Source organism: Rhodoferax sp. EU05-FHT12H12 (genome assembly GCF_058791215.1).
This window is the reverse complement of the sequence record NZ_JBYTDI010000004.1, coordinates 1-113,263: the sequence shown is the minus strand read 5'-3', so window position 1 is coordinate 113,263 and position 113,263 is coordinate 1. Positions and strand designations below refer to the sequence as shown.

The 113,263-nt window shown below is 60.3% G+C and carries 103 protein-coding genes, 1 tRNA gene and 1 pseudogene (1 of these 105 cut by a window edge); 51 read left to right on the top strand and 54 right to left on the bottom strand.

The features are described from left to right. Nucleotides 1-361: the start of a peroxide stress protein YaaA gene (yaaA, locus tag AC3WS7_RS12760; RefSeq protein ID WP_492656625.1), read on the bottom strand. 413 nt of this gene lie to the left of the window's left edge; 361 of the gene's 774 nt are visible here — the first part of the coding sequence; the start codon lies at nt 359-361; its stop codon lies off the left edge, out of view. Between the two features lie 147 nt (nt 362-508). Here yaaA and AC3WS7_RS12755 point away from each other — a divergent pair, with 147 nt between their 5' ends. Genes AC3WS7_RS12755 through moaC form a run of 3 tightly spaced genes read left to right on the top strand, consistent with a single transcriptional unit; the run spans nt 509 to nt 3,356 of the window. After that, the gene (locus AC3WS7_RS12755; RefSeq protein ID WP_492656624.1) at nt 509-1,885 is read left to right on the top strand and encodes an esterase-like activity of phytase family protein; all 1,377 of its coding nucleotides are present in this window, start codon (nt 509-511) and stop codon (nt 1,883-1,885) included. A 42-nt stretch (nt 1,886-1,927) separates the two neighbouring features. Continuing rightward, nucleotides 1,928-2,821 carry a MaoC family dehydratase gene (locus AC3WS7_RS12750; RefSeq protein WP_492656623.1) on the top strand — a complete coding sequence of 298 codons (894 nt, stop codon included), beginning with the start codon at nt 1,928-1,930 and terminating at the stop codon, nt 2,819-2,821. A gap of 22 nt (nt 2,822-2,843) precedes the next feature. Continuing rightward, nucleotides 2,844-3,356 carry a cyclic pyranopterin monophosphate synthase MoaC gene (gene moaC, locus AC3WS7_RS12745; RefSeq protein WP_492656622.1) on the top strand — a complete coding sequence of 171 codons (513 nt, stop codon included), beginning with the start codon at nt 2,844-2,846 and terminating at the stop codon, nt 3,354-3,356. Between the two features lie 39 nt (nt 3,357-3,395). Here moaC and AC3WS7_RS12740 read toward each other — a convergent pair whose 3' ends face one another. Continuing rightward, nucleotides 3,396-3,890, bottom strand: coding sequence for a cupin domain-containing protein (locus AC3WS7_RS12740; RefSeq protein WP_492656621.1), 495 nt, complete (start codon nt 3,888-3,890; stop codon nt 3,396-3,398). 71 nt (nt 3,891-3,961) lie between these two features. On the opposite strand from AC3WS7_RS12740, the gene AC3WS7_RS12735 reads away from it, so the two are divergent. Continuing rightward, nucleotides 3,962-6,850, top strand: a complete 2,889-nt coding sequence (locus tag AC3WS7_RS12735) for a valine--tRNA ligase (protein ID WP_492656620.1) — start codon at nt 3,962-3,964, stop codon at nt 6,848-6,850. 85 nt (nt 6,851-6,935) lie between these two features. On the opposite strand, the gene AC3WS7_RS12730 is transcribed toward AC3WS7_RS12735, so the two are convergent. The 3 genes from AC3WS7_RS12730 to cysM all read right to left on the bottom strand — a co-directional run bounded on the left by AC3WS7_RS12730 (nt 6,936) and on the right by cysM (nt 8,725). Further along, complete coding sequence (locus AC3WS7_RS12730) at nt 6,936-7,163, bottom strand: sulfurtransferase TusA family protein (RefSeq protein WP_296468429.1); 228 nt, start codon at nt 7,161-7,163, stop codon at nt 6,936-6,938. 30 nt (nt 7,164-7,193) lie between these two features. Then, nucleotides 7,194-7,745 (bottom strand): NUDIX domain-containing protein, encoded by a 552-nt coding sequence (locus AC3WS7_RS12725; RefSeq protein ID WP_492656619.1) that lies wholly within the window; start codon nt 7,743-7,745, stop codon nt 7,194-7,196. Nucleotides 7,746-7,822: 77 nt separating this feature from the next. Further along, complete coding sequence (cysM, locus tag AC3WS7_RS12720; protein ID WP_296468425.1) at nt 7,823-8,725, bottom strand: cysteine synthase CysM; 903 nt, start codon at nt 8,723-8,725, stop codon at nt 7,823-7,825. Nucleotides 8,726-8,766: 41 nt separating this feature from the next. On the opposite strand from cysM, the gene AC3WS7_RS12715 reads away from it, so the two are divergent. From AC3WS7_RS12715 to AC3WS7_RS12705, 3 genes are all read left to right on the top strand, one after another. Further along, nucleotides 8,767-8,851 (top strand) — tRNA-Leu (locus AC3WS7_RS12715). 167 nt (nt 8,852-9,018) lie between these two features. Beyond that, the gene (locus tag AC3WS7_RS12710) at nt 9,019-9,483 is read left to right on the top strand and encodes a (2Fe-2S)-binding protein (protein ID WP_492656618.1); all 465 of its coding nucleotides are present in this window, start codon (nt 9,019-9,021) and stop codon (nt 9,481-9,483) included. Continuing rightward, the gene (locus AC3WS7_RS12705; protein ID WP_492656617.1) at nt 9,480-11,753 is read left to right on the top strand and encodes a xanthine dehydrogenase family protein molybdopterin-binding subunit; all 2,274 of its coding nucleotides are present in this window, start codon (nt 9,480-9,482) and stop codon (nt 11,751-11,753) included. Before AC3WS7_RS12710 ends, AC3WS7_RS12705 begins: the two co-directional genes overlap by 4 nt. A 22-nt stretch (nt 11,754-11,775) precedes the next feature. Here the strand turns inward: AC3WS7_RS12705 and AC3WS7_RS12700 are convergent, their stop codons facing one another. After that, on the bottom strand, nt 11,776-12,219 hold the full coding sequence (locus AC3WS7_RS12700; protein WP_492656616.1) for an META domain-containing protein: 444 nt from the start codon (nt 12,217-12,219) through the stop codon (nt 11,776-11,778). Between the two features lie 404 nt (nt 12,220-12,623). Between AC3WS7_RS12700 and AC3WS7_RS12695 the strand changes: the two genes are divergently transcribed. Continuing rightward, nucleotides 12,624-13,025 carry a phosphatase PAP2 family protein gene (locus AC3WS7_RS12695; protein ID WP_492656840.1) on the top strand — a complete coding sequence of 134 codons (402 nt, stop codon included), beginning with the start codon at nt 12,624-12,626 and terminating at the stop codon, nt 13,023-13,025. Here AC3WS7_RS12695 and AC3WS7_RS12690 read toward each other — a convergent pair. Then, complete coding sequence (locus tag AC3WS7_RS12690; protein WP_492656615.1) at nt 13,008-13,928, bottom strand: NAD-dependent epimerase/dehydratase family protein; 921 nt, start codon at nt 13,926-13,928, stop codon at nt 13,008-13,010. The genes AC3WS7_RS12695 and AC3WS7_RS12690 overlap by 18 nt on opposite strands. A 44-nt stretch (nt 13,929-13,972) precedes the next feature. Here AC3WS7_RS12690 and AC3WS7_RS12685 point away from each other — a divergent pair, with 44 nt between their 5' ends. After that, nucleotides 13,973-15,025: a CDP-6-deoxy-delta-3,4-glucoseen reductase gene (locus AC3WS7_RS12685; RefSeq protein WP_492656614.1), complete on the top strand. Its 1,053-nt coding sequence runs from the start codon at nt 13,973-13,975 to the stop codon at nt 15,023-15,025. A gap of 55 nt (nt 15,026-15,080) precedes the next feature. Here the strand turns inward: AC3WS7_RS12685 and AC3WS7_RS12680 are convergent, their stop codons facing one another. From AC3WS7_RS12680 to AC3WS7_RS12640, 9 genes are all read right to left on the bottom strand, one after another. Continuing rightward, complete coding sequence (locus tag AC3WS7_RS12680; RefSeq protein WP_492656613.1) at nt 15,081-15,464, bottom strand: hypothetical protein; 384 nt, start codon at nt 15,462-15,464, stop codon at nt 15,081-15,083. Between the two features lie 127 nt (nt 15,465-15,591). Next, the gene (locus AC3WS7_RS12675) at nt 15,592-16,311 is read right to left on the bottom strand and encodes an ABC transporter ATP-binding protein (protein WP_296468408.1); all 720 of its coding nucleotides are present in this window, start codon (nt 16,309-16,311) and stop codon (nt 15,592-15,594) included. A 9-nt stretch (nt 16,312-16,320) separates the two neighbouring features. Then, a complete protein-coding gene (locus tag AC3WS7_RS12670) occupies nt 16,321-17,091 on the bottom strand; it encodes an ABC transporter ATP-binding protein (RefSeq protein ID WP_322579190.1) in 771 nt (256 codons plus the stop codon). Nucleotides 17,092-17,151: 60 nt separating this feature from the next. Further along, nucleotides 17,152-18,237: a branched-chain amino acid ABC transporter permease gene (locus tag AC3WS7_RS12665; protein ID WP_296468404.1), complete on the bottom strand. Its 1,086-nt coding sequence runs from the start codon at nt 18,235-18,237 to the stop codon at nt 17,152-17,154. Nucleotides 18,238-18,250: 13 nt separating this feature from the next. Beyond that, nucleotides 18,251-19,180, bottom strand: a complete 930-nt coding sequence (locus tag AC3WS7_RS12660; RefSeq protein ID WP_105260009.1) for a branched-chain amino acid ABC transporter permease — start codon at nt 19,178-19,180, stop codon at nt 18,251-18,253. A gap of 222 nt (nt 19,181-19,402) precedes the next feature. Continuing rightward, nucleotides 19,403-20,698: a replication-associated recombination protein A gene (locus AC3WS7_RS12655; protein WP_492656612.1), complete on the bottom strand. Its 1,296-nt coding sequence runs from the start codon at nt 20,696-20,698 to the stop codon at nt 19,403-19,405. Between the two features lie 9 nt (nt 20,699-20,707). Continuing rightward, entirely contained in the window at nt 20,708-21,337 is a 630-nt protein-coding gene (gene lolA / locus AC3WS7_RS12650; protein ID WP_492656611.1) for an outer membrane lipoprotein periplasmic chaperone LolA, read from the bottom strand. A gap of 21 nt (nt 21,338-21,358) precedes the next feature. Next, on the bottom strand, nt 21,359-23,686 hold the full coding sequence (locus tag AC3WS7_RS12645; protein WP_492656610.1) for a DNA translocase FtsK: 2,328 nt from the start codon (nt 23,684-23,686) through the stop codon (nt 21,359-21,361). A gap of 51 nt (nt 23,687-23,737) precedes the next feature. After that, a complete protein-coding gene (locus AC3WS7_RS12640; protein ID WP_296468396.1) occupies nt 23,738-24,412 on the bottom strand; it encodes a Crp/Fnr family transcriptional regulator in 675 nt (224 codons plus the stop codon). Between the two features lie 138 nt (nt 24,413-24,550). Between AC3WS7_RS12640 and trxB the strand changes: the two genes are divergently transcribed. The 3 genes from trxB (at nt 24,551) to rpmG (ending at nt 26,146) form a co-directional block, all read left to right on the top strand. Then, on the top strand, nt 24,551-25,501 hold the full coding sequence (gene trxB / locus AC3WS7_RS12635) for a thioredoxin-disulfide reductase (protein ID WP_296468395.1): 951 nt from the start codon (nt 24,551-24,553) through the stop codon (nt 25,499-25,501). 227 nt (nt 25,502-25,728) lie between these two features. Continuing rightward, nucleotides 25,729-25,962 (top strand): 50S ribosomal protein L28, encoded by a 234-nt coding sequence (gene rpmB / locus AC3WS7_RS12630; RefSeq protein WP_272548698.1) that lies wholly within the window; start codon nt 25,729-25,731, stop codon nt 25,960-25,962. A gap of 13 nt (nt 25,963-25,975) precedes the next feature. Further along, nucleotides 25,976-26,146, top strand: coding sequence for a 50S ribosomal protein L33 (rpmG, locus tag AC3WS7_RS12625; protein ID WP_029707149.1), 171 nt, complete (start codon nt 25,976-25,978; stop codon nt 26,144-26,146). A gap of 416 nt (nt 26,147-26,562) precedes the next feature. On the opposite strand, the gene AC3WS7_RS12620 is transcribed toward rpmG, so the two are convergent. Beyond that, a complete protein-coding gene (locus AC3WS7_RS12620; protein ID WP_492656609.1) occupies nt 26,563-27,777 on the bottom strand; it encodes a DesA family fatty acid desaturase in 1,215 nt (404 codons plus the stop codon). A gap of 147 nt (nt 27,778-27,924) precedes the next feature. After that, nucleotides 27,925-29,196, bottom strand: coding sequence for an RsmB/NOP family class I SAM-dependent RNA methyltransferase (locus tag AC3WS7_RS12615; RefSeq protein ID WP_492656608.1), 1,272 nt, complete (start codon nt 29,194-29,196; stop codon nt 27,925-27,927). A gap of 16 nt (nt 29,197-29,212) precedes the next feature. Between AC3WS7_RS12615 and AC3WS7_RS12610 the strand changes: the two genes are divergently transcribed. Continuing rightward, nucleotides 29,213-29,452, top strand: coding sequence for a DUF1653 domain-containing protein (locus AC3WS7_RS12610; RefSeq protein WP_296465463.1), 240 nt, complete (start codon nt 29,213-29,215; stop codon nt 29,450-29,452). A 39-nt stretch (nt 29,453-29,491) separates the two neighbouring features. Here AC3WS7_RS12610 and AC3WS7_RS12605 read toward each other — a convergent pair whose 3' ends face one another. Then, nucleotides 29,492-30,679, bottom strand: a complete 1,188-nt coding sequence (locus AC3WS7_RS12605) for an ATP-binding protein (protein WP_492656607.1) — start codon at nt 30,677-30,679, stop codon at nt 29,492-29,494. Beyond that, a complete protein-coding gene (locus AC3WS7_RS12600) occupies nt 30,667-31,407 on the bottom strand; it encodes a response regulator (RefSeq protein ID WP_492656606.1) in 741 nt (246 codons plus the stop codon). Before AC3WS7_RS12600 ends, AC3WS7_RS12605 begins: the two co-directional genes overlap by 13 nt. A gap of 217 nt (nt 31,408-31,624) precedes the next feature. Here AC3WS7_RS12600 and xopAW point away from each other — a divergent pair, with 217 nt between their 5' ends. From xopAW to AC3WS7_RS12575, 5 genes are all read left to right on the top strand, one after another. Next, nucleotides 31,625-32,470, top strand: coding sequence for an EF-hand domain-containing protein (gene xopAW / locus AC3WS7_RS12595; RefSeq protein WP_296465456.1), 846 nt, complete (start codon nt 31,625-31,627; stop codon nt 32,468-32,470). Nucleotides 32,471-32,628: 158 nt separating this feature from the next. Then, nucleotides 32,629-34,089 carry an efflux transporter outer membrane subunit gene (locus tag AC3WS7_RS12590; protein WP_296465453.1) on the top strand — a complete coding sequence of 487 codons (1,461 nt, stop codon included), beginning with the start codon at nt 32,629-32,631 and terminating at the stop codon, nt 34,087-34,089. After that, nucleotides 34,086-35,417, top strand: coding sequence for an efflux RND transporter periplasmic adaptor subunit (locus AC3WS7_RS12585; RefSeq protein ID WP_296465452.1), 1,332 nt, complete (start codon nt 34,086-34,088; stop codon nt 35,415-35,417). The genes AC3WS7_RS12590 and AC3WS7_RS12585 overlap by 4 nt, the downstream gene beginning before the upstream one ends. Beyond that, nucleotides 35,414-36,163 (top strand): ABC transporter ATP-binding protein, encoded by a 750-nt coding sequence (locus AC3WS7_RS12580; RefSeq protein WP_296465449.1) that lies wholly within the window; start codon nt 35,414-35,416, stop codon nt 36,161-36,163. The genes AC3WS7_RS12585 and AC3WS7_RS12580 overlap by 4 nt, the downstream gene beginning before the upstream one ends. Next, a complete protein-coding gene (locus tag AC3WS7_RS12575) occupies nt 36,163-37,371 on the top strand; it encodes an ABC transporter permease (protein ID WP_492656605.1) in 1,209 nt (402 codons plus the stop codon). The genes AC3WS7_RS12580 and AC3WS7_RS12575 overlap by 1 nt, the downstream gene beginning before the upstream one ends. Before the next feature lie 88 nt (nt 37,372-37,459). Here the strand turns inward: AC3WS7_RS12575 and AC3WS7_RS12570 are convergent, their stop codons facing one another. After that, complete coding sequence (locus tag AC3WS7_RS12570) at nt 37,460-38,407, bottom strand: DUF4268 domain-containing protein (protein WP_492656604.1); 948 nt, start codon at nt 38,405-38,407, stop codon at nt 37,460-37,462. 100 nt (nt 38,408-38,507) lie between these two features. Continuing rightward, nucleotides 38,508-39,098 carry a phosphoribosylglycinamide formyltransferase gene (gene purN / locus AC3WS7_RS12565; RefSeq protein WP_492656603.1) on the bottom strand — a complete coding sequence of 197 codons (591 nt, stop codon included), beginning with the start codon at nt 39,096-39,098 and terminating at the stop codon, nt 38,508-38,510. A 13-nt stretch (nt 39,099-39,111) separates the two neighbouring features. Between purN and AC3WS7_RS12560 the strand changes: the two genes are divergently transcribed. The 4 genes from AC3WS7_RS12560 to AC3WS7_RS12545 all read left to right on the top strand — a co-directional run bounded on the left by AC3WS7_RS12560 (nt 39,112) and on the right by AC3WS7_RS12545 (nt 42,522). Continuing rightward, nucleotides 39,112-39,780, top strand: a complete 669-nt coding sequence (locus AC3WS7_RS12560; protein WP_296465442.1) for a YceH family protein — start codon at nt 39,112-39,114, stop codon at nt 39,778-39,780. A 73-nt stretch (nt 39,781-39,853) separates the two neighbouring features. After that, nucleotides 39,854-41,035 carry an acyl-CoA dehydrogenase family protein gene (locus tag AC3WS7_RS12555; protein WP_492656602.1) on the top strand — a complete coding sequence of 394 codons (1,182 nt, stop codon included), beginning with the start codon at nt 39,854-39,856 and terminating at the stop codon, nt 41,033-41,035. A gap of 12 nt (nt 41,036-41,047) precedes the next feature. After that, entirely contained in the window at nt 41,048-42,163 is a 1,116-nt protein-coding gene (locus AC3WS7_RS12550; protein WP_492656601.1) for an acyl-CoA dehydrogenase family protein, read from the top strand. Nucleotides 42,164-42,216: 53 nt separating this feature from the next. Beyond that, complete coding sequence (locus AC3WS7_RS12545) at nt 42,217-42,522, top strand: DUF3892 domain-containing protein (protein WP_492656600.1); 306 nt, start codon at nt 42,217-42,219, stop codon at nt 42,520-42,522. Nucleotides 42,523-42,608: 86 nt separating this feature from the next. Here AC3WS7_RS12545 and AC3WS7_RS12540 read toward each other — a convergent pair whose 3' ends face one another. The 3 genes from AC3WS7_RS12540 to AC3WS7_RS12530 form a co-directional block, all read right to left on the bottom strand. After that, a complete protein-coding gene (locus tag AC3WS7_RS12540) occupies nt 42,609-43,109 on the bottom strand; it encodes a hypothetical protein (RefSeq protein WP_492656599.1) in 501 nt (166 codons plus the stop codon). Between the two features lie 148 nt (nt 43,110-43,257). Then, nucleotides 43,258-43,650, bottom strand: a complete 393-nt coding sequence (locus tag AC3WS7_RS12535) for a VOC family protein (protein ID WP_492656598.1) — start codon at nt 43,648-43,650, stop codon at nt 43,258-43,260. Between the two features lie 117 nt (nt 43,651-43,767). After that, nucleotides 43,768-44,796: an AI-2E family transporter gene (locus tag AC3WS7_RS12530; protein WP_296465421.1), complete on the bottom strand. Its 1,029-nt coding sequence runs from the start codon at nt 44,794-44,796 to the stop codon at nt 43,768-43,770. A 162-nt stretch (nt 44,797-44,958) separates the two neighbouring features. On the opposite strand from AC3WS7_RS12530, the gene AC3WS7_RS12525 reads away from it, so the two are divergent. Then, nucleotides 44,959-45,885: a histone deacetylase family protein gene (locus AC3WS7_RS12525; RefSeq protein ID WP_492656597.1), complete on the top strand. Its 927-nt coding sequence runs from the start codon at nt 44,959-44,961 to the stop codon at nt 45,883-45,885. A gap of 8 nt (nt 45,886-45,893) precedes the next feature. Beyond that, entirely contained in the window at nt 45,894-48,584 is a 2,691-nt protein-coding gene (locus AC3WS7_RS12520) for a bifunctional acetate--CoA ligase family protein/GNAT family N-acetyltransferase (RefSeq protein WP_296465416.1), read from the top strand. A gap of 68 nt (nt 48,585-48,652) precedes the next feature. Here the strand turns inward: AC3WS7_RS12520 and AC3WS7_RS12515 are convergent, their stop codons facing one another. The 4 genes from AC3WS7_RS12515 to AC3WS7_RS12500 form a co-directional block, all read right to left on the bottom strand. Next, nucleotides 48,653-51,169: an ABC transporter permease gene (locus tag AC3WS7_RS12515; RefSeq protein ID WP_492656596.1), complete on the bottom strand. Its 2,517-nt coding sequence runs from the start codon at nt 51,167-51,169 to the stop codon at nt 48,653-48,655. A 99-nt stretch (nt 51,170-51,268) separates the two neighbouring features. After that, on the bottom strand, nt 51,269-52,084 hold the full coding sequence (gene fdhD / locus AC3WS7_RS12510; protein ID WP_492656595.1) for a formate dehydrogenase accessory sulfurtransferase FdhD: 816 nt from the start codon (nt 52,082-52,084) through the stop codon (nt 51,269-51,271). Next, nucleotides 52,077-52,331 (bottom strand): hypothetical protein, encoded by a 255-nt coding sequence (locus tag AC3WS7_RS12505; RefSeq protein ID WP_492656594.1) that lies wholly within the window; start codon nt 52,329-52,331, stop codon nt 52,077-52,079. Before AC3WS7_RS12505 ends, fdhD begins: the two co-directional genes overlap by 8 nt. After that, on the bottom strand, nt 52,328-54,628 hold the full coding sequence (locus AC3WS7_RS12500; RefSeq protein ID WP_492656593.1) for an FdhF/YdeP family oxidoreductase: 2,301 nt from the start codon (nt 54,626-54,628) through the stop codon (nt 52,328-52,330). Before AC3WS7_RS12500 ends, AC3WS7_RS12505 begins: the two co-directional genes overlap by 4 nt. Nucleotides 54,629-54,690: 62 nt before the next feature. Between AC3WS7_RS12500 and AC3WS7_RS12495 the strand changes: the two genes are divergently transcribed. Further along, nucleotides 54,691-55,257: a nitroreductase family protein gene (locus tag AC3WS7_RS12495; RefSeq protein ID WP_296465405.1), complete on the top strand. Its 567-nt coding sequence runs from the start codon at nt 54,691-54,693 to the stop codon at nt 55,255-55,257. Nucleotides 55,258-55,305: 48 nt separating this feature from the next. Here the strand turns inward: AC3WS7_RS12495 and apbC are convergent, their stop codons facing one another. Beyond that, nucleotides 55,306-56,397, bottom strand: a complete 1,092-nt coding sequence (gene apbC, locus AC3WS7_RS12490) for an iron-sulfur cluster carrier protein ApbC (RefSeq protein ID WP_492656592.1) — start codon at nt 56,395-56,397, stop codon at nt 55,306-55,308. 163 nt (nt 56,398-56,560) lie between these two features. On the opposite strand from apbC, the gene AC3WS7_RS12485 reads away from it, so the two are divergent. Continuing rightward, entirely contained in the window at nt 56,561-57,844 is a 1,284-nt protein-coding gene (locus AC3WS7_RS12485; RefSeq protein WP_296465400.1) for a patatin-like phospholipase family protein, read from the top strand. Between the two features lie 12 nt (nt 57,845-57,856). Here AC3WS7_RS12485 and AC3WS7_RS12480 read toward each other — a convergent pair whose 3' ends face one another. After that, nucleotides 57,857-58,792 (bottom strand): LysR family transcriptional regulator, encoded by a 936-nt coding sequence (locus AC3WS7_RS12480; protein WP_296465398.1) that lies wholly within the window; start codon nt 58,790-58,792, stop codon nt 57,857-57,859. A gap of 119 nt (nt 58,793-58,911) precedes the next feature. Between AC3WS7_RS12480 and AC3WS7_RS12475 the strand changes: the two genes are divergently transcribed. After that, nucleotides 58,912-59,523 carry an FMN-dependent NADH-azoreductase gene (locus AC3WS7_RS12475; RefSeq protein ID WP_296465395.1) on the top strand — a complete coding sequence of 204 codons (612 nt, stop codon included), beginning with the start codon at nt 58,912-58,914 and terminating at the stop codon, nt 59,521-59,523. Nucleotides 59,524-59,720: 197 nt separating this feature from the next. Continuing rightward, entirely contained in the window at nt 59,721-60,302 is a 582-nt protein-coding gene (locus AC3WS7_RS12470) for a hypothetical protein (RefSeq protein WP_492656591.1), read from the top strand. Here the strand turns inward: AC3WS7_RS12470 and AC3WS7_RS12465 are convergent. Next, the gene (locus AC3WS7_RS12465; RefSeq protein WP_492656590.1) at nt 60,229-61,332 is read right to left on the bottom strand and encodes an IS1595 family transposase; all 1,104 of its coding nucleotides are present in this window, start codon (nt 61,330-61,332) and stop codon (nt 60,229-60,231) included. The genes AC3WS7_RS12470 and AC3WS7_RS12465 overlap by 74 nt on opposite strands. A gap of 421 nt (nt 61,333-61,753) precedes the next feature. Here AC3WS7_RS12465 and AC3WS7_RS12460 point away from each other — a divergent pair, with 421 nt between their 5' ends. Then, on the top strand, nt 61,754-62,710 hold the full coding sequence (locus tag AC3WS7_RS12460) for a hypothetical protein (protein WP_492656589.1): 957 nt from the start codon (nt 61,754-61,756) through the stop codon (nt 62,708-62,710). A 635-nt stretch (nt 62,711-63,345) separates the two neighbouring features. Here AC3WS7_RS12460 and AC3WS7_RS12455 read toward each other — a convergent pair. Next, nucleotides 63,346-63,771: a hypothetical protein gene (locus AC3WS7_RS12455; protein ID WP_492656588.1), complete on the bottom strand. Its 426-nt coding sequence runs from the start codon at nt 63,769-63,771 to the stop codon at nt 63,346-63,348. 365 nt (nt 63,772-64,136) lie between these two features. On the opposite strand from AC3WS7_RS12455, the gene AC3WS7_RS12450 reads away from it, so the two are divergent. The 3 genes from AC3WS7_RS12450 to AC3WS7_RS12440 all read left to right on the top strand — a co-directional run bounded on the left by AC3WS7_RS12450 (nt 64,137) and on the right by AC3WS7_RS12440 (nt 65,973). Continuing rightward, nucleotides 64,137-64,514, top strand: a complete 378-nt coding sequence (locus AC3WS7_RS12450; RefSeq protein WP_492656587.1) for a hypothetical protein — start codon at nt 64,137-64,139, stop codon at nt 64,512-64,514. Between the two features lie 89 nt (nt 64,515-64,603). Beyond that, on the top strand, nt 64,604-65,227 hold the full coding sequence (locus AC3WS7_RS12445; protein WP_492656586.1) for a LexA family protein: 624 nt from the start codon (nt 64,604-64,606) through the stop codon (nt 65,225-65,227). Then, nucleotides 65,224-65,973 (top strand): DUF5131 family protein, encoded by a 750-nt coding sequence (locus AC3WS7_RS12440; RefSeq protein WP_492656585.1) that lies wholly within the window; start codon nt 65,224-65,226, stop codon nt 65,971-65,973. The genes AC3WS7_RS12445 and AC3WS7_RS12440 overlap by 4 nt, the downstream gene beginning before the upstream one ends. A gap of 101 nt (nt 65,974-66,074) precedes the next feature. Here AC3WS7_RS12440 and AC3WS7_RS12435 read toward each other — a convergent pair whose 3' ends face one another. Then, nucleotides 66,075-66,983, bottom strand: coding sequence for a hypothetical protein (locus AC3WS7_RS12435; protein ID WP_492656584.1), 909 nt, complete (start codon nt 66,981-66,983; stop codon nt 66,075-66,077). Between the two features lie 331 nt (nt 66,984-67,314). Between AC3WS7_RS12435 and AC3WS7_RS12430 the strand changes: the two genes are divergently transcribed. Then, a complete protein-coding gene (locus AC3WS7_RS12430) occupies nt 67,315-68,604 on the top strand; it encodes a three-Cys-motif partner protein TcmP (RefSeq protein WP_492656583.1) in 1,290 nt (429 codons plus the stop codon). Nucleotides 68,605-68,607: 3 nt separating this feature from the next. On the opposite strand, the gene tcmP is transcribed toward AC3WS7_RS12430, so the two are convergent. The 6 genes from tcmP to AC3WS7_RS12400 all read right to left on the bottom strand — a co-directional run bounded on the left by tcmP (nt 68,608) and on the right by AC3WS7_RS12400 (nt 75,607). Next, nucleotides 68,608-69,810 carry a three-Cys-motif partner protein TcmP gene (gene tcmP, locus AC3WS7_RS12425; protein WP_492656582.1) on the bottom strand — a complete coding sequence of 401 codons (1,203 nt, stop codon included), beginning with the start codon at nt 69,808-69,810 and terminating at the stop codon, nt 68,608-68,610. 60 nt (nt 69,811-69,870) lie between these two features. Further along, complete coding sequence (locus AC3WS7_RS12420; RefSeq protein WP_492656581.1) at nt 69,871-72,528, bottom strand: DEAD/DEAH box helicase; 2,658 nt, start codon at nt 72,526-72,528, stop codon at nt 69,871-69,873. Between the two features lie 43 nt (nt 72,529-72,571). After that, on the bottom strand, nt 72,572-74,128 hold the full coding sequence (locus AC3WS7_RS12415; protein ID WP_492656580.1) for a metallophosphoesterase family protein: 1,557 nt from the start codon (nt 74,126-74,128) through the stop codon (nt 72,572-72,574). 167 nt (nt 74,129-74,295) lie between these two features. Further along, nucleotides 74,296-74,739 carry a hypothetical protein gene (locus AC3WS7_RS12410; protein ID WP_492656579.1) on the bottom strand — a complete coding sequence of 148 codons (444 nt, stop codon included), beginning with the start codon at nt 74,737-74,739 and terminating at the stop codon, nt 74,296-74,298. 194 nt (nt 74,740-74,933) lie between these two features. Next, nucleotides 74,934-75,188: a hypothetical protein gene (locus AC3WS7_RS12405; protein ID WP_492656578.1), complete on the bottom strand. Its 255-nt coding sequence runs from the start codon at nt 75,186-75,188 to the stop codon at nt 74,934-74,936. Nucleotides 75,189-75,226: 38 nt separating this feature from the next. After that, entirely contained in the window at nt 75,227-75,607 is a 381-nt protein-coding gene (locus tag AC3WS7_RS12400; protein WP_492656577.1) for a hypothetical protein, read from the bottom strand. 215 nt (nt 75,608-75,822) lie between these two features. On the opposite strand from AC3WS7_RS12400, the gene AC3WS7_RS12395 reads away from it, so the two are divergent. The 3 genes from AC3WS7_RS12395 (at nt 75,823) to AC3WS7_RS12385 (ending at nt 80,999) form a co-directional block, all read left to right on the top strand. Beyond that, nucleotides 75,823-77,124, top strand: a complete 1,302-nt coding sequence (locus AC3WS7_RS12395; RefSeq protein WP_492656576.1) for a hypothetical protein — start codon at nt 75,823-75,825, stop codon at nt 77,122-77,124. A 47-nt stretch (nt 77,125-77,171) separates the two neighbouring features. Then, nucleotides 77,172-79,853 (top strand): hypothetical protein, encoded by a 2,682-nt coding sequence (locus tag AC3WS7_RS12390; protein ID WP_492656575.1) that lies wholly within the window; start codon nt 77,172-77,174, stop codon nt 79,851-79,853. Nucleotides 79,854-80,105: 252 nt separating this feature from the next. After that, nucleotides 80,106-80,999 carry a hypothetical protein gene (locus tag AC3WS7_RS12385; RefSeq protein ID WP_492656574.1) on the top strand — a complete coding sequence of 298 codons (894 nt, stop codon included), beginning with the start codon at nt 80,106-80,108 and terminating at the stop codon, nt 80,997-80,999. Nucleotides 81,000-81,204: 205 nt separating this feature from the next. Here the strand turns inward: AC3WS7_RS12385 and AC3WS7_RS12380 are convergent, their stop codons facing one another. From AC3WS7_RS12380 to AC3WS7_RS12360, 5 genes are all read right to left on the bottom strand, one after another. After that, a complete protein-coding gene (locus tag AC3WS7_RS12380; RefSeq protein ID WP_492656573.1) occupies nt 81,205-82,554 on the bottom strand; it encodes a helicase-related protein in 1,350 nt (449 codons plus the stop codon). Beyond that, nucleotides 82,551-83,435, bottom strand: coding sequence for a CBS domain-containing protein (locus tag AC3WS7_RS12375; RefSeq protein ID WP_492656572.1), 885 nt, complete (start codon nt 83,433-83,435; stop codon nt 82,551-82,553). Before AC3WS7_RS12375 ends, AC3WS7_RS12380 begins: the two co-directional genes overlap by 4 nt. A gap of 249 nt (nt 83,436-83,684) precedes the next feature. Then, nucleotides 83,685-85,277, bottom strand: coding sequence for a hypothetical protein (locus AC3WS7_RS12370; protein ID WP_492656571.1), 1,593 nt, complete (start codon nt 85,275-85,277; stop codon nt 83,685-83,687). A gap of 362 nt (nt 85,278-85,639) precedes the next feature. After that, nucleotides 85,640-86,578, bottom strand: a complete 939-nt coding sequence (locus AC3WS7_RS12365; protein ID WP_492656570.1) for a radical SAM/SPASM domain-containing protein — start codon at nt 86,576-86,578, stop codon at nt 85,640-85,642. Between the two features lie 369 nt (nt 86,579-86,947). Continuing rightward, the gene (locus AC3WS7_RS12360) at nt 86,948-87,235 is read right to left on the bottom strand and encodes a helix-turn-helix domain-containing protein (protein ID WP_492656569.1); all 288 of its coding nucleotides are present in this window, start codon (nt 87,233-87,235) and stop codon (nt 86,948-86,950) included. Nucleotides 87,236-87,322: 87 nt separating this feature from the next. On the opposite strand from AC3WS7_RS12360, the gene AC3WS7_RS12355 reads away from it, so the two are divergent. The 5 genes from AC3WS7_RS12355 to AC3WS7_RS12335 all read left to right on the top strand — a co-directional run bounded on the left by AC3WS7_RS12355 (nt 87,323) and on the right by AC3WS7_RS12335 (nt 89,884). Then, nucleotides 87,323-87,664, top strand: a complete 342-nt coding sequence (locus AC3WS7_RS12355; RefSeq protein ID WP_492656568.1) for a hypothetical protein — start codon at nt 87,323-87,325, stop codon at nt 87,662-87,664. A 74-nt stretch (nt 87,665-87,738) separates the two neighbouring features. Beyond that, on the top strand, nt 87,739-88,410 hold the full coding sequence (locus AC3WS7_RS12350) for a HigA family addiction module antitoxin (RefSeq protein WP_492656567.1): 672 nt from the start codon (nt 87,739-87,741) through the stop codon (nt 88,408-88,410). Nucleotides 88,411-88,427: 17 nt separating this feature from the next. Beyond that, a complete protein-coding gene (locus AC3WS7_RS12345; protein ID WP_492656566.1) occupies nt 88,428-88,994 on the top strand; it encodes an HAD domain-containing protein in 567 nt (188 codons plus the stop codon). Nucleotides 88,995-89,032: 38 nt separating this feature from the next. Further along, nucleotides 89,033-89,410: a hypothetical protein gene (locus AC3WS7_RS12340; protein ID WP_492656565.1), complete on the top strand. Its 378-nt coding sequence runs from the start codon at nt 89,033-89,035 to the stop codon at nt 89,408-89,410. A 177-nt stretch (nt 89,411-89,587) separates the two neighbouring features. Further along, complete coding sequence (locus tag AC3WS7_RS12335) at nt 89,588-89,884, top strand: helix-turn-helix domain-containing protein (RefSeq protein WP_492656564.1); 297 nt, start codon at nt 89,588-89,590, stop codon at nt 89,882-89,884. A gap of 111 nt (nt 89,885-89,995) precedes the next feature. Here AC3WS7_RS12335 and AC3WS7_RS12330 read toward each other — a convergent pair whose 3' ends face one another. Next, entirely contained in the window at nt 89,996-90,511 is a 516-nt protein-coding gene (locus AC3WS7_RS12330) for a hypothetical protein (RefSeq protein WP_492656563.1), read from the bottom strand. A gap of 15 nt (nt 90,512-90,526) precedes the next feature. Beyond that, nucleotides 90,527-91,063, bottom strand: coding sequence for a PadR family transcriptional regulator (locus AC3WS7_RS12325; RefSeq protein WP_492656562.1), 537 nt, complete (start codon nt 91,061-91,063; stop codon nt 90,527-90,529). 125 nt (nt 91,064-91,188) lie between these two features. Here AC3WS7_RS12325 and AC3WS7_RS12320 point away from each other — a divergent pair. Then, nucleotides 91,189-93,222, top strand: a pseudogene (locus AC3WS7_RS12320) (oxidoreductase); the annotation flags it as partial. Nucleotides 93,223-93,805: 583 nt separating this feature from the next. Continuing rightward, the gene (locus tag AC3WS7_RS12315; protein ID WP_492656561.1) at nt 93,806-94,618 is read left to right on the top strand and encodes a crotonase/enoyl-CoA hydratase family protein; all 813 of its coding nucleotides are present in this window, start codon (nt 93,806-93,808) and stop codon (nt 94,616-94,618) included. A gap of 40 nt (nt 94,619-94,658) precedes the next feature. On the opposite strand, the gene AC3WS7_RS12310 is transcribed toward AC3WS7_RS12315, so the two are convergent. The 3 genes from AC3WS7_RS12310 to AC3WS7_RS12300 form a co-directional block, all read right to left on the bottom strand. Then, nucleotides 94,659-96,572, bottom strand: coding sequence for a DUF3857 domain-containing protein (locus AC3WS7_RS12310; protein ID WP_492656560.1), 1,914 nt, complete (start codon nt 96,570-96,572; stop codon nt 94,659-94,661). A 62-nt stretch (nt 96,573-96,634) separates the two neighbouring features. Further along, the gene (locus tag AC3WS7_RS12305; RefSeq protein ID WP_492656559.1) at nt 96,635-97,903 is read right to left on the bottom strand and encodes a tetratricopeptide repeat protein; all 1,269 of its coding nucleotides are present in this window, start codon (nt 97,901-97,903) and stop codon (nt 96,635-96,637) included. Nucleotides 97,904-97,981: 78 nt separating this feature from the next. Then, the gene (locus AC3WS7_RS12300) at nt 97,982-99,487 is read right to left on the bottom strand and encodes a tetratricopeptide repeat protein (protein ID WP_492656558.1); all 1,506 of its coding nucleotides are present in this window, start codon (nt 99,485-99,487) and stop codon (nt 97,982-97,984) included. Nucleotides 99,488-99,572: 85 nt separating this feature from the next. Here AC3WS7_RS12300 and metG point away from each other — a divergent pair, with 85 nt between their 5' ends. The 3 genes from metG to nadB are packed head-to-tail and all read left to right on the top strand — an operon-like array spanning nt 99,573 to nt 105,083. After that, the gene (gene metG / locus AC3WS7_RS12295) at nt 99,573-101,741 is read left to right on the top strand and encodes a methionine--tRNA ligase (RefSeq protein ID WP_492656557.1); all 2,169 of its coding nucleotides are present in this window, start codon (nt 99,573-99,575) and stop codon (nt 101,739-101,741) included. Nucleotides 101,742-101,772: 31 nt separating this feature from the next. Next, entirely contained in the window at nt 101,773-103,443 is a 1,671-nt protein-coding gene (locus tag AC3WS7_RS12290; RefSeq protein ID WP_296465373.1) for a SulP family inorganic anion transporter, read from the top strand. Between the two features lie 32 nt (nt 103,444-103,475). After that, nucleotides 103,476-105,083 carry an L-aspartate oxidase gene (gene nadB / locus AC3WS7_RS12285; RefSeq protein ID WP_492656556.1) on the top strand — a complete coding sequence of 536 codons (1,608 nt, stop codon included), beginning with the start codon at nt 103,476-103,478 and terminating at the stop codon, nt 105,081-105,083. 77 nt (nt 105,084-105,160) lie between these two features. On the opposite strand, the gene AC3WS7_RS12280 is transcribed toward nadB, so the two are convergent. Then, a complete protein-coding gene (locus AC3WS7_RS12280) occupies nt 105,161-105,580 on the bottom strand; it encodes an Lrp/AsnC family transcriptional regulator (protein WP_296465368.1) in 420 nt (139 codons plus the stop codon). Between the two features lie 161 nt (nt 105,581-105,741). Here AC3WS7_RS12280 and ocd point away from each other — a divergent pair, with 161 nt between their 5' ends. Further along, nucleotides 105,742-106,791: an ornithine cyclodeaminase gene (ocd, locus tag AC3WS7_RS12275; protein WP_492656555.1), complete on the top strand. Its 1,050-nt coding sequence runs from the start codon at nt 105,742-105,744 to the stop codon at nt 106,789-106,791. Between the two features lie 30 nt (nt 106,792-106,821). Further along, nucleotides 106,822-107,754, top strand: coding sequence for a citrulline utilization hydrolase CtlX (gene ctlX / locus AC3WS7_RS12270; RefSeq protein ID WP_492656554.1), 933 nt, complete (start codon nt 106,822-106,824; stop codon nt 107,752-107,754). A gap of 24 nt (nt 107,755-107,778) precedes the next feature. On the opposite strand, the gene AC3WS7_RS12265 is transcribed toward ctlX, so the two are convergent. After that, a complete protein-coding gene (locus AC3WS7_RS12265) occupies nt 107,779-109,017 on the bottom strand; it encodes an EAL and HDOD domain-containing protein (protein WP_296465360.1) in 1,239 nt (412 codons plus the stop codon). A gap of 67 nt (nt 109,018-109,084) precedes the next feature. Next, the gene (locus AC3WS7_RS12260; RefSeq protein WP_296465357.1) at nt 109,085-109,783 is read right to left on the bottom strand and encodes a glutathione S-transferase N-terminal domain-containing protein; all 699 of its coding nucleotides are present in this window, start codon (nt 109,781-109,783) and stop codon (nt 109,085-109,087) included. Between the two features lie 88 nt (nt 109,784-109,871). Here AC3WS7_RS12260 and chrA point away from each other — a divergent pair, with 88 nt between their 5' ends. The 3 genes from chrA (at nt 109,872) to AC3WS7_RS12245 (ending at nt 112,426) form a co-directional block, all read left to right on the top strand. Further along, nucleotides 109,872-111,233, top strand: coding sequence for a chromate efflux transporter (chrA, locus tag AC3WS7_RS12255; protein WP_492656553.1), 1,362 nt, complete (start codon nt 109,872-109,874; stop codon nt 111,231-111,233). Nucleotides 111,234-111,242: 9 nt separating this feature from the next. Then, nucleotides 111,243-111,566, top strand: a complete 324-nt coding sequence (locus AC3WS7_RS12250) for a rhodanese-like domain-containing protein (protein ID WP_492656552.1) — start codon at nt 111,243-111,245, stop codon at nt 111,564-111,566. An 83-nt stretch (nt 111,567-111,649) separates the two neighbouring features. Further along, a complete protein-coding gene (locus AC3WS7_RS12245; RefSeq protein WP_492656551.1) occupies nt 111,650-112,426 on the top strand; it encodes a uracil permease in 777 nt (258 codons plus the stop codon). Nucleotides 112,427-112,733: 307 nt separating this feature from the next. On the opposite strand, the gene AC3WS7_RS12240 is transcribed toward AC3WS7_RS12245, so the two are convergent. After that, the gene (locus tag AC3WS7_RS12240) at nt 112,734-113,042 is read right to left on the bottom strand and encodes a hypothetical protein (RefSeq protein ID WP_492656550.1); all 309 of its coding nucleotides are present in this window, start codon (nt 113,040-113,042) and stop codon (nt 112,734-112,736) included. Nucleotides 113,043-113,263: the final 221 nt, after the last annotated feature.

Genomic DNA, 113,263 nt, shown 5'->3' with positions numbered 1-113,263 from the left:
GCGGTCGCAGCACGCCGTACAAGCCGCTCAAGATGCACAGGTGGTCCTGCGCCCAGGCCAGGTCGTCCGCACCCAGGGTCTTGGCCTGCAGGCCGTCATACACATCGCCATCAAAGGCCAGCGCGGCTTGGCGTGCGTTTTTGGGCGTGGCGCGAGACGACCAGGCCGCATAGCGTGCCACGTTGAGCGTGGAAAGTTTGTCGCTCAGGTCCATGAGCTCGGCAATCTGCTGCGGGGAGTAGTCGCGCAACAGCGCAATCAATTCTTTGGACTGCTTGACGAACAGTGGCGCGGTGTGCGGCTGGCCACTCAAAGGGGTGTCGTAGTCCAGGGATTTGGCGGGGGAAAGTAGGAACAGCATGGTGGTGTGGGCAAGGCAGGCGAGACGCCCCAGGGGGGGTGCGGGGCAGTTTAGCGTGAAAGGCATAGGCACCGGGCGTCACGGTTTTTTCACATTGGGCACCTAGGCTTCGCCCCTTGTTCATCACCACCGGGAATTTTCTTCACCATGCGCACGTTCACCCTGACCCACCTGGCCCTGGCTACCGCCCTGAGCTTGGGCGCCTCCGCGGCCCTGGCCCAGACCGAAGTGACCGCCGTGCTGGCCGGCCACGCCGCCCTGCCCTCGAACACCAGCGTGGCAGCGCCCAAGTCGGCTGGCAAGTTCTTTGCAACGGCGGGCAAGTTTGCCGCAGCGAACCGCCAGCGCACCGAGGCACTGCACAGCATCGACGGCATCACCTTTGTGGGTGATCCCAAGTACCCCCGCAAGTCCGGCGGCAGCCTGCCCATCAAGGGCCAGGCCGTGCAGGGCTTCTCGGGCATTGTGTCGCTGGGCAAGGGCGAGTTTTTGGCCCTCACCGACAACGGCTTTGGCAGCAAGATCAACTCACAGGACGCACTGCTGATGGTGCACCACGTGAAGGCCGACTGGACCAGCGGCAAGGTGACACGCCAGAAAACCACCTTTCTGCAGGACCCTGACCGCAAGGTGCCTTTTGCCATCCAGAACGAAGCCACGGCCGAGCGCTTTTTGACCGGCATCGACTTCGACCCCGAGTCCATCCAGGTGGTGGGCAACGAGTGGTGGATTGGCGACGAATTTGGCCCCTATGTGCTGCGCGTGAACCACCAGGGCAAGGTGCTGGGTGTGGTGGAAACCGTGGTGGACGGCAAAGCCACCCGCGGCCCCGACAACTACCTGAACGGCCGCCTGCCCAACTACCCCGGCGACGCCGGCTTTGAAGTACGCCGCAGCGGTGGCTTTGAGCCCATGGCCAAGGCGGTGGACGGCAAAACGGTGTACCCCATGTTCGAGTGGCCGCTGTGGGACGCCACCGCCAAGGCGCAGGACACGCGCAACGGCAAGCCCTTCACCCGCATTCTGGAACTGGACGTAGCCACCCGCACCTACGGCACGCGCCAATGGAAATACGCGTTTGAAGAAGCTGGCAATGTGGCCGCCGACTTCCAGATGCTGGACGCGACCACCGGCCTGGTGATCGAGCGCGACGACGCCACCGAGGGCGCGGGCAATGTGTGCAAGGACGCACCGCGCACCGACTGCTTTACCCGCCCGGCCAAGTTCAAGCGCATCTACAAGATCGACCTGTCGCAGCTGGACGCCGATGGCTTTGTGAAGAAGGTGGCCTTCATCGACCTGACCAAGATCGCCAACCCCCACGGCAAAGCCAAGCGCGGCCCCAACGAAGCCAACTTTGTGCTGCCGCACCTGGGCCCCGAGGGCCTGAGCGTGGTGGACGCCGCCCACATCGTGGTGGTGAACGACAACAACTTCCCCTACTCCAGCGGCCGCACGCTGGGTCAGCCGGACGACAACGAGCTGACGCTGCTGGACATTCAAGCGTTGGTAGACGCGAAGTAAAACCGCGCTGCGTATGGTGCCGCCATGCACAATGGCGGCACCATGTCTGACACGCCCATCACCCTTCAGTACCAAGCCCCGCCCCGCAATGGTGGCGCCCTGGTGCGTAGCCTGTTCGCCGCCCGCCCGGCCCAGGCACCCCTTGCCCAGCACGGCATCCGGTTTGAGGCGCACTGGCATGGCGCCCGCGCCGATGCCAAGCGCCTGGCCCAGTACCGCCAGGTCTGCGACCTGCCCGATACCGGCACCCTGCCCCTCTTGTACCTGCACGCCATGGCCATGCCGCTGCACATGGCCATCCTGAGCCATGCGCGCTTTCCGCTACGCCTGCTGGGCCTGGTGCACTGGAGCAACCAGCTGGAGAGCCTGCGCCCCATCGCCAACGGCGACACGGTGGACATGCACTGCACGCTGGACGGCATCCAGACCACCGAGCGCGGCCAGTCCTTTGCCATCCACACCACGCTGAGCACGGGCGGTACGGTCGCCTGGCGCGAGACCAGCACCTTTTTGTCGCCGCTGGCGCGCAGCAAGTCGGGCAAAAAGGCCTCACCGGATGGCAGCGAGCCTGACTGGGGCACTCCCATCGCCCAGTGGGCCGTGGCCGCCAACGCCGGGCGCCGCTTTGCCGGCCCCTCGGGCGACTGGAACCCCATCCACGTGAGTGCGCTGACCGCCCGCCTGTTTGGCTACCCACGCGCCATTGCGCACGGCATGTTCAGCGCCGCACGCTGCCTGGCGCTGCTGCAGCACGACCTGCCAGCCAACGCGCCGCTGGCGCTGGACCTGCGCTTCAAGCGCCCCCTGTTGATTCCGGGCCAGGTGGCCTTATATAAAAATCAGGATGTGACCGACACCCCGCACGCCACCCACTTTGTATTGCAAGTGCAGCCCGGCGGTGAGCCACATATCGCTGGCACATTGCGCCCGCTCTAAGCCATTGACCACAGGATTGACGATGACCGAACCCAACCCTTCTGCCCTCACCCACTTCGACACCAAGGGCGACGCCCACATGGTGAACATTGGCAGCAAGCCGCTGACGGCCCGCAAGGCCGTGGCCGGTGGCCGCATCCAGATGCAGCAACACACCCTGGACCTGATCCAGAACGCCCAGGCCGCCAAGGGCGATGTCCTGGGCGTGGCGCGCGTGGCCGGCATCATGGCCGCCAAGCGCACCAGTGACTTGATCCCGCTGTGCCACCCCATCATGCTGTCGCGCGTGGCCATCGAGTTTGAGATGGTGCCTGCCACCGCCACCACCCTGCCCGCCGTGCAGTGCCTGGCGATTGCCGAAACCACCGGCGGCACCGGTGTGGAAATGGAAGCCCTGACCGCCGTGCAAATCACCCTGCTGACCATCTACGACATGTGCAAGGCCGTGGACAAAGGCATGGTGATGACCGATGTGCGGCTGCTGGAGAAGCACGGCGGCAAGTCCGGCACGTACCTCGCTCCCCCCACGGCCTGATCACGGACTGGCGCCGCAACAGCACCGGGGCCACACGCGTCAGTACGGCGTGCCGTCCTTGTGCACAAAGCGCCATTGGCCTGTCGCCACCAGCAGGGCTTTGAGGTCGTCGTCCGGGTAGCTGCCTTCATCGCCCGGCGTGCGGTCGCCCACTTCCAGGTACACCACCTCGGCATCGGTTTCGTTTTTCAGGCAGTGGCCATTGCCGGTGCCGGCCTTGAAGCCCGCGCACATGCCGGGTGACAGCGCCGTCAATCCCTCGTCAGTGTGCAGCGTGGGGTGCCCCTGCAGCACATAAATGAATTCGTCTTGCCGGGTGTGCGCATGGCGCAGCGCCGACACGGAATGTGGCGCCAGCCGCACCAGGTTCACGCCAAAGTTGCTCAAGCCAAACACATCCCCCAACTGGCGCTTCTCGCGCCCGGCCATGCGCGCGGCAAAAGGCGCGGGGTAGTTGGAAGGTTTGGTGCGCGGCGCCACCTCGGTGGCGGCCACGGCAACAGGAAACTCGGCGTTCGGGCGGGTATCGGGCATGGTTCCTCCTGGGCAGGCCCCGTAGCTTAGCGCCCGCCCGGTAAAATCGTCGGTCCTCACAAGAGAATCCCATGTCTGACCAAGCCACCCCCACGCCCCACGCCCCCGAACAACCGGGTCTGCAGTCCCTGTCCAAATCGTTTGAGCCCGTCGCGCTGGAAGCGCACTGGGGCCCCGAATGGGAAAAGCGCGGTTATGGCGTAGCGGGCTACCGCGGCACCCAGGCCCCGCAGGCCGGCCAGCCCGCGTTTGCCATCCAGCTGCCGCCGCCCAACGTGACCGGCACCCTGCACATGGGCCATGCGTTCAACCAGACCATCATGGACAGCCTGACGCGCTACCACCGCATGGCCGGGTTCAACACGGCCTGGATTCCGGGCACCGACCACGCTGGCATTGCCACGCAGATCGTGGTGGAGCGCCAGCTGCAAGAGCAAAAAGTCAGCCGCCACGACCTGGGCCGCGAGGCCTTCACCGCCAAGGTGTGGGAGTGGAAAGAAAAATCCGGCAACACCATCACCGGCCAGATGCGCCGTATGGGTGACAGCGTGGACTGGAGCCGCGAGTACTTCACCATGGACGAGAAGCTGTCCAAGACGGTGACCGAAACCTTTGTGCAGCTCTACGAGCAGGGCCTGATCTACCGCGGCAAGCGCCTGGTGAACTGGGACCCGATCCTCATGAGCGCGGTGAGCGACCTCGAAGTGGAAAGCGAAGAGGAAGACGGCTCGCTGTGGCACATCCGTTACCCGCTGGCCGATGGTTCCGGTGACATCACCGTGGCCACCACCCGGCCTGAGACCATGCTGGGCGACGTGGCCGTGATGGTGCACCCCGAAGACGAGCGCTATACCGCGCTGATCGGCAAGCAGGTGACCCTGCCCCTGTGCGGCCGCACCATCCCCGTGATTGCCGATGACTACGTGGACAAGGCCTTTGGCACCGGCGTGGTCAAGGTCACGCCCGCCCACGACCAGAACGACTACGCCGTGGGCCAGCGCCACCAGCTGCCCATGATCTGCGTGCTGACACTGGACGCCAAGATCAACGAGAACGCCCCCGCCGCCTACCAGGGTCTGGACCGTTTTGTGGCGCGCAAGAAGGTCGTGGCCGATCTGGAAGCCGGTGGTTTCCTGGTGGAAGTGAAGAAGCACAAGCTGATGGTGCCGCGCTGCGCCCGCACCGGCCAGGTGATCGAGCCCATGCTCACCGACCAGTGGTTTGTTTCCATGACCAAACCAGCGCCAAGCGGCACCAGCATTGCGCAAGGCGCTATCGATGCAGTAGCAAGCGGCGACGTGAAGTTCGTGCCCGAGAACTGGGTGAATACCTACAACCAGTGGATGAACAACATCCAGGACTGGTGCATCAGCCGCCAGCTCTGGTGGGGCCACCAGATTCCGGCCTGGTACGACGAAGACGGCAAGGTCTACGTGGCCCGCAACGAAGCCGAAGCGCAGGCCCAAGCGCCCGGCAAGACCTTGAAACGCGACGAGGACGTGCTCGACACCTGGTACTCCTCCGCATTGGTGCCGTTCAGCACCATGGGCTGGGGCAATGAAGGTGCGGGCACCGCCGCCACCGACGACTACAACCTGTACCTGCCATCGTCCGTGCTGGTCACCGGCTACGACATCATCTTCTTCTGGGTGGCCCGGATGATCATGATGACCAAGCACTTCACCGGCCGGGTGCCGTTCAAGCACGTCTACATCCACGGCCTGGTGCGCGACGCGCAGGGCAAGAAGATGAGCAAATCGGAAGGCAATGTGCTCGACCCCGTGGACCTGATCGACGGCATCGCGCTCGAACCCCTGCTGGACAAACGCACCACCGGCCTGCGCAAGCCCGAAACCGCGCCCCAGGTGCGCAAGAACACGCAAAAGGAATTCCCCGAGGGCATTCCCGCCTACGGTGCCGACGCCCTGCGCTTCACCTTTGCCGCGCTGGCCTCGCTGGGCCGCTCCATCAACTTCGACAGCAAGCGCTGCGAGGGCTACCGCAATTTCTGCAACAAGCTGTGGAACGCCACGCGCTTTGTGCTGATGAACTGCGAAGGCCAGGACTGCGGCGTGCAGGACAACGCCCAGTGCGACACCGCCATCCTGGACTTCAGCGCCAGCGACCGCTGGATCGTGTCGCTGCTGCAGAAGGTGGAAGCCGAGGTGGCCCAGGGCTTTGCCGACTACCGCCTGGACAACGTGGCCAACACCATCTACGACTTTGTCTGGAACGAGTTCTGCGACTGGTACCTGGAAATCGCCAAGGTGCAGATCAACACCGGCTCCGACGCGCAAAAACGCGCCACCCGCCGCACCCTGATCCGCACGCTGGAAACCATCCTGCGCCTGATCCACCCCATCACGCCCTTCATTTCTGAGGAGCTGTGGCAAAAGGTGGCGCCGGTGGCTGGCCGCCAAGGCCCGTCGGTGTCCATCGCCGCCTACCCGGTGAGCCAGCCCGAGCGCATTGACGAGGCGGCCATTGCCCACGTGGTCAAGCTCAAGGCCTTGGTAGACGCCTGCCGCAACCTGCGGGGCGAGATGAACGTGTCGCCCGCCGTGCGCCTGCCGCTGTTCGTGGTGGCCCACAGCGCGGCCGAAGGTGCGTTCCTGCAAGCCTCGGCCGCCGTGCTGCAATCCCTGGCCAAACTCAGCGAAGTGAAGGTGTTTGCCGACGAAGCCAGCTGGCAAGCCGCCGCCCAGTCCGCCCCCGTGGCCGTGGTAGGCGAAGCGCGTGTGTGCCTGTTTGTGGAAGTGGACGTGGCAGCCGAAAAGATCCGCCTGGGCAAGGAAGTGGCCCGCCTGGAAGAGCAGATCACCAAGGCCAGCGCCAAGTTGAGCAACGAAGCTTTTGTGGCCAAAGCCCCCGCTGCCGTGCTGGAGCAGGAACGCAAGCGCGTGGCGGACTTTGCGGCAACACTAGAAAAGGTGAAAGAGCAACTGGCCCGCTTGGGCTGATGCGTCGGCCCGATGGGGCCTGCGCCAAAACAAAACGCCGCAGGGTTTTCCCGTGCGGCGTTTTTGTTTGGAGACGCAGAAAAACTCAGCGCCGGCGCAACACGTGGATGTACTCGGCGCCTACCGTTTGCTGCTCCAGCAGCTCATTGCCGGTCTGTTTGGCGAAGGCCTGAAAGTCCCGGATGGAGCCGGGGTCGGTGGCGACCACTTTCAGGGTCTGGCCGCTCAACAGCTCGGCCAGGGCCTTCTTGGCCTTGAGGATGGGCAGCGGGCAGTTCAGCCCGCGGGTGTCAACTTCTTTGTCGGTGTTCATGCAAGCAGCTTTCTGGCGTAGCTGGCGATTTTAAGTCGCCAGCTTTTCGGCGTCCTGGCGCCACACCGGGTCGATGAAGGTGGGCTCGTGTCCACGTGAGCGCAGGAATTCGGCCAAGGCGTAACCCGTTCCCGCGGGCCAGCACTTCACGTCCTGCAAGTCATACAGGCGATAGTCCACCAGCTCAGGGCTGAGCTTCACGTCGCCATGGCAGACCGCGTGGTAGGCAATGATGACCTGGTTCATGCGTTGGAAGTCATAGGCACCCAGCAGCTTGAGCGCGCTGGTGGTCAGGTTGGTCTCTTCCGCAATCTCGCGCGCAATGCCCTCTTCGGGCGTCTCACCCGCCTCCATGAAGCCGGTGATCAATGCGTACATCTTGCCGGGCCAGGCGGCGTTGCGTGCCAGCAGGATTTGCCCGTTGTACTCAATCACCGCAGCCAGCACGGGCGTGGGGTTGTTCCAGTGCGTGAAGTCGCAGGCCGGGCAGCGCAAGCGGGTTTTGTCGCCACCGTCTTCTGCCAGGGTGATGTGCTCCAGCGCCGTGGCGCACTGCGGACAAAACTTGAAAACAGCAGACATATCCACCCTTTATTTGCTATACATTCAGTAGCTGCTCGCGCAATAAGGACGGTCGCTACAGGCACTTTTCGCATAAATTATGCGGGAAAGACCCCGGTGGAGAGGTAACGGTCACCGCGGTCGCACACTACAAACACGATCACGGCATCACGCTCGCGCCTGGCAATCTCCTGCGCGACCCAGCAGGCACCAGCAGCCGAGATGCCGCCAAAAATTCCTTCCTCGCGCGCCAGACGTCGGCACATGTCCTCGGCGTCCGCCTGGCTCACGTAAACCAGTTCGTCCACGTTCTTGGGGTCGTAAATTTTGGGCAGATAGGCCTCGGGCCATTTGCGGATACCGGGAATGCGCGAGCCTTCCGATGGCTGCGCGCCGATGATGCGAATGGCCGGGTTCTTTTCCTTCAGGAAGCGCGACACGCCGGTGATGGTGCCGGTAGTGCCCATCGCGCTGACAAAGTGGGTGATGCGCCCGTTGGTTTGCGCCCAGAGCTCGGGGCCGGTGGTTTCGTAGTGAATGCGGGGGTTGTCGCCATTGGCAAACTGGTCCAGCACCCGGCCTTTGCCGTCGCGCTGCATTTGCTCCGCCAAGTCGCGCGCGTATTCCATGCCACCACTCTTGGGCGTCAGGATCAGCTCGGCGCCAAAAGCCTTCATGGTCTGGGCGCGCTCGATGGACAGGTCCTCCGGCATGATCAAGACCATGCGGTAGCCCTTGACGGCTGCGGCCATGGCCAAGGCAATACCGGTGTTGCCGGAGGTGGCTTCGATCAGCGTGTCGCCGGGTTGGATGTCGCCACGTTCCTGGGCGCGCTGGATCATGGAGAGTGCCGGGCGGTCTTTGACAGAACCGGCGGGGTTGTTGCCTTCAAGTTTGCCCAAAACCACGGTGTTGCGGGACTGGTTGTCACTGACCTGGATGCGCTGCAGGGCGACCAAGGGGGTGTTTCCGATAGCGTCTTCAATAGTTTGGAATGTCATGGCCATAAATGTGCCATAATTCGCGCTTCACAGAATTACCTGCCCAGGTGGTGAAATTGGTAGACTCAGGGGACTCAAAATCCCCCGCCGCAAGGCGTGCCGGTTCGAGTCCGGCCCTGGGCACCAGATCAAAGCCAGACGTTCGCAAGACGTCTGGCTTTTTTTGTGCCCATTTTTTGTTTGGGCGCTCTAAAAAACCTCATGGATTACCCGCTGTGTAAGCCTGCGTGACACCGGGGCACTGGCACCACCCCTATGATGCGGCCCACAAGAACCCGCAAGGAGTGCGCCCCATGGAACTCAACATCAATGGCAAGGTGGTGACCGCCGACGCCCCACCCGACATGCCCCTGCTCTGGGTGCTGCGCGATACCCTGAACATGACCGGCACCAAGTTTGGCTGCGGCGTCGCGGCCTGCGGGGCCTGCACGGTGCATGTGGATGGCCAGCCTGTGCGCTCCTGTGTCATGCCAGCCTCCGCCGTGGTCGGCCAGAAGATCACCACCATCGAAGCCCTGGGCAACCCCGACAAGCTGCATGTGCTGCAAGCCGCCTGGATTGCCGAACAGGTGCCCCAATGTGGCTACTGCCAGAGCGGCATGCTGATGGCCGCAGCGGCCCTCTTGGCGCGCAAACCCAAACCCACTGACGCGGACATTGACGAGGCCATGACCAATATATGCCGTTGCGGTACCTACCAACGTGTGCGCGCCGCCATCCACCGCGCCGCCGCCCAGACGCAAGGAGCCGCAGCATGAAGCGCCGCACCTGGATTTTGAGCGCATTGGGTGCCACGGGCGCACTGGTGGTGGGCTGGGGCGTGATGCCCGCCCGCTCCCGCATGGGAAGCCCTGAACTGATGCTGCCTGAAAGTGGTGAAGTGGCCCTGAACGGCTGGATCAAGGTGGCCAGCGATGGCTCCGTGGTGCTGGCCATGCCCCGCAGCGAAATGGGCCAGGGCGTGCACACGGCCTTGTCCATGCTGGTGGCCGAGGAGTTGGACTTGCCCTTGGCCAAGCTGCTGCTGCAGCAGGCCGGGCCCGACACGATTTATGGCAATGTGGTCATGCTCACGGCCAGCCTGCCCTTCCATCCCCTGGAGTCCGAGGGTGGCAACCCGCCCACCAAGGTCAAACTTGGCGAGTGGTTTGTCGGCAAAATTGCGCGCGAACTGGGTATCAACGCCACCGGTGGATCCTCCAGCGTGGCCGACGCCTGGTTCCCCCTGCGCACCGCGGCCGCCACGGCACGGGCCGCCCTGCTGGAATCGGCGGCCAAGCAATGGCAGGTGCCGGTCTCGGAGCTGCGCATTGCGGCAGGCGTGGTGCAACACGCTTCCGGCAAATCGGCACATTTTGGCGAGCTGGCGACGGGCGCGGTCGGTGCCAGTCCCAAGAACGTGAGCCTCAAGGCCCGCGAGCAATGGACCCTGTTGGGCAAGCCAACCCCCCGTGGGGACATTCCAGCCAAGACTACCGGGGCCGCACGGTTCGGCATCGACGTGCGCCAGCCCGGCATGCTGTTTGCCGCACTGCGCTTGGCGCCACAAATCGGCGGCAGTGTCCAAACCCTGGACACCCAAGCCGCCCTGGCCCTGCCCGGCGTGCACAAGGTGGTGCCATTGGAGGCCCTGGGTGGCTCCACGGCCGGGTTTGCGGTGGTAGCACAAACCACCTGGCATGCCCGCCAAGCGGCCCAGGCGGTGCAAGCGCAATGGGCAGCACCGCCCAATGGCGCCCTGGACACCCAGGCCATCGAGGCCCGCATGCAGGCAGCTTTGAAGGCCGAAGACGGTTTTGCGTTCTATGAGAAAGGCGATGCCAGCCAAACCGAGGCCTCCGCAGCCCGACTGGTAGAGGCCAGCTACCAAGCACCCTATCTGGCCCACGCCACCATGGAGCCCATGAACTGCACCGCACAGGTGTTGGACGGCAAGGTCACCGTGTGGGCCCCGACCCAAGTGCCTGAAATGGCACGTGCCATAGCCGCCAAAGTAGCCGGTGTGGATGCCAAGGACGTGACCCTGCATGTCACGCTGCTGGGTGGCGGTTTTGGACGCCGGCTGGAGGTGGATTACGTCGCCCAGGCCGTGCGAGTGGCCATGGCTTGCGAGGGCAAACCGGTGCAACTGGTGTGGTCGCGCGAAGAGGACATGACACACGACTTCTACCGCCCCATGCATGTGGCCGACATGCGTGCGGCCATCGACAGCACGGGCCAAGTCAGCAGCCTTCGCATCAAATCCGCCGGTGATGCCATCAGCCCACGCTGGATGGCCCGCGGGCTGCCCGCCCTGTCTGGCCCGGTGGACATGCCGGACAAAACCACGGCCGAGGGCCTGTTTGACCTGCCCTACGGCTTTGCCAACCAGCACATGGCCCACGTGGCTACCCACATGGAGGTGCCGGTAGGCTTTTGGCGCTCAGTCGGCCATTCGCACAATGCGTTTTTTTCGGAAAGCTTTATCGACGAGCTGGCCGCAGCTACCCAGAAAGACCCCTTGGCCTTTCGGCTGGCTTTGCTCCAGGACGCGCCACGCTATGCCGCCGTTTTGCAATTGGCCGCCGACAAGGCACGCTGGGGCAGCGCTCTGCCCAAGGGGCATGCCATGGGCATGGCCTTGCACGAATCCTTTGGCTCCATCGTGGCCGAAGTGGCCGAAGTGTCGATCCAGAACGGTGTGCCGCGCGTGCATCGCGTGGTGTGCGCCATCGACTGCGGTACGGTCGTCAATCCTGGCACCGTAGCCCAGCAGATGGAAAGTGCGGTGATTTTTGGACTAAGCGCGGCGCTCTACGGCAAGATCGACATTCAAGACGGGGTAGTACAGCAGAGCAACTTCCCCACCTACCCCATGGTGCAGTTGGCCCACGCTCCGCAGGTAGACACTTACATGGTACCCAGCACGCGCGCGCCTGGCGGCGTGGGTGAGCCGGGCTTGCCACCCCTTGCGCCTGCGGTGGCGAATGCCATATTCACCCTGACCGGCCAGCGACACCGCAGGCTCCCCTTGGTCCAAGCGGCCTGACCACCCCGCGCGGCGCAAAAGCTCAGGGTTTGGCAAAGCGGGCCAGTATCTGGCCCGCTGCGTCTTCCAGCACCAGTTGCCCGTCCACCAGCCGTACGGTGCGCGCGGACTCCAGCACCGCAAAGAAGCGGTCTTCCTGCCCGCCCTGCGGCAAAGCCACACACAGGCGCCCGGTCGCTGCCAGGTTACCCACTTGCAGCGCCCCTTGGTTCACCACGGCGCGGCCCGCAAATGCATTGCACCCACCAGAACCCGTGATCTGCTCCGCCGATGCCCAGCGCAAACGCGGCACGGGAGCCAGCACCGTCGACACACCAACAATCTGGGTGGTCACCCACTCCTGACCCACCAGTGCGGCACCCGATGCGGGCAAGCCCCCCTGTTGCGGCGAAGGCAGCGCACACGCAGACACCAGCAGCACCAACAAACTGGACGCCAGCCTGCGAGAAAAAAAGGACAAAGCCATACAACGCGAAGGTAATGAAGGAGGAGCCATCTTAATCACCTGCCGAATTGCCGCACAATCACCGACTTCCCGAGTTCACACCCCACACCATGCCCACCGATACCGCGCGCCCGGCCACCACCACACCCCGTCTGTTTATCGTGGTGCTGGCGCTGTCTGTGGCGGCGGCCCTGGTGCCCACCATATGGCCGACGGCAGACTTGGCGCTGGCGGCCCTTTTTACAGGCACGCCCCCCTTGATTGACTCCAAGGAATGGTGGTGGGTGTTAGGCATCAACCTCTATGTTCCCGCCCTGTTTCGCGTCGGACTGGCCCTGTGTTTTGTGGCTTGGTTGGTCGTGACTTTTGGCAAAGGCTGGAAGGCTTGGCGCCTGCCTCTGGCCTTTGTCGTGGTAGCGGGCATCATGGGCCCGGGCGTGGTGGTCAATGCGGTGTTCAAAGAGCACTGGCAGCGCGCACGCCCTTATCAGGTTGAACACTTCGGCGGCGAACAGCAGTTCACCCGCGCCACGCTCATCACGGACCAGTGCAACAACAACTGCTCCTTTGTCAGTGGGCATGTGGCCTGTGGTTTCTTCTTTGCCACGCTGCTGCTGGTGCACCGTCGCCGCCAAAAGACCTGGGCCTTGGTGGGCACCGGGGCGGGACTGGTGATCGGCTTCGCCCGCATGTCGGACGTGGCGCACTGGTTCAGCGATGTGCTGTGGGCCTACCCCATCACCCTGATCACCAGTTGGCTGGTGTGGCAAGGGCTGGTGCACGTCTACCGCTGGCGCGATGTACACACCTCAAGCGCTCGAACGTAAACCGGTGTGCACGCTGGGGTAGCGCAGCGTCAAACGCAACTCCTGCACCATACGCGTATTGACCAGTCGACGCGACTCATCCATAAAACTCAACAACATCACCGGCAACTGCTCGCGTGCACCTGTGCGCGACACCCGGGGCGGGCGCGGCAGGCCATACAGGTCAGCCGCAAGATCGAAGTAGTCCCCCATCTTGAGCTCGGAGTGGTCACTCACGTTATACAGGCGCTGGGGCAAGCCCAGCCACAGCGCACGCCAACAGGCACGCGCCAAATCATCGGCATGGATATGGTTGGTGTACACATCGTCAGCGGCCTGCAGCACCGGCGTGCCCTTGGCCAAACGGGTTTGCGGTGTGCCACCCTCTCGGTCGGGTGCGTAAATACCCGGAATGCGGATCACTGACACCCGTACGCCACTGCTGCGGCCCCAAAAGCGCATGGCGTATTCGGCGTGGACACGACGCTGTGCGCGCGGAGTTTGTGGTGCAACGGCACGTGTCTCGGGCACCCATTCCCCCTGGCAGTCGCCATACACTCCGCTGGTGGACCCATACACCACGCTCGCGGGCGCGGTACGGCGGCGCAATACGCGGGCCAGTGCCAGAGCGCGGGAGTCCACCCACCCCTCGGAGGGTGGCGGTGCCAGGTACAACACCCGCTGAGCCAACCCAGCCAAGCGGCGCAGAGTCTGGGGCTTGTCCAGATTGCCCAGCAAGGGGGTGGCCCCCATGGCCCGCAGCGCGGGGATACGCTCGGCAGAAGATGTCAGCGCCAGCCAGCGGGCCTGCACGCCTTGGGCCTTGACCATGCGCACACCGACGTCGCCACAGCCCAGCACCAGCACCCGCTGTTTGCGAAAACGGGAGGGCAAGGCCCCCAGGGGGGATTGGTTTGAAGGCAAAATTGAGGGTTGATGACTTGAGAGTCCCCAAGGATACCCAAAAGATGACCGTCTCCCCCGCCAGCCACGCCGCCTTCACCATCACCGTACAGCCCAGTGGCCGGGTTTTCACCGCCGACGCCGATGAAGCCATTCTGGCTGCCGGCATACGCCACGGGATTGGCCTGCCCTACGGCTGCAAAGACGGCGCTTGCGGCTCTTGCAAATGCAAAAAAATCAGTGGCGGGGTGACACACGGCCCGCACCAGGCCAAGGCCCTAAGTGCAGAAGAGGCCGCCCAAGGCCTGATCTTGACCTGTTGTGCCGTACCGCAGAGTGATGTGGTGTTGGAGTCGCGCCAGGTGACAGAACAAGGCGCCTTGCCGATCAAAAAAATGCCGACACGGGTAACCACGATGACGCGCCTCTCTGAGGATGTGGTGATGCTGAACCTGCAGTTGCCTGCCAACGACAGCTTTTTGTACCGGGCGGGCCAGTACGTGGAGTTCATCCTGCGCGACGGCTCGCGGCGCAGCTATTCAATGGCCAACGCCCCCGGACAAGCCAACGCGCTGGAGCTGCACATCCGCCACATGCCCGGTGGCAAATTCACCGACCATGTGTTTGGCACCATGAAGGAAAAAGAAATCCTGCGCATCGAAGGCCCCTTCGGTTCCTTCTTCCTGCGTGAGGACTCCGAGGCACCGCTGGTGTTTCTCGCCTCTGGCACCGGCTTTGCCCCCATCAAGGCGCTGTTGGAGCATATGCAGGCCCATGACATCCAGCGCACCGTGACCGTCTACTGGGGTGGTCGGCGTCCCGCCGACCTGTACATGGACACCTGGCTCCGAGCCCAACAGGAACGCATGCCACAACTGGTTTATGTGCCCGTGGTGTCTGATGCACAAGCCGAAGATGGATGGACTGGCCGTACTGGCTTTGTACACCGTGCCGTGCTGGACGACCTGCCCGATCTGTCCGGCCACCAGGTCTATGCCTGCGGCGCCCCCATCGTGGTGGACTCCGCCCGCAAGGACTTCTGCACGCTGGCTGGCTTGCCCGAAGAGGCTTTTTTTGCGGACGCGTTCACGTCCGAGGCGGACAAGCACGCGGCCTGAACAAAAAAAGGCCGGGGCACACGGCCCAGGCCTTTCTGGATAGTGAGCGGTCGACTTACAGCTTGCCGTTCTTGCCGTCACGCTTGCCATCGTGGTTCAAGTCCACTTGGCGGTCATGCTTCTGATGGGCAATGTCGCGGCTCTCGGCGCGCTGCATATGTGCAATGCGCTTACGCTCCTGGCCCGTCACCTTGCCATCCGCTGCGGCGTGGTCTTCGGCCTTGTCGATGCGGACTTCACCGCGGTTCAGACGACGGGTTTCCCGCCGGGTCAACTGGCCAGACTCAACACCTTGTGCAACGCGTTTGTCTTGGTTGGCATCGCGCTGGTCAATCTTGGGGGTCGCCAAAGGATCTTTGGGCGCAAGCGTTGTGGTTTGTGCAAAGGTGGCACCGCTTGCTACCAAGACCAGACCTGCCAGCACAGTGTGAATTTTCATAGTGAACTCCTGTTGAGGGTGTACATGGAATGACTCCATGTGCCTACAACGGGCCCACACACAGGCAGCCTGACATCCCGAATGCAAAGTGCCGTAACAACTTGTATTCGGGATGCCCGGGATCGGTTTATTCGCCCAGGTAAGCGGCGCGCACCTTCGGGTCGGTCAGCATATCGGCGGCGTTGCCGGTCATGGTGACGATGCCGGACTCCATCACATAGCCGCGGTTGGCAATGGACAAGGCGCGGCTGGCGTTTTGCTCCACCAGCAGCACGGTTACGCCCTGGGCGTACACGTCTTTGACCACTTCAAAGATCTTGTCGACCATGATGGGCGACAAGCCCATGGAGGGTTCGTCCAGCAGCAGCACCTTGGGGCGGCTCATCAGGGCACGGCCCATGGCCAGCATTTGTTGCTCACCACCGGACATGGTGCCGGCCAACTGGTCCTTGCGTTCGCGCAGGCGCGGGAAGATGGTGAACATCTTCTCGATGTCTGCGGCGATGCCATCCTTGTCGTTGCGGATGTAGGCGCCCATTTGCAGGTTTTCGATGATGGTCATGCGGGTGAACACACCGCGACCTTCCGGCACCATGGCCAAGCCTTGTTTGACCAAATCCCAAGGGCCTTGGCCCTTGATGCTTTTGCCGAGGTATTCAATATCGCCAGCATTGATGGGCAAGGTACCGGTGATCGCCTTCATGGTGGTGGTCTTGCCGGCACCGTTGGAGCCGATCAGGGAGACCAATTCACCTTCGTGGACTTCAAAATCCACACCTTTGACGGCCTGGATGCCGCCATACGAGACCTTCAGGCCTTTAACTTTGAGCAGAGTCTGGGTTGTCATGCGTATTCCTTAGTGGCCGCTCGTGCCCAAGTAGGCTTCAATCACTTTTTCGTTCTTTTGTACTTCCGCGGGTGTGCCTTCGGCAATCTGCTTGCCGTAGTCGAGCACCGTCACGCGGTCGCACAGGCCCATCACCAGCTTCACATCGTGCTCGATGAGCAAAATGGTGCGGTTGTCGTTGCGAATGCGGTCAATCAACTCGCGCAACATGACCTTCTCGGTGGCGTTCATGCCGGCGGCTGGTTCATCCAGTGCAATCAGTTGCGGATCGGTAGCCAGGGCACGGGCAATCTCTAGCCGGCGCTGGTCGCCATAGCTCAGGGTGCGGGCCTTGTAGTCGGCAAACTTACCGATACCCACGTAGTCCAATAGCTCTTGTGCGCGCTTGGCAATAGCCGCCTCTTCTGCCTTGAAACCGGGGGTGCGGAACACGGCGCCAAGCAACCCGGAATGGGTGCGGATGTGGCGACCCACCATCACGTTTTCCAGTGCGGTCATTTCGGCGAACAACCGGATGTTCTGGAAAGTGCGCGCAATGCCGGCCTTGGCCACGGTGTGCACGGCGGTGGGCTGATACGCCTTGCCAGCCAGCTCGAAACTGCCGCTGTCGGGTGTGTAGAGCCCGGTAAGCACGTTGAAAAAAGTGGTCTTGCCAGCGCCGTTGGGGCCGATCAGGCCGTAGACCTGACCGCGTTCAATTTTGATGCCGACATCGCTCAGGGCTTGCAAACCACCAAACCGCTTGGAAACGCCGGAGACGTTGAGTACTGTATCTGTCATGTTGGATTCCATTCAGTGGAGGGCAGCCGCGTGCGCATATGCCGGGCTGCCCTGCAAGGTTCAGGGTTTGGTGCTTTGCAAAGACTTGCCGTGCTCAGGCGCGGGCCACAAGCCACGGGGGCGCAACAACATCACGCTGATCATGGCCAGGGCGATGAGCAACTGGCGCAGGATGGAAGCATCCAGCCGACCGCCCGTCATGGCCTGCAAAGGACCGGCCACATAACGCAGCACCTCTGGCAATGCAGCCAGCAAAATGGCGCCCAGCACCACGCCAGGCAAGTGGCCTACACCACCCAGCACCACCATGGCCACAATCATCACAGACTCCATCAGACTGAAGGACTCGGGCGAGATGAAACCCTGGAAGGCAGCAAACATGGCGCCAGACACACCACCAAAAGTGGCGCCCATACCGAAAGCCAGCAGCTTGGCGTTGCGGGTGTTGATGCCCATGGCTTTGGCAGCAATTTCGTCTTCACGAATCGCCATCCAGGCGCGGCCCACGCGGGACAGCTCCAGGCGGTGGCAAATGATCACACTGACCACCACCAGGGTGAGGAACAGGTAGTAATACAAAGTGACCGAAGACAACTCAAAACCAGCGATGTTGAGCCGCTTGCCCAGGCTGATGCCAAAGAACTGGATCGCGTCGATCTGGCCAATGCCCTTGGGGCCGTTGGTGATGTTGACGGGGTGGTCCAGGTTGTTCAGGAACACGCGGATGATTTCGCCAAAGCCCAGGGTCACGATGGCCAGGTAGTCACCGCGCAAACGCAAGGTGGGAGCACCCAGCAGGATGCCCAGCACCCCGGCCAAGGCCGCCGCCAGCGGAATCACGACCCACAGCGGGGTATGCAGCCCGTCGGGGAACATGGCGGCAATGGCAGGGAACGTTTCAGGCAGATGGGGGGACGCCATCAGGCCAAACATATAGGCACCAATGGCGAAGAACGCCACGTAGCCCAGATCCAGCAGGCCCGCATAGCCCACCACAATGTTCAAGCCCAGGGACAGCAGCACAAACAGCAAAGCCATGTCGGCAATGCGTACCCAGGCGTTGCCAAACCCTTGCAGCACCAGCGGCAGGATCAACAGACCCGCGGCGGCTACCAGCATGGTCAACAGTCGTTTTTGAGAATTCATGTGTTGGGTCTCCTTAGGCACGATCGGCTACACGCTCACCCAGCAAGCCGGAGGGGCGCAGTGTCAACACGATGATCAGAACAACGAAAGCAAAAATGTCGGAATAATGGCTGCCCAAAACGCCGCCGGTCAGGGCACCGATGTAGCCCGCGCCGATGGATTCGATCAGACCCAGCAGAATGGCGCCGACCACGGCACCCGCCAAGTTGCCGATGCCGCCGAACACGGCCGCGGTGAAGGCCTTGAGGCCGGGCAGGAAGCCCATGGCGTGTTGAGCGGTGCCGTAGTTGGAGGCGTACATCACACCGGCAATCGCGGCCAGCACGGCACCGATGATGAAGGTGGCGGAAATCACCATGTCAGGCTTGACACCCATCAGACCCGCGACGCGGGGGTTCTCGGCCGTTGCGCGCATGGCACGACCCAGCTTGGTGTAATTCACCAGCCACATCAGCAGTGCCAGGGAGACGGCCGTCACGCCCAGAATCATGACTTGCGTAGGGGTAATCACCGCACCGGCAATATCAATAGGGGTGTTGGGCAAAAGCGTGGGGTAGGACTTGTAATTGGGCTTCCAGATGATCATGGCCAGCGTTTGCAGCAAGATGGACATGCCGATCGCAGTGATCAGGGGGGCCAGTTTGGGACTGTTGCGCAGGGGACGGTAAGCCACCTTCTCAATCACAAAGTTCAGCGTGGCAGCAACCACGCAGGCAATGATGAGGGCCAGGAAGAGGATGATGAAGCCGGGAGTGCCGGGCATCGCATCCTGCATCAGACCAATCATGGTCCAACTGGTGAGGGCCCCCACCATCACGACCTCACCGTGGGCAAAGTTGATCAGGTTGATGATGCCGTACACCATCGTGTAGCCCAGCGCGATGAGCGCATACATGCTACCTAACACCAGACCGTTGATGATCTGCTGTATCAAAATATCCATAGAAAACTCCGTTGTTCTTGTGTGCGAACGGCATGGCCGTTAACACTGGTGGCGTTAGACCATCGAAAGCAATAAGCCTGCCACGTCAGGTTCACTGGCGGTGCAGGCCAAAGCAGTGCCGCGATTCTAGCGATGTCGCGCGGAGGGGTCTCGGGGCTACAGGGTGGGTTTACCCTTGAGTGCCATGCCGATTTGGCAACTCGTGCCGCATTTCATGCACTATTAGTTTTTCTTCTGATTACGCGCTTTGAGCTCGCGCAGCTTCTCACCAATACGAATTTCCAGCCCTCGCTCCACCGGCCGGTAAAACTGCGTATCGGACATGCCATCCGGCAGGTACTGCTCACCCGCCGCAAAGCCGCCCTCTTCGTCATGCGCATAACGGTAGCCCTTGCCGTAGTCCAGCTCTTTCATGAGCTTGGTAGGAGCATTGCGCAAATGCATGGGCACCGGGCGGGTGCCATCCTTCTTCACAAAGGCCTTGGCCTCGTTGAATGCCTTGTAGACCGCGTTCGATTTGGGAGCCACGGCCAAATAAACCACACACTCGGCCAGGGCCAACTCCCCCTCGGGGCTGCCCAGGCGTTCGTACACGTCAGCCGCATCCAGCGCTATGCGCAGCGCGCGCGGGTCGGCCAGACCAATGTCTTCGGCCGCCATGCGGATCAGGCGGCGCGCCATGTAACGCGGATCGGCCCCACCATCCAGCATGCGCACAAACCAGTACAGCGACGCATCCGGGTCCGAGCCACGCAGGCTTTTGTGCAGGGCCGAGATGGTGTCGTAAAACTGCTCGCCACCCTTGTCGTAGCGGCGCATGCGCTCGCCCAGCACCTTGAGCAGCCACACATCCGTGATCTCGCCCACTTTCTCCTGCACTGCTGCCACAGCCAGGGTTTCGAGTGTGTTGAGCAGACGCCGGGCATCCCCATCCGCATAAGCGATCAGTCGGTCGATTGCTATGTTTTCGATAGCTGGAAGCGCAGACTCTGCCTGGGCTCTGACCACTATTTGCTTCAAATTATCGGCATCCAGCGGTTGCAGCACGTAAACGGCGGCGCGAGACAACAACGCCGAGTTCACCTCAAACGAGGGATTCTCGGTGGTCGCGCCGATGAAGGTGAACAGACCGCTCTCCACATGCGGCAGAAACGCGTCCTGCTGGCTTTTGTTGAAACGGTGCACCTCGTCGACAAACACAATGGTGCGGCGCTGCTCCAGCCCGTCACGCGCCAACAGAGCCTGCTCCACGGCCTCGCGAATGTCCTTGATGCCGCCCAGCACCGCGCTGATGGTGATGAACTGGGCGTCAAACGCATCGGCCATGAGCCGCGCAATCGTGGTCTTGCCGACTCCGGGCGGGCCCCAGAGGATGCAGCTGTGCGGTTGGCCTGATTCAAATGCCAGGCGCAGCGCCATGCCGTCGCCCAGCAGGTGCTGCTGGCCAATCACCTCGCCCAGTGTTTTGGGGCGCAGCAGTTCGGCCAGCGGTTGGTGTTTGGATGGCGACGATGCCATGGAGCCCCGCTACTGGCGCACCACGTCCGCACCGGCTGGCGGTTTGAACTGAAAGGCGCCGGCGTCCAGCGCCGCATTGGGCTGGAAGCCCACAAAACTCAGCACCGAGCGCTGGCCAAAGCTGTCCAGAATCTCCAGCACCGCCAGTTGGTCCTGCTTGAAGCCCACGCGCACCTGCTGCAGCTGGCTGTCCTTGGCCTTGGGCGTGCCGTGCACCCACTGCAGGCCATCCTTGTCTGGCGCGTCCGTCAGGGCAAAGTCGGTTTGCAGGGCTTTCAAATCGGGTGCGGCGGCAATCAGCGCAGCGGGCGTGGAGCCCAGCGCGGACGACTGTTTGCGCGCAGTGACCTGGTTCAGGTCCACGTCATACAGCCACAGGGTCTGGCCGTCGGCCACAATGGTTTGTTCGAACGGTTTTTTGTAGACGAATTTGAAGCGGTTGGGCCGCGCAAATTCAAAACTGCCACTGGACACCTTGCTACGCGCAACCTGCCCTTCTTTGGCCGGTGAGGTCACTACCTGGGAAAAATCGGCCTTGCCGCTCTTCACCGTCCTCACGAAGGTTTCCAAGCTTTCCAAGCCTCCAGCCTTCGCCGATATTGCGCAAGCAGCTATCAAAATAAGAGCAATTTGTTTCATGATGGATTCTGCCCCACACGCTTATTCGGAACGGGCCGGCACCAGGATTTCGCGCTGGCCGCTACCACTCATGGAACTCACCAAGCCGGCTTTTTCCATGTCTTCCACCAGCCGTGCGGCGCGGTTGTAGCCAATCTTGAGGTGACGCTGCACCAGTGAGATGCTGGCCTTGCGGTTTTTCAGCACCACTTCGACCGCCTGGTCGTACATCGGGTCTTTCTCACCACCCGCGTCACCGCCGCCCTCGCCGTCTTCACCGTCCACGGTGCCGCCTTCCAGCACCCCGTCGATGTAGTCGGGCTCGCCCTGGCTCTTGAGGTAGCTCACCACACGGTGCACCTCCTCGTCGCTCACAAAGGCGCCGTGCACGCGAACGGGCAAACCGGTACCGCTGGGCATGTAAAGCATGTCGCCCATGCCCAGCAGGGCTTCGGCGCCCATTTGGTCCAGGATGGTGCGACTGTCGATTTTGCTGCTCACCTGGAAGGCGATCCGCGTCGGGATGTTGGCCTTGATCAGGCCGGTGATCACGTCCACGCTGGGGCGCTGGGTCGCCAGAATCAAATGGATACCGGCAGCCCGCGCCTTCTGCGCCAGGCGTGCAATCAGCTCTTCAATCTTCTTGCCCACCACCATCATCAGGTCGGCCAACTCATCGATCACCACCACGATATGCGGCAAACGGTTCAATGGTTCGGGGCTCTCGGGCGTCAGGCTGAAAGGGTTGTAGATGAACTCGCCCTTGGCCTTGGCATCGTCAATCTTGACGTTGTAGCCAGCCAGGTTGCGCACGCCCATCTTGCTCATCAGCTTGTAGCGCTTCTCCATCTCCGCCACACACCAGTTCAGACCGTGTGCAGCCTGGCGCATGTCCGTCACAACAGGTGCCAGCAAATGCGGAATGCCCTCGTAGACCGACATTTCCAGCATCTTGGGGTCGATCATCAGCAGGCGTACATCGCGCGCCTCGGCCTTGTAGAGCAAGGACAAAATCATCGCGTTGATACCGACGGATTTGCCGGAACCGGTGGTACCGGCCACCAGCACGTGCGGCATCTTGGCCAGGTCGGCCACCACGGGGTTGCCCACGATGTCCTTGCCCAAGCCCATGGTCAACATGGACTTGGCTTCGTTGTAGACCTGCGAACCCAAAATCTCGGAGAGCTTGATGCTCTGGCGCTTGGCGTTGGGCAGCTCCAGCGCCATGTAGTTTTTGCCGGGGATGGTTTCCACCACGCGGATGGACACCAGGCTCAAGCTGCGCGCCAAATCCTTGGCCAGCCCCACAATCTGCGAGCCTTTTACGCCCGTGGCGGGCTCGATCTCGTAACGCGTGATCACCGGGCCGGGCTGGGCCAGCACCACGCGCACCTCCACACCGAAATCCTTGAGCTTTTTCTCAATCATGCGGCTGGTCATTTCCAGCGTCTCGGGGGCCACTGTCTCTTGGCGTAGTTGCGCACCATCCAACAGATCCACCTGCGGCAGCTTGCTGTCGGGCATCTCGGTAAACAGCGGTTTCTGCCGCTCCTTGGCCACACGCTCGCTCGGTGGCAGCTCCACCATCACCGGCTCAATGACCACCTGGGCCGGCGCCTGGTAGTGAACCACAGCCTCTTCCCGCTCTTCCAGGAACACCTCCTCGCGCTCACGCACAGCCAACTGGCCGAGTTCGCGGTCCTGGGCAGCCTCGATTTTCTCGCGGCGGGACTCTGCCAAACCGTCCAGCAAGGCACCGATACGCTCTGCCGTCCGTGTCCACGAGAACCCGAACACCATGGCCGAGCCCAGCACGCCCAACACAATCGCGACCAGCCCCGCCCCCACAAAGCCCAGCCAGCGCAGCGCCCAGGGCCCCACCAGTTGCCCCAGCGCCCCGCCGCTACTACCGGGCAAAAACGCTTCCAAGCGGTAAAGACGCGACCACTCCAGCGACGTGCTGGCGCACAACAGCAAAAACAGTCCGGCCAGGACTACCCAGGCACTGTGCCTGGTTGGCGAGGAAGCCACATCACCCGCGCCTTCGCCACGCAAGCGACTGGCCAGCAAGGACAACCAAATACGCCATCCAGCGGCCACACACCACCACACGGAAAAACCCAGCACGAAGTAACTGACATCGGCCATCCAGGCGCCCAACCGACCAACTTGGTTGTGCATCACCATGCCCGAGCCAGAAGTCGACCAAGCGGGGTCTTGCGGGGAATAGCTCAAAAGCGCAATCAGCCACAGCAACAGGGCCACGAAGCCCGCCACCAAAGCGATTTCATTGACGAAGCGTGCCGCCCCCGAGGCTGGTGGGGACACCTCTTGCGAAGAAGAATTCAATGTATGCAGTGAATAGGTCATTTAGTCGGCTGGCACATCACCAGCATCTAGCGATTTGGCGCTTGGTTCGGTTTAACGCGGCTTGGAGCGCCGCTCCCACACACGCAAACCGCCATCCTTGAGGGTTTGTACAAAACCCTGCTCTTCAAAATCCTTCATGACACGGCTCACCATCTCACGCGAGGCCCCCACCATCTTGGCAAGATCCAGGCGTGAGATTTTCTCGCGAATCAGCAACTCGCCGTTCTCATTGGGCTCCGCCGTGTCCAGCAGCACATTGGCCACACGGCCATACACCCCCATCAGTGCCAGGGACACGATTTTCTGGTCGGCACTGCGCAGACGCTGCACCAGCCCACGCATCACGGCCGATGCGATGGCTGCGTTCTCCCCCACACAACGGGTGAAATCGTCGCGCCCCAGCACCAGAACGTCCATTTGCGTGTCAGCCACCACCGTCGCCGAGTGCGCCTCGTTGTCAATCAGGCTCATCTCCCCAATGTAGTCGCCAGCCTTGAGCGTGGCCACAATCACTTCGCGGGCCTTGTTATCGGTCATCACCACATGCGCCCGCCCGGCCAGTATCAGGAACAGGGCATTGGAATTTTTTCCCTGCTCCACCACATGGGCACCCCGTTTGATGCGCGCCTTGGCCACATTCGTCGCCAGCGCATCGGCCTGTGCGGAACTCAGCATGGCAAACAGGGGCACTCTGCGTATCAATTCCTGGTTGCTCAGCATTGCCATTGATCTGGTTCCTGAATTTTGAATGCCGGTTTCTTACAATCGAACGGACCGATACAACACAGCCACTTGTTTCTAGCAAGGGCCGCCCCGAAATGTACACGGCTGGCCCTCCGTTTCTCTGACCACAAAGGTTACAACATGTCCTCACCCAAACACGCCAAAGTCCTCATTTTGGGATCTGGCCCCGCCGGCTACACCGCTGCTGTCTACGCAGCCCGCGCCAACCTCAACCCGGTGCTGATCACCGGTATGGCCCAGGGCGGCCAACTGATGACGACCACCGAGGTCGACAACTGGCCCGCCGACGTGGGTGGCGTGCAAGGCCCGGAGCTGATGCAGCGCTTCCTGGAACACGCCGAACGCTTCAAAACCGAGGTGGTGTTTGACCACATCGGCTCCGTCGACCTGTCCAAGCGCCCCTTCACCCTGACTGGCGACAGCGGCACCTACACCTGCGACTCCCTGATCATCTCCACCGGCGCCTCCGCCAAGTACCTGGGCCTGCCTTCCGAGACAGCCTTCATGGGCCGCGGTGTGTCCGGCTGCGCTACCTGCGACGGTTTCTTCTACCGCAACGAAATCTGCTGCGTGGTCGGCGGCGGCAACACCGCCGTGGAAGAGGCGCTGTACCTCTCCAACATCGCCAGCAAGGTGTATCTGGTACACCGCCGCGACAAGTTCAAGGCCGAGCCCATCCTGGTAGACAAGCTGATGGAGAAGGTGGCTGCAGGCAAAATTGAGCTGAAGACCTTCCAAACCCTGGACGAAGTGCTGGGCGACGCCTCCGGCGTGACCGGCATCCGCCTCAAGAGCACCACCGACGGCAGCACCGAGGACATCACGCTCAAGGGTTGCTTCATCGCCATCGGCCACTCGCCCAACACCGACATCTTCCAGGGCCAGTTGGAGCTGGAAAACGGCTACATCGTGACCCAGGGCGGCCTCAAAGGTTTTGCCACACAGACCAGCATCCCTGGCGTATTTGCCGCCGGCGACGTGCAAGACCATGTCTACCGCCAGGCCATCACCAGCGCCGGTACTGGGTGCATGGCAGCACTGGACGCCCAGCGCTTCCTGGAACAGGACTGAGCCATTTGCGCCCTCCGGGCCAAAACCGCTATAATCCAAGGCTTTGCTGAGTTCGCCCCGTGAGGGGCTTGCCTTTTTCGGGCGCTCTGTGAGTTCCGCCAATGACCTTGGCGGGGGGTTACCGCCACCCTTTTTCATGGCGAGGTGAGGTTTGAGCGAGATCGGACGGGTTTGTTTTTCAAGCCGTTTGGATCGACAGTGAAAACCGTTTATATCGGAGTGTCCACATGGCACGCGTATGTGAAGTAACGGGCAAAGGCCCAATGGTCGGAAACAATGTTTCCCACGCCAACAACAAAACCAAGCGCCGGTTCCTGCCGAACCTGCAATACCGCCGTTTCTGGGTCGAGACTGAAAACCGCTGGGTGCGCCTGCGCATTTCCAACGCCGGTTTGCGTCTGATCGACAAAAACGGTATCGATTCTGTGCTCGCCGATCTGCGCGCACGTGGTCAAGCTTAAGGAGTAGAGCACCATGGCAACCAAAGGCGGACGCGAAAAAATCAAGCTGGAATCCACAGCTGGTACCGGTCACTTCTACACGACCGACAAGAACAAGAAAACCATGCCCGAGAAGATGCTGATCAAGAAATTTGATCCCGTTGCTCGCAAGCATGTGGACTACAAGGAAATGAAGCTGAAGTAATTCAGGTTCTTCCGATCCAAAAAAGCCCGCCCTGTGCGGGCTTTTTTACGTCTGTACTTTTTGGATGATTGACAGAGGCACGTCTTTCGCACGCATCAGGCAAGGTTTGGGCGCTCTGCTGCGTGTCCCCCGCCCTTCGGGCTCCTCCTTTACCTACGCAGGACACCCCAACCCTACCTGCTACTGAAAACCTGATCACACGCGGTCATTCAAAGCCATAGCAACGCACCACTTCGCAAGAGTAGTCGGGGGGTGCGTTTTACGTAGGTAAAGGAGGAGGCCGAAGGCCGGGGGACACGAAGTAAAACGCACGCCCCGGCTGCTCTGGAGCTCGCGAAAGACATCAAGCTGCAAAACCAAACACGCATAAAAAAGCCCGCACAAGGCGGGCTTTCGGAAGAAGCGAAAGGACGTTCTTAAACGTGCGCAGCCCGCAGCTTCATGGAGAACTCGCGCAGCGCGGTAATGCCGCTCTCTTCAGCGCGGTGGCACCAGGCTTGCAGATCCTTGGCCAGTTGCTCACGGGACACGTGCGTGTTGAGCCACATCTGACGCAACTCTTCGCGCATGGTGACCATCTTGTCCAGCACCGGGGATGCAGCACGGGCCTGGGCCAGTTGAGGTGCAGCAGCAGCAGGCACTTTTTCTTCGTCACGGTGCATCCAGCGCTTGGCAGCTTTCACCACGGCAGCGTCAGCGCTACGGGCCTTGACCGACTCAAACTCGTCACGGGCCGCTTGGCGCACGCCCTTGGCGTACGCAGCCATGATCTCATAACGGTTGGCAATCAATGCTTCCAGCGTCTTCTCGTCCGCCACAGGGCGAATGTCGCCATATGCAGCCTTGGGGGGAGTCTTCTTGACCTTGGCCAAACCCACCGCTTGCATGATGGTGATGTACATCCAGCCAATATCAAACTCGTAGGGCTTGACCGACAGCTTGGCAGAGGTCGGGTAGGTGTGGTGGTTGTTGTGCAACTCTTCACCGGCAATGATGATGCCCCAGGGCGAGATGTTGGTGGAGGCATCAGGCGCCTCGAAATTGCGGTAACCCCAGTAGTGGGCGGCACCGTTGATGATGCCGGCCGCGGTAATCGGTGTCCACGCCATTTGCAGGGCCCAAACCGCCAAGCCAGCGGCGCCAAACAGGTACAGGTCGATGATCATCATCAGACCCACGCCCTGCCAGGAGTAGCGGGTGTACAGGTTGCGCTCGATCCAGTCATCGGGCGTGCCGTGGCCGAAACGGGCCATGGTTTCCTTGTTCTTGGATTCCGCACGGTAGAGCTCGGCGCCCTTGAGCAACACGGTCTTGATGCCGTACACATGCGGGCTGTGGGGATCTTCGGCCTGCTCGCACTTGGCGTGGTGCTTGCGGTGGATGGAAGCCCACTCTTTGGTCACCTGACCGGTGGTCAGCCACAGCCAAAACCGGAAGAAGTGCGACGCGATGGGGTGCAGGTCCAGGGCGCGGTGCGCCTGGTGGCGGTGCAGGAACACCGTCACGCTGATCATGGTGACGTGTGTCATGGCCAGTGCAAACAACACAATTTGCCACCATGTGATGTTCCACATGCCATGGGCCAGCCACTCAATTGCTGCGTTCAGCACAGCCCAATCAGGTAACAACATAGTCAATTCAATCTCTCAACGAGGTTTGGTTAGTTATGAGTCAGGGGCGACGTGCGCCCCTGTACACCCCAGATTTTAGGGGCTGCAGTCTTTTTTGGCTAGTTAATTCAAATGGAAGTTAAAAAACATTAACTTTCATCAACTATTTCACTTCTTTTGCCAAACCGCCGCAAAAAATCCATCCGTGGCATGACGATGCGGCCACAGGCGCAGGTAGAGTTGGCCGTCTTCGCCACCAACGCACAGGCTTGGTGCGTTCTCCACCTTCAAGCCGGCCAGCACCTCGCCTGCAGGCAGGGCCACAAAGTCGGGGTTGGCGGCGGCGAAGGCCGCAGCAATCGCCTCGTTCTCCTGGGGCAACACGCTGCAAGTCGCGTAGACCAAGCGCCCGCCGGACTTCACCATGCGCGCGGCACTTTGCAGGATGGCGGCCTGCTTGACCGCCATTTCCTCTACAGCTTGGAGGTTTTGGCGCCATTTCAAGTCCGGGTTACGGCGCAAGGTGCCCATACCGGTACACGGCGCATCCACCAGCACCCGGTCCATCTTGCCGGAGAGGCGCTTCACGCGGTCGTCGCGCTCGTGGGCGATGGCAGCAGGGTGCACATTGGAGAGGCCACTGCGGGCCATGCGCGGCTTGAACGAATCCAGGCGGTGGGCCGAGGTGTCAAAAGCGTACAGGCGGCCGGTGCTGCGCATGGCGGCACCAATGGCCAGGGTTTTGCCGCCGGCACCAGCACAAAAGTCCACCACCATTTCGCCGCGCTTGGCGTCCAGCAGCATGGCCAGCAGTTGGGAGCCCTCGTCCTGCACCTCAAAATCGCCGCGCACAAAGGCCTCGTTCTTGTTCAGTGCCGGCTTGCCGGCAATGCGCAGACCCCAGGGGGAGTACGGCGTGGGCACCGCCTTGATGCCGGCCTGTTGCAGCTCTTTTTGCACATCGGCACGCTTGGCCTTGAAGGTGTTGACCCGCAAATCCAGGCCCGCGCCCAGGTTCAGGTGCTCCACCAGCGGCCAGAATTCGTCGCCCAACTGGTCTTTGAGCGGCTGCACCAGCCATTCGGGCAGGTTGTGGCGGTGGCGCTCCATCAGGTCGGCGGGCTGAACCTTCTCACACTGGTCCAGCCAGTTTTTCTCCTGGTCGGTCAGCGCGCTGCGCAGAAAATCGCCTGGGCCATAAAAGCCCAGAATGGCCATACGGCGCTCTTTGGGGCCACTGCCGCTGGGGGCCAGGTGGTCAAACAGCAGCTTTTTGCGCAGCACGGTGTAGGCGGTTTCGGCCAGGGTGGCACGCTCGCGCGGGCCCAGGCCGCGGTTGTCACGGAAGAAACGCGAGACGATGGCGTCCGCAGGGTGGTCAAATTTAAGGACGAGCCGAACCAATTCGGAACAGGCGTCAAGCAGGGCTTTTGGATGCATAGCCTAGGATTGTCCCATGAGCGAAGAAAAACTCCCCCCTTTAGTTACCACCCCTACCGGCCGCTACCGCCATTACAAGGGCATGGAATACCAGGTGCTGGACACCGTGCGCCACAGCGAAACGCTGGAGCCCATGACCTTGTACCGTGCGCTGTATGGCGAAATGGGCCTGTGGGTGCGCCCGGCTGCCATGTTTCTGGAAACCGTGGTGATAGAGGGCGTGGCCCAACCGCGTTTTACCCGGATTGGGGACTAAATCGCCACCTAGCCCCCGTGGAGTATGCGCGAGCAGCTCCTAATTCAATAGCGTTTTTGCGTCGAGGGCCCGGCGGGGCACGCACAGTTCCGCCTGCAAGCCGCCACCCATGCGGTTGCTGAGCTGCAGGCTGCCGCCGTGTTGGCGCGCAATGTCACTGGCTGAGGCCAGGCCCAGCCCAACCCCGCCGGTGTTGCGGTTGCGGGAAGCCTCGACCCGGTAAAACGGCTGCAGCACCTGCGCCAGCTCACCCTCGGGGATGCCGGGGCCGCGGTCCAGCACCGTGACACGCACGCCCTGTGCATCCTCTGTCAACCGCACCTGGGCACCACCAGCGTAGCGGGCGGCGTTGTCCAGCAGGTTGCTGATGCAGCGGCGCAAGGCCGAGGCCTGCGCCCGAAGTGGGGCTATCGGCGGCCCCTCCCAGGGCTCAACGGCCACATCGTGGCCAGCCTCCTGCTGATCTTCCACCAGGCTGTTCACCAGTGCGGCCAGGTCCAGCGTCACCCAGGGCTCGGCATCCGCCGCGCCGCGCAGGTAGTCCAGCGTGGCGCGAATCATGGTGTCCATCTCGGCGATGTCCCGTCCAAAGCGCTGGCGTTCCTGCGCGTCCGACAAGGACTCCACGCGCAGCGCCAGACGGGTGAGCGGCGTGCGCAGGTCGTGTGAGACCGCCGCCACAAACTGGTCGCGCTGCGCCAGTTGGGCGCGGATGTGCTGCTGCATCTGGTTGAACACGCGCGTGGCCTCGCGGCACTCCAGCGAGCCCGACTCAGGCAGCGGCGCACGGTGGATGTTGTGGCCCAGCTCGCTGGCCGCAGCGGCCAGGCGGCGCACCGGGTCCGACAACCACCGCGCCGCCACCCAGGCCGCCAGCAGCAGCGCCCCCAAACGCACCGCAATGTCCAGCAGCAGCCCCACCGGCGGCGGTCCACCGTGGTGGCGGTCGTCCGATGGGTCCTGGTATGGGGGCGGCGGTGGAGGCGCAGCCCCGCCCCAGTGCAGTGCGCCCGGCGGTGGGCCGGGCAGCGGCCCGTTGGCCCGCAGGTCCGGGCGCATGTCGGGCCGCATTTCAAACATCAGCGTCAGCGCCAGCACATGGCTAAACAGCACCGTCAGGCCCAACAGCCAGGCCAGGCGGCCAAACAGACTGGCCGGCAGGCAACGCTGCACCAGCGCGCCCGCACGGGCCACCAGGGCGCGGCTTCGTGTCTTCAGGCCCGCCACGCCATGCGCCCCTGCACCGACTGCACATTGAACAGATAACCCGCACCGCGCACGGTCTTGATCATGGAAGGCTGGTCGGGGTCGTCGGCCAGCTTTTGCCGCAGGCGCGAGACCAGCAGGTCGATGCTGCGCTCAAAGGCATCCATGGCGCGGCCGCGGGCCTGCTCCATGAGCTGGTCACGGCTGAACAGGCGCCGCGGGGTTTGCAAAAAGGTGGTGAGCAGGCGGAATTCGGCGTTGGACAAGGGCACTACCAGCCCCGTGGGCGACACTAGGTTGCGTTCATCGCGGTGCAGCTCCCAGCCGTCAAAACAAACCACCTCGCTGCGCGCCAGGATGGGCATGCTGTCCTTGGTGCCCAGCGCACGACGCAGCACGGTGTGGATGCGGGCGACCAGCTCGCGCGGCTCAAAGGGCTTGCCCATGTAGTCATCAGCGCCGTTCTCCAGCCCCATGATGCGGTCGAAGGTGGTGGTGCGCGCGGTCAGCATGATGACGGGAATCTGCGAACGCTCGCGAATCTCGCGTGACAGCGTCAGCCCGTCGGTACCGGGCAGCATCACATCCAGCACCACCAGGTCCACACGCTGGCGTGCGAGCTGCTGGCGCATGCTGTCGGCGTCAAAAGCGGTGTGCACCTCGAAGTTGAAGCGCGCCAGGTATTCACCCAGCAGCGCGGTGATGTCGGCGTCGTCGTCAACGAGGAGGATGGAGGTTTTGGTGCTCATGGGGCGGTCCTGGCGGCCGGGGAGACAGTCCGAGCGGCCCATCCAGTGTAAAAAAAGCCCCTCCGCCTGAACCCTTGAATTGGCCGCCAAGCGCCCCCCAGTTGCACGCCTCGGATGGGCTTATGTACCAGCCTTGGTACACAGACGACAAACCCGCGATACCTGCGCTGCCAAGAATCGGTGGCACCAACCACCACCATCCAGAAAGGAAGTGACCATGAGCACCATCAGCGGGGTGAGCAGTTCCAGCAACGTCTGGGCTGCCCTCAACACCCAACGCAGCCAGCACCAGGCCAAGATGTTCGCCAAAGTGGATGCCGACGGCAGCGGCGGCGTCGACCAGACCGAGCTCGGCACCATGCTGAGCGACATCAGCGAAAAAACCGGCGCCAGCCTGGGCGACGCCAAGGAACTGTTCACCCAAATGGACAGCAACAGCGACGGCAGCCTCTCCAGTGATGAGCTGGATGCGGGCATGAAAGCCCTGATGCAGCCACCGGCCAGCACCATGGAGTTTGCCCAGTCCCGCGGCATGGGTGGCAGTGGTGGCAGCCAGGACGACCTGTTTGCCAAGGTGGACACCGATGGCGACGGCTCGGTCAGCCAAGACGAGCTGCAAGTGCTGACCGACAAGATCAAAGAAGACACCGGCCAGGACGTGAGCCAGGACTTTGCCAAGCTCGACACCGACGGCGACGGCCAGCTCACCCAAACCGAATTTGAGGCTGGCCGCCCCCCCGAAGACGCCCAACGTGCCCAGGGCGGCGATGGCCCCAAGGGCCCACCGCCTGCGGGTGGCCCCGGCGGTCCCGGCGGGGCACAGGGCGCCTCGTCCAGTGACACAACCTACGACGCGCTGGACACCAACCGCGACGGCACCGTATCCGAGGTGGAACGCATGGTGGGCGAGCTCAAGGAGGCCATTGCCAGCCTCAGCAGCAACCGTGATGCCAGCAGCACCACCGCCACCAACCAGCAAATCGCCGAGCTGGCCCAAAAGATCTACGCCCAGGTGGCCGAGGGGCTGACCGAGAGTACGTCCACCCTCAGCACTTCAGCATGATTTTGGCCTCTAGCCCCCGTGGATGCTGCGCAAGCAGCTCCTGAATTTATAGCAACTCTGCGCCGGGCCACACGCCGTGGACCCGGCGTTGTGCCGTCTTTACCGGTCTTTACACACAGGGCACGAAGGCGACACCCGTGGCCCGCACCATCAGGACCATGCCACCTCACGCCCTTTCCCTCTTCCACCGCCCGCGGCTGCGCCACGGTGCCGCGGCCTGCCTGCTGGCCTTGGCCACGCTGGGCAGCCAGGCGGCTCCCGCCACGCCCGACACCCAGCCCCTAGCGGCCCTCCCCATTCCTTCCAGTTGGTCGCAAGCCAGCAGCACCACGCCCGGCAACCTGGCCCAGTGGTGGGATACGTTCAATGACGCCCAGCTCTCCGCCCTGGTGACCCAGGCCCTGCAAGCCAACCCCAGCCTGCGCAAGGCCGAGGCCGCACTGCAGCAAGCCCGCGCCCTGCGCGATGCCAAGCAAGGCGCCCTGCTGCCCAGCCTGAACGCCAGTGGCTCCGGCCAGCGCAGCCAGACCAATGAGCAGCCCGCCACCAACGTCTTCAAGGCCGGCCTGGACGCCAGCTGGGAGCCCGACCTGTTTGGCGGCAAGCGCCAGGCCCTGAATGCCACCGAGGCCGATGCCCAGGCCCAGCAGGCCACGCTGGCCGATGCCCAGGTGTCCATGGCAGCCGAGGTGGCCCTGGCCTACTTGCAACTGCGCGGCCAGCAAAGCCAGTTGGCCATTGCCCAGACCAACCTGGCCAGCCAACAAGAAACCCTGCAACTAACCGACTGGCGCGCCCAGGCCGGCCTCACCACCAGCCTGGAGGTCGAGCAGGCCCGCACCGCGGTAGAGCAAACCCGCGCCGAAATTCCCACCCTGCAGGCCAGCATTGCCGCCAGCCAGCACAGCCTGGCGGTGCTGACCGGGCAGGCCCCCACCGCGCTGGTGGAGCAGCTCGGCACGGCCGCGCCCATTCCCAGCGCGCCCACACAGTTGGCGCTGGCCTTCCCGGCCGACACGCTGCGCCAGCGTCCCGATGTGCGTGCCGAAGAGGCCCGCATCGCCGCCGCCCTGGCGCGGGTGCAGGTGGCCGATGCGGCGCGTTACCCCACGTTTTCCATTGGGGGATCCCTGGGCCTGAGCGCCCTCACGCTGGCAGGGCTGACCAACGGCGCCAGTGTGCTCAGCAGCCTGCTGGCCAGTGTCTCCCTGCCGGTGTTTGATGGCGGTGCCACCGCGGCCACCCTGCGCGCGCAAGAGGCCGCACTGGTGCAGGCCCAGGCCAGTTACCAAAGCACGGTGCTGACCGCACTGCAGGAAGTGGAGGACGCCCTGGCCGCCCTGCGCGGCCACCGCGCACGGCTGCAGCATCTGCAAAGCGCCGCCACGGCGGCCGAGCTGGCCGCCCTGCTGGCCCAGCAGCGCTACGCCAGCGGCCTGATCGATTTCCAGACCGTGCTGAGCACCCAGCGCACGCTGCTGAGCGCCCAAAACAGCGTGGCCAGCACCCTCACCGACCTGGGCACCGACCACGTGCGCCTGTACAAGGCGCTCGGCGGTGGCTGGCAAGCCGCCCCCGCCACCACGACGCCCCCCACTTCTTCTGCAGGACAACCATGAGCTCCGACACCCCTCCCATCTCCTCCGCCGTGCCCAGCACCGCCGCCATCCAGGCCCTGCTGCAAACCGCACCCAACCGGCCCTGGTGGCGCCGCCCCGTGGTGTTGGCCAGCGTAGCCGCCGTGCTGCTGGCCCTGGGCGCCACCTACGCGCTGCAGGCACGCAGCCAGGCCCAGGCCGCCCCCAGCTATGTGAGCACAACCGTGCAGCGCGGCAACCTGACCCTGAGCGTGTCGGCCAACGGCACGCTGCAACCCACACGCTCGGTCAACATCGGCAGCGAGCTCTCGGGCACCGTGCGCAATGTGCTGGTGGACGTGAACGACCGTGTGCGCAAAGGCCAGTTGCTGGTGGAGCTGGACACCGCCAAACTCAACGACCAGCTCACCAAAACCCGCGCCGCCCTGAGTGCCGCGCAGGCCAAGGTAGCGCAAACCGTGGTCACCGTGAAAGAGGCCCAGGCCAGCCTGGCGCGTCTGGAAGAGGTATCGCGCCTGTCGGGTGGCAAGGTACCCGCCAAGAGCGAGCTGGATGCCGCCCGTGCCACGCTGGAGCGTGCCCAGGCCGACGAGGCCAGCGCGCGTGCCAACGTCACCGAAGCCCAGGCCGGAGCGTCCAGCGACGCGACCAACCTGTCCAAAGCCTCCATCCGCTCCCCCATTGACGGCGTGGTGCTCACGCGCAGCGTGGAGCCCGGCAACGCCGTGGCCGCCTCCTTGCAGGCGGTCACGCTGTTCAGCGTGGCCGAAGACCTGAGCAAGCTGCGCCTGCAGGTGAATGTGGACGAGGCCGATGTGGGCTCGGTGAAGGTGGGCCAAAAGGCCAGCTTCACCGTCAGCGCCTACCCCTCGCGCACCTTCCCTGCCACCATCACCCGCGTGGCCTATGGCTCCACCACCACCGAAAACGTGGTCACCTACATCACCTACCTGGAGGTGGACAACAGCGACCTGACACTGCGCCCCGGCATGACCGCCACGGCCACCATCACCGCCACCGAGCGCAAGGACGCGCTACTGGTGCCCAACACCGCGCTGCGCTACAGCCCCAGCACCACAGCCAGCGCCGGCAAACCTGCGGCCCAAAGCAGCAGCATTGTGGGCAGCCTGATGCCGCGCATGCCCGGTGGCAGTGGCAACCGCAAGAGCGCTGGCAGCGCAGCCGGTGCGGGCAGCAAGCAGGTCTGGGTGCTGCGTGATGGCGCCCCGGTGGCCGTGGCGGTGCAGACCGGCATCAGCGACGGCCGCATGACCGAGGTCACCGGTGGCGAGCTGACGGCCGACATGCGCGTCATCACCGACCAGCGCAGCGGTGGAGCGGCCCAATGATCCTCCCCGCGTCTTCAACGCCCCTGATCGAGCTGCGCGGCGTGACCCGCACCTACGGCGAGGGCGCCACCGTGCTGCAGGCGCTCAAAGGCGTGGACCTGCGCATTGAGGCCGGTGACTTTGTCGCCATCATGGGCCCCAGCGGCTCGGGCAAGTCCACCGCCATGAACACGCTGGGCTGCCTGGATACACCGACCACGGGTGAGTACCTGTTCCAGGGTGTGCATGTGGAAACCCTGGGCCGCGACCAGCGCGCCCAGCTGCGCCGCCACTACCTGGGCTTTGTGTTCCAGGGCTTTCACCTGCTGCCGCGCACCAGCGCACAAGAGAACGTGGAGCTGCCCCTGCTCTACCGCGGCGAATCCGCCAGCGCCCGGCGCAAGGCCGCATCGCGCGCCCTGGCCCAAGTCGGCCTGCAGGGTCGCGAGCACCACACACCGGCCGAGCTGTCGGGCGGGCAGCAGCAGCGCGTGGCAATTGCACGCGCCATCGTCACCGAGCCCACCGTGCTGCTGGCGGATGAGCCCACCGGCAACCTGGACACCCAGCGCAGCGCCGAGATCATGGAGCTGCTGCAAGACCTGAACGTGCAGCACGGCATCACCGTGCTGATGGTCACGCACGAGCCCGACATGGCGGCGTATGCCAAGCGCATCGTGCGTTTTGTGGACGGTGTGATCGAGAGTGATGTGGCGAACCCCCACCCGGTGCGACGCCACGCAGCGGCCCAGGAAGAGGTGCACTGATGTTCCTCAACACCATTTGGCTCGCGCTGCGCTCCATCCGGCGCAACCTGATGCGCTCCTTCCTCACCATCCTGGGCATCGTCATCGGCGTGAGCGCCGTGATCACCATGGTCACGCTGGGCAACGGCGCCACCCAGGCGGTGCAAACGCAAATCTCCAGCCTGGGCACCAACCTGCTGCAGATCCGCCCCGGCCAGCGCATGGGCCCGGGCGCTGGCGGTGGCAGCTCGCCCTCGTTCAAGGAGGTGGACGCCACCGCCATCGCCAGCCAGATCGGCGGCATTGCGGCGGTGGCACCCGAGTCGCGCGCCAGCGTGACCGTGGTGGCCAACGGGCGCAACTGGACGTCCAGCGTGGTGGGCAGCAGCAATGCCTGGCTCACCACCGGCAACTGGCAACTCAAAGAAGGCCGCGAGTTCAGCGAAGAAGAACTGCGCGCGGGCTCGGCGGTCTGTGTGATCGGCGAAACCGTGCGTCGCGAAATGTTTGGCAGCACGCCAGCCCTGGGCCAGGCCCTGCGCGTGAAACAGGTGTCCTGCGAGGTGGTGGGCATCCTGGGCTCCAAGGGCCAGGGCAGTTTTGGCAACGACCAGGACGACGTGGTGCTGGTGCCGCTCAAGACGCTGCAGCGCCGCATCACCGGCAACACACGCGTCAACACCCTGCTGGTCTCCATGGCCGAGGGCAGCGACGCCACCCGCATCAAGAGCGGCATCACCCAGCTGCTGCGCGAGCAGCGCAAGCTGGCCGATGGAGTGGAAGACAACTTCAACGTGCTGGACACCAAACAGCTGGCCGACACGCTCTCGGGCACCACGCAGATCATGACCACGCTCTTGGGCGCGGTGGCCGCGGTGAGCCTGCTGGTGGGCGGCATTGGCGTGATGAACATCATGCTGGTGAGCGTGACCGAGCGCACCCGCGAGATCGGCTTGCGCCTGGCCATCGGCGCACTGGAGCGCGAGGTGCTGCTGCAGTTCCTGATCGAAGCCGTAGTGCTCGCATCCCTGGGCGGCCTGATGGGCATCGCCCTGGCCACCGTGGCCTCGCTGGGCCTGGCCGCGCTGATGCAGATTCCCTACACCTTTGACCTCGGTGTCAACCTGCTGTCGTTTGCCTTCTCGGCAGCGATTGGCGTGGTGTTTGGCTTTGTGCCGGCACGGCGTGCGGCGCAGCTGGACCCGATTGAGGCGCTGCGGCACGAGTAGCCCTTGTCAGGGGCATTTTTTGAATGAAAAGTGCCGACAACCCGCGCAGAATATGCGTGAACAGCTCCTATTTCGATAGTGTTTTTCGTCATACCAACGCTTTGACGCGCGGACGAAACACCGCCGACATTTTGAGCCCAGCCACCTCCAACCAAGCGAAGTAGGCCGACCATTGACTCTCATCCTCCAGAGGAGAATCCGGGCGGATTTGAATGATCCGACACGCATGCCCGTCCGGCAACTCCAACCAGTCGAGTTTCGCATTCAACTCCTGCTCGATGGCGTCCTTCTGATCCAAGAGCTGCTTGAACATTGATTTCGAATTGTCATGGTCTATGTAGACCTCCATCCCCACTCGCCGCTCACGTGAATTTACGGTAGCGGCGAGGTGAATTCCGGCACGACCTAAGGCAATGTTGGTCCAGTGCTGTGGCAGCGGCTTCTGCGGACGGCATGCCGAACCCTGGGCCTGCAACCAAGCCGACCAATCGGTCCAGAACTTCAACTGTCGCTGCTTGGTCGGCGTCATATTGGCCGCCACCTTGGCGTTTTGCTGACCCGTTTTTGCCCAATCGTTGGGCTTAACCACTACATTAAAACTAGGGGCCATGGGCGATTCGCCGATGCGCCAAAGTTCAATCTCCACTGCAAAAAAATTCAATTCATCTGTAGTGTGTTGATTCAAGAATTCCAGCGCAGCTACGTGTTCGGTTCGAAAAGACTCCGCTACCCAGATCACCTTTCGCGCGCCCACACCAGCGGCATAAGTCAAAATTTGACCAAGGTGGGTGTGATTGGTCTTCTCCAGTTGGTTCTCGATGATGACCTTGCCGCCATTGTCTGAACACAAAATGTCAACATTGAAGTCGCCTACTGGGTATTCAACTCCCACTAGCTCCAATTCGTCCAGACCGAGGGTTTCAGCCAAGAGCTGCAAGTTGTCCGCTTGGGCCAACCACGGCGTGAACTCAATAGCCTCATGAGCCCAAGCTTTGCGCAAGGGGATACGTTCAAGCTTGCCAAGGGTGGATTTCATATATGACTTTTTAACTCCAGTTGTATTTTCTAATCACGTAGCTGCCCATTCAGCAGAAGAAAATTACCCCTAGCCCGCGCAGAATATGCGCGAGAAGCTCCTATTTCGATAGCAAATCGCGCAGCGCCTGGGGATAAATCAGGTGCTCTTGCGTGAGCACGCGGGCGGCCAGGGTGTCGGCGTCGTCGGTGGGTAGCACCGGCACCACGGCTTGCTGCAGGATGGGGCCGTGGTCTAGCTCCGCGGTCACCAGGTGCACGGTGGCACCAGCGAACTTGCAGCCGGATTTAATCGCGCGCTGGTGCGTGTGCAGGCCGGGGAATGCTGGCAGCAGGGATGGGTGGATGTTGGTCAGGCGCCCTTCGTAGTGCGCGGTAAAGCCCGGCGTGAGGATGCGCATGAAGCCTGCCAGCACCACCAGCACCGGCGCCTGCGGTGTGTCGTACTGGTCAATCTCGGCCATTAGCGCAGCGTCAAACGCTTCGCGGCTCTCGAAGGTTTTGTGGTCCAGCACGGCGGTGTCTATGCCCTGCTCCTTGGCAAACACCAGGCCGCCAGCCGTGCCTTTGTTGCTGATGACGGCGGCAATGCGGGCGCCGTAGTGGCGCTCCCAGTCCTCGCGCTGGGCGGCACGCACGATGGCGGCCATATTGGAGCCGCCGCCAGAGATCAAAATGACGATGTTTTTCATAACTGGCTGAATTATGACCACCCCCGTTCTCTTGACCCCTGTTGAAGCCCGCGTGCTCGCCACGCTGATGGAAAAAGCACGCACCGTGCCCGACAGCTACCCGCTCACCCTGAACAGCCTGCTCCTGGGCTGCAACCAGAAAACCAGCCGCGAGCCGCTGATGGAGCTGAGCGAGGCCGAGGTGAGCAACGCGGTGGACACGCTGCGCGAAGCCGGCCTGGTGCACGAGACCAGCGGGGGCCGCGCCACCAAGTTCACCCACAACGCCCAGCGCGGCATTGGTGTGCCCGAGCAAAGCGCGGTGCTGCTGGGCCTGCTGATGTTGCGCGGCCCGCAAACCGCGGCCGAACTGCGCCTGAACGCCGAGCGCTGGTACCGCTTTGCCGACACCTCGTCGGTCGAGGCGTTTCTGGACGAGCTGCAGGAACGCAGCGAAGACAAAGGCGGCCCGCTGGTCATCAAGCTGGACCGCGCACCCGGCGCGCGCGAACAGCGCTGGGCCCACCTGCTGTGCGGGCCAGTGGATGCCAGCGCCGCTGTCGCCAGCCGCATGGCCGCGCCTGCGAACGCGGACCTGCAGGCCCGCGTGACCCAGCTGGAAACCGAGTTGGCCGAGCTGCGCACCACCGTGCAAAGGCTGTGCGCCGAACTGGGAATGTCACCCCCCGGACAAGTTGAATAGAACGACCGTGCTAAAACACGGTTTGCAGCGGCCCTAGACCGCCCTGACACCAAGACACACTGGAGACCTCCCCATGGATTTGGCATTCACCCCTGAAGAGCAGGCGTTCCGCGAAGAGATTCGCACCTGGGTTAACGCAAACCTGCCCACCGACATTGCCCACAAAGTGCACAACGCCCTGGAGCTCACGCGCGACGATATGCAGCGCTGGGCCAAGATCTTGGGCAAAAGAGGCTGGCTGGGCTTTGGCTGGCCCAAGGAATTTGGCGGCCCCGGCTGGACGGCCGTGCAAAAGCATTTGTTTGAAGAAGAATGTGCGCTGGCCGGTGCGCCGCGCATCATCCCCTTCGGCCCGGTGATGGTGGCCCCGGTCATCATGGCCTTTGGCACGCCCGAGCAGCAACAGCGCTTTTTGCCCGGCATTGCCAGCGGCGAGGTGTGGTGGAGCCAGGGCTACAGCGAGCCGGGTTCGGGCTCCGACCTGGCCTCGGTCAAAACCCGTGCGGAGCGCCAGGGCAACCACTACATCGTCAATGGCCAAAAGACCTGGACCACGCTGGGCCAGTATGGCGAGTGGATCTTCTGTCTGGTGCGCACCAGCACCGAGGGCAAGCCGCAGACCGGCATCAGCTTCCTGCTCATCGACATGAAGAGCCCCGGCGTCACCGTGCGCCCCATCATCATGCTGGACGGTGGCCACGAGGTGAACGAGGTGTTCTTCGACAACGTGGAAGTGCCCGCCGAGAACCTGATTGGTGAAGAGAACAAGGGCTGGACCTACGCCAAACACCTGCTGAGCCACGAGCGCACCAACATTGCCGATGTGAACCGCAGCAAGCGCGAGCTGGAGCGCCTGAAGCGCATTGCCAAACGTGAAGGCGTGTGGGACGACGCCCGCTTCCGCGACGAAATTGCCAAGCTGGAAGTGGACGTGGTGGCGCTGGAGATGCTGGTGCTGCGCGTGTTGTCCGCCGAGAAGAGCGGCAAGAACTCGCTGGACATTGCCGGCCTCTTGAAGATCCGCGGCAGTGAAATCCAGCAGCGCTATAGCGAACTGATGATGCTGGCCGCCGGCCCCTTTGCCCTGCCCCTGGTGCGCGAAGCCATGGAGGCCGGCTGGCAAGGCGACTTCCCCGGTGGCGAAGTGGGCAACGCGCCCCTGGCCTCCCACTACTTCAACCTGCGCAAGACCACCATCTACGGTGGCAGCAATGAAGTGCAACGCAACATCGTGTCCCAGGTTGTTTTGGGCTAAGAGGAGAAGAACATGGATTTCGATTTTTCTGACGACCAGGAACAACTGCGAGACGCCGTACGCAAGTACGTGGACAAGGGCTACAGCTTCGAGCGCCGCCGCGCCATTGAGAAGGCTGGCGGCTTTGACCGCGCCGCCTACACCGAGCTGGCCGAGCTGGGCCTGACCGGCCTCTACGTGCCCGAAGACGATGGCGGCATGGGCATGGGCCCGATTGAGGGCATGGTGGTGATGGAAGAGCTGGGCCGCGGCATCGTGCTGGAGCCCCTGGTCCAGGCGCTGATCGCTGGTGCCGTGATTGCCGGCTATGCCGATGCCGCCACCAAGGCCGCCTGGCTACCCGGCGTAGCCAGTGGCGAAAAGCTGGTGGTGCTGGCCTACCAGGAGCGCAGCAGCCGCTACGCGCTGGACGCGGGCGACGCCAAAGCCCACCAGGCCCCCGGTGGCTATGTGCTGAACGCGACCAAAAGCATAGTGGCCGCAGGCGACCAGGCCGACGCCTACCTCGTCTCCGCCAAGGTCAACAGCGTGCTGGGCCTGTTCCTCGTCGAGCGCGAATCCGCCGGTGTGAGCACCCGCGGCTACGGCACGCAAGACGGCAGCCGCGCGGCCGAAGTCACCTTCAAAAACGCACCCGCCACGCTCATCACCACACAAGGCCTGGCCGCACTGGAGCATGCGGTGGACATCGGCATTGCCGCCACCTGCGCCGAAGCCGTGGGCGTGATGGACAAGACCGTGGCGCTGACCGCCGAGTACCTCAACACCCGCAAGCAGTTTGGTGTGGCGATCAGCAGCTTCCAGGCGCTACGCCACCGCGCGGCCGACATGAAGATGCAGCTGGAACTGGCCCGCAGCATGAGCTACTACGCGAGCCTGAAGCTCAATGCCCCCGCAAGCGAGCGCCGCGCGGCACTGGCACGCGCCAAATACCAGCTCGGCCAAAGCATGCGTTTTGTCGGCCAGCAGGCGGTGCAACTGCACGGCGGCATTGGCGTGACGGACGAATACATCGGCAGCCACTACTTCAAGAAACTCACCCAACTGGAAATGACCTTTGGCGACAGCCTGCACCACCTGGGTGAAGTGTCGGCGCGCATGCAGGACACGGCTGGCGTGTTTGCCTAAACAGATCAGGGTCTGGGCGGCACGCAAGCACCAGACCCTGCCCTGACACCACCATGGCGGTCTACCTCCAATGCGTGGCCAAGCGCATGCGCGGCGGCTACAAACACGAACACCTCAACATCCTGTGGTGGGTGCAGGTGGTGGATGGCAAGCCGACGAAAGAGACCGGCTTTTCCACCCACACCCAGTTGATCGACTTCGTCGAATCCAGCGGCCCCCAGGCCCTGTGGTGCCCCGCCGCCAAGCCCGGCCAGTCTGGCGCTTGGGTGGGCGTGCAAACGCTGGGGCGGAAGAAGTATTTGCAGGCTTATCGGGATGGGCGGCCTACTGAGGATTTACTGGCGTTGCCGGACAAGTAGGCCTTGTGTTATGCGTTCAACGCAAAAAAGTGAGCAGGCTGCGCGGCTTTTTTCGCACTCCCGCTCGTCTTTAGGGTTGGGCCACGTTATTCCGGATACAACCAGTTGATGATCCGAAGGCGAAATACTTCAAGGCGAGCAGCGGCGCTCGTCAAGCGTTGAAGGTCTTCATCAAACGTGTGAGGTTGCAGTTCCTCCTCCGTTTCTTCGCGCGTGCCCTTGCTACCCCGGAGCCTGAAGTTTCGACGCAATAACCCTTCCTTTCCATCAACGTTCAGCCAGGCGTCGTAGCGAGAGTGAACGAAATCATTCCGTCGCTCACCAAGTTCCCGAAGCTCAACCATAAGCTTGTGGAATTCGCCCTTCGCGGACTGATCCGCGTTGTTGTGAAGATCAACGAATCGGGCAAACACGACGTCCGTGGTGTTCAGTCGTTTGCCAAACTCCAGATCGTTTGCCAAGATGCGGACCACTTCATCGTCCGATGTATCGGCCAACAGTTCGAGGAGGTCATTCACCGCTCCTTCTAGGTGCTGGAACGCGACTATGAAACGGCCAAGCTGGTGATAGGCGGTAGGAGAGTTCATCTATGGGGCCCAACGGGTTGTAGAAGTGAAACACGTCGTATGAACAAGGTCGTCTCGACTCATGCTTTCCTCCCGTGTATTTTTAAGTGCTTGATTTATATCTGACTTCTTTTAATCCACGCAGCTTGCTTGCGAACACGGCGAATCGTCAACCCACCGCCCCATGGCAAGCCACACAAAGCTTGTTCCCCTCCGTATCCCGAAAGTAGGCGCCGTAGTAGTTGGCGTGGTACTCGGGCCGCAGGCCCGGCGCACCCTCGCTGGTGCCGCCATGGGCCAGTGCCGCTTGATACACCGCGTCCACCTGCGCGCGGCTGCTGGCCAGGAAAGCGGTCATCTGGCCATTGCCTACCGCATGGTCCCCATCAAAGGGGGTGCCAATCAGGAACAGCGGACGCGCCACACCTTCAGTCTGCCAGCCCGCCCAAGGGCGGCTGCGGTCGATGAAGCGTTGTTGCTGGCCCAGCGCCTGCATGAGCGGGGTGTAGAAGCGCAGCGCGCGTTCGAAGTCGGTGACGCCGACAAAGATATGGGAAAACATGGGCTCTCCAGTCCGGTCCAGTGCTCAGTCAGCAAGCGGCACAGCATTCTTAGTGCTATCAAAACAGAAGCTGTTCGCGCAATATCCGCGGGGGCTAGAGGCCTAAAAGGCTTAAAACTAGACCAAGCCCTCTTCCAGCAGCTCCCGCTTCACATAGGCGTAGTACAGCGGCGCGGCCACCAGGCCGGCCACGCCAAAAATGGCTTCGCCCACAAACATCACCGTGAGCAGCTCCCAGGCCGAGGTGCCGGTGCGTTTGCCCACCACCTTGGCGTTGATGACGTATTCGAACTTGTGGATGGCGATCAGGAAAATGAGGCAGGCCAGGCCCACCATGGGCGCCACCGACACACCGGCCAGCGTGAGCACGCCGTTGCACAGCAGGTTACCGACGATGGGAATAAGCCCGGCAAAGAAGGTGAGCGCCACCAGCATGCCGCTGTAGGGAATAAACACGTCAAACAGTGGCAGCGCGGCAAACAAAAACAGGGCGGTGCACATGGCGTTGAACGCGGCGATCCAGAACTGGGCGACCACAATTTGGCGAAAAGCCTGGATGAAGTGTGCGGCCCGCGTGCGCATGGCGGCGCGCAAGGGGGCTGCTTGCTCTACACCAGGCGTGCCCACCACCAGCGCCCCAATCACCAGCCCCACATAGGCCAGCAAGCCGCCCTGCAGCCCGGCCGAGCCCCAGCCTGTGAGCGAGCGCGCCTGTGACTGCAGGTAGGACGCCAGCCAGGCCTGGGCGGCAATCAGTTCGTCCGGCAGATGGGTGGCGAGGTTGGGCGGCAGTTTTTGGCGTATCTCCAGCACCGTGCGGGCCAGGTGGTGCAACAGGGCCTCGTACTGGGCCACTGCGCCCACCAGCATGCCCTGGGCATTGGCCAGCAGCAGGGCCAGCGCCACCAGGGGCAACACGATCACCACCGTAGCAGCCCAAAACGGCGTGGGCTTGAGGCGCCCCAGACGCCGGTTGTGGGTGAGCGCCTGGGTGGCCATGTAGCCCAGGCACACCGCCAGCAGGCCCGGCAGCAAGCCGTAGCACAGGGTCAGCAGGCACAGCAGCAGTGCCAGCACCTGGGCACTGGTGGTGACAAAGCGAAGAGGGAAACGCGAGGAGCGGGAGGAGGCGGAGGGCGGCGTCATGGGTCAGGGATGGTAACAAGGGTGCTGCCAAGGCGGCATTTCCCGGTGAAGGCCGGGGACATAGCGCCCCCACACACCGGCGCTTGCCTTGGATCAAGGCCCGCGTCAGCTTGCCTGCCTAGACTGGCTGTTTCATACTGAGACCACCACGCTGGAGACTGCATGTTGCCTGCCTTTATCTCGCACCCGGACTGCGCCCGCCATGAGATGGGGCCCCACCACCCCGAATGCCCGGAGCGCCTGGGCGCCATCCACGACATGCTGCTGGTCAAGGGGCTGCTGGACTACATGAACACCTACGACGCGCCGCTGGCCACTGAGGAGCAACTGGGCCGCGCCCACGCCAGCAACTACGTGCACGAGCTGCTGGACGCCGCCCCCACCGAGGGTTACCACAAGGTGGACCCCGACACCGACATGAACCCCTACACCGTGCCCGCCGCCCTGCGTGCCGCGGGTGCCGCCGTGCAGGCCACCGACCTGGTGCTGGCTGGCAACGTGCCCAGCGCCTTTTGCTGCGTGCGCCCCCCGGGCCACCATGCCGAACGCGCCGCGGCCATGGGCTTTTGTTTCTTCAACAACGTGGCGGTGGGCATACGCCATGCGCTCCATGTGCACGGCCTGCAGCGTGTGGCGCTGATCGACTTTGATGTGCACCACGGCAATGGCAGCGAAGACATTTTTCGTGGCGACGAGCGGGTGTTGATGTGCTCCATTTTTGAAGAAGGCCTCTACCCCTTTACCGGCGAAAACGCCACCGGCCCGAACATGGTGAATGTGGGCCTGCCTTCACGCTCGGGCAGCGATGCCTTTCGCGAGGCCGTGCGCAGCCGCTGGCTGCCGGCGCTGGACGCGTTTGCGCCGCAGCTCATCTACATCTCTGCCGGGTTTGACGCGCACCGCGAAGACGACATGGGTAACCTGGGCCTGGTGGATGCCGACTACGCCTGGGTCACCCGGCAGCTGATGGACGTGGCGGAGCGCCACTGCAAGGGGCGTGTGATCTCCTGCCTGGAGGGTGGCTACGTGCTCAACCCGCTGGCCCGCAGCGTGGCCGAACACGTCAAGGTATTGATAGGCGCAGACTAGAGGACTCCATGGAAAAACACTTTCTCACCCCCCTATTCGCCCCCCAGTCCATCATTGTGTTTGCCGGACCGGTGGACACGCCCGAAGCGCAGACCGCGCAGGCACGCGCCGTGGTGGCAGCGCTCAAGGCGCAAACATTCACCGGCAGCCTGCGGTTTCTGGACATCCATAGCAGTGGCACGCTGGCCGAGCTGGCGCAGGCGCGATCGGACCTGGCCATCATTGCCCTGCCACCGGCCGATGTGTGCGCGGCGCTGGAGATTGCGGGCCGCGTGGCCTGCAGGGCGGCGCTCATCATCTCCAGCGGCATCACGGCCGACCAGGCCACCGAGCTGAAGAAGATTGCCCGCCGCGAAGGCGTGCACCTGCTGGGGCCCAACGGCCTGGGTTTGCAGCGGCCCCAGTTGCAGCTCAATGCCAGCGCGGCCGGGCCACTGGCCCAGCGCGGCTCGCTGGCCTTGGTGTCGCAGTCGGGCGCACTCACCGCCTCCATGCTGGACTGGGCGGCCAACAACGCGGTGGGGTTTTCGTCGGTGGTGTCCCTGGGGCCCCACACGGCGGTGGACATTGCCCACGTGCTGGACTTTTTGGCCAACGACGCACAGACACAAAGCATCGTGGTCTACCTGGAAGGCATCTCCAGCGCGCGCCGCTTCATGAGTGCGCTGCGTATGGCGGCCAATGCCAAACCCGTGGTGGTGCTGAAGGCCGGGCGCAAGCCTGCGGGCAACGAGGCAGCGCAAACCCACAGCGGCGCCATTGTGGGCAGCGACGATGTCTTTGACTCCGCGCTGCGGCGCGCGGGCGCGGTGCGGGTACGTTCGTTTGTGGAGCTGTTTTCGGCGGCCAAGTGCCTGGCCTCGCGCTACCGGCCGGTGGGCAAACGCCTGGCCATCGTGACCAACGGCGGCGGCCCTGGTGTGCTGGCGGCCGACTGGATCAACGAGCTGCAGCTGGCGCTGGGCAAACTGTCCCCCGAATCGGCCGCGCAGCTCAAGCCGCTGTTGCCCGAGCAGGCCTCGCTAACCGATCTGCTGGACCTGTCGGAAGATGCCGGGCCTGAGCACTACCGCGCCGCCATCCAGGCGGCCAGCCGCGACCGCGGAGTGGACGGCGTGCTGGCCATCTACTCGCCCAAGGCCGGCAACGATGCATCGGCCGTGGCCAGCGCCCTGGCCGAGGAAAAAAAGGCCATGGGCAAACCCCTGCTCTCATGCTGGATGGGCGACACCACCGTGGACGCAGGACGCGGCATCCTCAAGGCGGCCGAGATCCCGAGTTTTCGCACGCCTGAGGCCGCGGTGGGAGCCTTTGGCAACATTGCGTCCTTCTACCAAAACCAGCTGCTGCTGCAACAAACGCCACCGCCCCTCTCCGCCCTGGCCAAGCCGGACATCGAAGGCGCGCGCCTGGTGATTGAGAGTGTGCTGGCCGAACGCCGCAAGGTGCTGACCGAGATGGAGTCCAAGACGCTGCTCTCGGCCTTCCATATTCCGGTCACCCAGACCATCCTGGCGCGCAGCGCCAACGAGGCCATGATGATTGCCACGCAGCTGGGGTTTCCGGCGGTGCTCAAAATCGACTCGCCGGACATCAGCCACAAGTCGGACGTGGGCGGCGTGGCGCTCAACATCATGAACGCCACCGGCGTGCGCGACACCTACAACGACATGGTGCAAACCGTGAAGAAGCTGCGCCCGGATGCACGTATCAACGGCGTCACCGTGCAAAGCATGGTGCGCCCGCGCCACGGGCGCGAGATCTACATTGGCCTGGTCACCGACGACCCGTTTGGCCCCGTCATCGCCTTTGGGGCCGGTGGCACCATGATCGAGCTGATCAACGACCGCGCGATGGAGCTGCCACCGCTCAACCAGTTTTTGGCACGCCGCCTGATTGAGCGCTCGCGCGTGGCGGAAACGCTGGGCGAATGGCGCGGCAGCCAGCCAGCCCATGTGGACATGCTGGAGCAGATTCTGCTGCGCATCTCCGAGATGGTGTGTGAGCTGCCCCAGCTGCGCGAGATGGACATCAACCCCATCATCGTGGACGAACATGGTGCCGTGGCGGTGGACGCACGCATCGTCATCGACCACGCCACCCAGGGCGTGAGCAGCCGCATTCACAACTACAACCACCTGTCCATCCTGCCCTACCCCGCGCAGTACGAGCAGCTGTGGCCCATGCGCGATGGCGGCGAATACACCGTGCGCCCCATCCAGCCCGACGATGCGCAGATGCTGCAAACGCTGGTGCAAGGCCTGTCCAGAGAAAGCCGCTACTTCCGCTTTGTCTCCAGCATGCACGAACTGCCCCCGGCCATGCTGGCGCGTTTCACGCTGATTGACTACGACCGCGAGATGGCCCTGGTGGCGGTGCACAAGGAGCGCACGGCCAATGGCGATGGCGGCTTTACCGAGACCGAACGCATCATTGGGGTGTCGCGCTACGTGACCAACCCCGACCAGTCCAGCTGCGAGTTTTCGCTGGTGGTGGCCGACGACTTCGGCGGCAAGGGCCTGGGCTCACGCTTGATGCAGTCCATCATGGATGTGGCCCGCGACAAGGGCCTGAGCGAGATCGACGGCCTGGTGCTGGTGCACAACCCCGGCATGCTGCGGCTCATGCGCAGCCTGGGCTTCACCGTCAAAACCTACGCCGAAGACCCCGACTTCAAGCTGGTCAGCCACAAACTCTGACTTTTAGCGTGTTTTTGGCCTCTAGCCAGCGTGGATACTGCGCCAATAGCTACTAAAACAATAGCAATCTAGCTGGCGGCGCGGCGCAGCGTCTCCACCACCGGGCGGCGCAGCACATCGCGCAGGCCCCACCAGCCCGCGGCCAGCGCCAGCACCGCGCCGGCCAGGGCGCCCACCAGCGGCACCCAGAGCTGCACGGTCCAGTCGAACTCGAACACAAAGCGCGCCAGCGCCCAGCCCACCGCCGCGGCCACCACAGAGGCCAGGAAGCCCGCCAACAGGCCCACACCGACCAGCTCGGTGCGCTGCACCTGGCGCAGCAGGCTGCTGCCTGCGCCCACGGCACGCATGATGGCGAACTCGCGCGCGCGGTCCTCCCGCGTGGCCGTCACCGCGGCGAACAGCACCACCAGGCCCGCCGCCAGCGTGAAGCCGAACAAGAACTCCACCGCGCGGATGACCTGGTCCAGCACACGCTGCACCTGGTTGATGGTGCTGGTCATGTCCACATTGGTGATGTTAGGGAACGCACGCACCAAGGCGTTGTCAAAGCCCTTGGTCTCGGGCGCCTTGAAGGCGCCCATGTAGGTGCTGGGCACGTCCTTGAGCACGCCCACCGGGTACATCACAAAGAAGTTGGCCCGCATGGAGCCCCAGTCCACCTTGCGCAGCGAGGTGATTTTCGACTCGGTCTGCATGCCGCCAATGTCAAAGCGCAGGCTGTCGCCCAGCTTCAGGTTCAGGGTCTTGGCAATGCCCTCTTCCACACTCACGGCACCTTCTTCGTCCTCGGTCCACTGCCCGCCGACGATGAGGTTGTGCGGCGGGTTCTTGCTGCTGTGGGAGAGGTTGAACTCGCGGTCCACCAGGCGCTTGGCGCGGTCTTCCGTGAAGTTGTCGGGCGAGATCTCCTTGCCATTCACCGCGACCAGGCGGCCACGGATCATGGGGTACCAGTCGAACTTGGTGACACCACTGTCGGTCAGCGCTTTCTGGAACGCGTCGGACTGCTCCGGCATCACGTTGATGACAAAGCGGTTGGGCGCATCGGGCGGCGTGGCCTTGCGCCAGCTGCTGATCAAATCGGTGCGCAGCAGCACCAAGAGCACCAGCGCCAGCAGGCCCACCGACAGCGCACTCACCTGCACCACGGTGTAGGCCGGGCGGGCCGAGATTTGGCGCGTAGCCAGCACCAGCCAGCGCGGGGCCGTCGCCTCGTTCACGCTCTTGCGCAGCACCTTCACGGCCACCCAGCTCAGCGCGGCAAACACCAGCACCGCACCGGCAAAGCCGCCCACGGCAATCAGGCCCAGCATCAGGTCACTGCTCACCGTCATCAGCAGCGCGGCAAACCCGGCCACGCCAATCGCCAGCACGCCGATGGATGCAGGACGCAGGTTGCCCACATCACGACGGATCACACGCAGCGCGGGCACCTGAGCCAGCTGCAACACGGGTGGCAGGCCAAAGGCCATCAGCAGCGTGAGCCCCATGCCCACGCCCAGCAGCACCGGCCACAGCGAAGCCGCAGGCAAGGCCGCATCCACCAGCCCCGCCAGCAGCGCCACAAACAGGTAGTGCACGCCAAAACCCAGCGCCACGCCCAGGCCGCTGGCAAACAGGCCCACCAGCGCAAACTCAAACGCGTAGGCGCTGGCAATGGTGCGCTGCGACAGGCCCAGCACCCGCAGCATGGCGCAGTCGTCCAAATGGTTTGCGGCAAACGCGCGTGCGGCCAAGGCCACGGCCACGGCGCTCAGCAAGGCAGCCAAGAGTGCCACCAGGCTCAAGAACTTTTGTGCACGGTCCAGCGTCTGGCTCATCTCGGGGCGACCGCTTTGCAGCGACTCCACGCGAACCCCACGCACGCCGCCTTTCACCTGTGCATCGGCCCAATCGACAAAACGTTTCACGGCAGGCTCGTTGCCCGCCACCGCCATGCGGTAGTTGAGGCGGCTGGCCGGTTGCACCAAGCCGGTGGCGGCCAGGTCGGGCTTCGAAATCATCACGCGCGGCGCAAAGTTCATGAAGCCGCCACCACGGTCGGGCTCCATCACGATGATGCGGTCCACCGTGAACCGGCCTTCGCCCAGCAAGAGAGGGTCCCCCACGTTCAGGCCAATCGCCTCCAGCAAGGCCGCATCGACCCAGGCTTTGCCCGCGGCGGGCGTGTCTTTGGTGGCAGCATCGGGCGCGTCAGGCGCGCTGCTCACGCGCAAGCTGCCACGTAGTGGGTAACCAGGCTCCACCACCTTGAGCGCCACCAGCTTGGCCGCGCCGCCCTGCGCATCGCTGGCACGGGCCATGGTGGGAAAGCCCAGCATGTGCACCACCTGCAGGCCCAGCGTGCGGGCTTGCGCCTCAAAGGCCACGGGCGGCGGGTTGTCACTGGAGACCACGGCGTCCCCGCCGAGCAACTGGCGTGCATCGCGCTGCAGGCCGCCTTGCAGGCGGTCGGCAAAAAAACCCACCGCAGTGAGGGCCGCCACGGCCAGCGTGACCGCCAGGATGAGCAGGCGCAGTTCGCCCGAGCGCACGTCGCGCCACAGGGTACGCCAGCCCAGCGCGAAGAAAGACAGTTTCAAGGGAAGCTCCTCAGGGGCGGCACACACGCCCCGCAATGCGTCCATTATTGACCCGGCCCCTTATTCCCCAGAGCTTTGGGGGGCAGGCGGTGGCCGGGCTCAGGGTGTGTAGCGCACCGCGTGCGGCGCGCGACACAGGCCCCACAGCTGCAGGCCGGCCCGCTGCGCCATGGCCACGGCCAGGTCGGTTGGGGCCGAGATGGTGGCCAGCAGCGGCACCTGCAGGCGCACACACTTGCGCACCAGCTCATGGCTGGCGCGGCTGCTCATGAGCACCCAGCCGGGTTGGCGGATCTGGCCTGTACGCGCCAGCGCACCCAGCAGCTTGTCCAGCGCGTTGTGGCGGCCCACGTCTTCCATCAGCAGCGTGACCTCGCCGTCCGGGGTAGCCCATGCGGCGGCATGCAGGGAGCCACAGGTCGCGTTGAGCAGCTGCAGCGGCACCATGGCCTGCACGGCACGCAGCACAGTGTCGGTGTCCATGGCCTGTACCCAGGGCTGTGGCCGCAGGGGTGGCGGCACCAGGTCCAGCGCCTGCAGGCTATCGAGCCCACACACACCGCAGCCAGTGCGGCCGGCCAGGCTGCGGCGCTGGGCCTTCAAGCGCGCAAAACAGGGGGCGGCAATGTCCAGTTGCACCTCCAGCGCCGCGCAGCCGTCCAGCTGTACGGGCAACACCTCCAGCCCGAAACACTGGTCCACCGTGTCCAATATCCCCTCGCTGAGTGCAAAGCCCAGTGCAAACGCCTCCAGGTCCCGGGGCGTGGCCAGCATCACCGCGTGGGAAATGCCGTTGAAGACCAGCGCCACGGGCACTTCCGCGGCCAGGGTGTCCGTCTGCATGCCACCTGCTGGCATGCGCTGCACACGGGCGGCACTGAGCGCTGCCGGCAGATCGGGGGTGAACTCAGGCATGCGAAGACGCAGCCAGATGGTGCCGCCCTGCTTGCGTCAGGCTGGCAAGCCAACGCCCGTCCTCGCAGCGCAGTTGCACCCAGGCCGGGCCGGCCTGCCCACCCAGCACGGCATCCCCCATGAGGGTGAGCGTGCGCATGACCACACTGGCCCCCAGGCCCAGGCGTTTGCCCAGGCGGGGCACGGACACCGGCTCCGCAGATTCGGCCAGGGCCCGCAACAGGGCCTGCGCCACCACGTCACTCATGGGGCGGCCCCTTGCCGCTGGTGCGGCAGCATGAGCACGGGAATGCATTTGGACGTGGGCGTGCCCGCATTGGCCGCCACAGAGGACAAGGGCACCAGCGGGTTGGTCTCGGGGTAATACGCCCCAACGCAACCGCGCGGGATGTTGTAGGCCACCAGCTTGAAACCGTCAGCGCGGCGCTCTTCGCCGTCGTCCCACACGGTCTGGAAGTCAATCCAGTCGCCGTCTTGCATGCCCAGCGCGCGGATGTCTTCGGCGTTGGCAAACACCACACGGCGCTGGCCGTAGACGCCGCGGTAACGGTCATCGGCACCGTAGATGGTGGTGTTGTACTGGTCGTGCGAGCGTGTGGTCATGAGCGCAAACACAATCGCGTCGCCCTTGCGCTCGCGGGCACGCTGCAGCGGCGTGCCGGTGGGCACCTGGTGGGTCTTGAACACGGCCTTGTGGCTGGCGGTGGCCCACACGCGCTCGCTGGCGGTGTTGCGCAGGCGGAAACCGCCAGGCACCTGTACACGCGTATTGAAGTCTTTGAAGTCGGGGAACACGGCCTCGATCTTGTCGCGAATGCGGCGGTAGTCTTCCAGCAACCAGAGCCAGGGCGTCTGGCTGCGGCCGGCCAGGGTGGCCGCGGCCAGCCGCGCCACGATGGCCGGCTCGGACAGCAGGTGCTCGGACGCGGGCGGGTTGATGCCCACCGAGAGGTGCACCATGCTCATCGAGTCTTCCACCGTCACGCCCTGCACACCTGTGGCCTGCATGTCGATCTCGGTGCGGCCCAGGCAAGGCAAGATGAGTGCTGCCTTGCCGTGCACGATGTGGCTGCGGTTGAGCTTGGTGGTGACGTGCACCGTCAGGTCGCAGTTGCGCAGCGCCTTCCAGGTCAACACGGTATCGGGCGTGGCGGCCGCAAAGTTGCCGCCCAGTGCAAAGAAGACCTTGCCGTGGCCGTCGAGCATGGCCTGGATGGATTCCACCGTGTTGTAGCCGTTGGCACGCGGAGGTTCAAAACCGAACACCTTCTGCAGCTTGTCCAGCAGCGCCACGGGCGGTGCCTCCCAAATGCCCATGGTGCGGTCGCCCTGCACATTGCTGTGGCCGCGTACCGGGCAAGGCCCGGCGCCGGGACGGCCAATGTTGCCGCGCATCAACAGCAGGTTGACGATCATCTGGATGGTGGCCACCGAATTGGCGTGCTGGGTGATGCCCATGCCCCAGCAGGCAATCACGCTGCGGGCCCGGCGGTACACCTCGGCGGCGGCACGCATGTGTTCCGCGCCCAAGCCACATTCACTTTCCAGCAGCGCCCACGACTCGGCGCGCAGGTCGGCCAGCAGGGCGTCAAAGCCGGTGGTGTGCTCGGCAATAAAGGCCTGGTCCAGCACATCCTCCCCCTGGTCCTGCAGCGCCACCAGGTGTTTCATCATGCCTTTGACAAAGGCAAAGTCGCCACCAATCTTCAGCTGGAAATAGTGGGTGCTGATGGGCGTGTCGCCGCCGGTGGCCATCTGCAGCTTGTCCTGCGGGTCGGCAAAACGCTCCAGCCCGCGTTCGCGCAGCGGGTTCAGGCTGACGATGCGCGCGCCGCGCTTGGCGGCCTGGCGCAGCTCACCCAGCATGCGCGGGTGGTTGGTGCCGGGGTTTTGGCCAAAGATGAAGATGGCATCCGCCTGCTCGAAATCATCGAGCGTGACTGTGCCCTTGCCCACACCCACGCTCTCGCGCATGCCGGTGCCACTGGGCTCGTGGCACATATTGGAGCAGTCGGGGAAGTTGTTGGTGCCGTACTCGCGCACAAACAGCTGGTACAAAAAGGCGGCCTCGTTGCTGGCCCGGCCCGAGGTGTAGAAGATGGCCTGGTTCGGGTCGGGCAGCGCATTCAGGTGCCTGGCCATCAACGCAAAGGCGTCGTCCCAGGCAATGGGCAGGTATTTGTCAGTGGCCGCGTCATAGACCATGGGTTCGGTCAGGCGGCCCTGATCCTCCAGTGCAAAGTCGCCCCAGGTGGCCAGCTCGGCCACGGTGTGCTGCGCAAAAAAATCGGCCGTCACCCGGCGTGCGGTTGCCTCGGCGGCCACGGCCTTGGCGCCGTTTTCGCAAAACTCGAAGGTGGAGGCGTGGTTGCGGTCAGGCCAGGCGCAGCCGGGGCAATCAAAACCGTCAGGCTGATTGGCAGACAGCAGGGTTTTGGCCCCTTTGAGGGGAATGTCCTGTTGCAGCAGGGCATGGCCCACGCTGCGCAGCGCGCCCCAACCACCGGCCGGGCCTTTGTACACTTCAATTTTCTGTTCGCTCATGGCGGCTCCTTGCGACCGCGCGTGGTCATCTTTCCAACTAGCATAGCCGAGGACACCCGCCCATGACCGCTCCCCCCCCCGGCCTGGCCCTGCTGCTGAACCGCTACTCGCTGGGCATCAAACACCTGCAGGCACCGGGCCCCGACGCCGCCCAACTGCAAACCATGGTCGCCGCAGCGCTGCGCGCGCCCGACCATGCGGAACTGGTGCCTTTTCGTTTGGTGGTGGTGCAAGGCGAGGCCCGCAGTCGCCTGGCCGACCTGTTCGCCGAACACGCCCAGCGCAAAGGCAAAGACGCCGACGGTGTGGCCATGGAGCGCGAACGCGCGCTGCGTGCCCCCATGACCGTGGCCGTGCTGGCCCGCATCGACCTGGGCCACCCGCTGGTACCCGCACACGAGCAGTGGATGTGCGTGGGCGGCGCGGTCACCAACCTCCTGAACGCGGCCCACGCACTGGGCTTTGCCGGCAAGATGCTGAGTGGCGACAAGGCCCGCGCGCCCCACATCGCCCAGGCCTTTTGCGAGCCCGGTGAGACTCTGGTGGGCTGGATTGCGCTGGGTACGCCCACCCGCCCCCCCCACGGAGAGGCACGCAAGACCACCGCGCAAGCGCTACGCTTTTGGTAGCTGCTCGCGCAATACCGGTGCGGGCTAGAGCCCTATTTCATCTAAAAATCAGCTGTTCTTGCTGATGGTGATGGTGGGGAACTTGCTGGAGAAGTCCTTGGCCTGGGCCGCTATCTTGACGGCCACCTGGCGTGCCATGCGTTTGTAGATGTTGGCCACCTCGCCGTCGGGTTCGGCCACCACCGTGGGGCGGCCGCTGTCGGCCTGCTCGCGGATATGCAGGGCCAGCGGCAAGGCACCCAGGTAGTCCATGCCGTAGCCCTCGGCCATCTTCTTGCCGCCGTCGGCGCCAAAGATGTGTTCCACATGGCCGCAGTTGGTGCACACGTGCACCGCCATGTTTTCCACAATGCCCAGAATGGGCACGCCCACCTTCTCGAACATCTTGATACCCTTCTTGGCGTCCAGCAGCGCAATGTCCTGCGGCGTGGTCACCACCACGGCGCCCGTCATGGGCACGCGTTGGCTCAGCGTGAGCTGGATGTCGCCGGTGCCGGGTGGCATGTCGACGATCAGGTAGTCCAGGTCTTGCCAGTTGGTCTGGCGCAGCAGCTGCTCCAGCGCCTGGGTGGCCATGGGGCCGCGCCAGATCATGGCCTGGTCGCCGTCCACCAGAAAGCCGATGGACATGACCTGCACGCCATGGTTGCGCATGGGGTCCATGGTCTTGCCGTCTGCGGATTCGGGGCGGCCTTCGATGCCCATCATCATGGGCTGGCTGGGGCCGTAGATGTCGGCGTCCAGCAGGCCCACGGTGGCGCCCTCGGCGGCCAGGGCCAGGGCCAGGTTGGCGGCGGTGGTGCTTTTGCCCACGCCACCCTTGCCCGAGGCCACGGCCACAATGTTTTTCACACCGGGCAGCAACTGCACGCCACGCTGCACCGCATGGGGAATGACCTTGGTGCTGGGGGTGATGTGCACGCTGGTGACACCAGGCACCGTCTTGGCAGCGGCACTGAGCGCCTCCACCATGGCGGGCCACTGGCTCTTGGTGGGGTAGGCCAGCTCCAGGTCCAAACGGACGTCACCGCCTTGCACGGCAATGTTCTTAAGGGCCTTGGCACTGGCAAAGGTTTGCTGGGTGTTGGGGTCGATGACGCCTTGCAAGGCGTCGTGGATGGCTTGAACGGTCACGGACATGAAAACTCCTGAATCCGCCAAGTCTAAAGGGACGCCCCTACCCCTTGCCACGCTAAGCCCAAAGCGGCCAACTGCCTGGGTTTCTGCGGCGGAGCGTGGGGACTAGGGTTAACCCCGCGCAATTGTCTGTTTACAAGCGTGGCCGGTTTTTCATAATGGCCCCATGGAGCAAACCCCACCCCCTCTGCCCGCCAACGGCCTGTTGCTCACCGGCGGCGGTGCCCGGGCGGCCTACCAGGTGGGCGTGCTGGAGGCCGTGGCCGATATCCGCCTGGCCTGCGGTGCGGGCGACCAGCCCAACCCCTTTCCCATCATCGCGGGCACGTCGGCCGGCGCCATCAATGCGGCAGCCCTGGCCTGCGGGGTCGACAACTTTGACGCCACCGTGCGCATGATTGCCCACACCTGGCGCAATTTCCATGCACATGATGTGTACCGCGCCGACCACCTGAGCATGCTGCGCTCCGGCGCCACCTGGATGACGCTGCTCTCGGTGGGCTGGCTGCTGGCCAAATGGCGGCGCATCAAGCCGCGCTCCTTGCTGGACAACGCACCGCTGGGCGAGCTGCTGCAGCGCCTGGTGCCCCTGGAGCGCCTGCCCGAGCTGGTGCGCCAGGGCCACCTGCAGGCGCTGGCCGTTACCGCGTCGAGCTACAGCACGGGCGACCATGTCACGTTTTTTGAAGGCGACAAACGCCTCATGCCCTGGGTGCGTACCCAGCGTTTTTCCGTGCGCGACCGCATCACCCACGCGCACCTGCTGGCATCCAGCGCCATCCCCTTTGTGTTCCCGGCCACGCAGTTGCACATCAACGGGCGCGACGAATACTTTGGCGATGGCTCCATGCGGCAGAGCGCGCCAGTGGCACCCGCCATCCACTTGGGCGCAGAGCGCATTCTGGTGGTGGGGGCCGGGCGCATGCACGAGCCCAAGAACGAGGCCCACCTGCACACCACCAACACCTACCCCAGCATCGCCCAGATCGCGGGGCATGCCCTGTCCAACATCTTTCTGGATGCATTGGCCGTGGATGTGGAGCGCGTGCGGCGCATCAACCAGACCATCCAACTCGTGCCCGAAGAAGCACGCAAGACCAGCGCGCTCAAACCCGTGGAGCTGCTGGTGATAGCGCCCAGCCAGCGGTTGGACGCGGTGGCCTCACGCCATGTGGGCGACCTGCCGCATGCCGTGCGCACCATGCTGGGTGGCGTGGGGGTGTCGTCCCAAAAGGCCGATGTGAAAGGCGCCGCGCTGGCCAGCTACCTGCTGTTTGAGAGCGGCTACACCAGCGAACTGATGGCCCTGGGCTACGCCGACGCGCAGCGCCAGCGCGCCGAGGTCTGCAAGTTCTTTGGCTGGGTAGACCCCGAGGCCATCACCGAACCCGGCGCATTGACCACCACCCTGCGGACGGAGCGGCGTGTGGACCCGCTGCGCCTGCGCTGATTTCGCCCAGCCTCAGTCGATGGACGGGCAGCCCGGCGGCAGCTTGGGCATGCCCTCGTTGCTGGTGTGTTCATCCAGAAAGTCCAGAAACCGCCGCACCGCCGGCACCATGCCCCGACGCGACGGGTACACCGCGTGGAAGATGCCACGCTGCGGCGCCCAGCCCGGCAGCACATGCACCAGGCGCCCCTGCTCCAGCTCGCGCCGGCACATGTAGTCGGGCAGAAAACACATGCCCGTGCCCTGCAGGGCGGCAAACTTGAGCGTGAGCAGGTCATCGGCCACATAACGTGGTTGGTGCACCAGGTTGTGTACGGCGCCACCAGGCCCCTGCAGCACCAGAGTGGCACGGCCATCCACGGCCGACATGGCAATCGTGTCCATGCGCGCCAAATCGTCAATCGAGGCCGGTTGCCCCTGGCGCTCCAGCTGCAGCGGGCTGGCCACCAGCACCGTGTTGGACTCCCCCAGCTTCTTCACCACCAGGCTGCCACTGTCGTCCAGTGTGGGGCGCACGCGCAGCGCCACGTCCACGCCCTCTTCCACCAGGTCCACCACGCGGTTGCTGATGCGCATGTCCACCCGCACCTGCGGATGCCGCGCCAAAAACAGCGCCATGATGGGCCCCACCGTGCTCTGCGCCAGCGTCACCGGGCAGGCCACGCGGATGGTGCCGCGCGGCTCGGTCTGCACCTGCTCCACCGCCTCGGCAGCGGCCTCGGCCGCGTCGCGCATGGCCAGGCAATGGCGCAAATACACCTCGCCCACCTCGGTGACCGAGAGCTTGCGTGTGGTGCGCTGCAGCAGGCGCACGCCCAGCCGGGTTTCCAGCTCGGCCACGCGGCGCGAGAGCTTGGACTTCGGGATCCCCAAATGCCGCCCTGCGGCGGCAAAACCGCCCCGTTCCACCACCTCGGCAAAGTACAGCATGTCATTGGTGTCTTGCATATGCGCCCCTTTATCGTTCCAATTTCAGGACAATCTAACGCAAATATGCCAACTTATCAAACATTCGCCCATCGAAGACACTAGTTCCATCGAACTAACCCCCTTCCAAAGGACCTGTCATGAAACTCTTGCACATCGACTCCAGCATCCTCAGCGGCGGCTCCGTCTCCCGCCAACTGACCAAAGACACCGTGGCCCAGTGGGTCAGCAACCACCCCGGCACCACCGTGGAGTACCTGGATTTGGCCGTGGACACCCCCAGCCACCTGTCTGCCGACTCCCTGGGCTTCCGCGCCCCCGCCGGTGCTGAGCAAACCGATGTGCAAAAGCGTGAAAACGCCATCTCCGAAGCGCTGGTGACCCAGTTCCTGGCCGCCGACGTGATCGTGGTGGGCGCCCCGCTGTACAACTTCAGCATCCCCACCCAGCTGAAGTCCTGGATCGACCGCATCGCCCAAGTCGGCCGCACCTTCAAGTACACCGAAACAGGCCCCCAAGGCCTGGCCGGCGGCAAGACCGTGATCGTGGCCTCCACCCGCGGCGGCGTCTACTCCACCAACGACTGGGGCCGTGCAGCGGAACACCAGGAGAGCTACCTGCAAACCGTGTTCGGCTTCCTGGGCATCACCGACGTGCGCTTTGTGCGCGCCGAAGGCGTGGCCATGGGCGACGCCAAGAAAGCAGAAGCTTTGGGCGAAGCTGCCAACAGCATCGTCAAGCTGGCCGCCTGATAGTCAGATAAAGCAACGCTGGTCCACATCAACCAGCGTTGCCAAAAACAACAAAGCCCGGTTTTGCCGGGCTTTCTTGTTTTGGGCGCTTTTGAGTAGCTGTTGCCCTTTGTGAAATTTGGGTTCGCTCCTACCATTTCGGAATGGTGCGAATCCCTTCTTCAATCAAATGGTTACTGACTCGTCGTGCTCGCCTCATGGGCGAAAAACGCAAACTGGTAGCCAGATTGCCGAGGTTGATTGCGGAACTTGAACTGGAGCTTATACAAGCGCAACAACGCTTGGAAAGTTGCAAAAGACGGCTCATGATCGCCAACCAACATGGTCCTGCCCGCATTAAGCTAATGGAGCAGGACCTTGCTGCGGTCGACAACGCCATTCGATTGCATGAGATCGACATAGACCCCGAACTTTTGCGTCCCATTGAAACGCAAGAAAAGGGGCGCGTGTTTTCTCACGGAGAATTGACGCGACTAATTCTGCAGGCACTGAAGTATGCAGACGGTTCAACTCTCAATACAACAGAAATCGCCTTGATCGTGGCCCAAAATTCAGGGTTAGAGTTCTCAACGGAAGACTTACAAAGTCTTAGGTTGAGTGTTCGCTATCGGCTAAAAAATCTAGTCTTGACTGGTGATGTCCAGCGCATGCCCACAGCAAAAACCAGCAGAGAAGGTCGATGGGCGGCAAAAGCCGCCCATGCGGTTACCCAGCCTGCTGAGGCTGCAACTTGTGACGTTGCCAGTACCCGCGCCACGATATTGAGCGACCATGCTTGAACACCGCATTCAGTAGCGCGTCGGTTTTGTAGCCCTCTGTTTTACGACGAACATCCTCTCGCCAAGCCATTTCCCAGGCGAGCTCGGCGATGTAGCGAGGATCGCACTTGTGTGAAATGCCGATCACATACCGGCGGAGACGAGAGAAATAGCTTTCAGCCTGGTTTTCGTTGACACCATCAGGCGTGCTCCACTCTTCTTGGTGATTCACCGTATCGTGCTCATAATTTGTGCTTAACCGGACATATGCGTTGCTCTCATCCGTCATGATGTGAGAGCCTTGGATGACCTGCCGCAGAATGACCGGCGTTACCTGCTCCGCTGTTTCTGCTGTCAATATTGCGGCATAGGTACGTACAGCACCATGCTTCTCAATTCCACTGTGCTGCCGTATCACCAAGACAATGCGCCTGTTTTTGAGTCGCAGAATATTGGCCCGCGTGCGCACGGCCTTCCTGCGCTGCCCACTGTTTTGCTGATACAACGAGTCTGCCACTTTTACAGCAATTTCCTCGGGTCGCGGGCGCCGCCGGATACGACCACTTCGGGGTCGTCCACCAAAGTGACCGCCATCAATCTCAATAAGCCCCTCCATCGGCGTCGTATCCGCTGATCGAGTCAGTGCCTCACGGAGCTTCCCACACATCACAAATGCGGTCTTCACTTGAACTTTCAAAATCCTACTCAAGTGCAGTGCTGCCACCCCTTTTGCAGAGCTGACGAAGTACACGATGCCCAGGAGCAGCTTCTTGAAACGTAGCTTTCGATCCTGAAAAGCTGTTCCTGTTGTGCAGGAAAAGTAGGTATCGCAGTCTTTGCAGCGCCACTGTCGCCGGGCAGCTCGGTAATAGTGTTTATTGACCACCCCACAGTGGGGACATGCGACGCATTTTCGATCTCCAAACCTGATATCTACAAACTTCCAGTAACACTGGTCTTCGGACATGTCAGCCACATCGGACATGGTGAAGTCACGAATCTTGGCCAGCATTAAAAAATTTCGATGGTCATCTTTTTCTTTGGTTGTCATGGTTGTTGCGGCAAAGGAGGGGCCAACCACCCGCTTTCGCGGGAAGGTCACTCACCCTTTCGGCAACAGCTATCCCTCGCTATGAACGTACGCGAATTGACAACGGTTTGAATTGAGTTCAAAATGCACTGCAGAGGGGTCTCAAGTCTCTCCAGTCCATCAACGCCGCAAAACTCCTGGCAGAGTCTGCGGCGTTGTGCTTTCTGGGTGGTCGGTCTTTAGCTCGGAATAGCAAGTCATCCGCTCATGGGTTTTCTCCTTGCAATAGGTTGCTGTCTGCAAATTGATAGTGTTGGCGACCTCAAATGTCCACATCAGAGGGACGGAGGACGGGGATGTTTGGCGGCCAAATCCACCGTCCTGAGAGGGAATCCTAGGGAAAATCGGCGCCATAAACTACTGGGCAATCTGGACATTTGAAATGCCGCTTTACCTTGAGGACTTCGCCACCACCGATCTGCCCGAGGCGTATGAGTTGGCAATTCTTCAAATCGTCGCAGCGACCAAAGACCTGCCCATCAATCCGGCAACAGCGGTTCAGATGATTCGCTCATTCATAGAACCGCTGCTACCCGAAAAACTGCGCGTATTGCTTGAACTTAAGGGGCAGCCATCCTGGCAAAGAATTGAGGCTCTCTACCCGAGGCTTGTCTTCACGAGTGATCAAGGGCGAGAAGCGGATTTGATAGCTGCGGCGACATTGATCCATATCCTGGTCCGCCACACGACAAGGCCTCCGCGTGAATTGCCATATCCACCCTTTGTTGAGGTCTCGTCCTTTTCCCGGATTTCGGGCTATCTGGGATTACCGATAGCAAGTCCCTTGGTACTCGTTTCAGATGTCTTTGTGGATATTTACGACTTCTGCAAGTACTGCTGGCTACCCGTTCATTCACAAGGCGTATGTCGGTTCCACACCACAAAAAACCTTCCACCAAATTCGCTGGATGGGCAACCGATATGTGCGAACCTCTCATTTAAGCAGGCTCAACGACTGCGCCCGGAGTTTGATAAGCAGGTGCTCAGTCTTGTGTCGGCGCAAGAACTGGAATTTCACCATTCGGACTTCACAACGCCAGTGCTCATGCCTCCGTCAGGACTACGGGATTGGCTCCAGCGCTATCGCCCAAGATTGGCCATTCTTATCGGTCCGGTGGTTGAAATGCCTGATGCGCGTGTACTGCAGGATCTTTTAAGTACTCTCTACGGCCCGCTAGGACTTGATGTGGCTGAAGTCATTGGCGGCGCGGTACACCTACTGACGCCAATTTCGGCCCGCGCCGAGGGCTGGTTGTCCGCGTGGGAGAGTCGGCCCTCAAGGGGAGGTTCTCGTCGAAGTGTCCGTGGGATCAAAACTGCGCCGCAGTTGGGGGCATAGCTATTCCTTCTGGCGGCTCACGAGCCTATCTAACTGGGATGAAGCAACAAAATAGCGAAAACAGCAGCAGATGCATACACCAAAGGGGAGTTGGTGAGTGAAAGAAGATGAAGTTGAGAAATATGCAGGGGAAGCCAGGCAGGTCAAAAAGGAGCTTGCATCTAAGATGCAAGCTCCGTCAAATCAATCAAATATAGTTAATTGATAAGGATGCGACCGCCAGTGCTGCACAACATGCTCAAGATTGTTAAATCTCGAGCGCGTGTACGACCTGACATAAACATCCTTCTGTCTGAAGTCTGAATGCGACATATCACCTCCACATTGACTGGAGGGTAAGTTGGCTTGACCACAGCCATGTGGTTAGTTATACTAACGTACAGTTCTTCCGTAAGGAACTTTGGCTGCGGTTGGCGGGGTCTACCCTCACCACCTCTGCCTATGTCGGGTGCTTGTCTAACCGATAAGTGCTGCGACAACAATCTGCGTCAAGTTGATGACGAGCGTGCCCGGCGGATTTTTCAATAATTCCATTGGGTTCCTCCAAGTTAGCGCCCCTGCTCGGGACTGGGTTGTGTACATGAAAACCTCGCCTTTGCTGTTCTAGCAGCAGAGATCGCGAGGTTTTCGCTTTTTTACTCAGGAATTCCTTGATATTTGCCGTAGGCAGGCTTGTGGATTTTCCCCGCGTTGATCAAATGCCCAAGCGTTGACCGGACTGAATCGCGTGTCGTTGGTGTATTCATTCGCTCATTTACAGCAGCCAAAACTTCATCAGTATTTCGGATTTTCCCGTCACCAACAACCTGCAGAATTACTGGCGTCAAAGCCCCTTTTGCATTTTTTGCTGTTGATTTAACCAGTATTTCAGGTAAATCATCTGAAGGTTGCTCCGATTGTTTCGCTGAATTTCCGGCATTTTCACTTGGGCCGATAAGTTCTAACGTGTGACGTAACGACTTAATTGCCTGTGCAGCCCGCTCAACTTCTGCTTTGGCCTTCGCCATTACAGATTCCATTTCTTCAATTTTTTGATGGATGGTTGGATATTCTGGGCGCATGTTGCAATCATAGAGTCTTTTGAAAATGATTGCAACTTTAAACCTGAAATTATTCGATTTCTTCTTTGCTCTGGCGTATCTAGGTAAGCTGTGGCGGCGATCTCGGCGAGCCCCGGAGCAGTTCTACGGGCTCGGCGACTTATCAAGGCGCCCATTGGAATGATGAAATATGCCCGACGTTTTCCAAAATGTCTGAATTGGCGCACATGGCCGCAATGTCCCAATTACGACTTTGGAGCACCGAAATGCACAATGGTCAAATCGTCCTAGCCCTCAGCCGCGCTCGCCAAGTGTCTTAGGCTCCACCGACTGAGCCTGCTCCTGGAACTACAATTCTCTGCATATATGCATAATAATATGCATATATGCCCAGAGTAGCAAAACCACCGCAGGCGAATCTCCCTCGAATCCGGAAGGAGCTTATTACCTACCTGAAAAGAGTTGGCTTAACTCCTACAGCCTTCGCTATTGCTCGTGGCGTCAATCAATCGACGGTTCAAAGATTCTTGGCGGCCCGCACCAAGACTGTGACGCCAAAAATGAAATCATTATTGGAGTATGCAGATATTGACGTGGTTATGTGCATAGAAGATGCCGTTGACTCAGGGCACGATAACGCCCGGATTCGCCAAGCACTGGACAAGGTCTGGGACGGTCGCGAGAGCACCGCCGAAATCCTGGCTAAGCTGATCGAATCGGTGGGGCCGGTCATCGTGCAGGCGAACCGTAGGGGCGTCCCATGACGTTGGCCAGCCGTTACAGAACCCTTCAACCGCGCATGGGCAAGTGTCAAAAACTTGTACGGTGTATGTTCATACACCAAAATACACCCATGGGCAAAGCTAACACTGACCACCAGCATCTCTTGAAGCTGCGAGACCTTTATGCAACTGACCATGCACTGCCCAGTTCGCTCGCCCGGATGGCTGAAATTCTGGGATTCAGCTCCGCCAACGCGGCTTTGAAATTGTGTGATCGCCTGTGTGCGGACGGGTTCCTGCGCAAAGGTCCCGGTGGCAAGGTACTGCCAACGGATCGGTTTTTTGAGTTGCCCTTGATGGATGCCAGCGTGCGCGCAGGCACGCCGGATGCCGTCGAACCCCAGTCGTGGTCGGACATGATGACGCTGGAGAGCTTTCTGATTAAACGTCCATCGAAGACAGTGCTACTGAGGGTCAGGGGAGACTCGATGCAGGAGGCTGGCATTCTGGATGGCGACTTGGCCATCATCGAGCGCACGAAGCAGGCCCAAGAAGGACAGTTTGTGGTGGCGGTTGTCGATGGCGCCTATACGCTCAAGGAACTACGGTACGAGGGCAAGCGGCCAGTGTTGATGCCGCATAACTCAGAGCACAAGCCAATCCGTCCGCAATCGGACCTGGAGGTTTACGGAATTTTTCGAGGCTTGGCGCGCAGCTACTGGCCCACTAAAGCAAAAGGAGGAAACATCTTATGACCACGACCAGCAAGATCGAATGGACCGAGCAGACATGGAACCCCACGGTTGGCTGTACCAAGATATCTGCGGGCTGTAAGAATTGCTATGCAGAGAGCATGGCACACCGGTTGCAAGCCATGGGCACGCCTGGCTACGAAAACGGCTTCCAGCTCTCCATGCTGCCGCAACGACTGAACGATCCGATACTGCGCAACAAGCCGACGACGTACTTTGTCAACTCGATGTCTGACCTGTTCCATGATCGGATCCCCGATGAGTACATCGAAAAGGTTTTCGATGTCATTCACAAAACGCCACGCCACACCTACCAAATCTTGACGAAGCGCGGGGCCCGCATGGCGCGTTTCTTCAAAAATAGGGAGGTCCCAAAGAACGCTTGGCTGGGCGTATCCGTAGAGAACAAGAAGCACGGCGTGCCACGCATCGACCATCTTCGCAAGGTACCGGCGCACATCCGTTTCCTCTCTGTAGAGCCGCTTTTGGAGGATGTAGGCGAACTGGATCTGACCAATATCCATTGGGTGATCGTCGGTGGCGAATCCGGTCCGAAGGCCAGGCCCATGAAGCCCGAATGGGCCGATTCCGTGCGCGAGCAGTGCGAAGAACAGAATGTTGCCTTCTTCTTCAAGCAGTGGGGTGGCTGGGGTGCCGATGGCAAGCGCCGCGCCAAGTCTGCCAATGGACGCCTGTTGAACGGTCGAACCTGGGACCAGATGCCAGCGCAGATGATGGCGCTAGCTTGATGCTGCCGTGTTGTAGTTATTGGACGCGCATGCACACGTGTTGCGTATTCCCAATCTTGTGACACCACTTCATTCTCTTTCCGCACCCGCAAGGACAAGTGTTACCCATGGATATTCGTATCTAGCATCTTTCGGGCTATTGGCCATTCTGGATACAGCACAGAAAACAGGTGAACGATCGCTTGATGTGCTACTTGCACATATGTCGCAGCTTCTGCTTTTGAAATCATTACACCGGTAGGGCGATGGACAAGCTTGTTTCGTGTCGTAACCCCATCCCGGATGGCTTTAAGGCATGGAGACTTAACACCAAACGTCTCTTCCATGATGCTTCCGTAGAGTTTGTGCAGCGGCGGCGACGGCATTTCAAGTAGCAGGGTTTCAACTTCTGGCCGCTTGCGGATCAAGGCTTCCTTTATGCAGAGCTCAAGTGCAATCGTTGCGTCAATCCATTTAAACCGTGGCTCATCTTCTTGGATTGCTCTTAAGAGATGGCGCATTCCTGCAAGCGGCAGGTATCCTTTTTCGAATCCAGTTTGCAAGTCAGCTGATGTTTCAGCTTGTAGCGACAGCGACGAGTGACTAGATAAGCTGCCAATAATTTGGGGGGGGAAATCAAATTTATTGCCATCCTCGTCAACACAAAAAAAGCTATCTACAAGACCTATGAGGCTGTCAGGAATACCAGGCCGGAACAGAAGGTATTTAATCGTTTCAACGACAGTGCGAGCAGCTCCTTCTAGCCGCGCTGCAATGCCTTCAATCTCGTCGCTCAGCACGGGTGGATAGTTGCCGTGCTTTGGAAGTGACTTGAGCCAATCAAGCACGGCATCGCTAAGACTGTGTTGTTGAATCTCTGCTCGCACGCGAATTTCGTTACGAAGAATCGATACGGCAACAGCTTGCTTACCTTGTCCAACATTGAAGTCGATATCGGTGTGGCAAGGCATTCGCGCAGAACCGATGTTGGATAGTATGGGATACGTTGCAGAAATGGTAACAATGGGCATATGGTTTCGCATGGTTTAACCATGCTGGCAATGCAGTAGCGCTGTGGTTGCCGAATCTCCGCTTTGCTTTCTATCGTACTTTATCTAGTGACTGATTGTCTCTACGCTTGTGGCGCGGTTGAATGGCTGCGCAGCAAAGACATTGCAGCGGGGCTTATCGCATCTTCGTTTTTTTCGGGCCGGTGGCTATGGTGATTTTTTGCTGACTGATCATGACGCTGATGCAGTTAGCGAGGACACGTAATGTGTCTGCTAGCGAATGGCTTGCCCGTCGGGAGAATCGGCACTAGTTGCACTAGCATATGAGATTCCTAGGCTCTAATAAAATTACATGACAAAGCGGGGAGACAAGTACAACTGGCAGATGGGTGCCGCGCCACCATCCATAGACCACCACAGCCTGGTCAAGCACCAAATCGTCCGAGAGTACCTTGGACGCTACATCAAGGTGCTGATGAGCAACTACAACATCGAGAAATTGGTGCTGTCCATTGTGGACGGATTTGCTGGCGGTGGCGAGTACATTGCACCCGACGGCCAGGGCTTCAGCCCGGGATCTCCGCAGATCGTGCTGGACACCGTCACCGAACAAGAGGCGTTACTCAACATCGGGCGGGATAAACCTCGCAAGGTGGACGCCAAGTACTACTTCGTCGAACAACACCGCTCCACACACGCCTATCTAAATGCGTTGCTGGCCACGAAATACGGCGACGCTCGGTTGGGCAAGGACATCATCTCGGTCCAGGGTGCTTTTGATGCCCACGTTCACAAGATCAATCAGGACATTATTCAGCGCCAAGGCGGGGGACGCGCTATTTTCCTACTGGACCAGTACGCCTACGACAAGGTGCCGGTACCTCTGATCAAGAAGATTTTTACCGAGGTGGACAAGCCCGAGGTGATCCTGACCTTTGGTGTGGATTCGCTAATCTCATTCTTGGCGGACAACTCCCAAAGCCGAAAAAAAATGGAAGAGCTCGGCTTGGACGTCCACATTGACTGGGCAACCCTCGAATCGCTTAGAGGGGCGCCTCCGGCGGTCTGGCGTTCAGCTATCCAGCGCAACCTAGCGAAGGGGCTGATCGAGAGCAGCGGTGCTACCCATTCCACCATCTTCTACATAACGCCTATGGGCAACTCGTCTTGGACGTACTGGCTGGTCCACTTGTCCAAAAACTACAAAGCTCGCGACGTCATGATGGGGCTGCACTGGGAAATGGCCAACCACTTCTCGCATTACCTTGAGCCAGATCTGTTCACTTTGGGATACCGAGCTGGGAGCGACGGGGCCGCGACACAGCAGTACGACATGGAGCTGGGCGAGGCCCACCATTTCGACACTATTGCCTCCGACAAATGCAAACGAGGCTTGGGCGAAAAGCTCATGCCAATACTGTTCGGGCGCAGTGATCCTATTGAGTTCCGGCAGTTAACTGAGTCGATGGGCAGCCTTACGCCTGCGACCGGTGACATGATCAAGGAATCCCTTGACGAAGCCATCCGGTGCAACGAACTACTGGTGAGGTCCCCGGACGGAAAGACCCGCACTAAGGGGAGCTCCATCAAACCGGGTGACCTACTTCAGGCCAAACAGAAGTCGCTGATCTACTTGGGCTGATGCTCAGAGCGTCAGAACCAACTGTTCCTTCTTCTTGTAATGAAGTGGGCTTGTTGGTCGATGACTGGTCGCATTGAGGTTGCGGACCTTGCCCGTTTTGATCAATCGGGCTAAAGAAGCCTGAAGATCGTTGGGTGTCCATCCTTGCTGTTCTAGGATGTCGGCGAAAGCGTTCTCGTCCATCACCTTGGGAGTGGCAGACAAGTATCCGAGCCAGAACTGATCCACTACATCTGGACTGGCTTGCTCATCATCATCGACCAAGTTGTCGTATGTCTCGGCGAACATGTCCTCAATCCCGCTTTGCTGTTGCCGGGTTTCGACCTTCTTGGCGACGCGAACGCGCTTTTGGATGAGTTCGACATCCTGCGATATCTGCATGAATTCGATGATGCCCACGGGGTGCGTGGTCAGATAGACCAGATGGTACTTGGCGCGTTCCCTGTCTCTGTCCATGACACGCACATAGGCTGTCCTCGGTCCAAATCTAGCCCGTTGCGGTGGAAGTGCGTTCTTGATCCCCGCGCGGTAGGTACTGAGCAGCGCGGTCTCTCGAATCTGGGGGGACGCTCCCTCCCAACTCTGAATAACTTCAATTGGCTGATCCAGAAACTCCGCGATTTCATCCTGCCACTCGCGCATCGCTGCCGTGCGATTGATGAAGTCGTACATGAAGTTGATCAAAAATTCCGACCGCGGCCGTGCCAAGAGGGTACGCAGGTTGGGAACGCCAACCGTCTTCCAGCCCTTGGGGTCGATGAAGAAAAACGCGAATGCTGTGTTACCGCACCATTGGAGGATGTCCTGCCGCAGGGCAAGGAAGTCGCCTTCCCTGCATTCGGCATCAACGCCGGCGGGCGTCGCCTTCTGGAGGTAGTCGGACAGTCTTCCGAAGGCTCGCTTGTCCAATTCGATGTACAACGCGCGCATGGTCGCGTCGACACCGAGCTTGGCCAGTTTCTGCTTGCACATGGCCATGGTGCGCATGGAGATGGCGATGGAGGTACCCTCCATTTGCTCCGAGTCATCCCCCCAAGGACCGGCAAAGCAGTCGACGTAACAAATCTCGATCTTTCCCTGTGACCTGGCGGCCATGCCGATAATCAGCAGCAACTTTTCAAGGTAATTCTCAAGCAATTGGTGCTTGATCCAGGCCTGCTCACGGCCGTCATAAATTGCAGGCACTGAGGCCGCATTTCTTTTCATTCATTCTCCCTGAGTACTCCCGGAAACACCGGCGCTTAGCGCAGCTTAGTTTGGTAATACCTATGTGTCTCCGAACGGCACGAGATAATTAGCCACGAGCTGCCCGGCTTCCAGCGTGGAATTTCGCAGCCGTGCCGCACATTCGGCGACGAGGTGGCTTCCGGTCAGGGAAGAGTCGCACAACTGCGTCAACAGCGTCCGAACATCCGTAACAAGGCGCTGAAGGTTCTCATAGGTCAGCGCGTGGGAGGCGTGTGCAGAGGCTGCACGCGTGGCGCGGTTCTGGGGGACCACTGCCACCTTGACACTTTGATAGTCGTGGTAATGCTGTGTGAACCATTCTTGGGCAACGAGTAGTTGCCCATGATCTTCCTTAGTAAGCGCGCCGGTTTCCTTCTTGCGGCTTTTCGCTTCAATGATGACGCCAAACTTGGACGGCAGCAGCCACAAAACGTCGGGCCCAACACCGTGAACGTCATGTCTTTCTGCGATGATTCCGATGAACGTACCCAAGTCGGTCAGCGCCTGCTCAAACTGTTTGGCTGAAGCATCGCGGTTGAGGTGGGTAACTGCCTCGTCAAACTCCCGGAGTAAGCCGCGCCGGGAGCGAAAGCCTTCCAGCTGTTGAGCTATGGCCTGCGCCTGGGGCCCGGGCTGAGGGACTGCACGGTACGGTGGGAGCACTTTTGGCCGCAGAAGATTGCGATTTCTGCCGAATGCATTCCTTTGCATTGCCTCCGCCTTGTCGCTGTGTTCCCAGGTATCCGCAATACGGCCGGCAAGCTGCCACAGCCACCCTGCGGTCTGGTTGTCTGGCTGGTTGTCCTCGATGGTCCTTTCCACCTTCGCGATGGCCGACTCGTGGTTACCGTCTTGCCAAAGGTTCACCGCCTTACGTTCGGCAGCCGCGATGTTGAAGGGTCTTGCGTCAACTTCGACGTCGCCAACCTTGTCAGCCAAGGTCTCAGCGTGGTATTGAACCCAGTCCGTATCTCGCGCAAAGCTCTTACAGATGGTGTCCCATAGATCCCGCTCACTCTCCACTGACCGGCTAACATCGGCACCCATTTCAAGCTGGGCTCGTGTCGCGCTAGTCAGATAGCGGAAGTTGGCCTCCTTGGCGATCCATGCTACTAGGTTGCCCCCTGTGATCAAGACGACACAGTAATCACCACCGCCACGGGCGCCGCGGCCCAGTCCCTGCTCAATGCGCTGAGCTTGCAGGCGCGTGATCGTGCCGCCACCATACAACGCGCTGGCCCTGTACAGCTCATAGTCTGACGTGCCTGTCGGCAGGCCATCCAGTATCAATAGGCGGCACGCCTCACCCGGCAGGTCGATACCGTCATAGCGGTTGGCAAAGACCACTGGTCCGAACGTCTTACCTTCCTGCAGCGCGTGCACTGTGGTTTCGACATCGGCTGACTTCTCCGGCAACTTGGCCACGTCGGTCCATTTAGCAGCCAGCTTGTTGGAAGGCACAAGAATAACGGTACCGCGATTGCTGTTAACTGTTCCCGTCAGAATTCTTCGCGTTGCTGCAGCCAGGTCGAGGCCAAAGGGCATCAACTCCGGAATCAAGATCATGCGCTCGCTGATACCAGCGAGGGCGCGCGAAGTGAGGGCCTTCTCCACGGCCGTCGGCGCCACATCAAAGGTCCTGATGAGCTCACTGTCATCGGCAATTGTCGCGGACATGTAGATGCGACGAGGTGCTTCGAAGAAAGTTGGCAGGGCATTAACAAGCGGCAGCGCGGGTGTGATGGTGAAACCGTGATGGCTGACCAGTGCATGGCAAAGGTGCAGGTTGTCTCGCAGGAATGGCCAAGTCAACTCGTTCGCTGCATAGCCTGTCGTGAGTAAATCACGAACCTGGTCCAGGCGTGCCCGCCAAGCCCAGTACGGCACCTCAAGAACGCCAAACTCCCGACCGGAGATCACGTCATCGAAGCTGCCCAGCCTGCCCATATCGTTGAAATCCTTGCGAAACGCTTGACTCAATGATGAGAAGAGCTTCTCGTTGCCCGCTTCCTTTGACGCACTCACGGTCAGCGTGAAGGCATCACGTACTACGTCAAAAGCAGTATGCGCGTCGTCCAATATGACTGCACCAACTTTCACCGGGTTTGGGGTGCCGCGCAGGCCGAACTTACTTTTGCCATTGAACAGTGCGGAGTACGTGGCGACCATGACCGCGCTGCCGTTGCGAAATTCGTCGTTAAGGTCAATCCCCTTCTGATATGGCACCGCATTGATGCCGTACAGCTTGGCCTTCTCCAGGGTCTGATTGACGAGTTGAGTCGTCGGAGTCAAGTACAGGACGGGCTCATTCATCTCGTTGAGCGTGGACTGTGCCATCAGCAGGCCCACCAGCGTCTTGCCACCGCCGGTGTGCAGCTTCAGCACAATGTCGTGTTCATGCCGACGGTCGTACCAGCCCTTCAGTACTTCTGCTTGGCTGGTGTACAAATCGTTGATACCCGCCGATTTCGGCAGCCGTCGAAAAATCTCGATCGGGTCCGTGATCTTTGGCTTGGCCGCGCTGGCGCGGAGCTTATTGAAATCGACCATCACTCCCTCTTTTCTCTTATTGTTGCGCTGTACAACTCGCCGCACCATTTCAGGGCCAAGGGCAGAAGTTCCGACAGCTTTCAGTGGAGCATATTTGTATGCCTCCAGGCAGTCAATCCCTTCAATGAGACTTTGAAGCGCAGCCAATCACGCAGCGAGAGTGGTCAGGTTTGTGCGCGGGCGCCGCCTGTCAACGTCTATTCGCGTTCTCCGGGGAAACAGAAGCGACGACTTCCCGGAACGCTCCGCCGTTCACACTTTCATAGAATGACGCAACCCATCGCTGACTTTCGGGTGCCCATTCCAGTAGGTTGTACGATAGCGGCGAACCTTCAGCGCCGAGTGAGCTGCCGCAGCCGATTGCTGTTAGACGCATCCGCTCCGAGTCGCGTTTGACCTCGCGCTCCACGTAGCGTGCCTTGTGTTTGTGTCCGTGGAGAATCGTCTTGACCTTCCAATCAAGGCACCACCGATGCAGGTCCTCGGCATCGACCATCTCCAGGAAAGCCTCGTCTCTGAGCCCGACAGCACTAAGCGCGCGCTGTACCCAAGTCTCAGGCTGAACGTCGAACGAGAACGGGTGGTGATGCACCAAGACGATAGGCAGAAACTCTTTGAGTTCTGGCCTGGCCGCTGTGAGGGTTCGATACTCAGCGCCAACTTGCTTGAATTGCGACGCTGTAATTTTTCCGCGAGCGAAGCTCCCCTTCTCTGACGAGTTGAAGCAGATGAAGATCATGTGGGCCTGCTCGTCGACAACGATCTTCGTCGAGCCAATCAGCGCAACCTGCTTGTAGTTTGCGCCGAACAGGCCAATCATCCGTTGGTCGTGGTTTCCTGTGATCGAAATAGGCTCCCTGCCGCCAGCAAGGTGCGTAATGTTTTGTTTAAAGGCCGAGAACATTGCGGCGTAGTTCTGGTTCGGCGTATCGAACAGGTCTCCGGTGATAACAACTCGGTCAACCGACTTCACGATGTCACGTAGTTCGGCGTTGAGCAGAGGCTGGTTTTCTGTAGCGTCTGTCGTCCCGAAGTGCAAATCGCTGAGATGGAGAAGGCGGCGGTTTCGGCTTGGCCGTGAATTTGTCCAATTCCGTAGTACGGCATCGAATCCCGCCGAGCCCCGGTGGCCCGGGAATGGCCCCCTGGGATGCCTGCCGTCGCGTTGGCCTCGCTTAAGCTCTCGCAGCAGTTCCTTAGCATTTTCAAGACGTGCGAATGCGCTCGCGCCATTAGATGTCCAAAACACAAACCCCGGCCAATCTGCGGCGGCATGGAGTGCCACAGAGAATGCCGGGATCGGGTCCAGGACTTCGAAGTTCCGTTCCATCATGTCCTGCTCTGGGATCAGCACCAGCAATTGGCCGTAGAGCCGTGCGCTGGCGATCTCCCGGGCAGTCTCTCGAAGTTGGTCGCCGGCACCAACGGCAAGAGCAAAGAGCGAGTAGTCGGAGAGTTCAGATCGCAGCCCTTCCAGAATGCGCTCGACCACCTGTCCAGGTAACGTTTCCCTATCTCCGAAGTCGCGGGTCTCGCGAAGCTGCGTAGCTGCCCTCGAAGCCACTTCGGCGATCTCCTCTGGCCATGACTCGAAGTCCCGCTCGGGAATTAGGTAACGCCTCGCATCGAATGCCAGTGCGTCCAGAAACTCGCTCAAATCGCGTCTACGAACCCTTGGTGCGCCGTAAGACCTGGAGGTCACATACGCCATGATGTTGGCGTGATCCAACTTGAAGAATGCACCCATCACGTCTCCTCACCTGAGTTCTTTTGTGCGCGTTGCACGGATTGCGTGCAACGGCGATAAAACGGATTTCCATCTAGTCTACGCGCGAAATGCAGTGCCGTAATCAACAGAACTGGCGACCATCTGCCGATTCGATATCTGCTCAAATGACGGGCCAGCCCTTGCTTTTATTTCAAATTGAGTAAGGACGTGGCGGAGGTAACGGCCAAAACGACAACTGCAACCAGGCCGAACTCGACAATCACCATAACCAATATCACCTCGGCAAAGAAGATCTTCTTATTCCTCCACGAGTACATCAACGCCGCTTGAATGAGTCTAAGATTTCGAGGCTTCTTGTGCTTGTAAACAAGCAATCTCGATGCCCGGTTAATTCGTTCAACTGCCACCAACGATTTCTCGATGAAGAGCGAGGAATTCGCCCATGCAGCTAGAGCCCAGATGAGAACAGGCACCCAAAAAATGATTGTGACTGCGATGTTTGAGAAATCCAGACGTCGAAAATCCAACTTCGACCCGACAACAAAGGCAATTGAAAGAAAGACGGTTTGAGACGTTAGATTTCGCAGGAACTCCAGGAACGCGGCGCGCCCATCCTTCAATAGATGCAATTTATTCTCCTTTGAATAGGATGGATTTTGTATGCTTACTAATGAGGCTATAAAAAAGCGCGTTTACCAAATGGATAGTTCCATGCGACACAGATATGCTTCCTGCATGAAATCGCGCAATTCTTTCTGATGGGCTGCGAGCCCTAGGTCGCTTGGCTGCCAATTCTGGTCGATCAGTTATCGAAAACGCGAAATCAGGTTTGCCCCATTGAATACCCGACTTCCGCACACATGGAAACGAGCGCACTCGCAACAGATTGCGCATCACGTTTGAGCGTGGTGACTGCCATCGTCCCCGAACTCACACCACCGTAATAGACGTTCACATATTGTGTGAAATCCGGATGGATGTTCTCGCCGCAGTGGATAAGCGCGTCGGAGATTGAGTCGTGCATTGTGGACGACGCCCCCTGGCCTTCGATATGCACCTCATAGACTCCGGTTGTCACGCGTGAGATGTACAGGTCTAGAACAGGGACCGCGGGAATCATGCGGCGTACCTTTGAGCAGCTGAAACTAGAGAGGAAAGTTGCGCGACATCCACATGGTCAGGCGCATTGACGCCACCCAAGCCGTGATCACTGCACACCTTCTTGGCTACTAGGTGCGCTAGGTGGAGTCGAGGACGTTCAGGCAGGAGGGCACATTCAGCGGCGAAGGCACCGCGGCGACCAGACATAAACTGCATCGCCGTCGTGATTGACCAGTTATTTCCAAGTCCCTTCTTGAGTTCGGTCACGGCCAGTGCTACGGCATCTTCACCTTCACTGATCGCCAGAATCACTTCGGCACACAAACGGGCCTTTGGCAGCTCATGGGGCGCCATGCGCCGAGCGGTTGCAATTTTTTGATCGAGAGACTTAGACATCAAAGCGACTTGAACCCATCCATGACTATCACGCTAATGTTACACAACGACCTAGAGCGGACGATCACACGCGGCGTTGTCGGCAGCCTGATCGTCTTCGGTCCCCATTGTGAGCGCTGAGCATGTATTGCGCGTCGAATTTATGAGTAGATCGATAGAATGGGCGTGCCGCGCGACCGCTCGCGTTGCACAAGCCCGGGAGAATAAATTCTAAGATGACCTTCGAAACAAACTGGCTGCAATGGTCTTTCGAGCGGTCAAGCCGCCAATTTCGTATGTACGTAGTCGAGCCGAAGGCTTACGCACCGGAAACACACGGCGAAGTGTTCGATGCGGTATTGCGTGACTTCTTCGATACGGCCTCTGGCCACGCTGTCATGGGTGATGTCTCTGCAGCCGTTCGCGAACCCGTAGAGGCAGATCTAATTGTTTTCCCAGAAGCGTTTTTGGCAGCCGAGGATCTCGTCCGTGCGATGGAGGGATTTGTAAGGCTGGACTTTCAGTGCTGTGTGCACGTCGGGTTGCGGCCCAACTTGGAAAACACCAATCACCTGTTTACCCTTCGAGACATCGAGAGTCTGCTGAAGGAGCTCAAGGGCATTCAGGGTGTCCACGCAGATGATCTCAATGGTTTTGAAGGGTGGTTCAAGACGCAGAAACCTGGAGGCCACTTCAATCTGGGCTGCATGTTTTTGGTCGAACGCAAGGGCGGGGTGCGGGTGTGCCTCCATCCCAAAGCGGTTCGCGCTGGCGTTGAATATAGCGCGCTGCCTGATGCCCATATGACAGAGGCCAACTTACTCAGCTTGGTGACGCTCGTTCCACCGAACAGTAAATATATGTCCGTGACGATTCAGCCTTTGATTTGTTCTGACGCCTTGTCATTGCCGACCGATTCGATGATTCCAAATCCAATTAAAGCATTCGCCGATAGCAGTGCGGCTCATTTTCCTAGGCTTCCCGCAGATCACATCGATATCGTATCGTTATCGTTGTGCACACCGGTAGGTGAAGTTGCTCATGGGAAAGGAAAGCGGCGACGATGGAAGCCCGATTTCGAGTCGGCGTTTCTGGACGCTGGAAAACGGGACGAATGCTTCCGGCATCATTTTGCGAGCTTTGTTATGGCGAATTTTGATGAAGTCGGCACTCAAAAGGGCGGGTTATCCGGCGCTTGTATGCCCGTGCCATTTCCTACAGGTTCATATCCGGTGGGAGTGTCAATGTGGTCTTATGGGAAACATGAACACGGTTTGGCGGACGAGTGGAAATGCATAGCCGGATTCGGAATAGAGAGCGCAGATAACGGCGCCGTATCCAAGGACGGTAAGAATCGCCTTAACCTTGTTTGTCTTGATGACATGAGCGAATCGGCACCACATGTCGCAAGGGCCCTAGGTTTCACCCTGCCGCGCCTGGTTCGAGACAACCCAGTCGGTGGTAGGTTCCCTGGTCTGACGAAGCTCGATGTGCGCGCGGTACGCGATGAAACAATGAATGCCCCTCAGCATGGCTAAGCAAAGGATTCTTGAAGATGGTCACGGACGCCCGATTAGTATCTGCCATGAAGTTTGAGAACAACTGGTTGCCCTGGATCGCCCTGAGGCATTTCTTGCCTGCTTCGAGTATTCGCTCGCTATGCGCGACGATGGTTCATGAAATGAGCGATGGTCAACTTTCGCTCGAAGAACTTGTCGACGAGCGGCTCGGAGGTGGCAACGCCTTTATGGAAACCTGGGTTGTCCGTCCTAGGGCTTGTTCTACGCAACTAGCCAGCCATCTGCAACAGTACGTGCAGCGAATCGTATGGCAGAACGACGAAGAGACCTTGTTCGCAAATGAGTCGTTGACGAAGGAGGCTGCACTCCCGCCTGCCGCGTTGCAGTTCGCGTTCAATCTTGGAGGGGGTGACCTGCTTCACGTTGTCAAAGCGCTTCCGGAGGATGAGTACGTTCAAGCTGGGTTGAAATCAGTTTACGATGCACTTTCAGTATGTGCTTCCTGTTCGGACATATCGAGTGCGGTAGAGATTGATCAATTGCTCAAAGATGTAGATTTGGTTCTGACCGACATCAATTCTCAGCTCCGGATTGCGACGCTCAAGCATCTCGGCGACCTCTTCTGTGATCGCGATAGATGGGACGTGGCCGCAAAACTACATGAGCATGCGAAGGCCGAACTCCTGAAGCTTACAGAGCCAGAGAAGCTGAGCGACTTTGCTTTGGCAATGAAGGCTTCCATCAATCAATCACTGGCCGCCTCTGCGACCATCACTGATGGGTACGGGGCCGGGCAGAAAATGCTGGCGGATCTGCTGAACGATCCTGTGGGCGAGCAGACAATGGTGTTAGCTAATGCCGGATTAGACGAATACGCCGCCCGGGTTCGTTCGAGTGAAGATATCTTTCAAGAAGATACGCGCAGCGCAATACTGCTTGCGCCATTGCTCGCTGAGTCGCATACGACTGAGCACGCGTTGGCGTCGTGGAGGGCAAAGAAATTCTCCACAGCAGAGACCTGGTTTTGGTCGACACTCCGCCGCCAGACCGCACTCGGTCTACTTACAGCGAGCAAAACGACCAAGTGTCAATTCGCGTCTTGTCTGATCGAAGATTTGATGTCGCGTAAATCGTACGATGCTGCGACATTTAAGCTCGCCATCGGTTTGCTCGTTGAAGGTGAAAGCTCGGATTGGGCGAAGGAAGTACGATGGTCCGAAGATTTGCTTGACGCGTGCGTGGATGACACGTTGTGTCAATTTGTCATTGAACATGCTGAGGCTCATGCGGGTGCCTGCAAGCATCGTCGAACTGTCGCCATAGCGCTTTTTGCCGAATGGGCACGCAACATCGGTGTGGGACGTGGCACTCTTGCCACTCTGATGCTTAATTATCTGATCCGCATTGGCTCAGATTCGAATTCCAATTTTCGCAAGGACGGCGCCGACTTTCAGACATGCTTTGAGGCCGTTCTTGATATTTGTAAGCGTCGTCCTGAATTTCGCTCTGGTATCCGCGATGAGTTGGCGAATGTACTTGCTCGGCGCATAGGCGGCACTGGTTACTGGACGGGTGAGGATGTAGCATTGCGGCTGGCAACAGAGTGCGCTCCTGTATTCACAAATGAAGGGCTCAAGAGCGTGGTGAGTGCTGTAGTGGCGTTGCTGAAGAAAACACACGCATCAGATGGAAATTGGGTGATTGCGAAGCCTGCGATCCGACTGCTCGGTGAAGAGTGCGTTGGAAACCTCGCTGAACGTGACAGCGAACTCGGTAGCGAGATCGTACGAGAAGTCCTCAAATTTAATGGTGGCGACAGCGATGGAACATACGCGGCCGATATCATCTTTTCTCTGAATCGTTATCCTCCCGTCCTGTTGCATGCCCAGGGCGTCGAAAATCAATACGAATCGTTGGTTAAACAGGCACTTGAGAAGGCTTCTACGATCAATGCAAGCAACGCCGTAAATAACATGATGGCGTTACTGGTTGCTCCAAAAGTGGCCGGTAAAAAGGCAATTGCCCGCGTGCTGGAAAATTTGGGCAGGATTCTCGCTTCAGGGGTGAATGGCAAGTCTGCGTTGAGTTTCGGCCCAGCGTACACGCCAATCAGGTACCTAGTTGCATATCGCACAGATATATGCAGAGAGTCTGCTATGCCGGTAGAAGCTTTTGATCGTTCGCTCGCCGAGTTATCTGCAGAGCTACAAAGGGTCTGGAATACGGCGATTGAGCATCCATCGATATTTGCGCCCCTTGCACTTTTGCGCAAGCAGCCCGCAGAACCCGCTATCGTGCACAACTGGGTCATTGCGTCACTCGAACTCGCAGAATCCGTAGGTCAGTCAAAGGCCATGCTGGCAACGCTAGAAGCTGCGAGGGACCAGACTCAGCTCAATGATGGTATCTCGCTGGCATTTGCGACAAGACATGCGGGCGGAGCGGCAGCGGATATTGGCTTGGCATTCATGTCAACTGAATCTCGTGGGGCTTTCTATGCGGCGATTGGCAGGCGACTATCGGCCTTGCAGGGAAACACGGACCGCCGCTTTACAACAGCTCTTTTCAAAAATACGCTCCGTCATGGACCTCGGCAAGTCGATGCCGCAGTGTTTGCGTCTATTTTTCCACGGGATGTCGATCACTTGGCGAGTCTGATGCAGGAGTTGGAAGATTACAAGGCGCGTATCGGTGAAAATCGCGAACTGTCGCTGACCTTGGTGCCGCTATTGGATCGCTGGAAATAGGCGGTGCGAGCTTGATCAACGCGTCTTGGATCTCCTGTTGGGGTATTGAGAGTTAGCCATTGGTTTGGGCGTCGTTAACGGGGGCGATGGATTCCGGCGGTGATTCAAATGTAGAAGGGGGTGAGCCAGGGTTCGATTAGCGGACTTTCGGAATCGTCAACCCCTGGTCCGGGGTAGCACTCGGCCGTCCTAGGTTAAATGCGCACCAAGCGGAGAGCAGTCATACTTCCAGCACAACATCACGGAGCGCGCATGTATCTCGGCATTGAGCAGCACACCGGCCTGATCTACGAGGGAACAGGCAACCCTGATATCCCCGCCATCCCGATGCCAAGCGTGGTACGCGCCAAGATCATCGAAAAGCCTGCAGATTGGCAGTCCCTTCCTGGGCCGTCAGAAGCATTCGGGCTAGTATTTCGAGAGGATTCGTTCGACGCCGTGAGCCGCACGCGCAGGGGCCGCCTCTATCAAAAAAAGGAAGGCACGCAGCCCGAGCAGCATACTGTCTCCGCTCACCCGTATGACAGGGGCCTACTTCCCGGCTATGACAAAGCGGCGCGCAAATCGATGTTCGTCTACATGTCATGCACCGAGATTCTGCATATGCAGAATCAGGGGCAAGGGTTGGTCTTGGCTCTCGGTTCGTCTCATGGAGCCTCCGCGTGGCGCGTCGTGCAAACCGAGGCGCTTTACAGCGGCGCCGTGATGGTGACGCTCAAAGCCTTGTCGGTCTATGGAATCCTGCCCGAACTCGATTCAGAGAAGCTCGAAGAGCGGTTCAGGCCAGCAGTGACGCAAGCGCTCGCCCGGGTACTGGACTCCGCGTTCAAGGAGTCGCCTGGCTCTGTTGTGGACAATTGCCGAGACGCCATGCAGGCGATCCTTTCATCATGGCTAGCTCAGAACGGATCTCCCGACGCCGTGATTGGAAACGAGCTCGCCAAAATCGCCGCTACAGTAGAAGCTGCTCCGCACGAAAAGATTTGCGCCGGCAACTTGGGCAAAGTGTGCGCGAAGCTCCACAGTCGAAACAAGAGCAACGCGCAGCGTCAAAAGGGATATCGTCCCATCGTCGAGGAAGACGCGGAGTTCGCACTACAAGCACTGGGATTCATCTTACGAGACCTTGATTGGTCGATGAATTAGTCGCTCTTTGGCCAGAGTGGATTGAAGTCAAGGGGACGTCAGACAACGATGATCTGTGGTTTGGCCAAAGGCCGCACAAGACGCGCGGCTCCATACACCCGCTGAAATGTTAAGCGGGTGTGTTGCATCGACCGGTTGAATCCGCCACCCAAAGCGGTATTTGAAAACGGCAGACTCAATGCGATAGAGCAGACGTCATTGCAGGTCACGCAGCGAATTGACCGGCTTGCTGAATTAAATCTGCAGTCCTGTGTGCAGTCCATTGATCAGCGATGACGGTGACATGCAGTTGTGGCAAACCAATCAGGTGAAACTTGGCAAGCATTTGCGACATTACCTCGCGACTTGCTGGAGCGTCATACAAAACCAAGTTTCTGACCCTACTAAGATCAGAACCGACCAGCATAGCTGTGGTCATGATGAGTACCTGACCGGGCTCTTCAAGAAACCTCTGCATCCTGAGCCGGACGTCGGTGTACGGCATTGCCCCGTTGACTGACATGCACCGAACCCCTTGGTCTTCGAGCGCAGCAAATAAATAAGCGCCTGTGTCCCGATACCGAACGAAGATGGTGGTGGATTGTTTGGAGTCCCGTGAACGCAAATAGTCAAGAAGATTCTCGAGTTTCCCGTCGTCAGGCAAGGCGTCGAGTGCGCCGATGCATTCTTTAACAATCCGCCGGGCGGCAGACGGCTCTCCCGCATTCTGTAAGTCCATATCGGAAGGTAGATCGCCCTCACCGTCCTCCGCCAAAGTTTCCCAGAGTGGCCATTGCGTACTTATCTCGGCCTCCAGACGGCGCAGGCCGCTTTCGAGTGCAGCCGGGCTGGAAATCCATCGTGCGCGCAGGGACGTCGCTAATCTTTCCGCACTAGTCCCTTTGGTCATCGTGATAAGTTTGTCTATGAGATTCGCGACGAAGCGCTCCTGAGCAGTCGGCTCACTAGTGAGAGCTCTAACAAGCACATATGGGGCTTCACTCACGGGAAGACCTCGGTCGCGACTTAACTCTCTGACTGTCAAATGATTGATCATCCAGATATTGGTATCCAACGAAAACGGATCAGCACCTGGTCTTAGCTTCCATAGGACACGAGTCGCATCGGTCGAGAAAGACTCAACCAGCCGCAATGTCAAAGCATTTGTCGTGTCCAGGAAGATCAACATGTCCCAAGGTTGGCGCTGGAGACTGAAACCGACGTCCGATTGTGACGCGAGCGATGAAGTCAACACATAGACTTGGCTCTCAGTCCAAATCGACGAGTTGGCATCCAAAGCGCTCTGCATTTCTCGATACGTATACCCGTCAACTGCACGTATCGATACCTCGTGGTCTCGCTGAGAGTAGATGAACTGCTGTGCCAGTTCCTGCCGATCGGCAACGATCAGAACGCGCTGATGCTGGGGAAGCTGATATAGGAGCGCCAAAATTGTGCTAATTGCACCTGCACCTGCCGGCCAAACCAAGGCCGCGCGGCGGTGCGACGAAGCCGACCAATCCGCAATAAAGTGCGCTTGATACCCAAACAGGGGGCGTGAGATAGAGTCAGTCATTTGCCCTCCCCCTGAACCTTCGAGGTCAGTTGCTCGACTCTACTCAGCAGCCAATCTCGGACGAGGACTATGCCTTGTGTTTCGACATCTGCGATTGGACGTTTGAAGTGGAACAGGGTGTTGCGAAGCTCACCGACGTCCTTCAGTTTCGCGCTTACACGCTCTCTTGAACCTCCAAATGCCCCCTGAAAGATCGGCCAGGTGTTACCGCTGGCTACAAGCAGTCGGTAGTTGTCGAAAGTCATCTCCTCGAGCGTTTCTGGAACATGGCCATCCGCCCCTACTTGACGCGCGAAAATTAACGCGGCTAATTCCCTAATTTTTTCATCGGTGGCTGCGCTACGGATGAGTGTTCGCAAGGACAACTCAATTTCCGATAACGCCACAAATGGACTAGCTATTCGATAAAGGTAGCGAAGCACATCCATCGGCGTCAAGATCGCAATTAAGTTGCTGGGTACACCGACAAGGACGCCATTGTCACGCTCCAGGGAATCAAAATGCTTGTTGAGTTCGTCGCTTAAGTTTGCGAAGTCGAACTTCTCCATACACTCCTCTACTGTGAGGTCCCCGGGTGCATGCTTTTGCTTGTTTAACGTCTCCAGTGAGTACTCCGCAGATCTTTGGGCAAATGATCGAAAGGAAAACACGCCCAGTACCTTGTTGCCCAAAGCCACTGGAGCCTGTGAATAGAAGCGTTCCGCCAGCAGCTTAATCGCATCCCGTGAAGGCGTGTCTGGTGAGAGCGCAAGGACTTTCTGGTCAGGCGGAATAGCTCCGTTGACCCGATGAAAAAGTTCGTCGACACCGCGCAGGACCCGTGCCACTTCTGCCGCGAAACCGGGTAAAACCATCGGGGCAATCTGAATGTCTTCACTCATGCATGCCTCTTTGCTCACTGGGCTGTCGCGAGCAAACGCCTTTCGCCCACGAAAAATCAACCGAACTGAGGGGGCGCAGACACCTTATATTCATTGACCCTAGTATCACCTAATCGGATACCTCCCCTGAATTGCGAGTCGACAAAGATCCGCAGCGCAGCACCGCCAAGCTGGCCAATTCAACAAGCTGTTCTGCGCCTGATCCTCGTTCGGACAAAATACTTCTGCGGCGGCCTCGGCATCACTCACCTACCAACCCTGCGCCTTCTCTTCGGCATCCGCCAACGCAAGGTCGAAGCTATGCAACTCGGCTCTGAGCACATGATCCACCTCGTCAAAGCTTCTGCGAAGCTCACTCACATAACGAGCATTGATTGAAGTGTCGTATGGCGTAATCAAGCTCTCACGCAATGCGGATTCGAGACGAGCCAGCCGTGGGTGGTGGCGCAGTTCTGCAAGCATCCGCACCATCACCGTCAATAGCTCAACCTTCAAACCTTGCGTGAGCTGAGGCGAACACAATATCGGCTCCAATATGCGACCCGTTGCCTGGGCTGCTTCAAACGAGATGAGGATGTGCATACCGTCACGCGCATCGGGGTCAACCAACGCATCACCTTCCGTAAGCCGGATTCCGTCATCGATCCAATCCCTGGTGGCAGCTACCAGTTCGTAGAGCAAGTAGCAGAGAGGCGTCGGGAACTCGTGGTTCTGGTCGTCTGGCCGAAGGTCCCTGGCTCGTGACACAAGCTTCCGACTGAAGTGCGGGAAATAGTGAAGCCAAAGATGGTCAGGGAGGCGTTGATGAAGCCCTTCGAGGACCATGATTTCGAAGAAGCCGATCCCAGCGAAGACCGGGCAGCGGTACTTGCCAGTTTCCTGGTACGTGAACATTGGGCCGTTCAACTTTGCCAGCAACGCATCATCGACGTTGATCCGCGATAAGACTGCTTCACCCACGGAGCGGTACACACCAAGTTTGGCAGCGACCTTGACATCCTTGAGATAGAACGCCAACAACCGGTTTTCCTCCGGAATTGCACGCCGATGTCCGTCTCCGCCATTGAGGTTCTGGCTGTTCTTCAACTCTGAGTAAAGAATGCTACCCTCGTTGGCCAGCAATGCCTCGAAGAAATCGTCCTCGAATTCCTCGATGATCATTCCCACTCGCTCTACCACGTTGAGGCACAAGTAGGGCCTGACCACAGCCAAATAGGCGACGAAATCTCTTGACGACAGCAATATCCGTACGACCATCCGGGCTCGTTGACGATAACCTTTCGCCGGGCCAATTGCGCTCGCTATCGTTATTCTGAGCCAACGCTCAAGTCGAGCAAGTCTGCTCTGGCTTGCAGAACGAATCGAAATTCGCCCGTCTTCACCCATGGCCATGACTATTGGAGGCAGAGACGGCTGTAGCCAAGTCGCCACTCGACCACGAATGCTTTCCGCATTTGCAAAAGCCAGCGTCGCATCGAGATGGTGATCCATAAGGGGGACAAGCTCCTCGAATTTGCGGGAATGAAGCAAGGAGGTCACCAGCTTCTCAAATAGGGGAAGGTTTCTTCGATTCAATCGCGTTCGCCGCGATCGCAGGTAGACGAATCCAGCGAGCACCAGAAAGAGCAGATACTGCGCTCCTCCTTTGTCGAAGCCCCAGCGCCACGGCCCAATGACCCAATAGAGCCCTCGGTCGCGCAGCACAGGCTCGAAATACAGCGCGTGGATTGCGAACAGCGTGCCCCAGATGACTGCCCAATCCAACCGCGACAGACTGAGCTGGAAGCTGAGCCTGGCAGTGGACGGTACTAACGCCCAAACAGCAGCGATGAGGCCCAACATTGTCAGTAGGGCGCTTGTGTCGATTCCGGAACCGTTCATTCGGACAAGTTGCGAAGGTGGTTCATTGCAATTGCACGCATGCGGCTCAGAAGCCACGTAAGCCTTGGGCGGCCTGAGTGGCTATCGTAAGCTGGTTTGAGCTTAGCATGCGCCTCGCGCCTCCTATCTACTCCACCATCCATCTGGTACAAATGTGGTGCACTGGCTGATGTTGCCTACTTGGTAATCTCAAGCAGTCGTCAACGTAGAAGTGAAGAACGGACGGAGGGACGCACAGGGAGTCACAGCCCGGCTTGTGGCAGAACTTTTCGACTGTCGGGCTAGGCGTATGCGCCATGAGGCAACTGTAGTCTGCCCCTGCATCACCGTGTGTCAGGGCCACAATCCTCTCCCGCATCACCCGGAGAACAGTTATCGGGCCCACATGCGCCATTGTCAGGGCTGCAATCGTCACTGGGAGGACAGGATGCGAGGTGAGCTATCTGTGCCTTGTATTTTGTGCGGAACGATATTGTTTTCTTACTCTCAACAATGTCCTCCAATGAACTATGAAGGACATTGCCAAGCTGCGTCGTACGACTCATGACACATGGGAAGATCGTTCCGGTGTTCGTGATGCACACTTTATGATTCCAGCAGTTGCCGCAGGTCCCTTTCTGTAGTTCAGTTTCGCAGGTTCTGCCTCTGCCAATGTGGCGTACTTGATCTACGTGTATGGAATCAACTCCAAGTTCACTCAGGCTGTACTTTGCTTGAGAAATCGCGTCGGAATTTATTCCGCTGATGTCGATTATTTCGACTCGCAAGGGCACTCCAACTTTTGAAAGAAAACCAAGGCCTTGATTGGTTTTCTTGTGGCTGCCTTTCTTTTTTGTGATTTGTTCGTGTACTAGAGCATTGGATGCATAGTAAGAAGTGGCAACACTCACAGAGTTTGAAAGAAAGAAGTTTGCCCATTTTTCATTTATTACTGTACCGTTGGTAAAGACTTCAATCTTTTGTATTCCTTGTTCTTTCGCATGAGCGATGAATTTACTCAATGATGGATGCAACATCGGCTCTCCACCGATAAATTGAATTTTGGAGCACCCCAATGAAGCAAGTTCGGAAATTACCCGCATCCATAGTTCATCGGTCATTTGACCGTATAAATCTAGATATGGGCTTGAATCTGTATAGCAATGCACGCATTCAAGGTTGCATTTCCGTGTGATCTCCAGCCACGCAAAATTTACGCCTCCCAAATCCTCTTTCACAACGTTGCTCGCGCTTTCTACTGAGAATTCGTGCGTATTCAACATAAACAGCTCCTTAGGTAGGTTTGAAGAGAACGGCCAATTCGGTCTAACGTATGAGCTAGGCAGATCAGTCAGGCGTCGGTTGAATGAATGATTACGGCAAACCCTGTAAAACAGCTAATGAAAAAACTTTGGCAATTCTTAGGCTTGATATCTGTTCTATCTTGAACTAACGGTAAACGAGATGAGTCGGCTTGAGCATCCCCCATTCGGGTGAATCTGCGCCAAAATTGATAGGGATAACCCTAACAGTCGGTCGTCCGACATGATGAGAGCCGGTTGTTACATTGGTTGTTAGCGGACGTCGTTCAATGTCTCCAACTGGCCCCATTTGAGACATTAGTGGTACGCAGCACCCACTGCCGCCCTGTACTACTTACTCACCCGGCCTCGTGAAACAGGCTTCACGGCGCGCACCCGTTGAGGACGCACCACGGTTGGAGCCATCAACAGCTCCATAAGGCTGACTTCCAACCCCTGAGCCAGCGTGTGGAGTACGGTCAGCGTTGGATTGGCCAAACCTGACTCGATACGGCTCATGTACGTGCGAAACAGATCGCACCGGTCCGCCAGTTCTTCCTGGGTAACTTTCTTCTCCGCACGCAGTTCCTTGACGCGCAGACCTAAGGACAGTTTGGGATCGAGGGGTTTGTTTGCCACCCTCCGACTTTGAGATTTGTATACTCATTGATACACACACTAATTCGTACATTGCGTGTTTTATCAACTCAAAGGGAGAGTCCGTAGATGTTCAACAATCTGACAAGGGCTATTGCGGTGGTGGGCATGCTGTCTGGATCCATGGTCATGTCCGGCTGCGGAAAATCAGTTGCACCGCCAATGGAGAAAATTGAGGTCCAGTACAAGCAGATGGTGTTCGGCCGCTACTTCGGTCGACACTCGGAGCTTGAGAATCTGAAGTTCACCAACATCCGCTGCAGAAATCAAGACATCGCCACCCTTTGCACGGTGGACGCAACGGGCGATCTTTACGTTCGCAATTCATTGAAGGGCACGGTCGACGCCATAAAGCTCGATGAAAAAAATATCGAATTGAAGTTCTTCAATCGCGATGCACTGCGCAAGTGATCAGAAATGCCAACACCGGCGAGTCAAGCTAGGAAATAGGGTCAGACTACACGCATCCCCCTTCGATGTCTCAGATGAAACGACAGAAAGCCCCACCTCACCCAGGAGAAGTCCTTCGGGAATATCTGGGCGACGTTCCTGTGGCTGAGGCAGCTGAGAAACTGGCGGTAGGTCGATCCACGCTCTCGCGCCTGCTTAGTGCGGCATCTGGCGTTTCGGCAGATATGGCCATTCGTCTTGGCTTGGCGCTGGGGACACCACCAGAGTTGTGGGCGGAACTGCAATGGAAGTTCGACTTGTACCAGGCCAGCCTGCGACCCAGGCCCAAGATCGGACGCGTTCCAACCATGGTCAAAGACAAGTCGGCAGCGGATCTCCAGGGCATGCTGCGTCTACCTGCTGGTGTGAAGGTGTCAATCCAAGACATGAATCGTGTGTCCAAAGAGGATGCTCTGTGGGACCGCGTTGCGCCGGTTGGCCGAGAATTTGGAAGCCCGGATTACGAACGTCTGACGGAATTGGACAGCCTGGCGTTCAAGGCTCTTGGATCTATGAAGCGGGCGCGGCGCTGGCTGGATGCACCCCATTCAGAACTGGGCGGTCAAACCCCTGAAACCGTAGCCAAGACTGAACCGGGATTTAGGAGGGTGAAACGTTTGTTGCGCTCGCAGTTCGGCGCTAAGTTGGTGAATGACAAAACACCTTTTCGAGCGAGGGGTGTAGCTGCAGGTCGAAATTCGCGCTAGTTCCAGCAAGGATTGCCATGTCTACCGATGCCACGCTGTATCCCGATATCCCCAAAGATTTCCCTGTGGGCGGCGAATCATTCTCCTTGACTGGCCAGGTCCTGTATCTGGACTTTGATGGTGTCCTGCACCACGAAAATGTTCTTGTCCACCCCAAAAAAGGGGCATATCTGCAAATGGGCCCGGCTCACCATTTGTTTGCCCATGCCAGTCTTCTGGCGCACCTGCTGGTTCCTTACCCAGAAATACGCATTGTTCTGAGCACTTCCTGGGTTCTGAAGTACGGATGTACAGATACGGCGGAAAGGCTTGTGCCGGGATTGCGGGAGCGTGTCATCGGTGCGACCTATCACAGCGCCATGCACAAGGACGACTTCCGCACTCTACCCCGCTGGCAGCAGATAGTTCAGGACTACGGTCGCCGCAAACCGTCTGCTTGGCTTGCGCTGGATGATGACCATGAAGGTTGGCCCGACCCGCTGTGGGACAACTACGTCATGACCGACCCCATCGAAGGCCTGAGCAAACCGTCCGTCTTGCAGGATTTGCAGAGGAAGCTGCGTCAGCACTTTGGGCCGGAATAGCCATCCTGTTTTCAGCCACTACACCTCAGGAGACAGCCATGACCGAGCAATCCAAGACAGACGCCAGTGAGAATACCGTCTCGGACGTCGTAGTGCCAGATGACTATCCCCGTGATCCTTATCCTGCAGCGTTAGGTGGAGCCCAGCCCAAGTTCGCGGCCAGGCTCATTGAGGGACGTTACGTCGTCGGCTTGACCGATGAAGAGCGTCAGGAACGGTATATGTATTGCGCTAACTGGGTCGAGACTCTGGTTGCCTATGTCCCCAACAAGCGGCTCCGAAGACCCGACATGTCTCTGGAGGATGTCCTGCAGTACGTTCATGCAGGAATTCGCAGCGAGCGTGGCGACCTCGGTGAGGTCGAGCTGGACTGGATTATGGCCAAGCTGCGCGACCGGGTCCTGCCCAACGTCTGAGATGGGCATTCTTTTTTAAAGGAACTCGGGGACGACGTACACGAGCGAGTTAGCGTATTCATAGCCACCCGATTCAACAGAGTTTGATCTAGCGGATTTTGATTTTCCACAATGGCTTCAAAAGAAGCCATAAATGTCTGTTTGCCTGATTAATGGCTTTATTTGAAACCCTTGTATATGACAGCAAACACCATTGAAGAATTCGAAATGGATATAGGAGAGCAGATCAAGTCGCTGCGCTTGAAGCAGAACATTGATCGAGCTACATTGGCATTACGTGCGGGCTGCAGCGTCAGCGCCTTGAAGAATCTGGAATCCGGGAACGGCTCCACCCTGCGCACGCTCATTGCGGTCGTTCGGGCCTTGGGCCGGGGAGATTGGCTGCGAAACGTCGCCCCCATGGCCACAATCAGCCCTTTGAACATGCTTAAGACCGGACAGACCCGCCAGCGTGCCAGTCCTTCTATCAAGTAAGCCCACCCATATCGTGCCAATGACAACGTACTTCAACCCCAAAGCCCAATAAAAGGGCTTTTGGGCAACAGCTACTCAAAAGCGGTTTTGGGGACCCTATTTCGAACACAGCTAATTAGCGGCAGACAAAAGAGTTTTTTTATTTTTTCTACTTGATTGGAATTTCCTCATTATTAGAAAAAATATCACCCCAACAAATATTTTGACGATCCAGACTTCTGCGTAATCGTTTTCATCATGCTTGTAAAGCGCAAGCCTCTCGTCGGCTGGAATGCCATAGATTTTTTGAGTTTTCACATCACTTATTTGCACCAAAACACGCGAGGAAGGATCTGTTGATTCAATCCAACGAATCTCGACTATGTTGCCAATCAAGTCGCTGCTACAAGATGTGGAGGTAAAACCAAACAAACGACTAAAATCACCAACATATTTCTTGTCATTCACAACGTATGTTCCACCATTTGCCTTGTTGGATGGCCCACCTTCACACTTGGCAACTCCTATTTCACTATGGATGCTTTCATAGTCAAAATGAGGGAAAGAAAAGCCATTCCATGAGAGTACAAATAATCCATAAAAAATACCGAATGCTAGATATTTCATAGTTGATTTAATCAAGACCAAATTATCATTTCCTCTTCACCCAAGCTCCAACACCCCCAACGCCTCCGTCGCCCAGGCAATGCTCCCCTCCTCGTACATGATCCCTTTCTTCAGGATCAGGTACTGCAGCCGCTTGGCCCGCGGCATCGCATTTCCCCGCGCAAAGTCGCGCGCCTCAATCGCACGGTAGTGCGCCAGCCGCTCGGTGTGCTGGGCAATACGCGCACGCAGCTCTCCACTCAAGTCCACCTCACCCAAGGCCGCATCGGCGCGCAGTTTCACGGTGAATTCATCGCGTAAATCCGTAGGGGCCGTGGGCTCCTGCGTCCAGCGCACCAGTTCTGCCCGGCCGGCGGGCAGCACTTGGTATTCGCGCTTGCGGGTGGCGCCGGCGTCGGGCGCACTGTCCGAGACGATCCAGCCCTTCTCTTCCATGCGGGCCAGTTCGCGGTAAATCTGCTGGTGCGTGGCGTGCCAGAAGTAGCCGATGGACTTGTCAAACCGGCGCGCCAGCTCGTAGCCGGAGGACGGTTTTTCAATCAGGGAGGTGAGCACGGCATGGGCAAGCGACATGCGGGCGAGTCTAAGGGCAGCCCTCTAACTATGCAACCAGTTGCATAAAACTGGCTAGACTTCTACACTGCGCTGCAACTGGTTGCATAGTGACCCCGCAGCCACCCAACAACAAAGGAGACCCTATGCCCGTGCCCGCCCCCACTGCCGTCAACTTGTATCCCCACATGCTCGCCCCGCTGGACCTGGGCTTCACCACGCTGAAGAACCGCGTGCTCATGGGTTCCATGCACGTGGGCCTGGAAGAAGCGCGCGACGGTTTTGCCCGCATGGCCGCCTTTTACGCCGAGCGCGCCAAGGGCGGCGTAGGCCTCATCGTGACCGGCGGTATTGCCCCCAATGACCGCGCCCGCCCCATGCCGGGCGGTGCCGCCATGACCAGCCAAAAAGAAGCCGACAAACACAAGGTGGTGACGGATGCTGTGCACGCCGCGGGCGGCAAGATTTGCATGCAGATCCTGCACTTTGGCCGCTACGCCTACCACCCCGAGCTGGTGGCGCCCAGTGCGCTCAAGGCACCGATCAGCCCCTTCCGCCCGCATGCACTGACGTCGGAAGAAGTGGAGCAAACCATTGAGGACTACGCCAACGCCGCCGCCCTGGCGCAAAGCGCGGGCTACGACGGCGTGGAGATCATGGGGTCCGAGGGCTACCTGATCAACGAATTCATCGCGCGCCAGACCAACCAGCGTGACGACGCGTGGGGTGGCAGCTATGAGAACCGCATTCGTTTTCCGCTGGAGATCGTGCGCCGCACGCGGGCGCGGGTAGGCGCCAACTTCATCATCATCTTCCGCCTCTCCATGCTGGACCTGGTGGAAGGCGGCTCTACCCAAGAAGAGGTGGTACAGCTCGCGCAGGCGCTGGAAGCCGCTGGCGTCACCATCCTGAACACCGGCATCGGCTGGCACGAAGCCCGCATTCCCACCATCGCCACCAAAGTGCCGCGCGCCGCGTTTGCCTGGGTCACCGAGCAGCTCAAAGGCAAGGTGAAGATTCCACTGATCGCCACCAACCGCGTCAACACGCCTGAAGTGGCCGAGCAAATCCTTAGCAGCGGCCAAGCCGACATGGTGAGCATGGCCCGCCCCTTTCTGGCCGACCCGCTGTTTGTGCAAAAGGCGGCTGAGGGCAAGGCCGACCAGATCAACACCTGCATCGGCTGCAACCAGGCCTGCCTGGACCACACCTTTGGCGGCAAGATCACCAGTTGCCTGGTGAACCCGCGCGCCTGCCACGAAACCCTGATGGTGGACAGCCCCGCCCCCAGCCAAGAGCGCATCGCCGTGGTGGGCGCAGGCCCGGCCGGTTTGGCCTTCTCCACCGAAGCAGCCAAGCGCGGCTTTGATGTGACGCTGTTTGATGCGGCCAGCGAGATCGGTGGCCAGTTCAACGTGGCCAAGCAGGTGCCTGGCAAGGAAGAGTTTTACGAGACCCTGCGTTACTTCGGCAAGCAGATCGAGCTGACTGGCGTGAAGCTGCAGCTGGGCAAAAAAGTCAGCGCACAAGACCTGAGCACTGCTGGCTTTAAGCAAGTGGTGCTGGCCACCGGTGTGACACCGCGCATGCCAGAGATTGAAGGCATTACCCACCCCAAGGTGCTGGGCTACCTGGACGTGCTGCGCGACAAGAAACCCGTGGGCAACACCGTGGCGCTGATTGGTGCGGGCGGCATTGGCTTTGACACCGCCGAGTACCTGCTGCACGAAGGTACCAGCCCCAGCCTGGACCAGGCCAAGTTCTTTGCCGAATGGGGCGTGGACACCACGTTTGCCCACGCCGGTGGCCTGAAGCCCGCGCACATCGAGAAGACGCCGCGCAAGGTCTACCTGCTGCAGCGCAAGACCAGCAAGGTGGGCGACGGCCTGGGCAAGACCACAGGCTGGATTCACCGCACCTCGCTCAAGAACCGCGAGGTGGAAATGATCAACGGAGTGACTTACCGCAAGGTGGACGATGCGGGCCTGCACATCACCGTGGGCGACAAGGACCTGGTGCTGCCGGTGGACAACGTGGTGATCTGCGCGGGCCAGGACCCGCAGCGTGCACTGCAGGCCGAACTGCAAGCGGCAGGTGTGGCCGTGCACCTGATTGGCGGTGCCGATGTGGCCGCCGAGCTGGACGCGAAGCGCGCGATCAAGCAAGGCACCGAACTGGCGCTGGCCTTTGGCGCTGTGCCTGCCAAGGCTGCGGAAGCGGGTACTGCCCCTACGCTGGCGCAAACCTTGCCAGCGCCGGTGGCCGCCAGCCTCAAGCTCTGGCACCAGATGATTGCGGAACAGAACTTGGCCGAGCTGCCCACCATCCTGCACCGCAAGGCGGTGTTCCGCTCGCCCATGGCCCACACGCCCTACCCCAGCTCGCAGGCGGTGCAGGTCATTCTGACCAACGTGGTGCAGGTGTTTGAAGACTTCAAGTACCACCGCGAGCTGGCCAGTGCCGACGGCCACAGCCTGGTGCTGGAGTTCAGCGCCAAGGTGAACGGCAAAGAGCTCAAGGGCATTGACATGGTGCAGTTTGACGCCGAGGGCAAGATCACCGACTTTGAAGTGATGGTGCGCCCCATGAGCGGCCTGCAAGCACTGGGCGACGAGATGGGCAAGCGCCTGGCACCCTACCTAGCGATGATGAAGCCCGCCAAGACCTGATCGCGACAACTGAAAAACGCTATTGTTTTAGTAGCTGCCCGCGCATATTCCACGGGGGCTAGAGGCCTAAAACACTTAAAAACAGGAGATAGCCATGCAATTTGAAACTCTGAAGGTCACGCTGGATGCGCACATTGCCACCATCCGCCTGAACCGCCCCGACAAGGCCAACGCCATGAACGCCACCATGTGGCAGGAAATCCGCCAAGCCTTTGAGTGGGTGGACCGCACACCCGAAGCACGCGTGGCGGTGTTGCAGGGCGAGGGCAAGCTGTTCTGCGCCGGCATCGACCTGCAAATGATGATGGGCATCGGCCCGCAGATTGCCAATGACTGTGATGGCCGCATGCGCGAGTCGCTGCGCCGCATGATTCTGGATATGCAAGACACGTTGACCAGCCTGGAGCGTTGCCGCAAGCCGGTGCTGGCCGCCATCCACGGTGGCTGCATTGGCGGCGGCATCGACCTCGTCACCTGTGCGGACATGCGCTACGCCAGCGCCGATGCGTTTTTCACCATCAAGGAAATCGACATCGGCATGACCGCCGACGTGGGCACCCTGCAGCGCCTGCCCAAGCTTGTGGGCGACGGCATCACCCGCGAGCTGGCCTACACCGGCCGCAAGATGGACGCCGAAGAAGCGCAGAAGATCGGCCTGGTGAACCGTGTGTTTGAAAGCCACGAGGCGCTCTACGCCGGGGTTCAAGAGATTGCGGCCACCATCGCCGCCAAGTCACCCCTGTCCATCCGCGGCACCAAGGAAATGATCACCTACGCCCGCGACCACAGCGTGGCCGACAGCCTGAACTACATCGCCACCTGGAACGCGGCGATGCTGATGAGCCAGGATTTGACGGAAGCGATGACGGCGAACATGCAGAAGCGGGCGCCGGTGTTCAAGGACTGAGGGGGCTGGCAGTGTGCGCCGTGCACACTGCCCTTCTTAGTCATTCCGTGTCGCTAGGACGCGCGAAGGAATAGCCCAGAATATTGCGCGACTTGCGCAGGTTCTCCAGATAGGTGGGCATATCGGAAGGTTTGACAGCATCAGACAACGAGCGGTATTGATCCACCAAGGTCAGACGCCCCGGCTCAGATTTGACGGAGCTTTCAAATGCGAACGCCGGATCCTTGATGATGGAAGTCCCATTCTTGAACTTCCAGGATTCTGGCAGCAGCACATAGGTGGTTTGCCGGACATCCGCCGGGTGGAACAGGCCCAGCGGTTCCGTACGCACCGTGTTCCGTGGCGCACGCAGGTAGTCATTGACATCCGGTACCGCCACGTATGCCTCCATCGCATTGCCTTTGCCCTCGGTCCAGAACTCCGGAATCACGTAGTACTCCGTCATGGTGAGCTGGTTGGTGGCGGCGTTGTCGCTGATCTCGTAGGGGCGCGCAACGGAAATACTGGGGTAGAAGCGGGCGTAGTAATTCACCAACTGCTTTTGCACATCGTCCGGCGCATCCTTGGCTAGCGAATTGCGTGTGCGCTCGGCACTCAGGCCATCCAACACGGTGGTCACCGTGTAGGAGACCGGCTTGCCGGTTCCCGCTTTGCTGTCCAACACCGCCAGCACCTTGCGGTTGTACATCACGGCACTTCCCTGCTGGATCTCGGTCAATCCTGTTTGCTGTGGCTCCAGCACCAGCGCGTAACCAAAGTTAGCCTGTGAAATGTCGCTCAATCCGCCCAATTGCTGTTGCAAGGTTGGATCCAACCAGAATTCTTCCCCCCCCACCTTGGCCCGCACGATCACGTGATCGAATACGCCAGGCGACGGCTGCCATAGAGCAATGCCTTTTTTGTACCGGGTACTCACTAGGGCCGCGTTTGCCTCCACCCCCACCGCCTTGAGCAGCGTGAGTGTCAACAGGGTCTTGTCCTTGCAATCGCCGAATCGGCGCGACAGCACCAGCTCTGGCGGCGTAGGTGCATGGGATCCTGGCCCCACTTCCACGCCCAGGTAGCGCACAGTCTTTTGCACATACCGCAGCGCCTCTGCTGCGCGCTCTGCAGGATTGGCGTACTGGCTCTTGATGCGTTCCACCTCTGCCGTCAGCTCCGCCGGCAATCGGGTGGGCGTCGCGTACAGCGGCACGCCCCATTGCACCACCGACTGCCAGTCATGGTAATCGCTCCACTGCACAGAAGGATAGGGGTCAAACCAGGCCGGTGCATCGTCCCGAACACGCAGCGAAGCCGTCGCTTTCTGGCTCCATACATATTCCTTCAGGCCACCGACCAGACGCTCGACAGGCTCTGGCGCATTGTTCAGCGGCCTGATGGCGGGCTTGCGTCCTGGCTCCGTCAGCAGGCGGGCGTGAACCTGCAACACGGGAACACCCCACTGCAGGTCAAACTGGCTGTAATGCCGCCCACCAAACACCGGGTTGCTGCCACGCACCGTGTAGGCGTACTCCACGACATCACCCACCCTCACATCTTCAAGGAAGAGGTTGGCAGTCTTGCTGCCGTTGAAGATCAGCTGCTCCAGTGACTTCTCACGCTGCAGCACCTTGATTGCAGACGGCTCCAACTTGGGGATTATCTTGTCACCCCTGCGGATCTGGACTGAATGCAAATGCAGCGTCTGGTAGGACGGGTCAAAACGGATTTCGACATTGGACGAGTTCTCCAGCCCGCTCTCATTCTGGATTTTCAACGCAGAGTGGTAGTAGGTCTGCCGAGTGTTGCCCTGGACCAGGATTTGGCGATCCACCAGGAGATACGACACACCCTCGCTCTGTTGGCTCTGCGTAAGCTGGGTTTGCGTATCCGGCGCGATTTGCGTGACCCACACCGGCGGTTTCTCTATTTTGAATTCAGAAAAGGCCGGTGCAGCTTGGGCCCAATCCATAGTCAGTATTGAGAGGCAAGCTGCACCCCACACAACTAAATGTTTCTTCAAACTTCTCAAGGTCATTCTCCAGTCGCGAGAGCAAGGTCCAAGGCTTGCAAAAATTTGCCGGACTCGGCAAGTGCACGCGTCAGTTGCTGTGCCTTCTTGACTTGCATGTCGTTCAACGGAGTCTCGAATGGCGGTTTGAAATCGGCCAACATTACCGGCGTGCCGCTTTGAAGAGCCTCTGCATGGAAATACAGCGCGTAGGCAACAACACTGTTCGCGGGCAAGCCACTTCCCTGGTGATAGGCACGAGCCAGCCAAAAAACCGCGTCGACAAAGTTTTTGTCGGCCGCCTCCCTGATTAACTGAAGTCCTTGTTTCTGATCTTGCCGCTCATGCTCACCCAGCCCCCCGTACCATCGGGAAACTCCTTCCCGAAACAAACTTCGGGGGCTGCTATTGGGTTGCGTGCGATTGGCTGCCGAATACCTAGAAGCTGGCTTCGCCGCAAACTCCCCTGAAACTAAGGACAAATAGTAAAGCTCAGGCTTGCCGCTAGACAAGGTTTGTCGCGCCTGATACGCACGGTCGACCTCCTGTTGCTCGATAACCATCTCGGCTAGCGTCTTCCGTTTTATTTCAGAGAGCCAGACTATCGCGAAGCTGTTTCCGTGACCGGCAGCACGTTCACTCCACATCAAGGACTTCTCAAGGTCCTGCTTCACACCCCAACTGAAATAAAACATCTTCCCGAGCAGAAATTCTGGCAGTGAACTCCCAGCGAGTGCCGAGAGTTCAAGCCAAGTTGCAGCTTCCCGGTACCGCTTCAAGTCGTAATACAAAACGCCCAAAGCCAACTGAGAGGATTCATGTCCTTGTGACGCGGCCTTGAGCCACCATCTCTCCGCCAAAAGAAGGTTTTGATCATTACGCAGGCCCCAAAGGGCAGTGAGACCCTGCTGAAACTGGTAGTCCGCATCTTCTCCCATGTCTTTACGAACGACCGCCGTTCGATTCGACTGAATATCTATCCTGCCGTTTGCGATGGATTCGAGAATTGCTCTGGAAAGCACGCCACCTTTGCCTGCATTCTCTTTGAGAATCTCCAGGCCCTTGGCTTGGTCCTTCGGAAGGCCCACGCCGCACACCTGCATCATTGCCAGCATTGCTGGAAATTCCTCATTGTTGTTTGACTCCTTGCGCAAGAAGTCCAACTCTGATTGATTCAGCAATTTACCCACGGGTATCTGCAATATCTCGGCAAGTTGATCACAACGCATGACCTCTCTAGCGTGAGCCGTCAGTGCGACACAAAAGGTCAACGCAATCCACAATTTTTTCATTTTTACTCCCCTCCAGCAAAATCGATCCTAACTACCCCTGTGATGTCTTCTCGTGACACACAACTGACTCTGACAGAACTACGGCGTCGTAGCGCGATCAAGTGCAGTCAGGTAATCACCGGGCACTGACATCTCACGAATCAAGCGCCTAGCTTTGGAAATCTCCACGGTGGACATTTCATCTTCGAATGCGGGGTGATAGTTCTCCAGCAAAGAATCAAGCTCGTCATCAGCCCACTGACCAGCAAACTTCAGCGCGTACGCAGCTACTAGGCTTTTTTCAACTCCGACACCCGACAAGTAAGCATCAGCCAGCCGCGTCCTAGCAGAGACATTGTTTCCATCTGCAGCTAATCTGAGGAAGTACACGCCGAGAGCAGGATTGATGGGCAATCCATCGCCCTTCAAGTACGCAAGCCCCAAATGGGCCGTGCTCTGCATATCTCCACCATCCACCGCGCTCATGTACCAACACAATGCTTGCTCAACATCCTTCTTCTTACTGGCCAGGTGTTGCGCCATCTTCACCTGAGCTTCATAGGCCCCTTGCTTCGCCCATGAAAGGTCGTTGGCTATCGTAATGTCTGTCACCGCATCGCCTATTCCGCTGCAAGCATATAAATCCTGCAAAAGCGGATGCTTTGAAGCTATGCGAACATCTTGTGAGAATGACTTCTTCTGGGAATCTGCTTTTTTCCTCCAGAGATAGGCTTCACGCAAGTCAACGGACACCCCCAAGCCCCGTTCATATGCGTTTGCCACAGCAGCCTGGGCATCTGGTACTGACCGATCGGCCGCTTGGCGATACCACTTGAGACTCTTCGCGTGGTTCAACTCCGCAAGAATCCCCGCAGAGTACATTTTTCCTAAACGTAGCTCTGCCAGCACCAAGCGTTTTTCAGCGGCAAAAGTAAATCGCCGCAAGGCAAGGCTCGCGTCAACGGGAGCTCCCAGTCCCTTGGAGTAGATGTACCCCGACAAATACGCTGACATTGCGTCGCCTGCAGTTGAGCCAATCTCGCTCCACTTCAATGCATCCGCATATTTTTCCCTTGAGATATAAAACTGCGCGAGAGTTGCGTAGGCATCCAAGTGGCCTTGACTTGCTGCTTTCACCATCCAGCGTTCGGCCGCTGCAAGGTCTTGCGGCAATTCAATGCCCTGCCAATACAAACGTCCAATTTCAACCTGTAGCTCAGGGACACCGTGCTCTGCGCCAAGTTGTAACCACTTTCGAGCCATTCTGGCGTCATCAGGGACACTCAAATAGCCCTTGTGCAAAAAGTAGAGCGCTGAAAAAGCAAGGGGGTTGAGTTCTTCAGCTGCACGCTCGATCTCATGCAATCCCCGCTGAACATCTTTTTGAACTCCGATACCACAGAGATACAGGAAACCTGCCCCAAGCGCCCCGATTTCGGGTGATTCGCGCACCATGCTCTGAAGCTGTAGCCACTCAGCATTCGTAAACAGGCGTCCTTCTTTGATAGGAGTCAATTTGCGTAGATCTTGGCATGTAGGCATCTCCATTTGCGCAAATGCCGTGGATGCAAGACCAAGTAGTAGCACCGATAGTATTTTTTTCATACAGCGCCTCCCTATTTGCGCTCCAACCATTCTAGAAGGCAGGCCCGACTAAAATCCCGGGTTCCTCCGTGAAAGTCGATTTCCCATGCCCCGCCAACTCTTCGTCACCACCGCCCTCCCCTACGCCAACGGCAACTTCCACATCGGCCACATCATGGAATACATCCAGGCCGACATCTGGGTGCGGTTCCAGCGCATGCAGGGCAATGCGGTGAACTTCGTGGGCGCGGACGACACGCACGGCGCACCCATCATGATTGCCGCCGAGAAGGCCGGTGTGACCCCCCAGCAGTTCGTGGCCAACATTGCCGCCGGACGCAAGCAGTACCTGGACGGTTTTCACATCAGTTTTGACAACTGGCACAGTACCGACGCACCAGAAAACCACGAACTGGCCCGCCAGATCTACCGCGACCTGCGTGACCGTGCGGATGGCAGCCTGATCGAAGTGCGCACCATCGAGCAGTTCTTCGACCCCGAGAAGAACATGTTCCTGCCCGACCGCTACATCAAGGGCGAGTGCCCCAAGTGCCACGCCAAGGACCAGTACGGTGACAACTGCGAGGTCTGCGGCTCGGTCTACGCGCCCACCGACCTGATCAACCCGTTCTCGGCCCTGTCCGGCGCCAAGCCCGAGCTCAAGAACTCCGAACACTTCTTCTTCAAACTCTCCGATCCACGCTGCGTGGAGTTCCTCGAAAACTGGACGCAGGACGGCAAGCTGCAACCCGAGGTGGCCAACAAGATCAAGGAATGGTTCACCATCCGCACCAACCCGGACGGCACCACCAGCGAAGGCCTGGGCGACTGGGACATCAGCCGTGACGCGCCCTACTTCGGTATCGAGATTCCCGACGCGCCGGGCAAGTACTTCTATGTGTGGCTGGACGCACCCGTGGGCTACCTGGCTTCCCTGAAAAACTGGTTCGACAAGGGCGGCCCCAAGGCCAAGCACGGCGACACGCGCAGCTTTGACGACTACATGGCGGCGGCCGACACCGAGCAGTACCACTTCATCGGCAAAGACATCGTCACCTTCCACACCTTGTTCTGGCCCGCCATGCTGAAGTTCAGCGGCCGCAAGACGCCGAACAACGTGTTTGTGCACGGCTTCTTGACCGTGAACAACGGCGAGAAGATGAGCAAGAGCCGCGGCACCGGCCTGGACCCACTCAAGTACCTGAGCCTGGGCATGAACGCCGAGTGGCTGCGCTACTACCTGGCCGCCAAACTGTCGGCGCGCAACGAAGACATCGACTTCAACGCCGACGACTTCATGGCGCGGGTGAACAGCGACTTGATCGGCAAGTACGTGAACATTGCCAGCCGCGCAGCCGGATTTTTGACCAAACGCTTTGACGGCAAGTTGACCAGCGATTTTGGCGCCACCGGCGCAGCGCTGCTGGCCGAGGTGCGTGGCGCAAGCGACGCACTGGCCCAGATGTACGAAGCCCGCGAATATGGCAAGGCCACCCGCGAGATCATGCTGCTGGCCGACAAGGTGAACGCCTATGTGGACCAGAACAAGCCCTGGGACCTGGCCAAGGATGTGGCCAACAACCAGGCGCTGCACCAGGTGTGCTCGGTGCTCATCAACACCTTTGCCGCCCTCACACGCTACCTCTCCCCCGTGCTGCCCGGTCTGGCGCAAGCGGTGCAAGGCTTTGTGGGCGTGGACATGCAGCAGTGGAACGTGGCTGGCGATGTGCAAGCGATTGCGCCTTACCAGCACCTGATGCAACGCGTCACCCCCGAGCAACTGGACGCTCTTTTTGAAGTAAAAGAGGCTGCAGCACCCGTGGAACCTGCGCAAGCAGCTCCTAAAAAGGTAGCAAAACCAGCGCCAGCAGCGGTGCCCGCAGACCCTAATGCGCCCGGTGGTGAGGCCTTGGCGCCCACCATCAGCATTGACGACTTTGCCAAGATCGACCTGCGCATTGCGAAGATCGTGAACTGCGAAGCCGTGGAAGGCTCCACCAAGCTGCTGCGCCTCACGCTCGATGTGGGCGAGAAGAATGCCGAGGGCCAGCCCACCACGCGCAATGTGTTCAGTGGCATTGCCAGCATGTACAAGCCCGAAGAGCTGGTGGGCCAGCTCACCGTGCTGGTGGCCAACCTGGCGCCCCGCAAGATGAAGTTCGGCATGTCCGAAGGCATGGTCATGGCGGCCAGCCATGCGGATGAGTCGGCCAACCCCGGCATCTACATCCTCAACCCCTGGCCCGGCGCCCAGCCCGGCATGCGCATCCACTGAAAGCTCCGCGCCCCACCCATCCGTCCACCGCATGCAAGCCCCACTGGAATTCCGCCCCAAGCTCTTGCAGGCGTTACAAGGCTATTCCCGCCAGCGGTTTTGGGGCGATGTGGGGGCCGGCCTCACGGTCGGCGTGGTGGCGCTGCCGCTGGCCATGGCCTTTGCCATTGCCAGCGGGCTCAAGCCCGAGGCGGGGCTGTTCACCGCCATCATTGCGGGCTTTCTGATCTCGGCCCTGGGTGGCAGCCGGGTGCAGATTGGTGGCCCGGCCGGCGCCTTCATCGTCATCGTCTACGGCATCGTGGAGCGCTATGGCCTGGCCAACCTGATCATTGCCACGGCCATGTCGGGCGTCATGCTGTTTGTGTTTGGCCTGTTCAAGCTGGGCACGCTGGTGCGCTTCATTCCCATCGCGGTGGTGATCGGGTTTACCAACGGCATCGCGGTGCTGATTGCGGTGTCGCAGGTCAAAGATTTCCTGGGCCTGCAGGTGCCCCACATGCCGGGCAACTTCTTTGGCATTGTGCAAACCATCTTCCAATCGCTGCACACCCTCAACGGCTACGCCACCTTGCTGGCGCTGGCCAGCCTGGGCCTGATCGTGGGCTGGCAATGGGGCGTGCCCCGCCTGGCCTCTACTCGGCCTTGGGCGCGCAAGTGGACACTGGTGCCCGGTTCCATCGTGGCGCTGGTGCTGGCCACGCTGCTGGTCAGCGTCAGCGGCATTCCGGTGGAAACCATTGGCACGCGGTTTGGCGGTGTGCCCAGCAGCCTGCCCACCCTGGTCTGGCCCGATGTTTCGTGGGAAACCGCGCGATTCTTGCTGCTGCCGGCCTTCACGCTGGCATTGTTGGGGGCGATTGAGTCCTTGCTGTGCGCGCGCATTGCCGACAGCATCATCGACGACCGCCACAACCCCAACCAGGAGCTGATGGCCCAGGGCATTGCCAACTTTGTGGCGCCATTTTTTGGCGGCATGCCCTCCACCGGCACCATCGCCCGCACGGTGACCAACGCCAAAAGCGGTGCCACCAGCCCGGTGGCCGGCATAGTGCACGCGGCCACGCTCTTGCTGGTGGTGCTGGTGGCAGCACCGCTGGCGCACAACATTCCACTGGCCACCATGGCCGCCATCCTGATGTTTGTGGCCTGGAACATGGGCGAGTGGCGCGAGTTTGTGCACCTGCGCCAGTACCGCCTGCCCTACCGTGCCACGCTGTTGATGGTGTTTTTTCTGACCGTGGTGTTTGACCTCACCGTGGCGGTGGAGGTGGGCCTGGTGGCGGCCTGTGTCACGTTCATCTACCGCATCTCCAGCCTCTCACGCTGCGAACAGGTCAACACGCAAGACTACCCGCCGCTGTCCGGGCTGGAGGCGCGTGTGGCGGCCTTCCGGCTGCACGGCGCGATCTTTTTTGGCGCGGTCAAACTCATTGAAACACTGGAAGACCGCTTGCCCCAGCGGGTGCTGGTGCTGGACTTCAAGAACGTGCTTTATATCGACTCGTCGGGCGCCGATACGGTGGCCGACCTGGTGCGCACCTGCCACAAGCGGGGTGTGCGTTTTATCGCCTGTGGGTTGGCCTTCCAGCCGCAGGACATTTTGCTGCGCTGTGGTGTGACCGAGGCCCTGGGCCCCGCCAACCTCAGCCCCACGCTGGCCCAGGCCCTGGAGCTGGCGGTGCACGACGCCCAAGGCTAGTGCGCCCCCCCCCCAACCAACCTTCTTTTTGCATGTCCGCTTCTACTTCCACTTCCCTGTCCTTTGATGTGCTCATCGTGGGCAGCGGCTTGGCCGGGCTCAGCGCAGCGCTGCTGCTCGCATCTACCCACAAGGTCGCCATCCTCACCAAACGCGCGGTGCGCGAAGGCAGCAGCGGCTGGGCACAAGGCGGCATTGCGGCCGTGTGGGACAAGGACGACAGCTTCGCCGCCCACGTGGACGACACGCTCATCGCCGGTGCGGGCCTGTGCGATTTGAAAGCCACGCAGTTCGTGGTGGAGAACGCACCCCAGTCCATCGCATGGTTGCAAAAGCTGGGTGTGCCATTCTCTGAAGAAGCGGGCCACGCCGGCCAGCTGCACCTCACGCGCGAAGGCGGCCACAGCGCGCGGCGCATCGTCCACGTGACGGATGCCACCGGTGCCGCGGTGCAACAGACCCTGATCGAGAAGGTGAAAGCCAGCCCGAATGTGACGCTGTTTGAGCACCACACGCTGGTGGACCTGATCACCACCACCAAGCTGGGGCAAGCCGGAGAGAACCGCTGCGTGGGCCTGTACGCGCTGGACGACGACACCGACGAGGTGCTGACCTTCCAGGCGCCCCACACCATCCTGGCCACGGGCGGCGCGGGCAAGGTCTACCTCTACACCACCAACCCCGACACCGCCACTGGCGACGGCATTGCCGCCGCCTGGCGCGCGGGCTGTGCGGTGCAGAACATGGAGTTCATCCAGTTCCACCCCACCTGCCTGTACCACCCACACGCCAAGAGCTTTTTGATCAGCGAAGCGGTGCGTGGTGAAGGCGGCCGCCTGCTGCTGCCTGACGGCACCCGCTTCATGCCCGCACACGACCCACGCGCCGAGCTGGCACCACGCGACGTGGTGGCGCGCGCAATTGACTTCGAGATGAAAAAGGGTGGCTTTGATTGCGTGTACCTCGACATCTCGCACCAGCCGCTGGCGTTTATCCAGGAGCACTTTCCCAACATCTATGCACGTTGCCTGGAGCTGGGCATCGACATGTCCAAGCAGCCCATCCCGGTGGTGCCGGCCGCGCACTACACCTGCGGCGGTGTGCGCACCGACCTCTCGGCCCGCACCGAGGTAGCGGGCCTCTACGCCGTGGGCGAGACTGCCTGCACCGGCCTGCACGGCGCCAACCGTTTGGCATCCAATTCGCTGGTGGAGTGCATGGTATTTGCGCGAGCAGCTACACATTTAATAGCAGAAGAACTGGCCCGGGGTGCTGGCGCAGCCACCCTGGCCCTGCCCGCCTGGGACGACAGCCGCGTGACCGACTCCGATGAATCGGTGGTGATCTCGCACAACTGGGACGAGCTGCGCCGCTTCATGTGGGACTACGTGGGCATTGTGCGCACCAACAAACGGCTGGAACGCGCGGCCCACCGCATCGCACTGCTGCAGGGTGAGATCCAGGAGTTCTACGCCCACTTCCACGTCACGCGCGACCTGCTGGAACTGCGCAACCTGGTGCAAGTGGCCGACCTGATCGTGAAAAGCGCCCAGGCCCGCCACGAGAGCCGCGGCCTGCACTTCAGCCGCGACTACCCTGAGCTGCTAGCGCAAGCCGTGCCCACCACGCTGCTGCCCTGAGCCATCGATTTGCTCCTGAATCAGGAGCTACTCGCGCAATATCCACGGGTGCCATAGGCACTTTTTACTTAGAAGCGCTACTTGTAGGTCGATAGCAGAATGCTGGTTTCGGTGGTCCCAATGCCATCGATCTGGCGGATGGTGCGCAGCACAGCATCAAAGGCCTCCAGGGTATCGGCACGCAGCTCGGCCACGATGTCCCAACGGCCATTGGTGCTGTGCAAGGCCTGCACGTTTGGGTGGCCACGCAAGGCGGTCATCACCTCCATGGCGCGGTTGCCTTCCACGGCCACACTCATGAGCGCGCGAATGCGGGCCGCCTCGGCTGCGGGTTTGAGCCGCACGGTGTAGCCGGTAATCGTGCCTTCTTTCTCCAAGCGGGCCATGCGGTTCTGCACCGTGGCGCGTGCCACCCGCAGCTTGGCCGCCAGGGCCACGGTAGAAAGGCGCGCGTTGTCGCGCAGCAGGCCCAGCAGTTCTCGGTCGGTATCGTCCATGTATTTTCAAAATGCCATTGAGTCATGGCATTTTGCTACTTATTGATAACTTTTTGCCTAAAAGTTGCGCTTCTGTTTGGCCGTGCCTGCCGAAACAATCTCTCTTATGCCATGCAAGCGCTTTGCATGCCCTGAGATTTTCCACTTTCCGAGCACTGACCATGACCCGATTTATTGATGTTCCCGCGATGACCCAGTTGATCCACACCATCGGTGTGAAAGACTTCATCGGCCAGTTGGCCGATCACATCCAGAACGACTTTGTACGCTGGCCGGACTTCGAAAAGTCTGCCCGCGTGGCCAACCATTCCGAGATTGGTGTGATTGAACTGATGCCCGTGTCTGACGCCCAGCGCTACGCCTTCAAGTACGTGAACGGCCACCCTGCCAACACCGCCAAAGGTCTGTACACCGTGATGGCTTTTGGCGTGTTGGCCGAAGTGGACACCGGCTATCCGGTGCTGCTCTCCGAGCTGACGCTGGCCACAGCCCTGCGCACCTGCGCCACCTCGCTGATGGCAGCCCGCGCCCTGGCCCGTCCGGACAGCAAGCGCATGGCCCTGATCGGCAACGGTGCGCAAAGCGAGTTCCAGGCGCTGGCCTTTCACCACTGGCTGGGCATTGCAGAAATTGCCGTGTTCGATGTGGACTCCGAGGCCACCGACAAGCTGGTAGCCAACCTGGCCGCCTTCCCCGCCCTGCGGGTGGTCCGCGCCACCACCACTGCCGAGGCGGTAGCGGGCGCCGACATTGTGACCACCGTGACGGCCGACAAGGCCTACGCCACCATCGTCACCCCCGACTTGCTGGAGCCCGGCATGCACCTCAATGCGGTGGGCGGCGACTGCCCCGGCAAAACCGAACTGCACGCCGATGTGCTGCGGGCGGCCCGGGTGTTTGTGGAATTCGAGCCACAGACCCGGGTGGAAGGTGACATTCAGCAACTGCCCGCCGACTTCCCCGTGGTGGACTTGTGGAAGGTGCTGGCCGGCACCGAAACGGGCCGCCAAAACGCAGAGCAGATCACCGTGTTCGACTCGGTGGGTTTTGCACTGGAAGACTACTCGGCCTTGCGTTTTGTGTACGAACAGGCACTGCGACTGAACATTGGCACCGATGTGGAACTGGTTCCCGAGGCCAGCAACCCCAAAGACCTGTTCAGCCACACCCGCCGCCAGGCGGGCCGCGCCCGCATGCGCCGTGTGGCCTGAGCGGCAGCAACACCGCCCCAGGAGTCCGCCATGCGCCCCCAGATTTACCCCCAAGCCCCCGCCGCCGTGGTCATGGTGCGCCCCCACCACTTCACGCCCAACCCGCAAACGGCAGCGGACAACGCGTTCCAGCGCAGCGACCTCGGCCGCCAAGCCGATGAGGTGGCGCAGCAGGCCTATGCCGAAGTCACCGAGGCCGCGCGCCTGCTGCAACAGCATGGCGTGCAGGTGCACCTGTTTGAAGACGAGCACCCGGGCCGCACACCCGACGCCGTATTTCCCAACAACTGGTTTTCCACCCATGCGGGCGGTCATGTGGCGCTGTACCCCATGTACTCGCCCAACCGGCGGCTGGAGCGGCGCATGGATGTCATCGAGATGCTCAAAGCGCAGTACCGGGTGCAGGACGTGATCGACTACTCGGGTCTGGAAGCCGACGGTCTGTTTTTGGAAGGTACGGGCGCCATGGTGCTGGACCATGTAGCACGCGTGGCCTACACCGCACGCAGCAACCGCGCCAACGCGATTGCGCTGGAACGTTTTGCCACACACTTCAACTACGAGCCCATGGCCTTTGACGCGGTAGACGCACAGGGCCGCGCCGTGTACCACACCAATGTGCTGATGTGTGTGGCCACCGATTTCGCACTGGTAGGCCTGGAGCTGATTGCCGACACCGCACGCCGCACCGAGGTACGGCAGCGGCTGGAAGACACCGGGCGTGAAGTGGTGGCACTCAGCGCCCAGCAGATTGGCGAGTTTGCCGGCAACGCGCTAGAGCTCAGCAATGGCCAGGAGCGCCTGCTGGCCCTCTCCAGCCGGGCGCTGCAAAGCCTGCAACCACAGCAAATCAAAACGCTGGAGCGCAGCGTGCGCCTGCTACCACTGCGCGTCCCCACCATCGAGTTGGCCGGAGGCTCGGTGCGCTGCATGCTGGCGGGGGTGCACCTGGCAGCACGCTAAGCGCCACCGTCCACGCGATTGGCGCTACTGGTAGACCGCGTCTGCCCAGACAATGGCCTCCATGTGGGCCACGTTGATCTCGCGGTAGGACAGCTCCAGCCGCTGCGCGGATTCAGCAAACACGGTGGCGTCCTCCATCTCGCAGGCAATTGCCATGGCCAGCAGGTCCATGTATTTGCCGCTGCCCTGCAGCAGTGCCTCGGTAATCGCACCGTCCAGCCCCAGCATGGACAGGGCCTCGGCCAGGGTGCAGCCCAGCATGCGGTCCAGCAGGGAGAACAGGCCGATCAAAAAAGCCTCCTCCTGCTCTTCGGGGGAGAGGGTCTTGCTGCCCAGCAGCTCCATCATCTTGGCGCGCACCACCGCCATATTGCCGGCCAGGCTGGGTTTGCCATCCACACCGGCGGTCATCAGCATGGCGGCCCAGCGCTGCAGGCGTTCGTTGCCCAGCAGCATCACGGCCTGGCGGATGGAGGTGATCTTGGTGCGCAGGCCCAGGCCGGCGGAGTTGATCAGGCGCAGCAGGTTGTAGCCCAGCGCTGCGTCCTTTTTGATGGCGAGCTCAACCTCGTCCACATCGGCCTCGCTGCGCAACTTGTTGAACAGGTGGGCTGCGCTGGCCTGGCTGGGGCTGACCACCTGCGACTTGAGCAGCTCGGGCCGCGAGAACCAGTAGCCCTGGAAGAAGTGAAAACCAATGTCCTTGAACACCTCGAACTGCGCCGCGCTCTCCACCTTTTCGGCCACGGCAATGGCGCCAGTGCGGGTGTGGATGGCGTCCACCAGGGACTTGAGTTTGGCAGGGTCAATGGCGCGCACGTCCACCTTCACAAAGTCGGCAATGCCCTGCCAGGACTTGTAGACCGGCGCCACCACCGTGTGGTTGAAGGCCAGCCGAAAACCCCGCTTGCGCAGCGTCATCAACTTCAGGCGCGCCTCTTCAATGCCGGCCGCATCGTGCCCGGGAAAAGGCGGCACCTCGATGATGGTGCGCTGGGGCACCAAAAAGTCCCAGTGCGAGCCGGTCAGGCTCTCGTGCGTGGCGTTGATGAAGAGGTCGGCCTGGCCGTTGACCAGCTTGCTGCCGCTCTGCGCCATGACGTTGAGCACCAGCGACACATCGCTGGCCAGGGTGTGCGCGCGGTCGCCCTGCATGCGGTTGAACAACTCGTAGCCCACGATGGACTTGTCGGCGTCCACGATGTGCTGGCGGGCAATCGAAAAGCTGGATGCGTCAGAGGTTTCTGCGTCTGAAGAACTCACGGCGACCTTTCTGCAGCGCGGTGGGGGTGCCACCGCCTCCCTGCCCTCGCATGATGCCTGAGCTTTGTCAGGCCGGAATAGCCAGCCCCCGCTCCACGGCTGGCCGTGCCACAAAAGCTGCCAAGACCCGCGCCACGTTGGGGAAGTCGGCAAATCCCACCAGATCACCCGCCGCATAAAAGCCAATCAGGTTGCGCACCCAGGGGAAGATGGCGATGTCGGCAATGGAATAGCTGTCGCCCACCATCCACTGGCGGCCGGCCAAGTGCTTGTCCAGCACGCCCAGCAGGCGCGTGCTCTCGGCCACGTAGCGGTCGCGCGGGCGCTTGTCCTCAAAGTCTTTGCCGGCGAACTTGTGGAAGAAGCCGAGCTGCCCAAACATGGGGCCAATGCCGCCCATCTGGAACATCACCCACTGGATGGTTTCGTAGCGTTGGGCCGGGTCTTGCGACATGAGCTGGCCAGTTTTCTCGGCCAGGTAAATGAGGATGGCACCGGACTCGAACAATGCCAACGGCTGGCCACCGGGACCGTTGGGATCGATGATGGCGGGGATCTTGTTGTTGGGGTTGAGCGAGATGAACTCGGGCGTGAGCTGGTCGTTGGTCTGGAAGCTCACCAGGTGCGGCTCGTAGGGCAGGCCCAGCTCCTCCAGCGCAATGCTCACCTTCACACCATTGGGCGTGGGCAGCGAGTAGAGCTGCAGGCGGTCGGGGTGCTGGGCGGGCCATTTGGCGGTGATGGGGAAGGCAGATAAATCGCTCATGTGCATATTCCTTTTTGCTCTGATTTTGATAGCTGTTTGCGCATATTCCATGGGCTCTGGAGGCACAAAACACTTAGACTATCCGACTATGAATGCCCAAGCATCCACCAAGGATACCGCCCCTACCGAAGCACCGCCGCCCGTGTCACTGTGGCAGGCCTTTGCCTTCTGGCTCAAGCTGGGCTGGGTGAGCTTTGGCGGGCCCGCCGGGCAGATTGCCATCATGCACACCGAGCTGGTGGAGCGGCGACGCTGGATCTCGGAGAAGCGCTTTTTGCACGCACTGAACTACTGCATGCTGCTGCCCGGCCCCGAGGCGCAGCAGCTCGCCACCTACATCGGTTGGCTCATGCACCGCACCTGGGGCGGCGTGGTGGCGGGCACGCTGTTTGTGCTGCCCTCGCTGTTCATTCTGGTCGGCCTGTCCTGGGTCTACATCGCCTTTGGCGACGTGGGCTGGGTGGCCGGCATGTTCTACGGCATCAAACCCGCGGTGACCGCCATCGTGCTGCAGGCGGCACACCGCATTGGCTCGCGCTCGCTCAAAAACAAGGCCTTGTGGGGCATTGCCGCGGCCTCGTTTGTGGCCATCTTCGCGCTGCAGTTGCCCTTCCCGCTCATCGTGCTGGGTGCGGCGCTGCTGGGTTATGCCGGTGGGCGCTGGGCGCCCGCACTCTTCAGCGGCGCAGGCGGACATGGCGCCGCAGCCAAGCATTTTGGTGCCGCGCTGATTGACGACCACACCCCCACCCCGGCCCACGCGCGCTTTCGCTGGGGCCGCCTGGCCACGGTGGCGCTGGCGGGCGCCGTGCTGTGGGCGCTGCCCATGGGCGCGCTGACCTGGGGCCTGGGCTGGGACCACACCTTCACGCAAATGGGCTGGTTCTTCACCAAGGCCGCGTTGCTCACCTTTGGCGGTGCGTATGCGGTGTTGCCTTATGTGTACCAGGGCGCGGTGGGCCACTACAGCTGGCTCACGCCCACGCAAATGATCGACGGACTGGCGCTGGGCGAGACGACGCCGGGGCCGCTGATCATGGTGGTGGCGTTTGTGGCGTTTGTGGGTGCGTATGCCAAAGCGGTGCTGGGGCCGGACCAGCTGTTTCTGGCCGGCGCCATTGCGGCCTGCCTGGTCACCTGGTTCACTTTCCTGCCCTCCTTCCTCTTCATCCTGGCGGGCGGCCCGCTGGTGGAGAGCACGCACAACGACATGAAGTTCACCGCGCCACTCACCGGCATCACCGCCGCCGTGGTGGGCGTGATCGTGAACCTGACGCTGTTCTTTGGCTACCACGTACTGTGGCCGCAAGGCTTTGCCGGCCCCTTTGACGGGGTGGCCGCGCTGATTGCACTGGGCGCCGCCATCGCCCTGTTCCGCTACCAGCGCAAGGTCATGCACGTCATTGCGGTGTGTGCGCTGGTGGGTTTGTTGTTGTCACTTTTTCATTAGGAAAACCCCATGGACGCCATCACCGCCACCGAACTCGCCCAGCTGCAAGCACAAGGGCAGGCCGTCACGCTGCTGGATGTGCGCCGCGACAGCGCCCGCCAGCAAGGCGGCACCCAGATCGCCCACGCCCAGTGGCACAACCCGGCCCAGTGGCTGGATTGGAAAGACCAGGTACCCAAGGACACGCCGGTGGTGCTGTACTGCGCGCACGGTCGCGAGATCAGCCAGGGGCTGACCACCGCGCTGCGTGTGATGGGCCTGAACGCGCGCTACCTGAATGGTGGTATTGCCGCCTGGCAGGCCGCGGGTTTGCTCACCGAACCAACGGCCTGATACCGCTGGTGGCGGTGCCTAGAATGGCCCTCCATGAACGCACACCACCCGCTTCCCACGGCCCTGCCAGATCGGGCTCTGCCATGCAGCTGACCTCCGCAGGCGTGACCTTTCTGGCCATCAGCGCAACCTTCCTCGCCGCCGCCATCTGGCTGGGGCGGCGCGTGTCGCAGCGCAGCCAAGGTGGCAAGAAGGGCGGCAGCGCGCTGCTCGTCATCATCATCATCTTTGCGTTGCTCGCCTTGTTCGTGCCCTTCACCTACTGGACTGGCCAGGCGCTATATGACCTGGCCACCAAACCCAGCTACAGCGCCACCGTGGTCGGCCACACCTCGGAGTTGCGCGACTACGAAGAAAAAGATTCCAGCGGCCGCACCGTGCGCGGCCAGCGCCTGATGCACACCGCCCAGGTGCGCTTTGTCGGGCCCGATGGCGAGACGCTGGAGTTGTCCAACTCGGTAGCGTCCACCGAAATCCCGAATGAAGGCGCCAGGCTCAAGGTGGTGTACGCCCCGGGTGACCGATCAGCCACCGAGCTCAGCCCCCGCAGCGTGGGCCTGTGGCTGGGGGCCTGCGTCATGCTGTTCATCCTGGGCTACTTCTTGTGGGCCACCATCTGGTACGCACTGGGCCGCCCCATGGCCGGCGTGTCGTCCTTCGGCGCCACGTTCCTGCTCCGCGTCTTCCTGCCCGGCGTCAGCTTGCTGATGGCACTGACCCTGGGCTACGTGGCACTCAAGTACTTCGCCCTGGGCAACCCGGACGGCTACCCGCTGTGGGTGGCCTGCCTGTGCACCCTGTTTACGCTGGCGCTACTGCCGCTGCTGGTGACGCTGTTTACGCGGGGGAAAGGGGAATAGGCGGAATGTCGCGCCTTTGGAGAACGCTTGAATTGCTATTGATTCAATAGCTGCTTGCGCATATTCCACGGGGGCTAGATGCCAAAAATGCTTAAAAATCAGTTCACCCCGATGCGCAGAGGTGACACGCCCTTGGGTGCTTGCTATCCAATGCTATGGGGCGTCTGCTCGACGGAGAAATGCGTGGACACGGGGACAGCTGCTGCAGACCGAAAGCGGTCGCTCAAAGGGATAGCAGGAAAAGGCTGGTTGCGGACGTTGGCAGCGCTTGCAGTAGCGGGTCCAGTTGAACGAGAGGGGTTAGGCCTCATTCGGCAACACTGGAGATCATCTGTTCAAACTTACTCTGCTTGACATGTTGGCGCAACAATTTTGCTAAAACTGCCAACCCAATAGCTAAACAAAGCACGGCGATGCCCCAGTATGTGTACGCCGGACCTCTCGGTCCGAACAGAGCTTCCGAGAAAAAATAGAGCGGACCAGCTTTGCCCGTTACTGGCCTAGTCGCAGGGGCAAACCATTCTCCTACCCCTGCAAGTGCAAAAACAATGGCAAAGCTCAGTAAAAGAACGCAGGCCACATTTGGCGTAAGCATTTTGGCTCGGAGGCTTTGCATTGACGACAATCTTTAACGTGGAAGTGAGCGAACGCCGAAGGTGAAATAGCGACACCCCTCGCAGCCTGTCAGCTCTGATTTTGACGATTCGGCTTGGCTTTGAATATCCCCCATTCGGGTGATTTTGCGAATGTCGGCTTCCGCCGGCGGATTCAACCGGTCGATGCAACACATTCGCTGAACATCTCAGCGGGTGTTTGGAAGCCGAGCGTTTTGCGTGG

Excerpts from the sequence above, each read along its gene's own strand:
- AC3WS7_RS12640 (WP_296468396.1), bottom strand. The coding sequence starts at position 24,412 with ATGGCAATGCTGAGCAACCAGGAATTGATACGCAGAGTGCCCCTGTTT.
- AC3WS7_RS12365 (WP_492656570.1), bottom strand. The coding sequence starts at position 86,578 with ATGTTGAATACGCACGAATTCTCAGTAGAAAGCGCGAGCAACGTTGTG.
- cysM (WP_296468425.1), bottom strand. The coding sequence starts at position 8,725 with ATGACATTCCAAACTATTGAAGACGCTATCGGAAACACCCCCTTGGTC.
- lolA (WP_492656611.1), bottom strand. The coding sequence starts at position 21,337 with ATGAAACAAATTGCTCTTATTTTGATAGCTGCTTGCGCAATATCGGCG.
- AC3WS7_RS12505 (WP_492656594.1), bottom strand. The coding sequence starts at position 52,331 with ATGAGTGACGTGGTGGCGCAGGCCCTGTTGCGGGCCCTGGCCGAATCT.
- AC3WS7_RS12455 (WP_492656588.1), bottom strand. The coding sequence starts at position 63,771 with ATGCGCCCAGAATATCCAACCATCCATCAAAAAATTGAAGAAATGGAA.
- AC3WS7_RS12550 (WP_492656601.1), top strand. The coding sequence starts at position 41,048 with ATGGATTTCGATTTTTCTGACGACCAGGAACAACTGCGAGACGCCGTA.
- AC3WS7_RS12680 (WP_492656613.1), bottom strand. The coding sequence starts at position 15,464 with ATGAAAATTCACACTGTGCTGGCAGGTCTGGTCTTGGTAGCAAGCGGT.
- AC3WS7_RS12620 (WP_492656609.1), bottom strand. The coding sequence starts at position 27,777 with ATGTTGTTACCTGATTGGGCTGTGCTGAACGCAGCAATTGAGTGGCTG.
- AC3WS7_RS12375 (WP_492656572.1), bottom strand. The coding sequence starts at position 83,435 with ATGAGTGAAGACATTCAGATTGCCCCGATGGTTTTACCCGGTTTCGCG.
- xopAW (WP_296465456.1), top strand. The coding sequence starts at position 31,625 with ATGAGCACCATCAGCGGGGTGAGCAGTTCCAGCAACGTCTGGGCTGCC.
- AC3WS7_RS12670 (WP_322579190.1), bottom strand. The coding sequence starts at position 17,091 with ATGACAGATACAGTACTCAACGTCTCCGGCGTTTCCAAGCGGTTTGGT.
- nadB (WP_492656556.1), top strand. The coding sequence starts at position 103,476 with ATGTCCGCTTCTACTTCCACTTCCCTGTCCTTTGATGTGCTCATCGTG.
- AC3WS7_RS12545 (WP_492656600.1), top strand. The coding sequence starts at position 42,217 with ATGGCGGTCTACCTCCAATGCGTGGCCAAGCGCATGCGCGGCGGCTAC.
- AC3WS7_RS12240 (WP_492656550.1), bottom strand. The coding sequence starts at position 113,042 with ATGCAAAGCCTCCGAGCCAAAATGCTTACGCCAAATGTGGCCTGCGTT.
- tcmP (WP_492656582.1), bottom strand. The coding sequence starts at position 69,810 with ATGAAAAGAAATGCGGCCTCAGTGCCTGCAATTTATGACGGCCGTGAG.
- AC3WS7_RS12580 (WP_296465449.1), top strand. The coding sequence starts at position 35,414 with ATGATCCTCCCCGCGTCTTCAACGCCCCTGATCGAGCTGCGCGGCGTG.
- AC3WS7_RS12370 (WP_492656571.1), bottom strand. The coding sequence starts at position 85,277 with ATGTTGGGCCTCATCGCTGCTGTTTGGGCGTTAGTACCGTCCACTGCC.
- AC3WS7_RS12495 (WP_296465405.1), top strand. The coding sequence starts at position 54,691 with ATGACCGCTCCCCCCCCCGGCCTGGCCCTGCTGCTGAACCGCTACTCG.
- AC3WS7_RS12610 (WP_296465463.1), top strand. The coding sequence starts at position 29,213 with ATGAGCGAAGAAAAACTCCCCCCTTTAGTTACCACCCCTACCGGCCGC.
- AC3WS7_RS12695 (WP_492656840.1), top strand. The coding sequence starts at position 12,624 with ATGGGCCCGGGCGTGGTGGTCAATGCGGTGTTCAAAGAGCACTGGCAG.
- AC3WS7_RS12260 (WP_296465357.1), bottom strand. The coding sequence starts at position 109,783 with ATGAGCGATTTATCTGCCTTCCCCATCACCGCCAAATGGCCCGCCCAG.
- AC3WS7_RS12350 (WP_492656567.1), top strand. The coding sequence starts at position 87,739 with ATGAAACGACAGAAAGCCCCACCTCACCCAGGAGAAGTCCTTCGGGAA.
- rpmG (WP_029707149.1), top strand. The coding sequence starts at position 25,976 with ATGGCAACCAAAGGCGGACGCGAAAAAATCAAGCTGGAATCCACAGCT.
- AC3WS7_RS12485 (WP_296465400.1), top strand. The coding sequence starts at position 56,561 with ATGGAGCAAACCCCACCCCCTCTGCCCGCCAACGGCCTGTTGCTCACC.
- AC3WS7_RS12730 (WP_296468429.1), bottom strand. The coding sequence starts at position 7,163 with ATGAACACCGACAAAGAAGTTGACACCCGCGGGCTGAACTGCCCGCTG.
- AC3WS7_RS12460 (WP_492656589.1), top strand. The coding sequence starts at position 61,754 with ATGCCGCTTTACCTTGAGGACTTCGCCACCACCGATCTGCCCGAGGCG.
- fdhD (WP_492656595.1), bottom strand. The coding sequence starts at position 52,084 with ATGCCTGAGTTCACCCCCGATCTGCCGGCAGCGCTCAGTGCCGCCCGT.
- apbC (WP_492656592.1), bottom strand. The coding sequence starts at position 56,397 with ATGTCCGTGACCGTTCAAGCCATCCACGACGCCTTGCAAGGCGTCATC.
- AC3WS7_RS12470 (WP_492656591.1), top strand. The coding sequence starts at position 59,721 with ATGGGCGAAAAACGCAAACTGGTAGCCAGATTGCCGAGGTTGATTGCG.
- AC3WS7_RS12570 (WP_492656604.1), bottom strand. The coding sequence starts at position 38,407 with ATGAAATCCACCCTTGGCAAGCTTGAACGTATCCCCTTGCGCAAAGCT.
- AC3WS7_RS12740 (WP_492656621.1), bottom strand. The coding sequence starts at position 3,890 with ATGCCCGATACCCGCCCGAACGCCGAGTTTCCTGTTGCCGTGGCCGCC.
- AC3WS7_RS12390 (WP_492656575.1), top strand. The coding sequence starts at position 77,172 with ATGAAGTTTGAGAACAACTGGTTGCCCTGGATCGCCCTGAGGCATTTC.
- AC3WS7_RS12590 (WP_296465453.1), top strand. The coding sequence starts at position 32,629 with ATGCCACCTCACGCCCTTTCCCTCTTCCACCGCCCGCGGCTGCGCCAC.
- AC3WS7_RS12575 (WP_492656605.1), top strand. The coding sequence starts at position 36,163 with ATGTTCCTCAACACCATTTGGCTCGCGCTGCGCTCCATCCGGCGCAAC.
- AC3WS7_RS12250 (WP_492656552.1), top strand. The coding sequence starts at position 111,243 with ATGGACGCCATCACCGCCACCGAACTCGCCCAGCTGCAAGCACAAGGG.
- ocd (WP_492656555.1), top strand. The coding sequence starts at position 105,742 with ATGACCCGATTTATTGATGTTCCCGCGATGACCCAGTTGATCCACACC.
- AC3WS7_RS12280 (WP_296465368.1), bottom strand. The coding sequence starts at position 105,580 with ATGGACGATACCGACCGAGAACTGCTGGGCCTGCTGCGCGACAACGCG.
- AC3WS7_RS12400 (WP_492656577.1), bottom strand. The coding sequence starts at position 75,607 with ATGTCTAAGTCTCTCGATCAAAAAATTGCAACCGCTCGGCGCATGGCG.
- AC3WS7_RS12600 (WP_492656606.1), bottom strand. The coding sequence starts at position 31,407 with ATGAGCACCAAAACCTCCATCCTCCTCGTTGACGACGACGCCGACATC.
- chrA (WP_492656553.1), top strand. The coding sequence starts at position 109,872 with ATGAATGCCCAAGCATCCACCAAGGATACCGCCCCTACCGAAGCACCG.
- AC3WS7_RS12585 (WP_296465452.1), top strand. The coding sequence starts at position 34,086 with ATGAGCTCCGACACCCCTCCCATCTCCTCCGCCGTGCCCAGCACCGCC.
- AC3WS7_RS12305 (WP_492656559.1), bottom strand. The coding sequence starts at position 97,903 with ATGAAAAAATTGTGGATTGCGTTGACCTTTTGTGTCGCACTGACGGCT.
- AC3WS7_RS12655 (WP_492656612.1), bottom strand. The coding sequence starts at position 20,698 with ATGGCATCGTCGCCATCCAAACACCAACCGCTGGCCGAACTGCTGCGC.
- AC3WS7_RS12525 (WP_492656597.1), top strand. The coding sequence starts at position 44,959 with ATGTTGCCTGCCTTTATCTCGCACCCGGACTGCGCCCGCCATGAGATG.
- AC3WS7_RS12300 (WP_492656558.1), bottom strand. The coding sequence starts at position 99,487 with ATGAAAAAAATACTATCGGTGCTACTACTTGGTCTTGCATCCACGGCA.
- AC3WS7_RS12710 (WP_492656618.1), top strand. The coding sequence starts at position 9,019 with ATGGAACTCAACATCAATGGCAAGGTGGTGACCGCCGACGCCCCACCC.
- ctlX (WP_492656554.1), top strand. The coding sequence starts at position 106,822 with ATGCGCCCCCAGATTTACCCCCAAGCCCCCGCCGCCGTGGTCATGGTG.
- AC3WS7_RS12520 (WP_296465416.1), top strand. The coding sequence starts at position 45,894 with ATGGAAAAACACTTTCTCACCCCCCTATTCGCCCCCCAGTCCATCATT.
- AC3WS7_RS12665 (WP_296468404.1), bottom strand. The coding sequence starts at position 18,237 with ATGAATTCTCAAAAACGACTGTTGACCATGCTGGTAGCCGCCGCGGGT.
- AC3WS7_RS12315 (WP_492656561.1), top strand. The coding sequence starts at position 93,806 with ATGCAATTTGAAACTCTGAAGGTCACGCTGGATGCGCACATTGCCACC.
- AC3WS7_RS12615 (WP_492656608.1), bottom strand. The coding sequence starts at position 29,196 with ATGCATCCAAAAGCCCTGCTTGACGCCTGTTCCGAATTGGTTCGGCTC.
- AC3WS7_RS12380 (WP_492656573.1), bottom strand. The coding sequence starts at position 82,554 with ATGACTGACTCTATCTCACGCCCCCTGTTTGGGTATCAAGCGCACTTT.
- AC3WS7_RS12440 (WP_492656585.1), top strand. The coding sequence starts at position 65,224 with ATGACCACGACCAGCAAGATCGAATGGACCGAGCAGACATGGAACCCC.
- AC3WS7_RS12540 (WP_492656599.1), bottom strand. The coding sequence starts at position 43,109 with ATGAACTCTCCTACCGCCTATCACCAGCTTGGCCGTTTCATAGTCGCG.
- AC3WS7_RS12290 (WP_296465373.1), top strand. The coding sequence starts at position 101,773 with ATGCAAGCCCCACTGGAATTCCGCCCCAAGCTCTTGCAGGCGTTACAA.
- AC3WS7_RS12475 (WP_296465395.1), top strand. The coding sequence starts at position 58,912 with ATGAAACTCTTGCACATCGACTCCAGCATCCTCAGCGGCGGCTCCGTC.
- AC3WS7_RS12355 (WP_492656568.1), top strand. The coding sequence starts at position 87,323 with ATGTTCAACAATCTGACAAGGGCTATTGCGGTGGTGGGCATGCTGTCT.
- AC3WS7_RS12555 (WP_492656602.1), top strand. The coding sequence starts at position 39,854 with ATGGATTTGGCATTCACCCCTGAAGAGCAGGCGTTCCGCGAAGAGATT.
- AC3WS7_RS12480 (WP_296465398.1), bottom strand. The coding sequence starts at position 58,792 with ATGCAAGACACCAATGACATGCTGTACTTTGCCGAGGTGGTGGAACGG.
- rpmB (WP_272548698.1), top strand. The coding sequence starts at position 25,729 with ATGGCACGCGTATGTGAAGTAACGGGCAAAGGCCCAATGGTCGGAAAC.
- AC3WS7_RS12335 (WP_492656564.1), top strand. The coding sequence starts at position 89,588 with ATGACAGCAAACACCATTGAAGAATTCGAAATGGATATAGGAGAGCAG.
- AC3WS7_RS12755 (WP_492656624.1), top strand. The coding sequence starts at position 509 with ATGCGCACGTTCACCCTGACCCACCTGGCCCTGGCTACCGCCCTGAGC.
- AC3WS7_RS12725 (WP_492656619.1), bottom strand. The coding sequence starts at position 7,745 with ATGTCTGCTGTTTTCAAGTTTTGTCCGCAGTGCGCCACGGCGCTGGAG.
- moaC (WP_492656622.1), top strand. The coding sequence starts at position 2,844 with ATGACCGAACCCAACCCTTCTGCCCTCACCCACTTCGACACCAAGGGC.
- AC3WS7_RS12750 (WP_492656623.1), top strand. The coding sequence starts at position 1,928 with ATGTCTGACACGCCCATCACCCTTCAGTACCAAGCCCCGCCCCGCAAT.
- AC3WS7_RS12560 (WP_296465442.1), top strand. The coding sequence starts at position 39,112 with ATGACCACCCCCGTTCTCTTGACCCCTGTTGAAGCCCGCGTGCTCGCC.
- AC3WS7_RS12445 (WP_492656586.1), top strand. The coding sequence starts at position 64,604 with ATGGGCAAAGCTAACACTGACCACCAGCATCTCTTGAAGCTGCGAGAC.
- AC3WS7_RS12660 (WP_105260009.1), bottom strand. The coding sequence starts at position 19,180 with ATGGATATTTTGATACAGCAGATCATCAACGGTCTGGTGTTAGGTAGC.
- AC3WS7_RS12345 (WP_492656566.1), top strand. The coding sequence starts at position 88,428 with ATGTCTACCGATGCCACGCTGTATCCCGATATCCCCAAAGATTTCCCT.
- AC3WS7_RS12450 (WP_492656587.1), top strand. The coding sequence starts at position 64,137 with ATGCCCAGAGTAGCAAAACCACCGCAGGCGAATCTCCCTCGAATCCGG.
- metG (WP_492656557.1), top strand. The coding sequence starts at position 99,573 with ATGCCCCGCCAACTCTTCGTCACCACCGCCCTCCCCTACGCCAACGGC.
- AC3WS7_RS12430 (WP_492656583.1), top strand. The coding sequence starts at position 67,315 with ATGACAAAGCGGGGAGACAAGTACAACTGGCAGATGGGTGCCGCGCCA.
- AC3WS7_RS12705 (WP_492656617.1), top strand. The coding sequence starts at position 9,480 with ATGAAGCGCCGCACCTGGATTTTGAGCGCATTGGGTGCCACGGGCGCA.
- AC3WS7_RS12340 (WP_492656565.1), top strand. The coding sequence starts at position 89,033 with ATGACCGAGCAATCCAAGACAGACGCCAGTGAGAATACCGTCTCGGAC.
- AC3WS7_RS12465 (WP_492656590.1), bottom strand. The coding sequence starts at position 61,332 with ATGACAACCAAAGAAAAAGATGACCATCGAAATTTTTTAATGCTGGCC.
- AC3WS7_RS12530 (WP_296465421.1), bottom strand. The coding sequence starts at position 44,796 with ATGACGCCGCCCTCCGCCTCCTCCCGCTCCTCGCGTTTCCCTCTTCGC.
- AC3WS7_RS12385 (WP_492656574.1), top strand. The coding sequence starts at position 80,106 with ATGTATCTCGGCATTGAGCAGCACACCGGCCTGATCTACGAGGGAACA.
- AC3WS7_RS12415 (WP_492656580.1), bottom strand. The coding sequence starts at position 74,128 with ATGGGTGCATTCTTCAAGTTGGATCACGCCAACATCATGGCGTATGTG.
- purN (WP_492656603.1), bottom strand. The coding sequence starts at position 39,098 with ATGAAAAACATCGTCATTTTGATCTCTGGCGGCGGCTCCAATATGGCC.
- AC3WS7_RS12435 (WP_492656584.1), bottom strand. The coding sequence starts at position 66,983 with ATGCCCATTGTTACCATTTCTGCAACGTATCCCATACTATCCAACATC.
- AC3WS7_RS12310 (WP_492656560.1), bottom strand. The coding sequence starts at position 96,572 with ATGGATTGGGCCCAAGCTGCACCGGCCTTTTCTGAATTCAAAATAGAG.
- AC3WS7_RS12700 (WP_492656616.1), bottom strand. The coding sequence starts at position 12,219 with ATGGCTTTGTCCTTTTTTTCTCGCAGGCTGGCGTCCAGTTTGTTGGTG.
- AC3WS7_RS12675 (WP_296468408.1), bottom strand. The coding sequence starts at position 16,311 with ATGACAACCCAGACTCTGCTCAAAGTTAAAGGCCTGAAGGTCTCGTAT.
- trxB (WP_296468395.1), top strand. The coding sequence starts at position 24,551 with ATGTCCTCACCCAAACACGCCAAAGTCCTCATTTTGGGATCTGGCCCC.
- AC3WS7_RS12325 (WP_492656562.1), bottom strand. The coding sequence starts at position 91,063 with ATGTCGCTTGCCCATGCCGTGCTCACCTCCCTGATTGAAAAACCGTCC.
- AC3WS7_RS12535 (WP_492656598.1), bottom strand. The coding sequence starts at position 43,650 with ATGTTTTCCCATATCTTTGTCGGCGTCACCGACTTCGAACGCGCGCTG.
- AC3WS7_RS12395 (WP_492656576.1), top strand. The coding sequence starts at position 75,823 with ATGACCTTCGAAACAAACTGGCTGCAATGGTCTTTCGAGCGGTCAAGC.
- AC3WS7_RS12500 (WP_492656593.1), bottom strand. The coding sequence starts at position 54,628 with ATGAGCGAACAGAAAATTGAAGTGTACAAAGGCCCGGCCGGTGGTTGG.
- AC3WS7_RS12735 (WP_492656620.1), top strand. The coding sequence starts at position 3,962 with ATGTCTGACCAAGCCACCCCCACGCCCCACGCCCCCGAACAACCGGGT.
- AC3WS7_RS12685 (WP_492656614.1), top strand. The coding sequence starts at position 13,973 with ATGACCGTCTCCCCCGCCAGCCACGCCGCCTTCACCATCACCGTACAG.
- AC3WS7_RS12645 (WP_492656610.1), bottom strand. The coding sequence starts at position 23,686 with ATGACCTATTCACTGCATACATTGAATTCTTCTTCGCAAGAGGTGTCC.
- AC3WS7_RS12245 (WP_492656551.1), top strand. The coding sequence starts at position 111,650 with ATGCAGCTGACCTCCGCAGGCGTGACCTTTCTGGCCATCAGCGCAACC.